This window comes from Arthrobacter sp. BE255, assembly GCF_031457335.1.
Lineage (GTDB): Bacteria > Actinomycetota > Actinomycetes > Actinomycetales > Micrococcaceae > Arthrobacter.
In genome coordinates this window covers 395183-510525 of the sequence record NZ_JAVDWK010000003.1, presented here as the reverse complement: position 1 = coordinate 510525, position 115343 = coordinate 395183, and the positions used below count along the sequence as shown (strand labels likewise).

General features: G+C 67.1%; 95 protein-coding genes and 1 pseudogene (2 of these 96 running past the window's edge). 67 read left to right on the top strand and 29 right to left on the bottom strand.

All coding sequences use genetic code 11. The annotated features are described in order from the left end of the window. The 5 genes in view from J2X42_RS08635 to J2X42_RS08615 are tightly spaced (at most 60 nt apart) and all read left to right on the top strand, a layout consistent with a single transcriptional unit that may run on beyond the window. Positions 1-309, top strand: partial view of a hypothetical protein gene (locus J2X42_RS08635; RefSeq protein WP_310164230.1) — the final stretch only. Its footprint begins 744 nt before the window's first position; the window shows 309 of its 1053 coding nt (coding positions 745-1053); its start codon lies beyond the left edge, outside the window; it ends in the stop codon at positions 307-309. Between the two features lie 7 nt (positions 310-316). Further along, positions 317-694 carry a hypothetical protein gene (locus tag J2X42_RS08630; protein WP_310164228.1) on the top strand — a complete coding sequence of 126 codons (378 nt, stop codon included), beginning with the start codon at positions 317-319 and terminating at the stop codon, positions 692-694. Positions 695-754: 60 nt separating this feature from the next. Then, positions 755-2932 (top strand): FG-GAP-like repeat-containing protein, encoded by a 2178-nt coding sequence (locus J2X42_RS08625; RefSeq protein WP_310164227.1) that lies wholly within the window; start codon positions 755-757, stop codon positions 2930-2932. Between the two features lie 27 nt (positions 2933-2959). Further along, the gene (locus tag J2X42_RS08620; RefSeq protein ID WP_310164225.1) at positions 2960-4912 is read left to right on the top strand and encodes a M20/M25/M40 family metallo-hydrolase; all 1953 of its coding nucleotides are present in this window, start codon (positions 2960-2962) and stop codon (positions 4910-4912) included. Positions 4913-4935: 23 nt separating this feature from the next. After that, the gene (locus J2X42_RS08615; protein ID WP_310164223.1) at positions 4936-6963 is read left to right on the top strand and encodes a M36 family metallopeptidase; all 2028 of its coding nucleotides are present in this window, start codon (positions 4936-4938) and stop codon (positions 6961-6963) included. A 37-nt stretch (positions 6964-7000) separates the two neighbouring features. Here J2X42_RS08615 and J2X42_RS08610 read toward each other — a convergent pair whose 3' ends face one another. Then, on the bottom strand, positions 7001-7828 hold the full coding sequence (locus J2X42_RS08610) for a DNA/RNA non-specific endonuclease (RefSeq protein WP_310164220.1): 828 nt from the start codon (positions 7826-7828) through the stop codon (positions 7001-7003). Between the two features lie 178 nt (positions 7829-8006). On the opposite strand from J2X42_RS08610, the gene J2X42_RS08605 reads away from it, so the two are divergent. Beyond that, positions 8007-8747 carry a BTAD domain-containing putative transcriptional regulator gene (locus tag J2X42_RS08605; protein ID WP_310164217.1) on the top strand — a complete coding sequence of 247 codons (741 nt, stop codon included), beginning with the start codon at positions 8007-8009 and terminating at the stop codon, positions 8745-8747. Here the strand turns inward: J2X42_RS08605 and J2X42_RS08600 are convergent. Then, entirely contained in the window at positions 8741-8989 is a 249-nt protein-coding gene (locus tag J2X42_RS08600) for a hypothetical protein (protein WP_310164214.1), read from the bottom strand. The two genes, J2X42_RS08605 and J2X42_RS08600, sit on opposite strands and share 7 nt — an antisense overlap. Positions 8990-9120: 131 nt before the next feature. Continuing rightward, positions 9121-10149, bottom strand: a complete 1029-nt coding sequence (locus J2X42_RS08595) for a M12 family metallopeptidase (RefSeq protein ID WP_310164210.1) — start codon at positions 10147-10149, stop codon at positions 9121-9123. Positions 10150-10326: 177 nt separating this feature from the next. Here J2X42_RS08595 and J2X42_RS08590 point away from each other — a divergent pair, with 177 nt between their 5' ends. The 9 genes from J2X42_RS08590 (at position 10327) to J2X42_RS08550 (ending at position 28095) form a co-directional block, all read left to right on the top strand. Then, positions 10327-11910: an alpha/beta fold hydrolase gene (locus J2X42_RS08590; RefSeq protein ID WP_310164206.1), complete on the top strand. Its 1584-nt coding sequence runs from the start codon at positions 10327-10329 to the stop codon at positions 11908-11910. Beyond that, complete coding sequence (locus J2X42_RS08585) at positions 11910-15167, top strand: hypothetical protein (RefSeq protein ID WP_310164204.1); 3258 nt, start codon at positions 11910-11912, stop codon at positions 15165-15167. The genes J2X42_RS08590 and J2X42_RS08585 overlap by 1 nt, the downstream gene beginning before the upstream one ends. A gap of 14 nt (positions 15168-15181) precedes the next feature. Continuing rightward, positions 15182-20077 (top strand): hypothetical protein, encoded by a 4896-nt coding sequence (locus tag J2X42_RS08580; protein ID WP_310164201.1) that lies wholly within the window; start codon positions 15182-15184, stop codon positions 20075-20077. 168 nt (positions 20078-20245) lie between these two features. Then, positions 20246-21658 carry an FAD-linked oxidase C-terminal domain-containing protein gene (locus tag J2X42_RS08575; protein ID WP_310164198.1) on the top strand — a complete coding sequence of 471 codons (1413 nt, stop codon included), beginning with the start codon at positions 20246-20248 and terminating at the stop codon, positions 21656-21658. 60 nt (positions 21659-21718) lie between these two features. Then, positions 21719-23362 carry an ABC transporter substrate-binding protein gene (locus J2X42_RS08570; RefSeq protein ID WP_310164196.1) on the top strand — a complete coding sequence of 548 codons (1644 nt, stop codon included), beginning with the start codon at positions 21719-21721 and terminating at the stop codon, positions 23360-23362. Further along, positions 23359-24312 (top strand): ABC transporter permease, encoded by a 954-nt coding sequence (locus J2X42_RS08565; protein WP_310164193.1) that lies wholly within the window; start codon positions 23359-23361, stop codon positions 24310-24312. The genes J2X42_RS08570 and J2X42_RS08565 overlap by 4 nt, the downstream gene beginning before the upstream one ends. Continuing rightward, complete coding sequence (locus J2X42_RS08560) at positions 24309-25160, top strand: ABC transporter permease (RefSeq protein WP_310164190.1); 852 nt, start codon at positions 24309-24311, stop codon at positions 25158-25160. Before J2X42_RS08565 ends, J2X42_RS08560 begins: the two co-directional genes overlap by 4 nt. Positions 25161-25165: 5 nt before the next feature. Next, on the top strand, positions 25166-26878 hold the full coding sequence (locus J2X42_RS08555; RefSeq protein ID WP_310164187.1) for an ABC transporter ATP-binding protein: 1713 nt from the start codon (positions 25166-25168) through the stop codon (positions 26876-26878). Then, positions 26875-28095, top strand: a complete 1221-nt coding sequence (locus J2X42_RS08550; RefSeq protein WP_310164184.1) for a PLP-dependent aminotransferase family protein — start codon at positions 26875-26877, stop codon at positions 28093-28095. Before J2X42_RS08555 ends, J2X42_RS08550 begins: the two co-directional genes overlap by 4 nt. A gap of 62 nt (positions 28096-28157) precedes the next feature. On the opposite strand, the gene J2X42_RS08545 is transcribed toward J2X42_RS08550, so the two are convergent. Continuing rightward, positions 28158-28631 carry an NUDIX domain-containing protein gene (locus J2X42_RS08545; RefSeq protein WP_310164179.1) on the bottom strand — a complete coding sequence of 158 codons (474 nt, stop codon included), beginning with the start codon at positions 28629-28631 and terminating at the stop codon, positions 28158-28160. Between the two features lie 147 nt (positions 28632-28778). On the opposite strand from J2X42_RS08545, the gene J2X42_RS08540 reads away from it, so the two are divergent. From J2X42_RS08540 to J2X42_RS08530, 3 genes are all read left to right on the top strand, one after another. Then, the gene (locus J2X42_RS08540) at positions 28779-30254 is read left to right on the top strand and encodes an APC family permease (RefSeq protein WP_310164176.1); all 1476 of its coding nucleotides are present in this window, start codon (positions 28779-28781) and stop codon (positions 30252-30254) included. Positions 30255-30337: 83 nt separating this feature from the next. Continuing rightward, complete coding sequence (locus J2X42_RS08535) at positions 30338-30853, top strand: toxin-antitoxin system HicB family antitoxin (RefSeq protein WP_310164173.1); 516 nt, start codon at positions 30338-30340, stop codon at positions 30851-30853. A gap of 55 nt (positions 30854-30908) precedes the next feature. Further along, complete coding sequence (locus tag J2X42_RS08530; protein WP_310164170.1) at positions 30909-31787, top strand: DUF4097 family beta strand repeat-containing protein; 879 nt, start codon at positions 30909-30911, stop codon at positions 31785-31787. Positions 31788-31821: 34 nt separating this feature from the next. On the opposite strand, the gene J2X42_RS08525 is transcribed toward J2X42_RS08530, so the two are convergent. Continuing rightward, complete coding sequence (locus tag J2X42_RS08525; protein ID WP_310164167.1) at positions 31822-32082, bottom strand: hypothetical protein; 261 nt, start codon at positions 32080-32082, stop codon at positions 31822-31824. A 101-nt stretch (positions 32083-32183) separates the two neighbouring features. Here J2X42_RS08525 and hrpB point away from each other — a divergent pair, with 101 nt between their 5' ends. Both hrpB and J2X42_RS08515 read left to right on the top strand, forming a co-directional pair. Next, positions 32184-34871, top strand: a complete 2688-nt coding sequence (hrpB, locus tag J2X42_RS08520) for an ATP-dependent helicase HrpB (protein WP_310164165.1) — start codon at positions 32184-32186, stop codon at positions 34869-34871. Between the two features lie 154 nt (positions 34872-35025). Then, positions 35026-35178, top strand: a complete 153-nt coding sequence (locus J2X42_RS08515; protein ID WP_310164162.1) for a hypothetical protein — start codon at positions 35026-35028, stop codon at positions 35176-35178. Between the two features lie 127 nt (positions 35179-35305). Here the strand turns inward: J2X42_RS08515 and J2X42_RS08510 are convergent, their stop codons facing one another. Continuing rightward, positions 35306-35467, bottom strand: coding sequence for a hypothetical protein (locus tag J2X42_RS08510; RefSeq protein ID WP_310164161.1), 162 nt, complete (start codon positions 35465-35467; stop codon positions 35306-35308). Positions 35468-35612: 145 nt separating this feature from the next. Here J2X42_RS08510 and J2X42_RS08505 point away from each other — a divergent pair, with 145 nt between their 5' ends. Next, positions 35613-38531, top strand: coding sequence for an AAA family ATPase (locus J2X42_RS08505; protein WP_310164159.1), 2919 nt, complete (start codon positions 35613-35615; stop codon positions 38529-38531). A gap of 42 nt (positions 38532-38573) precedes the next feature. Here the strand turns inward: J2X42_RS08505 and J2X42_RS08500 are convergent, their stop codons facing one another. After that, complete coding sequence (locus J2X42_RS08500; protein ID WP_310164156.1) at positions 38574-39251, bottom strand: alpha/beta family hydrolase; 678 nt, start codon at positions 39249-39251, stop codon at positions 38574-38576. Positions 39252-39467: 216 nt separating this feature from the next. Here J2X42_RS08500 and J2X42_RS08495 point away from each other — a divergent pair, with 216 nt between their 5' ends. Both J2X42_RS08495 and ligD read left to right on the top strand, forming a co-directional pair. Beyond that, a complete protein-coding gene (locus J2X42_RS08495; RefSeq protein WP_396134047.1) occupies positions 39468-40175 on the top strand; it encodes a DedA family protein in 708 nt (235 codons plus the stop codon). A 45-nt stretch (positions 40176-40220) separates the two neighbouring features. Further along, the gene (ligD, locus tag J2X42_RS08490) at positions 40221-41243 is read left to right on the top strand and encodes a non-homologous end-joining DNA ligase (RefSeq protein ID WP_310164153.1); all 1023 of its coding nucleotides are present in this window, start codon (positions 40221-40223) and stop codon (positions 41241-41243) included. Between the two features lie 11 nt (positions 41244-41254). Here the strand turns inward: ligD and J2X42_RS08485 are convergent, their stop codons facing one another. Next, complete coding sequence (locus tag J2X42_RS08485; RefSeq protein ID WP_310164151.1) at positions 41255-41905, bottom strand: hypothetical protein; 651 nt, start codon at positions 41903-41905, stop codon at positions 41255-41257. Between the two features lie 135 nt (positions 41906-42040). Next, entirely contained in the window at positions 42041-42298 is a 258-nt protein-coding gene (locus tag J2X42_RS23365; protein ID WP_396134046.1) for a PLDc N-terminal domain-containing protein, read from the bottom strand. 441 nt (positions 42299-42739) lie between these two features. Between J2X42_RS23365 and J2X42_RS08480 the strand changes: the two genes are divergently transcribed. Continuing rightward, positions 42740-44299, top strand: coding sequence for a DUF222 domain-containing protein (locus J2X42_RS08480; protein ID WP_310164148.1), 1560 nt, complete (start codon positions 42740-42742; stop codon positions 44297-44299). Positions 44300-44350: 51 nt separating this feature from the next. Here the strand turns inward: J2X42_RS08480 and J2X42_RS08475 are convergent, their stop codons facing one another. After that, entirely contained in the window at positions 44351-44971 is a 621-nt protein-coding gene (locus J2X42_RS08475; protein WP_310164314.1) for an L-threonylcarbamoyladenylate synthase, read from the bottom strand. A 925-nt stretch (positions 44972-45896) separates the two neighbouring features. Between J2X42_RS08475 and J2X42_RS08470 the strand changes: the two genes are divergently transcribed. Beyond that, on the top strand, positions 45897-46577 hold the full coding sequence (locus tag J2X42_RS08470) for a DUF4166 domain-containing protein (protein WP_310164145.1): 681 nt from the start codon (positions 45897-45899) through the stop codon (positions 46575-46577). A gap of 80 nt (positions 46578-46657) precedes the next feature. After that, positions 46658-47626 carry a squalene cyclase gene (locus J2X42_RS08465; protein ID WP_310164141.1) on the top strand — a complete coding sequence of 323 codons (969 nt, stop codon included), beginning with the start codon at positions 46658-46660 and terminating at the stop codon, positions 47624-47626. A gap of 5 nt (positions 47627-47631) precedes the next feature. Here the strand turns inward: J2X42_RS08465 and J2X42_RS08460 are convergent, their stop codons facing one another. Continuing rightward, positions 47632-48105, bottom strand: a complete 474-nt coding sequence (locus J2X42_RS08460; protein ID WP_310164139.1) for a DUF1990 family protein — start codon at positions 48103-48105, stop codon at positions 47632-47634. A gap of 262 nt (positions 48106-48367) precedes the next feature. Between J2X42_RS08460 and J2X42_RS08455 the strand changes: the two genes are divergently transcribed. Next, positions 48368-48754: a DUF1801 domain-containing protein gene (locus tag J2X42_RS08455; RefSeq protein WP_310164137.1), complete on the top strand. Its 387-nt coding sequence runs from the start codon at positions 48368-48370 to the stop codon at positions 48752-48754. Positions 48755-48825: 71 nt separating this feature from the next. On the opposite strand, the gene J2X42_RS08450 is transcribed toward J2X42_RS08455, so the two are convergent. Continuing rightward, positions 48826-49821, bottom strand: a complete 996-nt coding sequence (locus J2X42_RS08450; RefSeq protein ID WP_310164134.1) for a patatin-like phospholipase family protein — start codon at positions 49819-49821, stop codon at positions 48826-48828. A 338-nt stretch (positions 49822-50159) separates the two neighbouring features. Between J2X42_RS08450 and J2X42_RS08445 the strand changes: the two genes are divergently transcribed. Continuing rightward, positions 50160-50807 carry a DNA alkylation repair protein gene (locus J2X42_RS08445; RefSeq protein WP_310164313.1) on the top strand — a complete coding sequence of 216 codons (648 nt, stop codon included), beginning with the start codon at positions 50160-50162 and terminating at the stop codon, positions 50805-50807. A gap of 94 nt (positions 50808-50901) precedes the next feature. Here J2X42_RS08445 and map read toward each other — a convergent pair whose 3' ends face one another. Beyond that, on the bottom strand, positions 50902-51672 hold the full coding sequence (gene map, locus J2X42_RS08440; protein WP_310164312.1) for a type I methionyl aminopeptidase: 771 nt from the start codon (positions 51670-51672) through the stop codon (positions 50902-50904). A 53-nt stretch (positions 51673-51725) separates the two neighbouring features. Between map and J2X42_RS08435 the strand changes: the two genes are divergently transcribed. Further along, positions 51726-51998 (top strand): helix-turn-helix transcriptional regulator, encoded by a 273-nt coding sequence (locus J2X42_RS08435; protein ID WP_310164130.1) that lies wholly within the window; start codon positions 51726-51728, stop codon positions 51996-51998. A gap of 77 nt (positions 51999-52075) precedes the next feature. Here J2X42_RS08435 and J2X42_RS08430 read toward each other — a convergent pair whose 3' ends face one another. Then, a complete protein-coding gene (locus tag J2X42_RS08430; protein WP_310164128.1) occupies positions 52076-54052 on the bottom strand; it encodes an amino acid transporter in 1977 nt (658 codons plus the stop codon). Positions 54053-54231: 179 nt separating this feature from the next. On the opposite strand from J2X42_RS08430, the gene J2X42_RS08425 reads away from it, so the two are divergent. From J2X42_RS08425 to J2X42_RS08380, 10 genes are all read left to right on the top strand, one after another. Next, positions 54232-56184 (top strand): DUF4118 domain-containing protein, encoded by a 1953-nt coding sequence (locus tag J2X42_RS08425; RefSeq protein WP_310164126.1) that lies wholly within the window; start codon positions 54232-54234, stop codon positions 56182-56184. Further along, positions 56181-56900 (top strand): response regulator, encoded by a 720-nt coding sequence (locus tag J2X42_RS08420; RefSeq protein ID WP_310164124.1) that lies wholly within the window; start codon positions 56181-56183, stop codon positions 56898-56900. The genes J2X42_RS08425 and J2X42_RS08420 overlap by 4 nt, the downstream gene beginning before the upstream one ends. Positions 56901-57045: 145 nt before the next feature. Further along, positions 57046-57477, top strand: a complete 432-nt coding sequence (locus tag J2X42_RS08415; RefSeq protein ID WP_310164122.1) for a VOC family protein — start codon at positions 57046-57048, stop codon at positions 57475-57477. A 57-nt stretch (positions 57478-57534) separates the two neighbouring features. Then, positions 57535-58218 carry a hypothetical protein gene (locus J2X42_RS08410; RefSeq protein WP_310164120.1) on the top strand — a complete coding sequence of 228 codons (684 nt, stop codon included), beginning with the start codon at positions 57535-57537 and terminating at the stop codon, positions 58216-58218. Between the two features lie 13 nt (positions 58219-58231). Next, entirely contained in the window at positions 58232-58741 is a 510-nt protein-coding gene (locus tag J2X42_RS08405) for an HAD domain-containing protein (RefSeq protein WP_310164119.1), read from the top strand. Between the two features lie 153 nt (positions 58742-58894). Continuing rightward, the gene (locus J2X42_RS08400; RefSeq protein WP_310164117.1) at positions 58895-60175 is read left to right on the top strand and encodes an anion permease; all 1281 of its coding nucleotides are present in this window, start codon (positions 58895-58897) and stop codon (positions 60173-60175) included. After that, positions 60172-60393, top strand: a complete 222-nt coding sequence (locus J2X42_RS08395) for a hypothetical protein (RefSeq protein ID WP_310164114.1) — start codon at positions 60172-60174, stop codon at positions 60391-60393. The genes J2X42_RS08400 and J2X42_RS08395 overlap by 4 nt, the downstream gene beginning before the upstream one ends. Before the next feature lie 107 nt (positions 60394-60500). Further along, a complete protein-coding gene (locus tag J2X42_RS08390; RefSeq protein WP_310164113.1) occupies positions 60501-61475 on the top strand; it encodes a hypothetical protein in 975 nt (324 codons plus the stop codon). A gap of 13 nt (positions 61476-61488) precedes the next feature. Beyond that, a complete protein-coding gene (locus J2X42_RS08385; protein ID WP_310164112.1) occupies positions 61489-62358 on the top strand; it encodes a hypothetical protein in 870 nt (289 codons plus the stop codon). A 13-nt stretch (positions 62359-62371) separates the two neighbouring features. Beyond that, positions 62372-62929, top strand: coding sequence for a dihydrofolate reductase family protein (locus tag J2X42_RS08380; protein ID WP_310164110.1), 558 nt, complete (start codon positions 62372-62374; stop codon positions 62927-62929). A gap of 14 nt (positions 62930-62943) precedes the next feature. On the opposite strand, the gene J2X42_RS08375 is transcribed toward J2X42_RS08380, so the two are convergent. Then, a complete protein-coding gene (locus J2X42_RS08375; protein ID WP_310164108.1) occupies positions 62944-63423 on the bottom strand; it encodes a hotdog fold thioesterase in 480 nt (159 codons plus the stop codon). Between the two features lie 196 nt (positions 63424-63619). Here J2X42_RS08375 and polA point away from each other — a divergent pair, with 196 nt between their 5' ends. The 5 genes from polA to rpsA all read left to right on the top strand — a co-directional run bounded on the left by polA (position 63620) and on the right by rpsA (position 70925). Further along, entirely contained in the window at positions 63620-66262 is a 2643-nt protein-coding gene (polA, locus tag J2X42_RS08370) for a DNA polymerase I (protein ID WP_396134050.1), read from the top strand. A 50-nt stretch (positions 66263-66312) separates the two neighbouring features. Beyond that, positions 66313-66924, top strand: a complete 612-nt coding sequence (locus J2X42_RS08365; protein ID WP_310164106.1) for a GyrI-like domain-containing protein — start codon at positions 66313-66315, stop codon at positions 66922-66924. Positions 66925-66992: 68 nt separating this feature from the next. Then, positions 66993-68291 (top strand): GNAT family N-acetyltransferase, encoded by a 1299-nt coding sequence (locus tag J2X42_RS08360; RefSeq protein ID WP_310164104.1) that lies wholly within the window; start codon positions 66993-66995, stop codon positions 68289-68291. A 29-nt stretch (positions 68292-68320) separates the two neighbouring features. Then, a complete protein-coding gene (locus J2X42_RS08355) occupies positions 68321-69268 on the top strand; it encodes a polysaccharide deacetylase family protein (RefSeq protein WP_310164102.1) in 948 nt (315 codons plus the stop codon). 181 nt (positions 69269-69449) lie between these two features. Further along, a complete protein-coding gene (gene rpsA, locus J2X42_RS08350) occupies positions 69450-70925 on the top strand; it encodes a 30S ribosomal protein S1 (protein ID WP_131132914.1) in 1476 nt (491 codons plus the stop codon). A gap of 141 nt (positions 70926-71066) precedes the next feature. Here the strand turns inward: rpsA and J2X42_RS08345 are convergent, their stop codons facing one another. Continuing rightward, on the bottom strand, positions 71067-71564 hold the full coding sequence (locus J2X42_RS08345; RefSeq protein ID WP_310164100.1) for a GNAT family N-acetyltransferase: 498 nt from the start codon (positions 71562-71564) through the stop codon (positions 71067-71069). After that, positions 71548-72235, bottom strand: a pseudogene (locus J2X42_RS08340) (IMPACT family protein). The gene J2X42_RS08345 and the pseudogene J2X42_RS08340 overlap by 17 nt, the downstream one beginning before the upstream one ends. 158 nt (positions 72236-72393) lie before the next feature. Here J2X42_RS08340 and coaE point away from each other — a divergent pair. The 4 genes from coaE to J2X42_RS08320 all read left to right on the top strand — a co-directional run bounded on the left by coaE (position 72394) and on the right by J2X42_RS08320 (position 78497). Further along, positions 72394-73614, top strand: a complete 1221-nt coding sequence (gene coaE / locus J2X42_RS08335) for a dephospho-CoA kinase (protein ID WP_310164098.1) — start codon at positions 72394-72396, stop codon at positions 73612-73614. Positions 73615-73658: 44 nt separating this feature from the next. Then, positions 73659-75758: an excinuclease ABC subunit UvrB gene (gene uvrB / locus J2X42_RS08330; RefSeq protein ID WP_310164097.1), complete on the top strand. Its 2100-nt coding sequence runs from the start codon at positions 73659-73661 to the stop codon at positions 75756-75758. A 235-nt stretch (positions 75759-75993) separates the two neighbouring features. Next, positions 75994-77022, top strand: a complete 1029-nt coding sequence (locus tag J2X42_RS08325; protein WP_310164095.1) for a TerC family protein — start codon at positions 75994-75996, stop codon at positions 77020-77022. Between the two features lie 122 nt (positions 77023-77144). Then, the gene (locus J2X42_RS08320) at positions 77145-78497 is read left to right on the top strand and encodes an MFS transporter (RefSeq protein ID WP_310164093.1); all 1353 of its coding nucleotides are present in this window, start codon (positions 77145-77147) and stop codon (positions 78495-78497) included. Here J2X42_RS08320 and J2X42_RS08315 read toward each other — a convergent pair. From J2X42_RS08315 to J2X42_RS08305, 3 genes are all read right to left on the bottom strand, one after another. Beyond that, positions 78483-79772, bottom strand: a complete 1290-nt coding sequence (locus J2X42_RS08315; protein WP_310164310.1) for an alpha/beta fold hydrolase — start codon at positions 79770-79772, stop codon at positions 78483-78485. The genes J2X42_RS08320 and J2X42_RS08315 overlap by 15 nt on opposite strands. Before the next feature lie 73 nt (positions 79773-79845). Next, positions 79846-80346 carry a GNAT family N-acetyltransferase gene (locus J2X42_RS08310; protein ID WP_310164090.1) on the bottom strand — a complete coding sequence of 167 codons (501 nt, stop codon included), beginning with the start codon at positions 80344-80346 and terminating at the stop codon, positions 79846-79848. A gap of 20 nt (positions 80347-80366) precedes the next feature. Continuing rightward, positions 80367-82913: a DUF3516 domain-containing protein gene (locus J2X42_RS08305; protein WP_310164089.1), complete on the bottom strand. Its 2547-nt coding sequence runs from the start codon at positions 82911-82913 to the stop codon at positions 80367-80369. Between the two features lie 96 nt (positions 82914-83009). On the opposite strand from J2X42_RS08305, the gene J2X42_RS08300 reads away from it, so the two are divergent. The 17 genes from J2X42_RS08300 to J2X42_RS08220 all read left to right on the top strand — a co-directional run bounded on the left by J2X42_RS08300 (position 83010) and on the right by J2X42_RS08220 (position 102493). Next, positions 83010-83789 (top strand): trans-aconitate 2-methyltransferase, encoded by a 780-nt coding sequence (locus J2X42_RS08300; RefSeq protein WP_310164088.1) that lies wholly within the window; start codon positions 83010-83012, stop codon positions 83787-83789. Between the two features lie 152 nt (positions 83790-83941). Beyond that, the gene (locus J2X42_RS08295) at positions 83942-85693 is read left to right on the top strand and encodes an ABC transporter ATP-binding protein (protein ID WP_396134045.1); all 1752 of its coding nucleotides are present in this window, start codon (positions 83942-83944) and stop codon (positions 85691-85693) included. Then, positions 85690-87597, top strand: coding sequence for an ABC transporter ATP-binding protein (locus tag J2X42_RS08290; protein ID WP_310164085.1), 1908 nt, complete (start codon positions 85690-85692; stop codon positions 87595-87597). Before J2X42_RS08295 ends, J2X42_RS08290 begins: the two co-directional genes overlap by 4 nt. Further along, on the top strand, positions 87594-87974 hold the full coding sequence (locus J2X42_RS08285; protein ID WP_310164083.1) for a GntR family transcriptional regulator: 381 nt from the start codon (positions 87594-87596) through the stop codon (positions 87972-87974). Before J2X42_RS08290 ends, J2X42_RS08285 begins: the two co-directional genes overlap by 4 nt. A gap of 46 nt (positions 87975-88020) precedes the next feature. Further along, the gene (gene uvrA / locus J2X42_RS08280; protein WP_310164081.1) at positions 88021-90948 is read left to right on the top strand and encodes an excinuclease ABC subunit UvrA; all 2928 of its coding nucleotides are present in this window, start codon (positions 88021-88023) and stop codon (positions 90946-90948) included. A gap of 102 nt (positions 90949-91050) precedes the next feature. Further along, on the top strand, positions 91051-91767 hold the full coding sequence (locus J2X42_RS08275) for an HAD hydrolase-like protein (protein WP_310164079.1): 717 nt from the start codon (positions 91051-91053) through the stop codon (positions 91765-91767). Next, entirely contained in the window at positions 91754-92422 is a 669-nt protein-coding gene (locus J2X42_RS08270) for a lysophospholipid acyltransferase family protein (protein ID WP_310164077.1), read from the top strand. The genes J2X42_RS08275 and J2X42_RS08270 overlap by 14 nt, the downstream gene beginning before the upstream one ends. A gap of 53 nt (positions 92423-92475) precedes the next feature. Further along, the gene (gene uvrC / locus J2X42_RS08265) at positions 92476-94482 is read left to right on the top strand and encodes an excinuclease ABC subunit UvrC (protein WP_310164075.1); all 2007 of its coding nucleotides are present in this window, start codon (positions 92476-92478) and stop codon (positions 94480-94482) included. A 71-nt stretch (positions 94483-94553) separates the two neighbouring features. Continuing rightward, a complete protein-coding gene (rapZ, locus tag J2X42_RS08260; protein ID WP_131132930.1) occupies positions 94554-95477 on the top strand; it encodes an RNase adapter RapZ in 924 nt (307 codons plus the stop codon). Continuing rightward, positions 95477-96496: a uridine diphosphate-N-acetylglucosamine-binding protein YvcK gene (gene yvcK, locus J2X42_RS08255; protein ID WP_310164071.1), complete on the top strand. Its 1020-nt coding sequence runs from the start codon at positions 95477-95479 to the stop codon at positions 96494-96496. Before rapZ ends, yvcK begins: the two co-directional genes overlap by 1 nt. 9 nt (positions 96497-96505) lie before the next feature. Next, positions 96506-97486 (top strand): DNA-binding protein WhiA, encoded by a 981-nt coding sequence (whiA, locus tag J2X42_RS08250; RefSeq protein WP_066284919.1) that lies wholly within the window; start codon positions 96506-96508, stop codon positions 97484-97486. Positions 97487-97621: 135 nt separating this feature from the next. Then, entirely contained in the window at positions 97622-98248 is a 627-nt protein-coding gene (locus J2X42_RS08245) for a superoxide dismutase (protein WP_310164066.1), read from the top strand. 262 nt (positions 98249-98510) lie between these two features. After that, on the top strand, positions 98511-99521 hold the full coding sequence (gap, locus tag J2X42_RS08240; protein ID WP_131132933.1) for a type I glyceraldehyde-3-phosphate dehydrogenase: 1011 nt from the start codon (positions 98511-98513) through the stop codon (positions 99519-99521). Positions 99522-99531: 10 nt separating this feature from the next. Further along, positions 99532-100758: a phosphoglycerate kinase gene (locus J2X42_RS08235; RefSeq protein WP_310164060.1), complete on the top strand. Its 1227-nt coding sequence runs from the start codon at positions 99532-99534 to the stop codon at positions 100756-100758. Between the two features lie 103 nt (positions 100759-100861). Next, entirely contained in the window at positions 100862-101677 is an 816-nt protein-coding gene (tpiA, locus tag J2X42_RS08230; RefSeq protein ID WP_310164058.1) for a triose-phosphate isomerase, read from the top strand. Between the two features lie 50 nt (positions 101678-101727). Continuing rightward, positions 101728-101985 carry a preprotein translocase subunit SecG gene (gene secG / locus J2X42_RS08225; protein ID WP_131132936.1) on the top strand — a complete coding sequence of 86 codons (258 nt, stop codon included), beginning with the start codon at positions 101728-101730 and terminating at the stop codon, positions 101983-101985. 112 nt (positions 101986-102097) lie between these two features. Further along, positions 102098-102493 carry an RNA polymerase-binding protein RbpA gene (locus J2X42_RS08220; RefSeq protein ID WP_310164055.1) on the top strand — a complete coding sequence of 132 codons (396 nt, stop codon included), beginning with the start codon at positions 102098-102100 and terminating at the stop codon, positions 102491-102493. Here J2X42_RS08220 and pgl read toward each other — a convergent pair. Genes pgl through tkt form a run of 6 tightly spaced genes read right to left on the bottom strand, consistent with a single transcriptional unit; the run spans position 102446 to position 110675 of the window. After that, on the bottom strand, positions 102446-103264 hold the full coding sequence (gene pgl, locus J2X42_RS08215; protein WP_131132938.1) for a 6-phosphogluconolactonase: 819 nt from the start codon (positions 103262-103264) through the stop codon (positions 102446-102448). The genes J2X42_RS08220 and pgl overlap by 48 nt on opposite strands. Beyond that, positions 103254-104195 (bottom strand): glucose-6-phosphate dehydrogenase assembly protein OpcA, encoded by a 942-nt coding sequence (locus tag J2X42_RS08210; RefSeq protein WP_310164050.1) that lies wholly within the window; start codon positions 104193-104195, stop codon positions 103254-103256. The genes pgl and J2X42_RS08210 overlap by 11 nt, the downstream gene beginning before the upstream one ends. Beyond that, entirely contained in the window at positions 104192-105763 is a 1572-nt protein-coding gene (gene zwf / locus J2X42_RS08205) for a glucose-6-phosphate dehydrogenase (RefSeq protein WP_310164047.1), read from the bottom strand. The genes J2X42_RS08210 and zwf overlap by 4 nt, the downstream gene beginning before the upstream one ends. Before the next feature lie 15 nt (positions 105764-105778). Further along, entirely contained in the window at positions 105779-107413 is a 1635-nt protein-coding gene (locus J2X42_RS08200; protein ID WP_310164044.1) for a glucose-6-phosphate isomerase, read from the bottom strand. A 5-nt stretch (positions 107414-107418) separates the two neighbouring features. Next, on the bottom strand, positions 107419-108534 hold the full coding sequence (gene tal / locus J2X42_RS08195; protein ID WP_310164040.1) for a transaldolase: 1116 nt from the start codon (positions 108532-108534) through the stop codon (positions 107419-107421). A 23-nt stretch (positions 108535-108557) separates the two neighbouring features. Further along, positions 108558-110675, bottom strand: a complete 2118-nt coding sequence (gene tkt, locus J2X42_RS08190) for a transketolase (RefSeq protein ID WP_310164037.1) — start codon at positions 110673-110675, stop codon at positions 108558-108560. A 521-nt stretch (positions 110676-111196) separates the two neighbouring features. Here tkt and J2X42_RS08185 point away from each other — a divergent pair. Beyond that, the gene (locus J2X42_RS08185) at positions 111197-112159 is read left to right on the top strand and encodes a heme o synthase (protein WP_310164034.1); all 963 of its coding nucleotides are present in this window, start codon (positions 111197-111199) and stop codon (positions 112157-112159) included. A gap of 385 nt (positions 112160-112544) precedes the next feature. Here the strand turns inward: J2X42_RS08185 and J2X42_RS08180 are convergent, their stop codons facing one another. Genes J2X42_RS08180 through J2X42_RS08170 form a run of 3 tightly spaced genes read right to left on the bottom strand, consistent with a single transcriptional unit; the run spans position 112545 to position 115232 of the window. Further along, the gene (locus tag J2X42_RS08180) at positions 112545-113489 is read right to left on the bottom strand and encodes a COX15/CtaA family protein (RefSeq protein ID WP_310164031.1); all 945 of its coding nucleotides are present in this window, start codon (positions 113487-113489) and stop codon (positions 112545-112547) included. A gap of 7 nt (positions 113490-113496) precedes the next feature. Further along, positions 113497-114261: an ABC transporter permease gene (locus J2X42_RS08175; protein ID WP_310164306.1), complete on the bottom strand. Its 765-nt coding sequence runs from the start codon at positions 114259-114261 to the stop codon at positions 113497-113499. A 2-nt stretch (positions 114262-114263) separates the two neighbouring features. Continuing rightward, a complete protein-coding gene (locus J2X42_RS08170; RefSeq protein ID WP_310164030.1) occupies positions 114264-115232 on the bottom strand; it encodes an ABC transporter ATP-binding protein in 969 nt (322 codons plus the stop codon). Between the two features lie 105 nt (positions 115233-115337). Here J2X42_RS08170 and J2X42_RS08165 point away from each other — a divergent pair, with 105 nt between their 5' ends. Then, positions 115338-115343, top strand: the 5' portion of a protein-coding gene (locus J2X42_RS08165) for a helix-turn-helix transcriptional regulator (RefSeq protein WP_396134044.1). It continues 837 nt past the right edge of the window; the window shows 6 of its 843 coding nt (coding positions 1-6); its start codon is at positions 115338-115340; its stop codon lies off the right edge, out of view.

Here is a 115343-nt window from a genome sequence, read left to right as displayed (position 1 = left end):
CTGGTGGCCGCGGCGGTGTCCGGAGCAACGTCCCTGCACCGGATGGAGGCAACCCCGGTCCCGTTCAGCCTGCCGATTGCCCTGACCGTCCTCAAGCTTCCCACCGGTGCACTGACCGCCGTCCTGGGCCTGGTCCTGATGGGCGGCGGGTTCGTGCCGGGACTGAGTGCGCTGGATTCGGCGCCCCAGATCCTGGCCTGGGCCATCCTGTTCGGGGCATCACAGCAGCTCTTGACCGGACTCGTGGACCGGCAGGCCCGGGGAGTTTTGGACGGTGTCGGGGGAAAACCGCACGGATCCAGGATCTAGCGGCGCGATGGCCCGCCGTCCGGAGAGGCATAAGCCACAGGAATTTGTCGAAGCCCTCGTGGTGCTGGAAACAGACGACGCCGCAGGCAGCCGGCTCGAGCAGGTGCGCCAGCACGCCGTCGTCCTTCAGTGGCTGCCGCCGCGGATAGCGATAGTCCTGGTGCCGGCACAAGGTACTCCGCCCAGCGCAGTCCCCGGAACCAACTGGTACCCCGGTGACATTCCGGCGGATGTGGCGGCAGGATTCACCTCCACCGAGCGCCTGTTTGTGGACGCCTGGCTGTCCCGCCGCGAACCCAAGACGCGTCCCGGCGACGGCCTGCCGTGGGACGCCGCCGGGCGGGAACCCCCTGACTGGCCGGACGAACCCAGGCACCGTCAATAACACTGCAGTAACGCCCCGCGGTGCATAGTCCTTGCTGTACGCCTGGGTGAGGAGAGGGCAATGTCTGGAGATTTGAATGTCAGCGAACAGGCCGTCCTGGACGATTTCCCGGGGCTGAGGAGCGGTGCGGATCCGAATCCGCCGATCCACCAGTACGGGCGGATCCGGATCGCCGTGGTGCCGGAAGGGGGCGGGCCGCTGCGGAACGGCCTGGCGCCTGACGCGCCGCCGGAGGACCTCACCGAGACGGAGCGGCTGGGCCTGGACGCGCTGCGCCTGCGCGACTCGCAGGAGTTCCGGACCGCGAAGGAGAACCGTCCCCGGCAGGGTGAGCCCTGGGACATGACGGGCTGCACCGACGTCGTGCCGGCAGGGGAGGCGGACGCCGGAGCCGACAGCCTGGCCTTCGCCGCCGCGCCCACCAGCAGTTACCTGGAGGGAACCGTTGCGGTGGGCATAGTGATCGTCCAGGGCCCGACGGCGGCGCTGCGGTTTTCGGACGCAGAGGTCCTGAAGGTGGTGGCTGAGGTCCAGAACGGCCTGGGGTACTTCGCCACGACCAACCCGATCGCGGGCATCAGCTTTGCGTATGACATCCAGAACGTCACACTGGCCACACCCGCGGACCCGGCCAGCGCCGACCTGGAGGGCCTGTGGCGGAATCCGGCCATGGGCGCCATCGGCTACAGCGCCGACTGGAGCGGCGTCACCGCCTACGTGGAGGACCTGCGGACCCGCTTTGGCACCCGGTGGACGTACTGCGGCTTCTTCACCAAGTACCCGCTCGGGCACTTCGCCTACGCGTCCATCGGCGGCCCGCGGATCGTCATGGACTACAACAACGACGGCTGGGGCCCTGACAACATCGACAGGGTCTTCGCCCACGAAACCGGACACATCTTCGGCTGCCCCGACGAGTACGCGGTCAGCGGCTGCACCTGCGGCGGAAGCTGGGGCCGGTACGGGACCAAGAACGGCAACTGCGAAAACTGTGCTTCCGGCGGCGGCGTCCCCTGCCTCATGAAGGGCAACACCTTCACCCTCTGCGGCTACACCCCGGCCCATCTGGGCTGGTCCCCGCAGCTGCTGGTCCGCAACTACGGAGCCTCCGCGGGCGGCTGGCAGGTGGGCCGCCATCCGCGCATTCTGGCCGACACGACGGCGGACGGCCGGGCGGACATCGTGGGCTTCGGGGAGGCCGGCGTCTACCTTTCCCGTGCCCAGGCCGACGGGCGCTTTGAGGTTCCCCACCTTGCCGTGAACAACTTCGGCTACGTGGCCGGCGGGTGGCGGGTGGAGAAACATCCGCGGTTCCTGGCCGATACCACCGGGGACGGCCGGGCGGACATCGTGGGCTTCGGGGACGCCGGCGTCTACGTCTCCCGCGCGCAGGCCGACGGCACTTTTGATGCGCTGCGGCGGGTAGTGGACAACTTCGCCTATGTGGCCGGGGGCTGGCGGGTGGAGAACCATCCGCGGTTCCTGGCCGATACCACCGGGGACGGCCGGGCGGACATCGTGGGCTTCGGCAATGCAGGAGTCTATGTTTCGCGGGCACAGGCGGACGGCAGCTACGACGCCCTGCGGCTGGTGGTGAACGACTTCGGCTACGTGGCCGGCGGCTGGCGGGTGGAGAAGCACCCGCGGTTCCTGGCCGATACCACCGGGGACGGCCGGGCCGACATTGTGGGCTTCGGCGAGGCCGGGGTGTACATCTCCCGTGCGCAGGCGGACGGCAGCTACGACGCCCTGCGGCTGGTCGTGAACAACTTTGGCTATGTTGCCGGCGGCTGGCGGGTGGAGAAGCACCCACGGTTCGTGGCGGACCTGACCGGTGACGGGCGGGCAGACATCCTGGGCTTCGGGGAGGCCGGAGCCTATGTCTCCCTTGCCCAGGCGGACGGCAGCTACGGCCCAGTGACGCTGGCTGTGGCCGACTTTGGCTACGTGGCCGGTGGCTGGCGCGTCGAGCGGCATCCCCGCCTCCTGGCTGACACCACCGGTGACGGCCTGCCGGACATCGTGGGCTTCGGCGAAGCTGGAGTCTATGTCTCCCGGAACCTGGGCGGCGGTGCTTTCGAAGCCCCCGGCCTCATTGACACGCACTTCGGCTACGCGAACCCCGCCGGCGGCTGGCGGATCGAACGGCATCCCCGCTTCGTGGCGGACGTAACCGGGGGCGGCAAGGCAGACATCGTCGGCTTTGGCGAAGCCGGGGTCTACGTCGCCCGGGCCTAGCCGGGTCCGGGTCGGGAAGGTACGGAGATGGCCACCGTCTACTTCGATATCGGGGCAACCCTCGCGGATGTGAGCGCTGCCCCCGACGGCTCGCTGACCTTCCGGCCGCGGCCACGCGTCCACGAGGTCCTCACCGCGCTCGCCGGCTCAGACCTGGGGATCATTTCGAACCCCGGCCCGGGTGAGCGGGCCCGGGCACACGCTGCAACTGCCCTTGGTGCGGCGTTCCCGGGGCAGTTCACCGACGGCGCGCTGATCCGCTGGGGACCGAAGGATTCACGAGCGATCTTCGACACCGCCGTGGCCGCTGCGGGCGCTGACGCGGAAGACTGTGTTTTCGTCGGTGAAGATCCGGACGAGCGGGCGTTTGCCCGCGAGGCGGGGCTCCGCACTGCTCCGCATCCCGTCTTTGCCGGAGCGGCCGTCGAAGGACGCCCGGTCCTGTGGATCCGCATCAGTCTTCCCGATGACCGGAGCCTCACGGACCTCGGGGTGGTGGCCAACGCCGCCGAGGTTGTCCCCGTGCACATCCCTTCAGCCCGGCTTGTCCTCGCCATGACTACGGCCTCCGGCGTGGAGCACCTGCTGGACGCCGGCTTCGCCGTGGACCGGCAAGCTCCGGTGGACGATACCGTTGCGTTCCTGGTGCGGGACGACAGGCCCGGCCCGCCGCCGTCGGGCATTCCAGGGGCGCCGGCACCTGCAGCAGCACCCGCGGGAGGGCCGGCCGGCGGCCAGGCACGCGCTGCGGCGGCCTTTGCTTTCATGGCGGGCGGGCTGACCGGGCTGACGCAGACCGTGGTTTCCCTCGGTCCGGCTCCCGGCGGCGTCTACATTGCGGCCCCTGCCGGCACCCCGCTGGAGGAACTGCATATCCCCGGTGCGCGCCACGGCCACACCGAACGCCTGCTTCCCGACCCCGTCCTGCTCCCCAGTCCCGGGGTACTCGACGGCGGGGCGCTCGCCGCCGGGTTCTCCCGCGACGGTCTTGCGCCGGCTGTGCCGTTGCCCGAAACCGTCGACGCCGTCCGCGCCGCAGTCACGTCGTCCGCGATCCGCGGGCACACAGCACGGCTCTCCGGGGCTGCCCCGCTGGTTGATGGAGAACCGGGGGTGGTCACCAGCCGCGACGTCTCGAACCCCGGGAACATGGTGGTTGTGGATGCCCTGGCGGCACAGTTCCAACGCCTGGGCTTCACCGTCACGCTGCAGCCCTTCACCTGGCGCGGGCACCGCCTCGCCAACGTGGAGGCCGAACACCGGGTCGAAGGATCAGACGGGTCCGTCCTGGTCACGGCCCATCTCGATTCAACGGCGGCATACGGCGAATTCGCCGATCCGGCCGGCAGGCCCCGTCCCTACGATCCCGGCACCGACCCGGCCCCGGGGGCCGACGACGACGGAAGCGGAACGGCCGCGGTTTTGGCGGCGGCAGCGTGCCTCAGCACCATGGTGGCGGCGGGCAGGACGCCGGCGCGGACCGTCCGCTTCGTCCTGTTCAACGCCGAGGAGCAGGGCCTCATCGGCAGCAAATACTACGCGCGTGCTGCGGCCGCCAACGGCGACACCATCGCCGCCGTGCTCCAGATGGACATGATCGCCGGCCTGCATGACGGTGCCCGGAGGGTGGAAATCCATGCCGGTACGGCCGTGCCGGGCCCCGTGGCGGCCGCTTCCAACGCCCTGGGCGACCGGCTGGCTGAGGCAGCGGCAGCGATTGAGCCTGGCCTGGAGGTCCAGAGGCTCACCGGGAGCGCGGACCCGGCCGCCGGCCGCAGCGACCACGCGAGCTTCCACGAACGCGGCTGGGCGGCGGTTGCCGTCTCCGAGAACTTCTTCGCCGACACCTCACCCGCCACCGGCACACGGCAGTACCACCTCCCCGGGGACACGCTCGACGACGCCGACCACAACACCGAATACGCCGCAGCGATCGCCCGCGCCGTCACCGTGGCGGCCCTGACATTCGCAGGACTCTGAACAAGCACGAGAGGACCACCGTCATGGGCAAGATCATTGATCGACGCAACATGGACCACGACCGCTTCGCCGGGGGTGACGCAGCACGTCCTCCGCGGGAAAGCGCCGGCAGGGCTGCGCCCGGGGCCGACGGGGAACCCGGCGGCGGACCCGGCAAGGTGAACCGCTTCACGGGGCACCGTTCGGAACTGAGGGCAGCCCATGCACCCGGTTTGGAAGCCGGGGCGGAACCTTCCGAGCCGGAGTTCATAGCCAGGGCCAAGTCGTACGCCATGTCCGTGGCGGAAGCCGTCGGGTTCGAGGCGGAGGTCCCGCCCGAGTTCGAGGCGGATCCCACCATCACCACCACGTCGGAAGGACTGCGGGTGGTCAGCCTGCAGCAGGTGTCCAACGGCATCGAGGTGTGGTCCATGTCGCCGAAGGTCTGGCTGCACAGCGACGGCGCTGTGGACCGGCTGGTCGGGGATACGGTCAGCGTGCCCGCGGACCTTCCGGCCAAACCCGCAGTCGCAGCAGAAGCGGCCCTGCTGGTGGCCGTCCGGGAAGCAGCCAAGGCCCGGACCCTGAGGGGAACCTTTGGCGACGACGAACTGCCGCAGCTCGATGTTGCCGAGGCAGACTTCAGGCGGCTGTCCTTCCAGCCCCTGCCGTCCCGGCCCATGACGTTCAGCCGGGGAGCCTTCGCGGAAGACATTCCGGCCCGGCTCGTGTACCTGGACATGGGCGGCAGCTTCCGGCTCACCTGGTTCTTCACAATCTCCCGCGAGGACCTGATCGTCCAGTACAAGGCCTTCGTGGAAGCCGATGGGCGCACCAAGGACCTCGAAGCCCCCGAAATCCTGTACTTCTACGACTCCACCAGCCACGCCGTGGGCGGCCGCGTCTTCACACGCAACCCCGCCCAGACCGACTTCCGCGAAGTTGCCTTCCCCCTGCCTGCAGCCGAATACCCCATCGAACCGCCGGCCGGCTTCCCGGCCTTCGGACCCTGGACGGGCACGGTGAACGGGAAGCTGGCCACGGTGGGCAACAATGTTCGTGCCCTCAACGGGACCACCAGGAAACCGTTCGAGATCACCGCGGCGGCCAGCGGCGGCGTTTTCGCCCCCGCACCTGAGAGCCCGGAGCAGTTCATCACCAACATCTTCTTCTTCTGCAACTACATGCACGACTTTTTCCTGATGCTTGGCTTCACTGAGGAGGCCGGGAATTTCCAGGCCATTAACCCCAGCGGGCTGGGACGGGGCGCAGACCCCGTCGACGCACTCGCCCACCCGGGCCGCGTAGTCGGCACGGCCAACATGAGCACCCGCGCCGACGGGGTGGCCGGCCTGATGAACATGGGCCTGGTGACCTCCACCGGCCGCCACACCGCCAACGACTCCGACGTGGTGTTCCACGAGTACGTCCACGGCGTGAGCAACCGGCTGGTGGGCGGCATGCTGGACGCCGAAGGCCTGGACGAAGACCAGTCTGTGTCCATGGGGGAGGGGTGGAGCGATTTCTTCGCCCTGACCATCAACAACTTCCCGGGTACCAGCGAGCGCCTGGTCACGGGAAGCTGGGTGACGGGGCGGGAGTCCGGAATCCGGCAACGGCCCTACGACGCGCACTACCCCGGGACCTTCGGCGATATCGGCAAGGGGACCGGGCAGGTGGCGGGCCCGGCGAACGCCGACCTTTCCTACCAGGAGGTGCACGACGTCGGCGAGATCTGGTGCGCAGCCCTGATGCAGCTGACCCGCGGCGTCGGCGCAGTTCTCGGCAGCACGGAGCGCGGCTACCGGCTCGCGTGGCAGGCCGTCGTGGACGGCCTCAAGCTGACTCCGAAGAATCCGTCCTTCCTGACAGCACGCGACGCCGTGCTCCGCGCCTTCAGGTCCATGAAGGGCACCGGGCGGCTCACCGAAGAGGAGTACGCCGCTGTCCGGCGCGCAGCGTGGGAAGCTTTCGCCCGGTTTGGCATGGGCTTCGACGCGTCGTGCCCGAACGCCACGTTCAGCGGCTGCCGCGGAGGTACGGCGATCCCCCCGGACGGGGTTGATGACTGAAAGGGTGCGTGGCTGAAGGAATGGACGACGGCGGGGCTCACCACTGGATATCGGCCGGGGAGCTGAGGGGCTCACGGTCGCCGGGCGCGGGGAGCGGCTCGAAAGCATCCGCGCCCCGCAGCGCGTCTGCAAACTGCAGCCCGGTCCGTGCCTCCAGCTCTGCAGTGCTGACCTGGAAGGCCCGGAACTCATCCAGGTCCAGCGCCTCGAACGGGTTAAGGTTCTGGGTCAGCAGGAAGGCGTCGCTCTTGAACACGCCCTGCTCCACATAGGCAAGGATTTTCCAGTACTCCCGCGGCAGCCGGACTCCCCGGTATTCGCGGTCATTGTCCTGGAAGACGGGCCCGCCAAAAACGCTGATCTTCAGATCCTGCACGTCGACGTCGGCGAAGACCGCTTCCTCGAGCTGCCCCCAGACTCCGTTTTTGCTGCTTTGGTTGAAGTCGTCCATGTGCGGGGCGATGTTGGTGAAGAAGAACGAGTCGTTGTTGGCGCTCTCCGCCTCGGGCAGGTCGCCCCAGACAAGGTCGGCGCGCCGGGCGAGGTGTCCGCGGTCCAGCCGGTTGCCGCTGTAGAGCTCGTCGCCGTTCTGGAACGGTGCCGGGATCCGGGGATCCTTGACGAAGGAGATGCCCTTGCGGCTGACCCTCTTGAGGTTGCCGCCGTCAATATTCCAGGCCACCCACCGCGCGAACCGCCGCGACTTGCTCACGGCAAGCGAGAAGTGGGTGTACGGGATGATGACGGAACCGTTGAGCTGGACGGTGTCGTCCTGAAGCGCGTCGCCGATCGCCGGCGGTCCCAGACGTTCACCGAGGAAGTCGGGAGAATATCCGGCGCCGTGGAGTTCCTGGTTCTGGCCCATGCTTCGGACATTAGCCCGGGGCCGTTATCCGGGCGTTACGGCCCCCACAGCGGATCGGTTGAAGCGGCTCCCGCATACGACACGGGCAGAATGTCATTGACATGCCACGTCAAACTGCGGATCGTCATTGCTACATAAGTTCCAGCTCATCAGACCCAGACTGAATTGGGGGGAACCCATGGGCGAAGACGGCTATGGCCATTTTCAGTTGCGCCTGCTTCAAACCTGGCAACTCAGCCGTGATGCCGACGTCGTGCATGTCGCGGCCCGGCAGCAGCGGCTGATTACTGCCCTGGCGATTACCGGCCCCCGCCCGCGGAGCTTCCTCGTGGGCCTCCTGTGGCCGGACAAGGCCGAGGCACGCGCCCTGGAGAGCCTGCGCGTCAGCGTGCACCTGGTGTCCCGGCAGCTGCCGGGCCTTCTGGTCAATGACGGCGCCGTGCTGTCGCTGAACGGCCAGGTGGACGTGGACCTCCACCGCGTCCGGGCGGGGATCCGGGCGTTGGGCCAATCCGGGCTTAACGGAAACGTTGCCTCCTGCCTGGCCCTGCTCCGGGACGCCGAACTGCTCCCGGGCTGGTACGAGGACTGGGTGCTGTTTGAACAGGGCAGGCTGAGCCAGGAGCGGCTCCACGCGTTTAACATCATCGCCCGTGAATCCCTGGCCCGCGGTGATTATGAGACTGCCCTGGAAGCATCCCAGGCTGCCCTGGAGGTGGAGCCCCTCTACGAAAGCGCCGTGGCACTGCTGATCCAGTCCGAAAGCCGGCAAGGCAATGCCGTCGCCGCGCTGCGTGCCTTCGGGAAGTACCGGACGAAGTTGCAGGAGGAGATGGGCCTGACGCCGTCGGACGCCATCCTCCGCCTCGTCAACGAGGTCCGGGAGAGCCAGTCGTCACGGCCTGGCGACGCCTACTGATTGTCGGTTCCCGGCCGGGAGAGGAGCCAGTGGCGCACCACAGCCAGGACCTCTTCAGGATCCGCGGTCGTGACCGTTGTTTGCCCGGCCTCCGGAAGCTGGGACGTGACCCTGGCACGGAAGCCGTGCACGTGGTCCGGTTCCCACCACGTGCGGATGACCAGGGTGCCCTGGGTCTGGGACGGCGCGCCGGAATCGGTGCCGTCGCCGGCGCTTCCTGGCTGACCGTCCCCGTGTGCCATGGCATTCCACCTTTTGTCCCAGCCGGTTGCCTCTGCTGGCTTGCACCCCGGCTGCCTTGATGGTCCAGTACGAGAATCAGGAATCAGCGTGGTTAGGCATAAGGTTTGCTCAAGATTGGGCCTTGCCGCTGCTACCAGTACATAACGGCTGTCTGGCCCGATTCGCCCGCCCAGTACAGGCGGACCCGCACCACATAGTTGCGGCCCTGGAAGAGTTTCGCGGTGACGCGGGAGTTCCGGTCCTCGCCGCTGTCGTCGTCGCCGGCCACAAAGCGCAGCTCGCCGTTGATCTCCTCGAAGAGCACCATAACGGTATCTGACGTGCCAAAAGTGGCGATCTCGTATTTGCGCGAGGCCTGCGGCTGGATGGAGAAGTCCGCCTGGCCGCCCGGGGACAGCGACAGCGGAACCGACTGGAACGGCAGGAGGACGGGCACAGTGGGCTCCAGGGTCGGGAAGAACCTGCGCACCCACTCCTTGTCGGCGTCGGACAGCCCGCCGGGCGGGTTGAGGCCGGTCTTGAACCGCGCAGGCTCCGTGATCAGCCCCGCGGGGAACCAGTACTCCATCACCGAATCCGGATCCCAGGGGGACCCTTCCACTTCGCTGACGTCGATCTTGCGCAGGACGTTGTGCAGCGTCTGCTCGGGCGTCCAGTGGTTGGGGGCGCCGGTGAAGTAGGCATATACCTTGGGCTCGTCCCAGACGATGCCGGCGAACGGGTTCTGGTGCTCGTGCGGCATGCCCAGGGTGTGGCCGATCTCGTGCAGGGCCGTGGTCCGGCCGTAGTCATCGGTCAGGTCCCAGCCGAAGTTCATGGTGGGCTCGTTGGCGCTGATGCTCAGGACGTCGCGTCCCACGTAGGACCACGAGCCGTCCGCCTGGTCAAAGGCGATCCGCACTTCGGATTCGCTGCGGTCCGCCACCTCCGTGAAAACCAGGCCGATCCCCAGGTCCTTCCACTCCTTGAAGGCTTTCCGCACCGCTTCCTTCTGCGGCGCAGGGCCGTCATCGAACCAATAGTGCAGCACCGTGCCGTTGACCCATTTCAGCCGCAGCAGGCGTATAAGGCGGTCCCTGGCGGGGGAGAGGTCCGGCCGGAGCAGCGGCCTTGTTTGCGGCCGGACGTCACAGTGCGGCTGGGGGACGGTCTTGGTCATGGCGTGCTCCTTCGGTGCGGCGGCTCCTTGACCCAGTAGAGCGGCCGAGCCGTTACTGCTGCGTTATCAGCGGCAGTAACACCGCAGTAACGCCGAGGGTGCTCTACTTCCCGCACAAGTGCGCCCCTGGTCCCTTGTGGGTGCGGGGGCGCCCAGTTACTGAAAGAGGGCTGCGAGATGGGCAATCCCGGCGACGACGGCAGGCTCCCGGTTATCTACGTCCGCGGGTTCGCTGGCAACGGCTCCGCGATCAACAGTGCGGTGGATGACCCGTTCTACGGTTTCAGCCAGGGATCGGTGCACGTCCGGGCCGACAGCAGCGGCCGGGCGAAGTTCCATCAGTTCGAGTCGCCGATGCTGCGCCTGATCACCGACCACAAATACGAGGTTCCCGTGCACGGCGACCAGTGGGCGTACCTCCAGAGCGTCGACGCCGGCTCGGTGAATGCGGCGTCGGTCTGGATCCACCGGTTCTATGACGACGCCGCCGCAACGTTCTCGGAGGATCCGGAGAATTTCTCCTTCGAACGGGCGGCCGCGGATCTGTTCGACCTCATCAAGCTGGTCCTGGAGAAGACCGGAGCGCCCAAGGTCTTCCTCGTGGCCCATTCCATGGGCGGCCTGATCTGCCGTTCGCTCCTGCAGCGCGTCATCCCTGAACAGCTGGCCGCGGCCGGCGGTGCGATCGACCCGGCCGCCGGCGCCAACTACGTGGCCCGGGTGTTCACCTATGCCACCCCGCACGGCGGGATCAGCTTCGCGGTCGGGTTTGGCCTGCTGGAGCGCATCCGCGACGCCACCGGGTTCCAGGGCGCGGACATCTTCGGGCCGGACCGTATGTATGAATACCTCACCGCGCCGGCACTGCGGGGCCAACGGACCCGCGAGGACTTCAGCGGAACCAGCATGCCCGACGACGGGTTCCCGGTGGATGAGCTGTTCTGCCTGGTGGGGTCCAACCCCGAGGACTATGACGTGGCTTTCGGCCTGTCGTCAAAGGCGGTGGGGGCCCGCAGCGACGGCCTGGTGCAGATCGAAAACGCTGCCGTCCGGGGTGCGCCCCTGGCCGTGGTGCACCGCAGCCACAGCGGCCGCTACGGCATCGTCAACTCCGAAGAGGGATACCAGAACCTGCAGCGGTTCCTCTTCGGCGACCTCAAGATCGAGGTCGAGCTGACGGGGTTCACCGTAGGCCGCGACGCCCCCAGCGACATCGAGTTCCAGCTCGACGTGGGCCTGGCGATCCGCGGGCTGCCCGTGCTGGTCCACGAACAGAGCGCCGCCCACTTCTGCCCCGTCCAGATTGAGCACTGGAAGGAAGGGAACCCGATAGATACTCCCGTGCCGCTGCTGACCACCTTCCTGTCCTCCCATGCGCCCCGGCCGCGGGTCGCCGGCAAGGAGGTGCCCCGGCTGCGGCATGCGCTCAAGCTGCGGCTCATGTCCATCAAGGAACGGCAGGGGAGGTTCTTCTTCGACGACCACATGGAGCAGACCGAGGACTGGATGGATGCCCTGCTGGTGGACATCGAACCGCCCGGCCCCGACGGCGGGCTGCCCCGGGCCTGGGCCGCCTGGACGAGCACGGTTCCCTCAGCCATCAGGGACTGGAACCCCGAAGACAAGGACTTCATCGCAGACACGGAAGCCACGCCCAGGTTCTGGCGCGGGCGCATCGGCGTTCCCGAGTTCTCCCGGGAACTGCTGGGCGCGAACGCCGGCATCCGGCTGACTGTCACGCCCCGGACGGTGTCCGTCTGATGGCGCCACGGGGTGAAGATCCACCAGTCGACGTCCGCCTGCTGCGCACGCATGACCTCATCGACCTGCGGCTCGAGGCGCCGGGCTGCACCATCGAGCCCACCGACGGCGGCGCGGAACTGGTTGCGGGTCCGGACGCGTCCCTGATAGTGCATTTCCCGCCCCAGCACGTGGGGGAGGAAGTCTGGCAGGCCGGCGCTCCGCCGCCCCCTCCCGCGCAGCCGCCCCGGCCGTCGGGCCACGTCGCGGCCGGTCCGAGCCGCCTCGTCTACGAGGTCCCCGAAGGTACCCGCATCCCGTACACGCTGGAAAAGGTGCTGGAGGCCCTCCGGGGCCTCACCCTGCGGGTCTCACCGAACGCGACGCCGGCCGGGGAGGCCGGGTACCGCGGCATCCACAAGCCCGGAGACCTGGAGACGGCCATCGAGGCCCCCTACCGCCTCATCGTCTCGCCCAGCAGGCTCGGCGCCTTTCGGCACTCCACCACGCCCTTGGGCCCGGCCGGCCGCGCCGAACTGTGGCGCACGCACCTGACGGTCCGCACGGACACCGGAACGGACGACGGCGACGCGGACCAGCGCATCGTCCGCGCCCTCTGGACCCGCGACAGCGAGCTGCCGGCGCCGGGTTTCGACCAGCCGCTCATCCCGTTCGACCGCACCGCGATCGTTGACCAGACCAGTGGCGGGGACCCGGCCAACGCCAACACGCCGCTGCTGGTCAGCAACCTGTCGCTCTCCAGCCTGGGCGCGTGGTTCGACTGGAAGCAGTCGTGGGAGTTCCCCTCGAACATCGTCGACTACCGCCACCAGGCGTTTATGGGCCGCGACGGGTACGTCCGGGTGGCCTATCCCGGGATCCTCTTCCCGTTCGGGCACCGCTGCTTCCTGGTGAAGATCACCGAGCGCGAGATCAAGCACCGCGACCGGCCAGTCGCCTACCTGTGGCAGCGGTGGTTCATCATCGTGCGCCAGCCGACGCGCACCTATCGACCCGCAGACAGGGACAACCCGTTTGGCCAGGTCACGGTCAGTCCGCTGGTCACGCCGGACATCGACAAGCCGCCCGGGGACCAGCAGCCGTTTGTGCCCACCCGCAACGGAGTTCCGTTCCCGTTTACGCTGACCACTGTTGACCGCGGCGGCCGGACATGCAGCTGGGCGGCGCCGCTGGTGTTCGTCCAGGCCGGGAGGGACGGACCGCAGACCTTCATCTTCCACGCCGAGGTTGCGTCCCCACGGTACTTCCCGGTGCGGCAGATCCAGGGGCGCGGCCAGGCGCTCGCGGTTGCCCCGCCGGTGAAGGCCGGGGATACCTCGGTGGACGTCGCGCACCTTGTCTTCGACGGGGAGATCGACCAGGCGAACGTCACGTCGCGGCCGTTCCTGACCGAAGCGCGTGCCGTGGTGCCCTCGATGCGGCACCTGGCCCCGCAGGCGCCGGCGGTCGACCTTGTCTTCGCCAAGCCCTACCTCGCCGACGGCCTGCCCGCACGGGGCCCTGACGACAAACCGGTGCCAGGGACGCCTAACGCCGGGGAGCTGGTCCTCGCCCTGAAAAGCCCGCCCGCCGCCGTCGATTTCACCACCGGTTCCGACCGGGCAGGCGGCTTCATCGCGCCCAACCTGTCCGTCCGGGGGATCTCCCGCGCCCTCGGCGCGATCGGCGAAAGCGGCAACGCGCCCTCGCCGTTCGACGCCGGCACGTTCGATCCGGCGTCGTTCCTGTCCGGTGCCATGCCCAAGCTGTTCGGCCTCTTCAGCCTGCTGGACCTGCTCAAGGTGGCCGACTTCGACGAGGCCCCGGCTTTTGTTTCCGACGCCCTGGACGCCGTGACCAGGCTGCTCACCGAGGCACAGCGCCTACGGAATGCGCTGGACGACGCCGGCACCCGTCTGGCCAGCGAAGTCACGGACGCAACCCACGACGGCGCGCGGGCCGTCGCCCGGCGCGCCAAGGACCGGCTCGACGCGCGGACCGCGGCGCTGGAAGCGCGCCTCGACGCGCTCATCACCGCCGTCCGGGGCCTGCCGGGAAACCCGGACGCCGTCAGCACTGCCGCCGTCACCCTCGCCGGGGAACTGCAGCCACTGCTGGACGCCATTGGTGTGCCGGGGGTTCCCGCCGCCGTCCGGTCGGCCCTCGAAAAGCCGGTGCAGGCGCTGAAGACCCTCACCGGACTCGCCAAGGACGCCGCCGGCCTGGCGCAGCTGCTGCAGGGGGCAGCCGGCGGACAGGTCACCGCCCAGCTGCGCTGGCGCCCGGCGATCAAGCCCTGGGGCCTGCCGGGAGTCCCCAACATCTTCCAGCCCAAGGACGAACACGCCCTGCACGTGGACGTCGAGGTGCGGGCATCGGCGAGCACGCCACCAGCGGTGGACATCGTGGCGGAGATCGTCGACTTCGACCTGAACCTGATCGGCGACGGCGCCTCGGGCCTGATGAAGCTGATGTTCCGGCGGATCGGGTTCCACGCCGGCTCCGCCGGCAAACCCGAGGTGGACGTGGTGTTCGGGGGCATCGGCTTCCTCGGGCCGCTGTCATTCGTTGACCGGCTGCGCGAACTCATCCCGTTCGACGGGTTCTCCGACCCGCCCTACGTGGACGTGGCCCCGTCCGGAGTGACAGCCGGCTTCGACCTGACGCTGCCGAACGTGTCCGTCGGGGTGTTCAGCCTCGAGAACATCTCGCTCGGCGCCGACGCCCGGGTCCCGTTCCTCGGCGACGCGCTGACGGTGGGCTTCAACTTCTGCTCCAAGGACGCACCGTTCCGGCTCACCGTGATGTGCATCGGCGGCGGCGGGTGGCTGGTGCTGCGGGCGTCGCCGAAGGGCCTGGTTCTTCTGGAACTGGGACTCGAGGCGTGCGCCTGCCTGTCGGTGGACCTGGGCGTGGCGTCCGGATCGGTGTCCATCGCCGTCGGCGTCTACCTCCGGCTTGAGGCGGACAAGGGCCTGCTCGCCGCGTATTTCCGGATCCGCGGGGAGGTGGACGTGCTGGGGCTGATCAGTGCGTCGATCACCCTTGAGCTGTCGCTGGTCTACCACTTCGAGACCGGCAAGCTGATTGGCCGGGCCTCGCTGGTGGTCGAGGTGGAAGTGCTGTTCTTCTCCGCCTCCGTGGAGATCTCCGTTGAGCGCAAGCTCGCCGGCTCGAAGGGGGACCCCACGATGTACCAGGTGATGCCGCCCGGCGCGGACGGCATGAACGCGGACTGGGCCGAGTACTGCGGCGCGTTCGCTCCCGTGCCGGCCTAAGGCAGGAGTAACCAATGCCCACTACTGTCCTGGCCACCGCACTGCCGTACTCGCTGGCCGACGACGCGCCGTTCCACCTGACCGTTTTCATCACCCACAAGCTGACGGGCGGCGGTGCCCTGCTGTCCGGATATCCAGCGGCCGCGGATTGGCCGGGCACTCTGGCGGGCTGCACGCTGACCCTGACCACCTCGGTGGATCCGGGCACGGCGTTGCCGCTGCGGGTGGTGTCCACCGCGGACGCCGGCGCCTGGGCCGCCGTCCTGCCGCCCGCCACCCCCGTTGCCACGTTCCCCGCCCCCGTGCTGTCCGGCGAAACCTGGCGCACCAATCCCGCAAGCCGGATGAGCGACCACGCCGTGGACCTGCACCTGGCAGCCATCACCGCCGCGCCGGCGCTCAGGCCAGGACTGGCATCGGACCCGGTGGCGGGCGGCCTGCTGGAGACGCTGGCCAACCTTGACGAGCGGGGCGCCTTGCGGCGGTTGCTCCGGGACGCCCCGGCCCGGGCCCGCCGCGCGCTGCAGGTCCCCGCGCAGCGTCTCCGGGATGCCCTGGCCACCATCGGCCCGCTCACAGACCCTGAGGATGCGGACCCCGAACGCGGCCACGGCGGCAAACTCCCGCCGCTGCCGCCCTACCAGTCGGAGACCGCCGACCAGCCCTCACCCGTGCAGGCGCTGCTGGATGACCCCGAGGCCGACCTCCGGATCACCAAACGCCTCGACAGGCTCATCGGGCGGGACCTCTCGGCCAACCCGCAGCTGCAGCTGATGGTGGACGCCCACGCGATGCGGCGGTACTACGAACGGCCGGAACAGCCGCAGCAGGAACCACGGACCGTGCCGGATCCGGACGCATCGCCCACGCCGCGTCCGGACCGGCCGCAGCACGATTTCCATGCCAAGGCGGCGTCCTTCGGTTCGACGCCCGCGCTGCTGCGCCGGCTCGGCCTCGCCATCGATGTGGTGCTCGACGGTGTGGACGCCGCCGGTGCGCGGGCCGCCCTGGCTGGTGCCACCTGGGTGAGTGTCGCCATTTCGACGCCGGACGCCGACGTCGAGGTGCTCCCGCCACGGCGCACGTCGGTGCTGGTGGACGGCCCGGTGTTCGCGGCCAGGTCCAGCAATGCCTGGGTGGGTGGGGCGCTGCCGCTGGGCGATGACGACTGGGTGGTGCTCGACGCCGACCCTGACGCGTCCGGACTCAAACTGGACCAGCATGTCCGCAACCTCGCCCGCCAGTACGCGGGCGAGGCCAACGGCGACCCCGCCACGTCCGCGCCCGGCACACTCCGCGCCACCGGTTTCGCCCTCGCACGCCGCAACCGGGCCGCGCAGTTGCGGGCCCGTGTGCAGCAGGCCGAGCAGCTGGCCGCGGACGACGGCCGCGAGCTGCTCCTGGACGACCTCGTCCGCGGCATCCGCGTGGAGGTCTGGGACGACGCCACGAAGCAGTGGCACAGCCTGCACCGCCGCCGCGTCACGGTGACCGGGCAGCCGGCGGACGTGCCTGTCCTGGCGGACGCGGCCGACGTCGGATTCCTCCAGCTCTCCGCCCTCAACCGGGCCCCGGGTGACACCACCAACGGGTACTACCTCCACGAGGTGGTGGCAGGCTGGGACGGCTGGAGCCTGTCCGCCCCGCGGCCCGGGCTGACCATCGTGCACGTGGAGCCCCCCGGGCCCGACGGCGCCACGGAAGCCGTCGTCGAAAGCCCGCCGGACGTGCCACTCGACGGGGCCCACGTCACCACCAGGGTTGAACCGGGGTCGCTTCCGCGGCTGCGGTACGGCACGTCCTACAGCTTCCGGGTGCTCGCCGTGGACCTGGCCGGCAACTCCGTGCCCCAGGTGGCGCCGCAGCACCGGATGCCGCCGGCTGCTCCCGGCGAGGCAGCTTTTGCCGCCGCCCGTACCCACCTCGACCGGCTGCGGACTTCCTACCGTGCGCGCGACCACGCCGGGGTGGCGGCGCACCGCCGCGACGCCGTCGTCGAACATTTGCGCAGCGCAGGGCAGGCATCCGGGGGAGCCGCACCGGACAACGCCCTGCCCGCGGAGCTCTTGTCCGGCGACCCGGACATCGATGCCACACTGGCGGCCCTGGTCGCCCGGGCGTCAGCGCCCGAGGGGGCTGCGCCGGCGCAGCGCATGCTCGAGGACGTTGCGGCGGCATCGCGCATCCTCGCGGAATCCCATGACACGCTCCGTGTCCGGCCGCAGCTGCGCGTCGACCCTGCCGACTTTGCCCGACTGGCGCGGAACGATGACCTGCAGCTCCCCGAGGAGCTTAGGCTGGCCGCCCGGCCCGCCGTCACCACCCCGCGGCCCTACCTGCGGTGGGAACCGGTTCCGGCGCCGGCCCTCGTGGCCCGCCAAGCGCTGGGAACGGGGGAACAGCCGGCCCATCTGGTGGTCCGCAGCGGCCTGCCGGCGCGAGAGGGTCTTCCGGGCGGGGACCCGGATGCGCGGCCCGCCGCCGAGCGGCACCTCGCCCCGCCGAAGGCCACCCAGCTCGAGGCCGAGGCCGCCGGATACTTCGACGCCGCCATCGGCACGGGCGACGCCGCCGAGATCCGCCGGCTCTACGCGGTGGCCCTGGCCGAACGGGGGACCCTGCTGGACCAGTTCGTGCCCAGCCTCACCGACGCACGGGCGACGGACGAGCAAACCGGAATCGCCCTGGTGGACCGGCCCGGGGCGGACACGGGGTCGGCGCACCGGGCCACCCTGGCGGACATCACTGCCGAGCGTGGCCGGCCCATCGGTGAAGGCCAGTACGTGGTGCACCACACTGACGCCCTTCGGTTGCCGTACCTGCCTGACCCGTTTGCCACCGGCGTGTCGCTGGTGTTCTACGAGGCGGGCGCGCCGCATGGCCTCCGCGAACCCCGCGCGCTGCAGTCCGTCACCGTTCCGTACCCGGGATCGTGGCCCTCGCTGCAGCCGCTGCGGCTCGTCCTGGAACCCGGCGACACGCTGGCCGCCCGCGTCGACGGCCACGCGGTCCACGTGTCCGTCCCGCCGGGAGAGCAGGTGCGCGTTGCTCTTTCCAGCACCCTGGACCCGGCATCGCTGGACAAATTCGGGCTGTGGCGGTCGCACCTTGCCAGCGTCGCCACCCCCGAGGACGGCTACACCACCGACGAGGTGGTGGCAGCGGCCGCCCTCATGCGTGCGGCGTCCTCGGGCTGGACCTGGTGGCTGACCCCGTCGACGGACCTGCGGCTGGTCCATGCCGTTCCCGCGCCGGTCCGGCCACCGGAACTTCGCGCACTCGAGGTGTTCCTGCGCCCGCCCGGCCGGGCGGTCGCGGCACTCACCGGACTGGTGGACGTGCACGGACCCAGCACCGACACCCTGTTCGTGCGCGCCCGGTGGACCGAAACCGTCGACGACCCCGCCGCCCCGGGGCCCCAGACCGTGTCCAGGTCCGACGTCGTGGTCCGTTCCGCCGTCGCCGAAGCCGAACGTACCGGGGTGCTGTTCCTGTACGACTTCCTGCCGACCGGCCCGCTGGCAAAGGCACTCGGAAACATCGGCTTCCACCGCCTGCTGCAGACCTTCGAGGACACCCACTACCGGCGCGTCACCTATGTCCCCTCCGGCGCCACCCGGTACCCGGAGTACTTCACCCACCTGCCTGACCCGGAGGATCCTGCCCTCGCAGGCAGTCCGGTGGAGCTCGTCATTCCCTCGTCTGCACGTCCCGCCGCGCCCCTTGTGCTCGAAGCCGTGCCGCTGCTGCGCTGGGAGGCGGCGCCGGAACCGGCCGACCCCTTCGCCTGGCGGCAGGTGCGCCGCTCCGGAGTCCGCATCTGGCTCGCGCGCCCGTGGTTCTCGTCCGGCGACGGGGAATTGCTCGGGGTGCTCGTCTTCGATCCCGATGAATGGGTGCAGCAGCCGGATGGTTCCTGGGCCCGCCGGCCCAAGGCCCGGCAGGCCCCCGACGGCGCCACCAGCCTGTGGGCAGCGGACCCGATCGTCCAGCATGGGGGCAGCACGTCCTCGCCCACCGTGCCGCCGCTGCTCAGTGTCGACCAGCTCATGCTCGACCTGGTGGAAACGGGCGCAGCCGAGGGCGTTGGCATAGCCCCTCCGCTCGGCGGGAGGCCACCGGGCGGGCGGGACCGCGGCTGGCCCGACTCGCCCGGGAATCCCGTGGCAGTCGCCGCGTCCGTGCCGCTGCGGGACGTCCGCGGCCGTCCGTCGGTGCGGGTCCTGGGCTACCGGCCGGAGTACGACCAGGCAACAGGCCGCTGGTTCGTCGACGTCGCCCTCCAGGAGACGTCCGCCCTGTGGCCCTTCGTGCGCCTGGCGGTTGCCCGTTACCAGCCCCACTCGATCCCCGGCTGCGAACTCTCCCCGGTGGCGCTGACCAGCTGGGTGCAGCCGCTGCCCGCCCGGACCCTGACGGTCAGCCGGCCGGACGCAGGGCATGTGCAGGTGACACTGACCGGCGTCGTCAGCTGGCTCCGCTGGGATCCGCACGGCGCACCGGGCCTTGCGGGGGAACAGCTCAGCGCCGACAGCCCCACCGGTGAGGCCGCCACCAGGGCATCCCGGCTGCAGCAGTCCCGGACGGTCCGTGCATCGGTGCAAAGCCGGGCTGCCGGTGCAGGGGACCTGGAATGGCAGACCGTGTCCAGCTGGCTGCTGCTGGCTGTCAGCGTGGAAGAAAACGGCGGGTTCCGGGCCACCTGGTCAGGGGCCATCAACCTGCCCCCGGGAGGGGGAACGCCGGCTGGGGAGGCGGCAGGAATCCCGGGCCTGCGCCAGCCGGGGCGCCCGGACCCGCTGTGGCGTGTGCTGGTCGAGGAGCATGAACTGCTCGACGCCGACCCCGCCCCGGGTGAGCGGAGCGCCCGTGTGCCGCGCCTCGTCTACGCGGACAGTGTGGGGCTGTAGGCCCGCCTTAACCTGGCGACGTAATTCGATGAAGAAATGCGTTGCGGTTATGTCGCTTTATGAACGTATTTGTTGAACCGAGAATTGGCATTACTCCAAATTGAGATTTGTGTGAATGTGCGTCAGGGGAAGTTGGAGGTTTATTCCCGCCGCGAATACTTTTCCAAGGTGACAACAACACAGACCGAAGCCGCGACCCGCGCTGTCGAAAAACTCGTCCTTGATCTCGCCGAAAAGCACCCCGAAATCGAGGTGTGGCGCGCGTCAGCCCTGACAAACCACTACCTCCATGACGCGGCGACGGCGAAGACAGCTGTACCGTCACAGGCCGGTCCCGCCGTCGCCTTCCCCGCCACTGCGGAGCAGGTCCAGGCCGTGGTGCGTGCCGCCGCCGCCCACGGTGTAACGGTGGTGCCCCGCGGCGCGGGTTCCGGACTCTCCGGCGGCGCCAGCGCCCACCCGGACCAGCTGGTCCTGTCGACGGAGCGGCTCAACCGCATTATTGAAGTTTCGCCGCTGGACGGCGTCGCCGTCGTCGAACCGGGCGTCATCAACGCGGACCTGAACGCACACCTTGAACCCTCCGGACTGTTCTACGCACCGGACCCCGCAAGTTTCGAAATCTCCTCCATCGGCGGAAACATCGCCACCAACGCCGGCGGGCTGCGGTGCGCCAAGTACGGCGTGACCCGGGAATCCGTCCTGGCCCTCGACGTCGTCCTCGCCGACGGCAGCCTCATCAGCGTCGGCCACCGTTCCATCAAAGGAGTCACCGGCCTGGACCTGGTCTCCCTGTTTGTCGGATCGGAGGGCATCCTGGGCATCGTCGTGAGGGCCACGGTCCGCCTGCACCCGATCCCGGTGGCACGCCGGACACTCACGGCGTTTTTCGACAGCACCGCCGACGGCGCGGCAGGCCTCTCCGCCATCACCCTGTCACCTGTCCGGCCCGCCGCGATCGAGTTTTTCGACACCCCCACGCTGGTGAACATCGACGAACACTCCGCTTCCGGCCTGCGGGAACGGGGCGCCGCGTTGATCCTGGTTGAGCTCGACGGCTACGGCATCGACGAGCAGGCGGCCGACCTCACCGCCGCCCTGACCCGCAGCGGCGGGCGGGTCACCGTTGAATCGGACAGTGAGGGAGTCCGCCTGTGGGGACTCCGCCGCCACGGCCGCGGCCTGCCCCGGGACCAGTGGTTCATCGGCGAGGACATCGCCGTGCCGAAGTCAGGGCTTCCCAAAGTCTACGAAGCCTTCCCCGCACTGGAGGCGCGCTACGGCGTCAGAATCTCGGCAGTCTCGCACGCAGGAGACGGCAACCTTCATCCCCTGATCACCTTGGACAGGGGGCCCGACGGCGACCCGGCCCGCCCGCCTGCCCCGCTGCAGGAAGCGGCAACGGAGCTGGTCCGTGTGGCGCTGGCCCTGGGCGGGACGGTCACCGGCGAGCACGGCGTGGGCACCATCAAGCGCGACTGGGCGGCCCTTGAACTATCGGAGCGGAACCGCCAGGCCCAGCACGCCGTCAAAGCCGCCCTCGATCCCCGCCAGCTGCTTAACCCCGGCAAGGCCATCTAGCACTTTTCGCCTGCACCCCCTCGGGCAGCATCCCCTCATCTTTCGTCAAGGAGAATTCCCATGTACTCACCCGAAATCCGGCGCCGCGCCTTCCTCACCGGCGTCAGCGCCGTCACCCTCACCGCCCTGCTCACCGCGTGTGGCGGCACGGCAACGTCCAGTACCGCCAACCCGGGCACCCCTGTCGACGGCGGCAACATCACCTTCCTGATCCAGGGCTACGACACCGGCTGGGTGTCCAGCAAAACGTCGATCTCCAGCTACGAGGGCAACCTCTGGGGCCAGATCACCGACAAGCTCGTCTACGTCGACGAGAAGGGCGCGCTCAGCCCCTGGATCGCCGAAAGCTGGGAGGAACTCAACGGTGCCAGGGAGTTCGTGCTGCACCTGAAGAAGGGCGTGACATTCTCGGACGGGACCCCGCTCGACGCAGCCGCCGTGGTGGCGAACCTCAACGCGTGGGCGAAGGGCGACCCGGCCCGGGGCGTGAGCAAGGTGGGTCTCTTCCCGTCCAGCAATTTTGCGGGCGCCGAGGCCACTGATGACAGCACGGTCAAGGTGTCCTTCTCCTCACCGGCACTGGGCTTCATTGCAACCCTTGGCTATCACGGCTGCATCCTGCTCTCGCCCACGACGCTCGCGCTCCCGGTCGAGGCGCAGGCCGACCTGAGCCAGGAAATCGGCAGCGGCCCGTTCAAGGTCAAGTCCTGGAAGCAGGGCGACAGCTACGTGCTGGAGAAGCGCGGGGACTACAACTGGGGCCCGGCAGCCCTGGGCCACACCGGCCCGGCCCGCCTGGACACCATCACCTACAAGGTCATCAAGGACACTTCCGTCCGCACCTCAACGGTCGCTTCGGGACAGGCGGAGGTGGCGTTCAACGTCGAGCCCCAGGAAATCGAGTCCCTGAAGGAACAGGGCTTCACGGTGGGCACGCCCCGCTACCTCGGGTTCGTCGACGGTTTCCAGGTCAACACCCAGGCCTTCCCCACCAACGAACTCCCCGTCCGGCAGGCGATCCAGCACGGCATCGACCGCGAGGAAATCCGGAAGACGGTCTACACCGACGACTGGGACGCCGCCACCACGTTCATCCAGGGCAACGTCCCCGAAGCCGGCGACTACAGCAGCTCCTTTGCCTACGAACCCGACCGCGCCAGGAAACTCCTCGCGGACGCCGGCTGGAAGGAAGGGCCGGAGGGCTACCGGACCAGGGACGGCAAGACCCTTGAGTTCACGCTGTCACCGAACCCCTACGTGCCGTCCACCGCGGCCGAGGATGAGCTCATCGCCCAGCAGCTCAAGCGCATCGGCGTCAAAGTGAATCTGAAGGTTGTGGACGTGGCCGGCTACTCAGCCATCCAGGCCAGCCGGCCGCCGTTGTTCCAGACCTCGCGGAGCTTCGTCGACGTCGGGACGGTGGCCGGGGTGCTCACCAGCCAGAACAACGGCGAAAACTGGTTCAACCTTGGCACCAGCGACCAGAAGCTCAACGCCCTGTCCACCGCCATCGCCAGCGCATCTGACCGGGATTCCCGGGAGAAGATCGCCGGCGAACTCCAGCAGTACGTGCTCGAGCAGGGCTACTTCATCCCGCTCAACCAGCTGGTGCAGCGCCTCTACCTCATCTCGCCCAAGGTCCAGGGCGTGAGCTACAACGGCCTGGCGTACGCCAACTTCTACACCGCCTGGCTCGCGGAATGACCAGCCAGTACAAACGGTACGCCCTCACCCGGGCGGCCCAGGCCATCGCGGTGGTCCTGCTGGCGTACGTGCTGACGTTCCTGGTCATCAGCGTGCTTCCGGGCGACTCGATCACCAATTCCCTGCGCGATCCGCAGCACGGCCTGAGCGAGGAGGAGATCCAGCGGATCGTCGCCTTCTACGGCCTGGACAAGCCGGTGCTGGTGCAGCTTGCGCTGTCCCTGGGGCGATTCCTGACAGGCGAACTCGGGTTCTCCCTGCAGTCCAACCTGCCGGTGGCCCAGCTGATCGGCGACGCGCTGCCCTCCACCCTGGGGCTTGCAGCGAGCGCGCTCGTCATCGCCGTCGTTCTGGCTGTGGCCATTGCCTACGGCGCCCACTACCTGCCCGGAAAGTGGGCGGCCGTCCTGCGCTCCATCCCGGCATTCTTCCTGTCGGTGCCGAATTTCGTCATCGGACTGGTGCTGATCGAACTGTTCGCCTTCCGGCTGCACTCCTTCACCACTACCGATCCCAACAGCGCGGCGGCCACGCTCTTTGCGGCCATCACCCTGGCAATTCCGGTCTCCGCCCCGCTGGCCGAGGTGCTCATCGCCGGCCTGGACCATGAATCCAGGCAGGACTACGCCCTGGTGGCCCGGTCCAGGGGGCTGACCGAGGCGTCCCTGTTTGTCCGGCACCTGGTGAAGCCCTCGGCCCTTCCCACGGTGACCATGGTGGCCCTGATCGTGGGCGAACTCCTCGGCGGCGCCGTCATCACCGAAACGATCTTCGGCAGGGACGGACTCGGCACCGTGGTGCAAAAGGCCGTCACCGGCGAGGACCAGCCGGTCCTGCAGGCGGCGGTGGCACTGTCAGCCATCGTCTTCGTGGCGGTAAACCTGATCGCGGACCTCGTCTCGCCGCTGGTGGATCCCCGGGTCAAAGTCCGGACGGAGGTGCACGCATGAGCAGCGAACTGTCCCTCGCGTCCCTGCGCAGCGCCGGCACGGCCACGCGGCGGGCGGCCGCCGGTGTGCCGCCCACGGTGCTGCTGTCCTTCCTGGCGGTGCTGGTTGTTGTCCTGTGGTCGCTGCTGCCCGGACTCTTCACGTCCTACAGCCCCGTCGTTGGCGACACCGCAGCCAAGCTCGATGCCCCCAGCGCCGCACACTGGTTCGGCACTGACTACCTCGGCCGTGACCTGTACACCCGGGTGGTCCACGGCACGGCTTCCTCGGTGTCCAGTGCCCTGGTTGCCGTCCTCATCGGCCTGGTCGCCGGAAGCGCCATCGGCCTGGCCAGCGGCTTCCGCGGCGGCTGGCTGGACACCGTCCTGGGACGCTTCGTGGACGTCCTCCTCGCCATCCCGGGCTTCCTCCTGGCCGTGGTGATCGTCAGCTCGCTCGGCTTCCAGACCATCAACGCCGCCATTGCCACCGGCGTGACGGCCGTTGCGGTGTTTGCCCGGCTGATGCGCGCCGAAGTGGTGCGGGTCCGCAGCGCCGCTTTCGTCGAGGCGTCCTACCTTGAGGGCGGCTCCCGGCTCCACGTGCTGCTGAGGCACATCCTGCCGAATGCCTACCGGTCAGTCCTGGTACTGGCCGTCCTGCAGTTCGGGACATCGATCCTGGTCATCGCCTCGCTGGCGTTCCTCGGCTACGGCGACCCGCCGCCGGCGTCGGACTGGGGCCTGCTGGTGGCCTCGGGCAAGACCTACCCGACGGCGCCGTGGCTGGTCTACGCCCCGGCCCTGGTCATCGTCATCACGGTGCTCTCCGTCAACCGGATCAGCCGCTGGCTGCGGAAGGTCAAGTGAACGCCATGACCCTGCAATGGAAGGACAACGACGTGCCAGGAACGAACGACGCCGGAACGCTGCTCAGTGTGGCCGGCCTCTCCGTGGCCTACGGCCGCAACAGTGTGGTGAACGACGTCGGGTTCACCCTGGGCCGCGGCGGAAGCCTGGCGCTCATCGGGGAATCGGGCTCGGGGAAATCGACCATTGCCAAGGCCGTCCTCCGCCTCCTGCCCCACGAGCTGGCAACCGTCAACGGCAGCGTGCACCTTGACGGACGCGACGTCCTCGCCCTGCCGGAGAAGGAATTCAGGCCGCTGCGTGGCCGCTCGCTCGGCTACATCCCGCAGGACCCGGGCTCTGCACTGAACCCGGTGCGGACCATCGGGTCGCAGGCACAGGAGGCCGCCGCGCTGCTTGGCCCCGGCGACGCCGATGCCCGGCGGTCCCGCATCCTTGACGTCTTCAGGGAGGTCGGGCTGCCGGACCCGGCCCGCGTCTACGACTCGTATCCGCACCAGCTCTCGGGCGGGATGCTTCAGCGCGTCCTGATCGGGTTGACGGTGCTGCCGCGTCCGGCGCTGATTGTCGCGGACGAGCCGACCTCGGCCCTGGATGTGACCGTCCAGAAACTGATCCTGGACATGCTTTCCGATTTCCGCTGGGAGCTGGACATCAGCCTGCTCCTGATCACGCATGACCTGGCCATCGCCGCCGAACGGGCGGATTCCCTGGTGGTGCTGAAGAACGGGGCGGTGCAGGAGGGCGGCCCATCGCGGCAGGTGTTCGCTTCGCCGGCGACGGAGTACGCCCGGAACCTGCATGCCGACGTTCCTGCCCTGAACCCGGACCGCTACCGGCACCACCGGCTGGCGTCCGCGCTGCAGCCGCAGGCCGCCGTCGAACCCCAGCTCCAGGCAGTACCCCAGATCCACGTGCAGGGCGTCTCCAAACGCTACTCCGCCGGCGGCAGGGACACCCTCGCCGTCGACGGGGTTTCCTTTACCGTGGAACGGGGGAGCACCCACGCCCTGGTGGGCGAATCCGGTTCAGGCAAGACCACGGCGGTACGCCTGCTGCTCGGCCTTGAACAGCCCGACGGCGGCCAGGTCACCGTCGGCGGCGACGCCGTCCACGGCCGTTCGCGGGACTCCCTCCGCTCGGTCCGCCGGCACCTCCAGCTTGTGTACCAGAACCCATTCACATCCCTGGACCCCACCTGGCGGGTCAGCAGGATTGTCGGGGAACCGCTGGACCAGTTCCGCGTCGGCGACAAGGCGGACCGCGCCGGGCGTGTCCGCGAAGCGCTGGAGTCGGTGGGCCTGACGGCGGAGTTCCTGTCCCGCCGGCCAGCCGATCTGTCCGGCGGCCAGCGCCAGCGCGTGGCCATCGCCCGCGCCCTGGTGATGCGCCCGGACGTGGTGGTCCTGGACGAACCGACGTCGGCCCTGGACGTGAGCGTGCAGGCCGGCATCCTCGAACTGCTCACCCGGCTGCAGGGAGAACTTGGCCTGACGTACCTGTTTGTCTCCCACGACCTGGCACTGGTCCGTCAGATCGCGGACACGGTGTCCGTGCTGCGGCGGGGCAAGGTGGTCGAAGACGGCCCGGTGGAGCAGATCTTCTCCCGGCCGCGCCACCCCTACACCCGGACGCTCCTGGATGCCATCCCGAGTGTCTCCTCCCCGGAACCGCACCGCACACCCGCGGCCCCCCAACTCTCGAAAGCGACACCATGACAACGAACCTGACCACCCGCCCCCTCGCATCCGCATCCACGCGCCGGCCCGCCCTGATCGCAGGACTCAGTGCCCCCAAGGGCTTCGGCGATGCGACGCTCCGCAACAAACGGCCCGACGCGATCGAACTCCTGGGCGGCATTCCCGATCCGGGCGTGCTGCCCACTGGGCAGCTCGCGGCGGCGACGTCCCGGGTCCTGTCCCGTCCCGGCGTCCCTGCCCTGCAGTACTCCCGCACCGAGGGCATCTCGCCCCTGCGGGAGTGGATCGCCGAACGCGAGGGTGTCGCCGTCGAACGTGTCCTGGTCACCAACGGTGGCTTCCACGGGCTTGCCCTGGCCATCCAGGCGGTAGTGGAGCGCGGCGACCTCGTGGCAGTGGACAACCCGATCTTCCCGCTGTTCCTGCGCGGACTGGAGCTGTCCGCAGCCCGCACCCTGCCTGTCCGGGTGGGGAACCACGGCCTGGACGTGGAGGACCTTGCGGACCGGCTTAGGGACGGCGCCCGCCCGTCGGCCCTCTACACGGTGCCGGACTTCCACAACCCCACGCAGGGCTCGCTGCCGGCCGGGGAACGCCGCGAACTTGTCAGGCTCGCCGAGCACTACGGCTTCATCATCCTGGCCGACAACCCGTACCGCGAACTCTGGTACTCCGCCCCGCCCGAGGGCGCGGACATCTTCAACAACTCGGACCACGTCATCCACATCAACACGTTCACCAAGACCCTCGGTCCCGGGCTCCGCCTGGGCTGGTCCGTCGTCCCGGAGCACCTGACGGGGGATATCGTGGCGCTGCGCAGCCGGCACGATTCACACACCTCCACGTTCGTCCAGGCCGTGGTCGGCGAACTGCTGACGTCAGAGCCGGGGCTGTTTGACGAGACCCTCAACCGGGCCCGGACGCTGTACCGCACCCGGGCCGAAACGCTGGTGTCCGCCCTGGAGCGCGAGGCGCCGGGAACGTTCGACGCCGTTGTCCCCGACGGCGGGCTGTTCCTGTGGCCGCGCCTGCGGGATGACGCCATCAAGGCCGACGTGCTCGCCGCAGACGCCAGCGCCGAAGGAGTCGAGTACCAGCAGGGCTCGTTCTTCCCGTCCGGCCCGGGCACCGACGCGGACCGCCACCTCCGCTTCGCCTACGGCCACGTGGACGGCGCACAGATCGAGGAGGCCGCGGCGCGCATCGGGCGGGCCGTGAAGAAGCAGGCCGGCTAGGCCGGCGGCCTTCGCTTCCGCGAGGCGGCACTTAACTGCAATGTTCGACGCCGGGATTGCGGCTAAGTGCCATCCCGGAGCTGCGCGATGAGCGCGTCGAGGATGGGCAGTTGTCCGCGCACCAGCCTGGTGCGGGCTACCGGCTCGGTGGCCCACTCGGCGCGGTCGATCTCGGGGAAGTCCCGGATTACGCCGGACCCCTTGGGCCATTCCAGCGGGAAGGTGTTGCTCACGATCTGCTCCGGCGCGAAATCCGACTCCGCCGCGAAGACGGTGATGACCTTGCCCGAGGGCTGTTTGAAGACCCCCAGCTCCCGGTAATCGGCGGCAGGGGCAGGAACGCCCATCTCCTCGGCGAACTCCCGCTGGGCGGCTGCCCACGGGTCCTCGTCCTCGCTGTACTCGCCTTTGGGCAGGGACCATGCCTGGGCTTCCTTGCGTGCCCAGAACGGGCCGCCCATGTGGGCGATCCAGACCTGTAGGGCCGACGCCGGGTCCCGGCGGTACAGCAGGATGCCGGCGCTGCGGACGGTCATGTTTGCTCCATCGGCCTAGGCTATACCGCTCCGCGGCGGCCCTGTTGCCAAAGTTGCCTGCGAGGTTCACAGTGAAGTAGGTCACATTGAGGCCGGGATCCGGCCGCGGCTCTCCCGGGAGCCGTGTACCCGCAGTGGAGGTCAGCCATGAGTCAGACTTCTGAGGAAGTATTCGACGCCACGCCCGAGGGCGACGGACCGGAACTGAAGCGGGTCCTCGGACCCAAGCTCCTCCTCCTCTTTATCGTCGGCGACATCCTCGGCGCCGGCGTCTACGCCGTGACGGGCACCATGGCCGGCACCGTAGGAGGCATCGTCTGGCTGCCGTTCCTGCTCGCGTTCGTCGTCGCGACGCTGACCGCGTTCTCCTACCTCGAACTGGTCACGCAGTACCCGCAGGCAGCCGGAGCGGCGCTCTATACGCACAAAGCCTTCGGCATCCACTTCGTCACGTTCCTGGTGGCTTTTGCCGTAGTCTGCTCCGGCATCACCAGCGCCTCCACCTCCGCGAATGTCCTCGCCCAGAACTTCTTCGGCGGCCTGGAGATCAACGGCTGGATGGACGTGCCCGCGCAAGGTGTGATCACCGCCGTCGCCATGGGCTTCATGCTGCTGCTGGCGGCCATCAACCTCCGCGGCGTGGGCGAGAGCGTGAAATTCAACGTAGTGCTGACCCTCGTCGAGATGACGGCCTTGTGCATCGTGATCGGCGTCGGCTTCTTCGTGATGGCGCAGGGCACCGGGAACGCGGGGGAAATCTTCGTCTTCAGCGACTACCAGGACAAGGGCCTGTTCCTGGCCGTCACAGCTGCCACCTCCATCGCGTTCTTCGCCATGGTCGGTTTCGAGGATTCCGTGAACATGGTGGAGGAGACCCAGCACCCGGAAAAGATCTTCCCCCGGACCATGCTCACCGGCCTCGGCGTGGCGGTGATCCTCTACATGCTCGTGGCCATCTCCGTGGTCAGCGTGCTGACGCCCACGGAACTTGAAGGGATCAGGGAAGCGGAGGGTGCCGCGCTGCTTGAGGTGGTCCACAAGGGCTCGCCGGACTTCCCGATCGACCGGATCTTCCCGTTCCTCGCGGTCTTCGCCGTCGCCAACACCGCGCTGATCAACATGCTGATGGCCAGCCGCCTGATCTATGGCATGGCCCGCCAGCACGTCCTGCCCAGGCCGCTCGGAAAAGTGCTGCCGGGGCGCCGCACCCCGTGGGCCGGGATCCTGTTCTCCACCGTCCTGGCGCTGGGCCTGATCTGGTATGTCACGTCCGACCCGAAGAGCAACATCGTGGCAAACCTCTCCGGCACCACCGCCTTCCTGCTGCTGTGCGTCTTCACCGTGGTCAACGTTGCCTGCGTGGTCCTGCGCGGCAAGCGGGACCCCAACCGCAAAGTGTTCTTCACCTCGCCAGGGCAGTTGCCGCTTCTCGCCGCATTGCTGTGTGCATTCCTCGCGGGACCGTGGGTTGGCCGGAACGTGATCCAGTACCAGATCGCCGGAGGCCTGATGGCCATCGGCGTGGTGCTGTGGTTCGTCACATGGCTGGTCAACAGGCGGACCAACGCCGGCCCGGGTGGCCCCGTCGGACTGCAGAACGCCGACAAGGGAGACAGGGGCTGACCGCCGGCCCCTGCTTTCACCGCTGCACCCGGCGACGTCGCGGAGGCATTGCCATGACGTCACTATGACGTCATACTGGTGTCATGGACCTGCAACAATATGTGATGTCCCTCCAGGAGCAGCTGCAGACGGCCTCTGCGGCCGGCGGCGAACCGGCCCGGGAACTTGCCGGCCGGCTGACGGCGCCGCTGGAAACCGCCACCCGGCTGGTTCTGCTGGAGGCGCTCTCCGCGGCTGCCAGCGAAATCACCCGGGAACTGGCGCCTGGTTCAGTGGACGTCCGGCTCCGCGGCCGCGATCCCGAGTTTGTGGTGACGCCCCCACCGGCGAGTACAGACTTCGACGGCGCTGCGGACAGCCTTGCGGTCACCCCGCCCCCCACACAGGACAGCGACGAAGGCCCGGCCGCCAGGTTCACGCTGCGGCTGCCCGAGCCGCTCAAGGTGCGCATCGAGGAAGCAGCGGCCAAGGAGAAAGTCTCGGTCAACGCCTGGCTCGTCCGCTCCGTCACCGCTTCGCTGGATGGCGCCGGCAAGGCACCAGGGGAGGCACGCCGCACGCCGTCCGGCGGACACAGCTTCACCGGGTGGGTCCGGTAGGGCCCGACGCAAACTCCCATCAAGGCACTGACTGACCAGTCCAAAGGAAACCGCAATGCCCACCTTCGAAACCCCCGACCGCATCACCCTCAACGTCGAGTACAACCTCGGCGACATCCGCGTCACCGCAGGCGACCGGAAGGACACCGTTGTTGACGTCCGCCCCAGCGATGCCGGCAGGGCCGCAGATGTCAGGGCCGCCGAGCAAACCCGCATCGATTTCTCCAACGGCATGCTCTTCATTAAGGGGTCAACGGACTGGAAACGGTTCGCCATCCTGACCGGGAACGGCGCCGTGGACGTCACCGTCGGGCTGCCGTCCCATTCCGATGTCCGCTGGGAGGCCGGGATGGGGAAATTCGACGGCGAAGGGAACCTTGGACAGGGTGACCTCAAGACCGGCATGGGCCACATCCGGCTCGACCGGGCGGATGCTGTAAAGGCGGAATCCGGCTATGGCGACGTCGTCGTGGACGTTTCGGCAGGTGACGTCGACCTCAAGACCGGGTCCGGTGAAATCCGCGTCAACCGGGTCGGCGGTTCCACCCAGATCAGGAACTCCGACGGACATATCCGGCTCGGGGAGGCCGCCGGCGAGGTCCACATCAAGGCGGCCAACGGCAACGTCCACATCGGGAAGGCACAGTCATCGGTGACGGCCAAATCCGCCAATGGCAAGATCCGGGTCGGCGAGGCCACGCGCGGCTCCGTGGTCCTCGAAACGGCCTACGGCGACGTGGGCATCGGCATCCCCGAAGGCACGGCGGCGTGGCTGGACGTCAGCACCAAGTACGGGAAGGTCCGCAACGCCCTGGCCCCGGCCGGGGGCCCGGGGGAATCCACGGAAAGCGTCGAAGTCCGGGCCCGGACCTCGTACGGCGACGTCGCGATCCACCGGCCTGGACAGCCAGCGCATCCAAGCAGAATCCAGTAACTACGCACCGATCCCCGAAGGGCCTCGCGGCCGGCTACTTCCCCATGCCGGGGTGGATGGCCACAAACTCGATGGCGGCCTGGACCTTCTTCTTCGGACCCCGGGAAAATCCCTTGGCGTCGAGCTGGTTCTGCGCGCGGTAGACGGCCAGGGCGTCATCGTAGATCCGGTTCAGGTCCAGGCCGCTGAACAGTTCCCGGGAGCCGTCGGCGAACGTCACAGCCACCTCGGCGCTGCCGGGAAAGTGGCGTTTCATCCGGATGAAGCCTTCTGCGTCCTGCTGGAGATTGATCATTCTGGTCCCGCTTTCCTAAGTGACTTTCCTCCAGTCTCTCCTATGGCACGCTGCCGAAAGGACAGTCAGCCCGGCAGTTGCCCTGCGGGGAGAATGGGGGTGTGACTTCTCTGCGCGTTCTTCCGACATTCGACCTGGCCGCCATCGGTGCGGGGCTGGCCTTTGCAGAATCCCTGGGCGACCTCACTGCGGCGCTGCGCCCGGGCGGGGCGGCGGGAACTGCGGTGGTGCAGGCGCCGCCGGGCACGGGCAAGACCACCCTGGTTCCGCCGCTGCTCGCCAACCTGCTGGCCGCCACTCCCGGGCACGGACAGCGGCGGGTGGTGGTCACCCAGCCGCGGCGGGTGGCCGCCCGGGCAGCGGCCCGGCGCCTGGCCGCCCTCGATGGCAGCCGGCTCGGCGACAGGGTGGGCTATACGGTCCGCGGCGAACGCCAGGCAGGCCCCGGGACCCTCATCGAATTCGTCACCCCGGGGATCCTGCTCCGCCGGCTCCTGGACGATCCGGGACTCGAAACTGCCGGCGCGGTGATCCTGGACGAAGTGCACGAACGCGGCCTGGAGACGGACCTGCTGCTGGGCATGCTCACCGAAGTGCGCCAGCTCCGCGGAGACCTCACCCTGGTGGCGATGTCCGCCACCCTGGACGCACCGCGCTTCGCCGCGCTGATCGGGGGCGCCACCACCGGAGAACCAAGTGATCACGACGGCGGCGGGCCGGCTCCCGTCGTCGACTGTCCGTCGGCGCTGTACCCGCTGGAGGTCGAATGGGCGCCGGCGGGAGCGGCCCGGTTGGACGGACGGGGTGTGACGCGCGCATTCCTGGACCACGTCGCGGACACCGCCGCAGCGGCACACACAAGCGCCGGCGCAGACACGGACACGCTGGTGTTTGTGCCCGGCGCCCGGGAGGTCGCCCACGTGGCAGCACGCCTGCGCGGCCGCACCGGCACGGGAACGGAGGTCCTGGAGCTGCATGGCCAGGTCAGCCCGGCCGAGCAGGACCGCGCCGTGTCCGGCCGGAGCAACGCCGCCATGCCGCGGATCATTGTCTCCACCGACCTGGCGGAATCCTCCCTGACCGTCCCGGGGGTCCGCCTGGTGGTTGACTCCGGCCTGACCCGGGAACCGCGGCGGGATGCCAGCCGGGGCATGTCCGGCCTGGTGACTGTTTCGTGTTCACGGGCGTCCGCAGACCAGCGGGCCGGCCGTGCCGCGCGGCAGGGCCCGGGCCGGGTGGTCCGCTGCTACGACCAGCGGGCCTTCGGTGCGGCCCCCGCCCACGTGACGCCGGAAATCGCCGTCGCCGACCTCACCGCCGCGGCCCTGGTCCTGGCCTGCTGGGGTTCGCCCAGCGGCACCGGACTCGCGCTTCCGGACGCCCCTCCGCAGGCAGCAATGCACGAAGCCGTTGAAATCCTGCGTGAACTCGGCGCCGTGGCCTCGGACGGCCACGCCACCGCGCTGGGCCGGACCCTGGCCAGGGTCCCTGCGGATCCCAGGCTGGCCCGCGCCCTGCTCGACGGCGCCGGAGCCGTGGGCGCGCGGACAGCCGCAGAAGCGGTCGCCCTGGTGGCGGGGGACCAGCGGGCGCCGGGTGCCGACCTGACAAGGCTTCTGGCCACCCTCCGCACCGGCAAGGAGCCTGCTTCCCGGCGGTGGACTGAGGACGTCCGGCGGATGGAAGCGATCGCGCGCAAGGAGGCTGCCGGCGTCGTACACCCCGCCCAGGATGCCCCGCCGGGCAAAGCGGAAGCGGTGGGTGCCGTCGTCGCCCTCGCCTTCCCTGACCGGGTGGCGCGGCGCGTTCCGGGGGAGGGGCCGGAGCGTTACCTCCTCTCGTCCGGCACCCGGGCCGGACTGCCCGCAGGCAGTTCCCTGGCCGGGCATGAGTGGCTGGCGGTGGCGGAGGTGTCGCGCGCGGAAGGCCGGGACGCAGCCGGCACGGGTGCTGTCATCCGTTCCGCGGCACCGATCACCGCCGACACCGCCGAGGCAGCTGCCCGCCACCTCCTCACGGACACCGTCGAGGCGTCGTTCGGCAAAGGCCGCGTCACGGCACGGCGGGAACGCCGGCTGGGCGCGATCGTGCTGTCCTCCACACCCGTTCGCCCGTCCGCCGCTGAAGGACGCCTGGCGGTGGCCCGCGCCCTCGCAAAGGAAGGTCTGGGAACCATCGGATGGTCGACGGCGGCGGACGCCCTGCGCCGCCGGATCGCCCTGCTTCGCCGCGAACTGGGTGAGCCGTGGCCTGATGTTTCCGAACCGGCCCTGCTCGCCCGGCTCGATGACTGGCTGGGACCGGAGCTCGAAAAACTGGCCGGCGGAGCCGCCACCGGCACCATCGACCTCACCGACCCTTTGCGGCGACTGCTGCCGTGGCCCGAGGCCGCGAAGCTGGCCGAACTCGCGCCGGAGACGCTGGAAGTGCCCAGCGGGTCGCGCGTGCGCATCGACTACCCCGACGTGCCGGACCGTGCCGCAGGTGATGTGCCAGGCGCCGCCACTTCAATGACGCACGACGGCGGACGGCCGGTGGTGGCGGTCAAGCTGCAGGAATGCTTTGGCTGGGCGGACACACCGCGGCTGGTGGGCGGACGGGTGCCGGTGCTGTTCCACCTGCTGTCACCGGCCCGCCGGCCGCTGGCGGTGACGGACGATCTGGCGTCCTTCTGGTCCGGCCCGTACGCGCAGGTGCGGTCGGAGATGAGGGGCCGCTATCCCAGGCATCCCTGGCCCGAGGACCCGTGGACGGCGCAGGCGACCGCACGGACCAAATCCCGGATGTAACGCCGCCGCGGGACGGATTCATGTCGCCCGAACAGCAGGGTGAGAGGAACGTTACATGGCGGAAATGTGGCGTCGACGTGCTGAAACATCCCGCAGTTAGGCTCGTCGATACGTGGACAGCGTGGTCCACACCACGACATGAAAGGACGCAACGATGTTGCTTTTGAGTAGCCTGAACTTCTTGCTCGACGCCCGCCGGAGTGACGACAACCGTGCGTACAGCGGCGGAAACGGCAAAACAGAGTTCCCTAACGGCCAGCTGACCTCCACCGCCTGGGAAGGCTGGTGGCACGACGACGCCGCGTAGCTGACGCCAAGCGCGTGCACGTCCCGGCGCCCTGCCTGGACCCGTTACTGTTCGGGAATCCAGTAGGGCGCCGGGACGTCGGCTCCGGTGAGGTTGTCGCAGCGGACCAGCTGGGTGCCAATCCGCGTCAGCGGACAGTAACCGGTGTTGATGCCGGTGTCCGCCGGCGCTGCCGGCTCCCCGGCGCTGCCGGCTCCCCGGCGCCGGCCGGGGCCGGAGCGATGACCGCCAGCAGGAAGAGCGCAAGCGCGGCTCCGGTCCTGCGGCGTGAACTGATCGATGAGTTCATAGCGTTTTCCCTTCAGGATGTGCGGGTGCAGACAGTTTCAGCCTGCTCTCCCGTGCCACGGAGCCACATCAGGCGACGCCCCTCAGAACCAGGCGGGGTACCCTCAGATCTGTACCGGCCGCACCCGGGGGTGCAAGCTGGGACTGTGGCAAAACCGTTGGACACCGGCGGCCCGGATTTCATCGGACGGGCAGCGGACCTGGCTGAACTGGCCGGAGTCATCGGTGCCGTCCGGTCCGGTACGGCCCGGACGTTCATCATCTCCGGCGACGCCGGAGTGGGGAAGACGGCGCTGGTTGCCCAGGCGTGCGCAGCGGCCCACCCGGAGGTTGCCATCCTCAAGGGCGCGGCCCTCCCGCTGGCCTCCATGGAGATGCCGTTGCTGGCACTTCGGGGTGCCTTCCGTTCAGCCGGGGCAGCCCGTTTTCTGGCGCCGTCCTTTCCCCGGGACGCCGGACCGGAGCTTCCCCTGCTGATCGATGAGTGGCTCACCGGGCTCAGCCTGGAGCGGCCCGTCCTGCTGGTGGTTGACGACCTGCAGTGGGCAGACCAAACCACGTTGGATGTCCTGATGTACCTCGTGGCCGGACCGCAGGAGCGCCGGCTGGGAGTGATCGGAACCGTACGGCACAACGACGTCGGCGACGGCCACAAGCTTGACCGCTGGCTGGCAGACATCCGGCGGCTGCCCGGCGTGGACACCAGGACGCTGGCCCCGCTCGACCGGCCGGACACGGAAGCGCAGCTCGCCTCGATCCTGGGCGAACCGCCGCACCGGACGCTGGTCAACGACGTGTTCGCCCGCTCAGCCGGCAACCCGTATCTCAATCTCCTGCTGGTGGCCGGCCTCAGTGCCGGAGACCGGCACCTGCCGGCCGGATTCCCGCCCGACCTGAAGTCCGCCGTCCTGCGGTCCTGGCAAGGGCTCCCATCCGATGCCCAAGAACTGACCCGGATCATGGCCGTCGGCGGGAAAGCCACCACCGGGGCCGACCTGCGGGAGGTCGCCGGGCCGGCGTTTGATCCCGAACGCATACCGGCGGTCCTGCGTTCGGCCGCGGAGGCAGGAATCCTGGACCTGGCCCCGGATGGAACGTATTGGTTCCACCATCCGCTCATCGCCGAAACTCTGGAGCTGGCGCTCGATGCCGTGGACCGCACGAGCCTTCATTCGGCGTTCGCCGCGTATTACGAACGGCAGCTGGACGGAGGCACCCGCCCGGAGGCCGCCGTCGTGGTTTCCCTTGCTGACCACCACCATCAGGCCGGGCATCAGGCCGAGGCTTACCGCTGGGCGCTGGTGGCGGCGGACGCGGCACGTCAGTCCGGCGCCAACGGCGATGCGCTGCGGATGCTGAGCCTGGCCCTTGATCTGCGCCGGGGACTCCCGGATGCGGCGGAGCGGACGCTGGATCTGTGGGACCGGGTCCGCCAGGCAGCCTACGAGTCGGGGGCGTTGTCCGTGGAGCTGGAATCCATCGAGGCGCTGCTGGGCGGCACCGATCTTCCCGGAGGAGCGCTTGCCAGGGCCGAGCTCATGGTTCGCCGCATGCACCTGCAGCTGTCCACCGGGCAGGGGTTCTTCCCCCTGCCCGACATACGGGAGGCCGTCCGGCTCTCCGCAGCCGAGCCCCACAGCTGGCAGCACGCCCTGGCCCTGGCCGAGCTGTCCCATGCAACCATGTGGCACAACGAGCCAGGTGTGGAGGCTCCCGCCAGGCAGGCACTTGCCCTGGCCAGGGAGACCGGGGACCACCGGGCGCTTTCCTACGCGCTGACCGCGGTGTCTATCGCCGAAAATGTTGCGGGCCGCCCCCACGCAGGAATTCCCTTGGCGGAGGAAGGGGCCAAGGAAGCGCTCCGGGCACGTGATTTCTGGGCATTCGTCCACGCCACCGCGTGGGCCGGCAACGCGAACGGGCCATGGACAAGTGCAGCGTACGCTGACCTGATGCACCGGGCGCGGCAGGAACTGGTCGACCGGGGAGCGCCTCACGCCTACACGGCCAAGATTGCGGCCGACGAAGCGGCCAGCTTCCTGGCAGTCGGTGACTGGCGGAAATGCCGGGCGGCGCTGCGGATCGCCATCGGCTTTGATCCCGGACCGATGGGGGATGTGAGCGCACGGCTGACGGCTGCACGGCTCGCCGCGCTGCAGGGCCGGCGCGACGAGGCAGCGGTCCACCTTCAACGGGCTGAGGAGCTGTATGACGAGACGTCCGGTCTCCTGAACCTGGACTTCGACGCCATCCGTGCGGAAGTCAGCGTCGCGGCCGGGCGCCCGGAGGCAGCCTTCGAGGCGGCGATCACAGGTGCCACCGGCCCGGGTCCACCGCCCACCATGTGCGAGTGGCTTCTCCCCGTTGCCGCGCGCGCTCTCGCGGACCAGGTCCAGCGCGCGCGGGACCTCGGGGCGCCGACGTCCGGCCTGCTGGCCGCCGCCAACGATCTCCAGGACCGCTTTCCCGGCATACTGCACGAACCCGTGGGTGAGTCGGAGCTCTACCGGCGGCAGCTGGAAGCGTTTGAACTCCTCTACGCCGCGGAGCTGGGCCGGGCCCGGATCCCGCACGGCAACGCGCCCGAGTGGGCCAAGACGGCCGACGCTTTACGGCACGCGTCCCTGCCGTGGGAGGAGGCCTACGCCTGCCAACGTGCGGTGGAGTCGCTGCTGCTGCATGGGCACAGCCCTGGCCACCAGGCAGCTGAGCTCCTCCGCCGGGGGCTCGCCCTCGCGGTAGAGCTCCAGGCGGCACCCGTCCGGGAGGCCCTCGAGGGCCTTGCTGCGCGGGCGAGGATCCCTGTTGCGACGATGGCGGCCAACGGGCAGCGCCCTGCAGCAGTCCTGCCCGGACTGACACCCCGGGAGCTGGACATCCTGGACCACGTTGTTGCGGGTAGGACCTACGGCGAGATTGCCCGTGCCCTGGTCATCAGCGAGAAGACAGTCAGCTCACACATCTCCAACCTTCTGCGAAAAACCGGTGCCGCGAACCGGCTGGACCTCGCACGGCTGGCCTCGGCCGGTCCTCCGGCCGGCGCCCCGGTAGAGACGCCGCGCTGAGGTACCTGTCTGAGGTGCCGGTCAGCCGCGCTGAGGTGCCGGTCAGCCGCGGGCGCGCATAAAGTTCGCGACCGTCGAAGCGAGGGACGCGCCGATGTCCTCTGCGCTGCGCTTTTTGCCGGCCACGGCGAACGAATGGTCCCCGCCGTCGATCCACTCCAAGACGGCGGACGGGCCGATCCGGGACACCACACCCTCCAGCAGTTCCGGGGTGGCGAACGTGTCACGGGAACCCTGCAGGAACAGCATGGGCAGCGTGAGACCGTACAGGTGCTCGTCGCGGATTTTTTCAGGCTTGCCCGGCGGGTGCAGCGGGTAGCCAAGGTAGACGAGCCCGGCGGCGGTCATTCCTTCCGCTACTGCCATCGACGCCATCCGTCCGCCGAATGACTTGCCGGCCGCCCAGACCGGCCCGGTGTCCCCGTGTTCGGCGCCCTGCCGCGCCGCCTCGTCCATCGCGGCCCGCCAGGCGGCGATGGCGGCCGGTGGCCGGTCCGGGAACTTCCGCCCGGCCTCACGGTACGGGAAGTTGAAGCGCAGGGTGGCGACGCCTTCTTCGTTGAGGGCGTCGGTGAACCCGCGCATAAAGGGATGCTCCATTCCCGCGCCAGCCCCATGGGCCAGCACCAGGGTGGCAAACGGCTGCTCCGGACGGGCATAGGACGCGGAAACCCCGACGTCGCCCACGGCGATGGTCAGGGCGGACTCTGAGACGGTCATGGATTCATCATGCCGGATTCCGTCCTGCTTCCGGTCCGCATGCTGCTCCCGTCCACGTCCCGGTTCCATCAGCGAACTGGTTCCATCAGCGTGCTCAGCCGTCCGCGGCTGGGCGGCCTGCCCGTAACCTGCACAGGCTCAGCACAGGAGCGGGACAGCCGGACCCAAGCCCGGCGCCGGAGAGTGGGGAGTCAACCCGATCCTGGAGGAACCACCATGACCGCAGCCTTTGCCGTCTCCTTATCCCTCGCAACCCCATCGCCGGCTGCCGCGACGCCGGACGCCATGAACTTGGGCGCCGCTGATCTCAGCGGGGTCTCAGAGTGGGTGGTAGGCGTCATGGAGGATGTAGGCGCACCCGGGGCAGGACTGGTGGTGGCTCTGGAAAACCTGTTTCCCCCGATCCCCAGCGAGGTGATCCTTCCGCTAGCCGGCTTCACCGCAAGCCGCGGCGGCTTCAGCCTCTTGGACGCCATTCTGTGGACCACTGCCGGGTCACTGCTGGGCGCGTATGTGCTGTATCTCCTGGGCGGAGGGCTTGGACGGGACCGGACCCGGGCCCTGATCGGCCGGATCCCTTTGGTGGCCGTCGCCGACGTCGACCGGGTGGAAGCGTGGTTCGCCCGCCACGGCAGCAAGGCGGTCTTCCTGGGCCGCCTGGTGCCGCTGTTCCGGAGCCTCGTCTCCATCCCCGCCGGGATCTGCCGGATGCCGTTGTGGCGTTTCCTGGGACTGACGCTCGTGGGAAGCCTCATCTGGAATTCGGTCCTGATCCTGGCGGGATACTTCCTCGGGGAGAACTGGCAACTTGTGGAGGAGTACGCCGGGGCGCTCCAGGTACTGGTGGCCGCCGGAGTGGCCGGCCTGGTCACGCTGTTCGTTGCGAAGAAGCTCCGGAAGCGGCGGGAGCGGGTCACCGTCTGAGCCCATTCTGTTTGCCGGGCAATGGGCCGGGTGTACGTTGTCCCCATGGCGAGCGAACAGACAACCTTGACCGTCCCTGGACCCCACGGCGAACGCGAGATGCGGATTTCCAGCCCCAGCAGGGTCCTCTGGCCCGAACTGGGGCTGACCAAACTGGACCTGGCGCGCTACATGGTGGACGTGGGGGAGGCCTTCATTGCAGCGAACGGTAACCGGCCGGTGGCGCTGCAGAGGTACTCGGACAACGTCGAAGGCGATCAGTTCTTCTCCAAGAACCCGCCCAAGGGCACCCCGGACTTCATCCGGTCGGTGAAAGTGGTTTTCCCGAGTGCACGCTCGCACCCCATGCTGGTCCTGGACGAGCCGGCTGCCGCCGTCTGGGCCGTACAGATGAACACTGTGGTGTTCCACCCGTGGCCCTCACGGGCCGGGGACACCGACAACCCGGACCAGCTCCGGATCGACCTGGACCCGCAGCCGGGAACTGACTTCGACGACGCGGTCCCGGCCGCGCTGGCGCTGAAGGAGGTGCTGGCCGAGGCCGGCCTGGAGAGTTTCATCAAGACCTCGGGCAACCGCGGGCTCCACGTGTATTCGCCGATCGAGCCGACACGGGAATTCCTGGATGTCCGGCACGCTGTGATCGCTGCCGCCCGCGAGCTTGAGCGGCGGATGCCGGACAAGGTCACGACGGCCTGGTGGAAGGAGGAACGGGGCGAGAAAGTGTTCCTGGACTTCAACCAGGCCAACCGCGACCGGACTATTGCCGGCGCGTACAGTCCACGCGCTTTGGCCCACGCATCGGTGTCGTGCCCCATCAGCTGGGACGAGCTGGAAAGCGTCAGCCCGAAGGACTTCACGATTCTCACAGTCCCGGACCGGCTGAAGACCGTGGGTGACCCCTGGGCCAACATAAATGCGCACCCCGGCACGATCGATACGCTCCTGGGCTGGTGGGATCGCGACCTCAAGGCAGGACTCGGCGAGCTGCCCTTCCCGCCCGACTATCCCAAGATGCCAGGCGAACCTCCCCGCGTGCAGCCCAGCCGGGCCCGCAAGCCGGACTAGGACGCGGTCGGCTACAGCGTTACCCCGTCGTTGAGGCGGAGCTTTGCGGAGCGGCGGGGGATGCTCTGGGCCCAGAAGGCGATCATCAGTCCTGCGGCAGCGGCTCCGCCGGCGTGGATCATCGGCGAAGACCACGATCCTTCCGGTGTGGGCAGGATGAGGGCCAATACGACAGCGCTCACCGACAGGAGGACCTCCACACTCATCTGCAGCAGATGGGCACGGAAGTCCGGGTAGACAAGGCGAATCGGGACCAGGGGAAGCAGGAAAATCGCGAGGCTGAAAACGAGGAAGATACCAATGACCCCGTTCAGCATGAAGACCGCCAAGCCCAGAACCAGCAGCGCCAGAAACTTCAGGACTCGGACGACCGGGAGCTTATTCTCCGAAGTCCATCGGCTGAGCAGGAGTCCCCACGCGGGGAGTCCAAGTAGCCAGCCTCCGCACCAGAAGCCGAGATCCAGGAACGCCAGCGTCACCAGCAGGGCACCGGGCAGCAGGAACGCAACGGCCTGGCTCGGTGACGGCATTCTCCCGCCGGGGACGAAGATGCAGGCGCCGATCAGGAGGTAGGCGGCAACGTAGCCGGGCAGCAGTTGGATAGTCGGTATCTGAGTCAGGCCATGGACCAGGAGCGTCGCAGCGATGACCATGACGCTCACGGCCGCGAACGTTCAGGGCTGACGGTGATCAGTAGGGTTCACGGCTCAACCCCTACCCAGAGGCCGCATCTTCTTACTCGAATGCAACCTGCCACGGGACGACCCTGACAGCCAAAAGTAAATCGAGCCGGCGTGCTAGTTGGCTTGGTCGCGGAGATGCGGGCTCAGGGATTCCGTACGCCCAATTAGGAACCATAGAACCGACCCAAGAAATGGCAGCGCAAGGACAATCAAGGCCCAAACGATGGTGCTGCCGGTGGCGTGTGTCTTATTGCGCGCAACACTCACCAGAGCGGCGATGAATAATACTGCGTTCAGAATCAGAAAGAGTCCGAGAATGCCCCAGGCAGGCACGAGTTGAATTGCTTCCGGTGTGGATAGCGTCAGTAACATTCTTCCCCCGAGATAGTGCTGCTACGTCCCGCAACCTTATCCTCGGCGTTACGCGTGGCATAGGAAACAACGAATCAGATGCCGCGTGTAGCCATAAGCGGCAATTTTTTCAACCCATCGGCAACCGGGGGCCGGGGAACATTCATCGTTGTGAAAACGCCGCCATTTGTCGCAGCGATTCACGCCCGTAAGACCAGCCCGCAAAATGCCCGGCGTCAGGGTCTAAACGGTACATTCAACTCCATGACCGGACTGCTCGTCATACACGGGCGTCGACGCCAGTAGTTGTTGCGGTTTGGTGCAGTCGACTTCTGAAAATAGCGCCGGCCACACTGCACAATATGTCCCAGTTTCACGAGTTGGGTGCCAGTTATCTGCGGGAAGTTTGGCCCAGCGTGGTCTGCGGGCAATAATGTCAGACCCTCCCGCCATGATTGGTACATGGGAAGAGCAGCGGTGACGAAGGCATATGCAGACATCGACGCTGCCATTGCTGTGATTACTGCCGAGCTCGCCGGGGCCGGCTCCGGGGCGGACCCCGATGCTGATCCGATGCAGGACACGACGGATCTTTGCCTGGACATCCTGGCCGGCGCGGCCCGGTCGGAACCCCAGATGGCCGCGGTAAAGGCCCTGGCCGCCTCAAAATACGCTGACACTATCCAGTCGATGGCAGCCCCTGATGAGCCGACGATGCCGCAGGAGGCCTCGGCAGCCGCGGAGATCGCCTGCGTCCTGACCCTCGGCCCGCGCGCGGCCAGTACGTTCCTGTCCGACTCCCACGAGGTGACCAAACGCTTGCCGCTGACACTGTCCGCGCTGCAGGCCGGCACCATTTCCTGGCAGCACGCCCGGGTCATGGTCGACGAAACAGCCGCCCTCGATCCCGCCGGGGCCGCAGCACTGGAAGCGCACTTCCTGGACCCTGACGCGCCAAACCCGGCCCGCGGCTGCCCCGCCGGGGAAATGCCCGCCTCCCGGTTCCGGCACAAAGCCCGGATCTGGCGCGAACGCCACCACCAAGACAGCATCGAGACCCGGCACGCCACATCCGCCCTGGACCGCCGGGTCGAATACACCCCGGACAAGGACGGCATGGCCTGGCTCTCCGCCTACCTGCCCGCGGACCAGGCCGCGGCGACCTGGAACCGCATCACCGCGATCGCCCGCGGCCTGCAGGGACCCGACGAGTCCCGGACCCTCACCCAGATCAGGGCCGACGTCTACGCCGCCGCCCTCCTCAGCAGCGGAAACGCCCACAGCACTAACTCCGGGGACTATGGCGACGCCGGCGCCGGCGGGATCCTGGGAGGAACGGATCCCGGGCAGGTCCCGACGCCCCGGGCCGAGGTCCTGGTCACCGTCCCGGTATTTGCACTGCTCGGCGCCACCGACGAACCGGCCATGCTCGACGGCTACGGCCCGGTCCCCGCATCCATGGCCCGGGACCTGCTCGCCAACGGGGCCGAGTCCTTCCACCGCGTCCTCGTTGACCCGCGCGACGGGGCACAACTGGAAATCGGCCGCCAAAGCTACCGCCCCACCAAAGCCATGCTGCGCTGGCTGCGGATGCGCGACGGACGATGCACCTTCCCCGGATGCTCCAACCAATCCCTGGACAACGAAGCAGACCACCAACTGGCCTGGGCCGACGGCGGAACCACCGGCGTATCCAACCTGCGCCAAATGTGTCCCCGCCACCACCGGCTCAAACACGCCAGCACCTGGACACCCACCCCGGCCACAACGAACGAACCACCCGGCTGGATCTCACCCAGCGGCCGGCACTACACCAGCGAACACCAGGACTGGGAACCACCACACCTACCCCAAGAACTGCAACCTGTAATGGTCTCAAAACTGCCGTCCAATGTGGCGGCAGTCGAACACGGGCCACCCCCGGCCCCGCCGGACAACTTCTATGGCCACCCGGACCTTGTCCACATCGGGCTCTCCCTTGGCGAAGACGGTCTCGAGCAGTTCCTCCACGCCCAGGCCTGATCAGGCGTGCCCTCATCCCGGAGTCCCGGCCAGGGCACACGCGCCAAGGCCTTATTCGAAGCGGGAGGGGTCCCCGGTGCCGCGGCGTACCACTTCGGCCACGCCGCTGGAGAAGTCAACCACGGTGGTGGGCTCGGACCCGCAGTCGCCCGAATCAATGACGGCGTCCACCTCGTGGTCGAGCCGCTCCTTGATTTCCCATCCCTGCGTCAGCGGATCCTCCTCGTCCGGGAGGAGCAGCGTGCTGGAGAGCAGCGGCTCGCCGAGTTCTGCGAGCAGTGCCTGCACCACCCGGTTGTCCGGGATCCTAACGCCTACTGTTTTCTTCTTCGGGTGCAGCAGCCGGCGGGGGACTTCCTTGGTGGCCGGCAGGATGAAGGTGTAACTGCCTGGGGTCACTGACTTGATGCTGCGGAAGACGTCGTTGCCGATGTTCACGAACTGCCCCAGCTGGGCGAAATCCTTGCAGACGAGGGTGAAGTGGTGCTTGTCGTCCAGCTTGCGGATGGTCCGGATGCGGTCGAGCGCGTCCTTGTTGCCCAGCTGCGCGCCCAGGGCGTAGCAGGAGTCCGTCGGGTAGGCGATCAGGCCGCCGTCGAGCACTATGCTCACGGCCTGCGTGATGGCGCGGGGCTGGGGATCCTGGGGATGAACATCGAAGTATCTGGCCATGCTCCTGAGCCTACGGCCCGGCGCGGAATAGTGCATCCGCGGCGTGCCGCTGGCGTCGACGCCGCTGATGAACTGCCGAAAATTCCCGTCGGGCTCCAACGGCACTTTAGGATGCTGGGATGGGGGAAGTCTTGGGTGGGAAAGAACCAGCGGCGAACAGGCCGATCTACGTGGAGATCGGCATTCGGGCATCCTTGGAGCGGGTGTGGACCCTGAGTCAGGACCCGGCATCCCACCCCAGGTGGGATCTGCGGTTTTCACGGATTGTTCCTGAACCTGGCGATGGCCGGGGTCCGGTCCGCTTTCGCTACGAGTTCCGGCTCCCGTTTCACTGTATTCAAGGTGTCGGGACATCCCTGGGGCACAGGCATCGGCCCGACGGCCAGGCCACATCCGTACTGAAGTTCGACACCGCTGACGTACTTTCTCCGAGTGGGCCGGGTTCAGGATACTGGCGGTACATTCCAACGGACGACGGTCTGCGGTTCATCACCGGGTACAACTACCGCCCGGGTATGGGCATCCTCGGACGAATCCTGGACGCCGATGTGATCCGGCCGGCCTTGGGCTGGGCGACGGCCATAAGCTTTGACCGCCTCAGGATGTGGGCGGAGTCGGACCTCCACCCCGCGGACTCCCGCAACCGGTGGTTCATCGACGCCGCGGCCAGGGCGGGTGGGCTGCTGACCGCCGGTATTCTGCTCCGCCGGGCCCTGGCAGGACGAAACGCGGCTGCCGCAGCTGCAGGCGTGGCTACAGGCCTGGCTTCATGCATGCTGCCGTCCCACTGGTCGGTACCCAGGGCGGGGCGGTGTCTGCGGCGGCCTCCTGACTCGCGCTCGGCGCAGGTCCCCTCCGCCCTTGCCGGACTTCCGTCACCCTCCCCACGTCCTGCAGACGACAAAACCCGAGGTCAGGAGTAACCATGGCATCGATTTTTGAACAGGCTTTGGGCAGCGACTTCCACAGCCTGCACCCTATGCTGCAGAAACGATTCGGAGTCGACACCGCAGCGGGCTATGCATGCGTGGGACGCGGAATTTTCGCAGAAGTCCGCCGCGGGGCCTGGTGGACTGTTCCTTTTCTGCGCCTTGGGGCTTACCGCAACATCCTCTTCCCTGACCAGGGAAACAACATCCCGTTCACGATCGAGAACTACCCGTACGTCGACGGATTCGGCCGCCCGACAGTTACGTTTGTCAGGACTCTGGAGCTGCCGGGCAAGCAACGGCGCTTCGATGCCACAATGGTGCACAGCGCACAAAGCGGAGGCATCGTTGACTACCTTGGGACGCACCAGCACCTTGCCACTGACCTTGTCCTGCAGGTCACGGCCGATGGATCCCTGCATCTGCAATCCGGAGCCCAGAGGTTCTACGAAGGCGTCGTGGGATTCACTTTTCCTGCGCTGCTCACCGGGACGGCAGACCTGTATGAGAGCTTCGACGATGCCCGTGGGGTATTCACGATTCAGCTGCAGGTACGCAACCCCGTCGTCGGATTCCTTTTCGGATACCGGGGCGAGTTCGAGTGCACATTCCCGGCCCTGTCCAGCGGAGGAATCCCAGGGCACCTTAAACCGCGGAGGGAGGAAATCCGGGAATAGCGCCACCAGAAGCCATTTCCGCACAAATAGTGCCGTCGAGGCGGACCAAATGATGCGGTGGCGGTGGTAGCCTGCCGAAGATGGCCTTGGAACCCGCTCTGCTCAACTGGTTGCTTGACTCCGACCCGGCACTCCGCTGGCAGGTCGAGCGCGACCTTGCCGGTGCCCCGCCCGAGGTGTGGGAAGCCACCCGGGCCCGCATGACGACGGAAGGATTAGCGGCGCGGCTGCTCGCGCTGCAGGATCCGGACGGCCAGTGGGCAGGGGGAGCATACTTCCCCCACGGCTTCGACTTCGGAGGTCCCGAAGCAGCCGAAAATGCCGGGCAGCCGTGGTCGGCGACGACGTGGACGCTCAATACACTCCGCGACTGGGGCGTCGACGGAACTGCCCTCGCTGGAACCGCGGACCTGCTCGCCGCGAACAGCCGTTGGGAGTACAACGACCTGCCTTATTGGGAAGGGGAAGTTGACGCCTGCATCAACGCCTTCACGCTCGCCAATGGTGCGTGGCTGGGGACCGATGTCTCCGGGATTGCCCAGTGGTTCCTGGACCACCGAATGGCCGACGGCGGGTGGAACTGCGAGTGGGTTGACGGCTCGAGCCGCTCGTCCTTCCACTCCACGCTCAACTCCTTGAAAGGCCTCCTGTACTACGAGTCCGTGACCGGCGGAAGCGATGGACTGCGGGCCGCCCGCCGCGCGGGGGAGGAATACCTGCTGCAGCGCCGGCTGCTTCACACACTGTCCACAGGTGAGCTCGTGGGACCGTGGGTGACGTGGTTCGCGTACCCGTTCCGCTGGTTCTACAGCGCCCTGAATGCGGCCGAGTATTTCCGGGCGGCGGCGCTGCACGACGGCACAGCGCCCGACCCCAGGCTCGGCGACGCGATCGAGGTGATTCGAGCGGCGCGCCGCCCCGACGGCACGTGGCTGCAGGAGCGTCGTCACCCGGGACGGGTATGGTTCGACGTTGACGTACCCCCGGGTGAGCCATCCAAGTGGCTGACTTTTTTCGGCACGCGTGTGCTCGCCTGGTGGGACGCGTGAGGCATTCAGCGGAGCGCGCGCAAGTAACGGCGTCGGACAATTTGCTGCGCGACCAGGAGCAGTGGGTAAAAGGTACGCCACGGTTGGTGTGACGCGGGCTGCGTCAGCGACCGGATCGTGAGATGCACTTCGTCGCCGTGGCGGTGGACGATGAAGGCCTCCTCACCCGAGACGGGATGTCCTGGCATGGTCCGATAAGCGAACCCCACGCGGCCGGGCTCCTGGACGACGGTTACCACTTCGACCGGTTCAACAACTGTGGGGCCGAAAAGGCGGGCCGTGACATTTAACAGGTCTCCCGGCGACGCCGGTCCGGTTGAGTCCACGACAAACCCACTCGCGGTTTTCACCTTCCAAAGGAGCAGCTCGCTGGCGACGCGGGCCCACACTGTATCGCCACTGCCCACGACGGCCGAGACTTCCGATCGGCGGTATTTCCGGTTGCTGGGCGGCCACTGGGGAAGCTCAGGGCTCGTCATCGCATTGTCCACGCTTACCGGCCCGATTCATTCCCAGCTGCATTCGTCCGTTCGAGTTCCCGCCTGGCAGCGATTATTCCGTCGCGGGTCGCGGCCCGGACCACGCCGTAAAGGATATAAAAGAACACGGCTGCGCAAACGGCAAACAACACAAAAGAGTTCAGCGGAGCGGCGTCCATATGTTCTTCCCCCAAGAAGCTTGCTGTCCAGTTCGGACCCTTCCAAGCATAGACAGGTGACAGAAAGTGTTTGACTGTCCCTTATGACGCGAAATCGAAACCCGGTGGTCGATTCATTCCTGGAGTCGCTGGATCACCCGTTGAAGCCGGTCATCGGGTCCCTGCGGTTGGCCGTCCTGGAGGCCGATGACGCAATAACGGAGCAGATCAAGTGGAAGGCGCCGAGCTTTTGCTTCGATGCCGTTGACCGAGTCACGTTCAACCTGCGCCCGCTTCATCACGTTCAGCTGATTTTCCACCGCGGGGCAAAGACCAACGCGGACAACTTTGATTTTGATGCTGCTAAGTGGCGAGGCCTCCTGGAGATGATCGGCCAGGACCGCGGCCAGGTGATCTTCCCCAGCGCGGAGGCAGCGACTGCGCGGCAGGCGGAATTTGTTGCGCTGGTGCGGGAGTGGGTTCGAGCCTAGGACGCCAAAGATGGACCCGGCACCGGCAAGGCACGATTGGCCGCCTACCGGGCCGGTTGGGTTCGTGCGCGTCAGCGCCAGAACACCGCGAGCTTCCCAGCGAGGGCTTTGCCTTGGTCGTACCCGGCCCGGGCTGCGGCCGGACGCAGCGACAGATCCATCGCATTGGCGCCAAACAGGTGCTCGGAGCTGCTCTCCGGGAAGATCGTCTCCACTCTGCTGCCGCGTGAGCGCAACTCCTCGACCTGTGTTGCGAGGTGCACTCCCCACTCCAGCGGCGCCAGTGATCTGCCGCCGAACGGTGACAGCACCAGCACCCGCCCGCATCCCGCGGCCAGGTCTGCATTCTCCGCGTTGGACCGGTAGCCACCGTCGATGTATCGCTTGTCCCCGATCCTGTAGGGCAGGCCACTGGCACAGCTGGCGGCGACGGCGTCCGCCAGGTCGATCCCGCTGTGCCGGTCGAACACAACCGGTTCACCGGTCTGGGCATCGACCGCCGTGATGAGCACCGTCCGTTGCGGCCAGCACTGGCTGGGCAGCCGCGAGGCGACGGTGGCGCGCCACTGCGTTTGCCAGGAGCCGTCCGACGCCGAAGCCATGTCGAGTGCCGCGGCGCCCATTCTGCGGCGCATGTCAGCCGCATCGTCGGCGGAGGCGATGATTTTCCTTATCCTCTCCAGGTGGTCCGTCACCGGACTGACTGGTACGCGTCCTTGCTCGGATCCGACCGGACGGGTCCGTTGCGGAGGCGTGGCGGCAAGGATGGTGGCAAACAGCTCGGCCGGGGCCGCGCCGGCTAACTGGGCCGCCGCCGTCGAGCCGGCCGACGTCCCAATGGTGAGGTCGGCCGTGGTCACGTCCAGCCCGGCATCGGACAGGCCGGCGATGACGCCGATCAGCCAGGCGTTGCCAGTCGATCCGCCGCCACCGAGGACCAACGCCCTCTCTCCGGAGGCAGGGGCCAGGTTTGTGGCATCGAGCAGGGGCCGATCCGGAACGTGCCTCGGCAGTTCGGAGGCCGTCGTCGAAATGGGGGACAGAGGTGAAGAAGGTGCGGTGTTCATGGGAGTCGCCTTTCGCGTATTGCCTGTTGGGGCGCTCCCGGTGGCGACTACCTCTGTCGCGCGATCGTGGACTGCAGGGGAGCACCCATTCCGGATACTGCGTTCATGGGGCTCACCTCCTGCCGATAGATCACGATCACCGGAAAATTATCACGATGCGAAGCCGTGCGCAACGGAATCCTGCCGCCTGGGCGATGGAATGGCGCGCAATCGGTGATCTGAAGGCAACCCGGCGTAGGACAGGAGGCAGCCTTCCGTCATAGGCTGAATCCCGAACGCGATGACAGGAGGCTGCAGTGGCTGCGACGACGGTGGTTGGAACGACGTTGGCCGAGGTGATGGCCGAGTTGGCCGCGCTCGAGGACCCCCGGGTGCGTGAGGTGAACGGGAAACGCGGTGACGACCACGGAGTGAACCTGGGCCAGTTGCGCGTGGTAGCGAAGAGGCTGAAGACGCAGCAGGAACTCGCGAAGGAACTCTGGGAAACGGGTGACACCGTGGCGAGACTTCTGGCCCTGCTGATCTGTCGCCCGAAGGCATTCGAGCGTGACGAGCTGGACGCCATGCTGCGTGAGGCCCGCACGCCCAAGGTGCACGACTGGCTCGTGAACTATGTGGTGAAGAAGAGCACGCACGCCGAAGACCTTCGCGTGGCCTGGTTCGCCGATACGGACCCTGTCGTCGCGAGTGCCGGGTGGGCGCTGACCAGTGAACGCGTGGTGAGGAATCCGGCGGGCCTCGATCTCCCCCTGTTGCTCGACATGATCGAAGCCGAAATGCAGGGCGCCCCGGATCGACTGCAATGGGCGATGAACCACTGCCTTGCCCAGATCGGGATCGAGCACCCGGAGCACCGCGCCCGGGCAATCGACATCGGTGAGCGTTTGGAGGTCCTCAAGGACTACCCGACGCCTCCGAACTGCACGTCCCCGTTCGCCCCGATGTGGATCACCGAGATGGTGCGCCGGCAGCAGGCGACGACCTAGCAGGAGCGCAGTTCGTTGCGGGCGACCCGGAAATCCCGGCCATCGGCTGCATCGATCAAGCCGGGCAACCTCACCGGAAAAACCAGACCGCGGTCTAAACCAATTGTGTGAGGACGACCGGTCCGGATTCCGTAACCGCAACCGTGTGCTCGGAGTGCGCAGTCCTTCGGCCATTGGAACTGCACAACGTCCACCCATCAGAAGCTGTCACGAGTTTCCTGGTGCCGTCCATCACCCAGGGTTCTATTGCCAAAAGTAGCCCGGGGCGAAGGACATATCCCCGCCCCGGTTTACCGATGTTCGGAATATGCGGGTCCTGGTGCATGGTACTTCCAACCCCGTGTCCGCCGAATTCTGTATTGACCTGGAAGCGCGCTGATTCGAGCACGGAACCAATTGCATAGGAAATGTCTCCAATGCGCGCGCCGGACCGGGCCGCGTTGATACCGGCCAGGAGCGCTTTCTCCGTGGTTTCAATCATGTGCCGGTCACCAGGGTCAACAGAATCCCCGACAACAAAGCTGATTGCGGAATCAGTGACCCACCCGTTAACGCTTGCTGCGAAATCAAGCGTCAGCAGATCCCCATCCTTCAGGGCATAGTCATAAGGAAGGCCATGCAGGACAGCATCGTTGACGGATGTACAGATGACTTTCCCGAAGGGGCCCCGCCCAAACGACGGAGCGTAGTCGACATAACACGAACGGGCTCCCGCGGTCCGGATCATCGAAGCGGCCCAATCGTTTATTTCCAGGAGATTCGTTCCAGGCTCGATTCGGTCCCGCAGGTCCGACAGGGTCTTTGCCACGAATTGTCCGGAAAGACGGGCTTGGTCAACTTCCCGGGGCGTGAGCAGTTCAATCAATGAATCCTCCAGCATAGTTAGCGTTATTGTTATAACGCTACTACGCTGGGAAGATGGTCAGAGTCCCGCTAAGCCCAGAAGATGTCCGCGCAGGGAAACTGCTCGGCGAGATGCTCCGTGCTGCGCGGGGAGGGCGGACACTGGTCCAGGTGGCCGTCGGGGCGGGCATTTCCCCTGAGACCCTCAGGAAGATCGAGACGGGTCGCATCGCCACACCGTCCTTCATGATCGTGGCGGCCCTTGCTGAAGAACTGGCGCTCTCCCTGGATGGCATCCAGGGAACGCTGCGAAGGGCATCGCCCGGGAAGCTCGATGCAGCCTCCTGAGGGCGCTTACACGGCCGGTCGGGGACGGGCCGAAAGCACAGCCTCACCGCTGGCCGAAGCGCCGCCGTCGGAACTGCTCAGCCCACGTGCACCCAGGGCCGCCTGGTGACATCCGGTTCGGCCTCCCGCAGGATCTCGCGCGTCACGGGGGCAATCTCACCCTCGCCCAGCACCAGGAACTTCAGGAGATTCACCGCTGGGTTGCCTTCCGTCCAGCGGAAATAGACGTGCGGCATCAGCCCCGTCACGTCACGGATGTGCAGGAGCACCGAGGCGATGGTGTTGGGCACAACCGGCCCGTGCACCTCCAGCACCGCAAACCCGTGCCGCGTAACGCCCCGCACCTCCAGCGCCGTCTCGAAGTCTGAGGAATCGTCGACGATGACTTCGAGGAACAGCGCCTGGTAGTCGGCGGGGAAGTGGCTGGCCTCCACGGCGGAGGCCAGCTTATGCCGGTACGCCTCCGCGGTCTGGCGGAAGGGCTCGTGGGCGATGATCCCGATCGGGCCGGACAGGTTCTCCGCCATGAACTCCAGGGCCTGGGTGTCCAGCCGGACGTGTGTGGCATGCAGTTCGAAGGAGCGCAGCACCCTGGACAACAGCGAGATACTGACGATTCCCAGGATGAAGAACCCCGCGATCCGGATGCCTTCCGGGCGCTCAAACATGTTGGTGACTGTGGTGTAGACAAAAAGCACCGCGATCACGCCGAAACCGATGGTCCGCTTCCGTTGCTGCATCCTGCGGGCGGAGAGCGTCACGGCCACCGCTGCCGAGGTCATCAGTACCAGCACCCCGGTGGCGTACGCACCGCCCTGGGCGTCGACGTCGGCCTCAAACAGCCAGGTGACAAGGAACCCGGTGAGCGTAAACACCAGGACGAGGGGGCGGACTGCCTTGGCCCATTCGGGCGCCATGCCATACCGCGGCAGGTAGCGGGGGACGAGGTTGAGCAGGCCGGCCATCGCGGACGCCCCGGCGAACCAGAGAATGGCGATCGTGCTCAGGTCATACACGGTTCCGAAGCCCGCCCCCAGGTATTCGTGGGCCAGGAACGCCAGCGCCCTGCCGTTCGCCTCCCCGCCCGGCAGGAACTGGTCCTCGGGAATCAGGACCACGGTGGTGAAGCTGCTCGTGACCAGGAAGGAGCTCATGATCACGGCCGCGGTGGTCAGCATCTTCCGCGTCCCCTGGATCCGCCCGGCCGGGTTCTCCTCGGTGTCGCCCGCTGCGCCGCGGACCTGCGGCATCACCGCCACACCGGTTTCGAAGCCGGACAGCCCGAGCGCCAGTTTGGGGAAGACCAGCAGGGCGACGGCCACCGCCATCAGCGGATTCCCGTGTGAGGTCGTGAGGGTCTGCCACCAGTCACCGACGGCGACGGGATGGGCGAACGCCACCCCGAGCGCGCGGGCGATGACCACCACGTTGAGCCCCAGGTACACCACCACCAGGACAACGGCGACGCCGATGGCCTCCTTGAACCCGCGCAGGAAAACCGCCGCAAGCAAGGCAAGCAGGACCAGCGTCACGGCCACCTCCTGGCCGTGCAGGAAGTCCGGCGCGAACGGGTTTTCGATCAGGTGGGCTGTGGCGTCGGCAGCGGACAGCGTCATGGTGATCATGAAGTCCGTCGCCGCAAACCCCAGCAGCACCAGCACAAACAGTTTCCCGCCCCAGCGGGGGAGCAGCCGCTCCAGCATGGCGATGGATCCCTCGCCGCGGTGGCTCTCGCCGGCAACCCGGCGGTACACCGGGAGGGCACCCAGCAGCGTCACCGCCACCAGCACCAGCGTGGCGAGCGGAGAAATGGCGCCGGCCGCGAGTGCCGCGATGGCCGGCTGGTAGCCAAGCGTTGAGAAATAGTCCACGCCGGTCAGGCACATCACCTGCCACCAGTGGTGCTTCTTCTCCTCGTCCGCCGCGACGCCGCCCGGCCCCTGATGGGAGCCCTTGGTGTCCTGCAGCCCGAACAGCAGCCAGCCGGTGAGGGCCGCCTTCCGCGTGCGTCGGAGGGCCGACGGGTCCGCCGGCGGCCTGCTCATGGTGGTCATGAAAGCCTTTCAGTCCGCGGCACGGCGCCACGGGCACAGCCGAATCTAGTACCGGCCGCGTGTGCCGGAACCGGATTCCGGGGGATCTTGACGCATCCTTAACGCCGCTATGACGGACCGCACACCGCCCCCGGTGGGGCGTCGAAAACTGCACCGGATCCTGGTGGGAGAATGGCGGCATGGCACGGGAACGGATAGTCATTGGGCTCAACGGCAGCGGCGACGCAGAGCTGCTCATCCGCCGCGCCGCCCGGATCCTGGAACGGAGCGACGGCGGTGACCTGGTGGCCGTCCACGTCCGCACCGCTGAAGGCGCCCCGGGGGAGTCGCCGCAGGCCCTCGAGGCGCAGCGGAGGCTGGTGGTTGACCTGGGCGGAACATACCACACCGTCTCCGCGTCCGACCCCTCCCGGGCCCTGCTCGACTATGCCCGAAAGTCCGCCGCCACCCACATCGTGGTGGGCCAGTCGCGGCGCCGGCCGCTGGCCGGACTGCTGTCAGGGCTGCTCTCCGGCGGCACCGTGGAGACCCGGGTGGTCCGCGGCGCGGGGGACATTGATGTCCAGGTGGTTCCCCGCTTTGAGCCCCAGCCGGTCCCGCCGCGCCGGCGGCCGGACCTTGGCCGGGCCAGGGTGGCCGTTGGCTTTGCCCTCGCAGCTTCCCTTCCGGTCCTGTTGCAGCTGCTGCTGGCAGCCTTCGACCACAGCGTTGCCACCGCCGTCCTGGTCCAGCTTGCGGGCGCCGTGGCGGTGGCGCTGGTGGGCGGGCTGTGGCCTGCGGTAGTCGGCGCACTCTGGAGCAGCGTCCTGGTGAACTACTTCTCCACCCCGCCGCTCGGCGACCTGGCGATCAGCGATCCGCAGGACCTCCTCTCGCTGGGTGTTTTTGTGGGCGTTTCCGTGGCGGTCGCCGGCGTGGTGGACAGGTCCGCCCGCCGCTCCAAGGAGGCCGCCCGCGCCCAGGCGGAGTCTGCAACGCTCGGAGACCTCGCACTGGGTGCCTCCCGTTCGGAGGACACCCTGGACGGGATCCTGTCGGAAGCCCTGGACGTTTTCGGCGTCACCGGGGCCGGCGTGTTCACCAGCCGGGAAGGCTCGACGTCGGGTGCGGAACCGCCGTCGAAATCCTCCGGTGGGCCCGGAACGGATGCCGGCCAGGTCTGGAGGCTGCTTGCCGGCGCCGGGGACACCCCGGCCTGGGCGCCAGGCGCCACAGCAGCGGGCAGCACCACGGAAGCGGTCGACGCCGACACCCGGCTGGTTCTGTTCGGCCGGGAGGTGCCCGCGTCAGAAAGCCGGTTGCTGGGCGCGTTTGCGGTCCATGTGAAAGCCCAGCTGGAACGCCGCCAGCTGGCTGTGAGCCGGCGCGAGGTGCTGCGGCTGGCCGAAGGGAACACCATGCGCACCGCCATTCTGCGGGCTGTGTCCCACGACCTGCGGACGCCGCTGGCCGGGATCAAGCTCGCCACCGGGGGCCTGCTGCAGAGGTCCGTCACCTACACCCCGGAGGAGCAAAGGGAGCTGTTGGAAACCATCGACGAGTGCACGGACCGGCTGGACCAGCTGGTGGGGAACCTGCTGGACATGTCCAGGATCACCGCCGATTCGGTCAGGCCGATGCTCGGACCCGTGCGCTGGAGCGATGTTGTTGCCCCGGCGCTCCGCGGGCTTCCGGACGGCACGGTTAGGGTGGACTTGCCGGCCAACATGCCCGCCGTGGAAGCCGACCCGGTCCTGCTGGAACGCGTCGTTGCCAATATCGTGGAGAACGCCGTCAAGTACGCGCCCGGCCCGGGCATCACCATCACCGGCGCGTCCGACGGCCTGGGCTCGGCCACCCTGGACGGGTATCCGTCCGGCGAGCTGAGGATCATCGACCGCGGCGCCGGCGTGCCCGCGCGGAAGGTCCTGGACATGTTCCAGCCCTTCCAGCGGCTCCATGACCGGCCCCAGGCCACCGGCGTGGGACTGGGCCTCGCCGTCGCCGACGGTTTCGTCAAAGCCATGGGCGGCACCCTGACGGCACAGGAAACTCCCGGCGGCGGACTGACCATGGTGATCAGACTCGCCCTTTCCACCGGCTCACCGGGTGCGCGCCACGCGGCCGGCCAGCCGCGCCAGGAGGCCACGTGAACACGGTCCCGGCCCACGCTCCCGGCGTGCAGGGCGGCCACCGGACCAGGGTCCTGGTGGTCGACGACGACCCCCACCTGCTGAAGGCGCTCCGGATCACGCTCCAGGCACACGGCTACGCCGTGGAAACAGCGGCCGACGGCGGCGCGGCCCTGCGTGCCGCATCCCACCATCCGCCGGACGTGATGATCCTGGATCTGGGGCTGCCGGACCTGGACGGGGCGGAGGTCCTGCAGGAACTCCGCCGCTGGAGCAGCCTTCCTGTCCTGGTGCTCTCCGCACGGCACGGTTCATCCGACAAGGTGGACGCCCTGGACGCGGGCGCAGACGACTACATCACCAAACCCTTCGGCCTGGACGAGCTCCTTGCCCGGCTGCGTGCGCTGCTCCGCCGGGTTCCGGAGCCCGAATCGGCGCCCACCGTGGCGGCGTCCTCCTTCACCGTGGACCTTGCCCGGCGGCGCGTCACGAAGGACGGTGACGCGGTGAGGCTGACGCCCACCGAATGGAACATCCTGGAACTGCTGGTCCGGAACCCTGCCCGGCTCGTGACCCAGCAGCAGCTGCTCCTGGACGTCTGGGGTCCGGCGTACCAGAAGGAAGCCAACTACCTGCGCGTGTACATGGCACAGCTGCGCCGGAAGCTCGAGGCCGACCCCGGAAACCCGCGCCACCTGATCACCGAGCCAGGCGTAGGGTACCGCTTTATGCCCTGAATCAGGCGCCGAATCTGGCGCTTAATCTGGCCCTGAATCCTGCGGGGAAACCGGCGGGGCGGAACCCTATGAACCGGGGTGGAATTGCGGCAGGATGTTGACTGTTCCTTTCCGATTCCGTGACGTACCGCAAGGAGAACCGGCCATGCCGACGACGCTCAACCCCTACCTTGGCTTCCGCGACAACGCCCGTGAGGCGATGACCTTCTACCAGTCAGTGTTCGGTGGCGAGCTGGCCCTCAGCACCTTCGGCGAGTTCCAGGCCAGCGAGGATCCCGCCGAAGCCGACAAGATCATGCACGGCATGCTGACCGCTGCCAACGGCCTGGTCCTTATGGGGGCCGATACCCCCAACGGCATGGACCTCGCTTCCGGCAGCTCCATTTCGGTCTCGCTCAGCGGCGACGACGAAGCCGAGCTGCGCGGCTACTGGGAGAAGCTGAGCGGCGACGGCGGCAGCGTGACCGTTCCGCTGGAACCGGCGCCCTGGGGCGACATCTTCGGCATGTGCACGGACCGGTTCGGGACAGCGTGGCTGGTCAACGTCAACAACCCGCAGGCGGCGCCCGCTTCCTAGGCAGGTCTCCAGCCGCAGTCCTTGAGGAGCGGCTGCACGCGGTGCGACGATAGAAGCGTGCAGCCCATCCTCGACTTCCTGGCCCATAACTGGTGGCTGGTCTTTCCCCTCAGCGGTGTGATGGGCGGCTGGGCCCGGTCATGGCAGAAGTCCACCGAGCGCAGGCACCAGCGGCGCGTGGAACTGTACAAACTCAGGAACCAGTCACTCCAGGCGGAACAGGTCGCCGAAGCCGAAGTGGCGTCGCTGATGGCCACCCACGATGCAGTCAACAGGCGGTGGCTGGACTATGAGCTGGACGTGGGGAAGCTCATCGATTTTCCCCTGATGACCGACGTCCGCGAGCCGCTGACCGTTGCGTTCCTGCGGACAAAGCGGGAGGCAGACGGCCTCCGGCCCGGCTCGGCCAAGGACCTGACTGCGGCGTCCCGCCTAGAGGCCTACCGCGCGGCAGTCAACGGCTACGACGTGGCGTTCTCGGTGGCCGAACGGGAGGCCAGGCGCATCAGGGACACCAACTTCTCCGGCCCCGAACGGGAGCGGCTCGCCACAGCCAGGAAGCTGCTGCGGCTCGCGGAAGACAGCGCAGCCACGCCGGCTGAACGCCAGGCAGCCTATAAACGCGCCCGCCGCGAACTGGACGGCCTCATCGTCCTGCCCGACGCCACGGTGGCCGCACTGGAGGAGAAAGTGGCGCCCATGCTGGACTCCGGCCAAACGTCGGACTTCACCCAACACTGAGGCCCGCGCAGCTGTGGGGAGCGTCACCCTTTACCTGGACGTGGACGGCGTCATCTGCCCGTTCGGCCCCGTTGGACGAAGCGAATGGGGCTCCGAATGGCGGCGCGCGAACGCCGGCCTGCTGCAGGTTGCCTATGCACAGGAACTGGTGGACGGGCTCAACGACCTGGCAGGGGCGGCGCACGTCAGGTGTGTCTGGCTGACCAGCTGGGAGGATCTTGCAGCGGAATTCCTGTGCCCCGCGATCGGCCTGGGCGGGGGCCGGTGGCCCTGCCTGACCTCGGACGGCGGCAACACAGGGGAGGGGTGGTGGAAACTCTGGGCGCTGCAGGCGGATCTGGAGCAGAGCAACCCGGAGCGGATCGTGTGGATTGACGACCAGCTCCGGTTTGAACGGGAAGCACAGCAGTGGGCCCGGTTCCTCGGCGCCCGGATCCTGCTGGTGTCCCCTGATCCGCGGCTGGGAATCTCGCCGGCTGAACTGGATTCGGTCAACTCCTTCCTCAGGCCGCCGCTGTTTTGACCTGATGCCCGGTACGCGTACGATCGATAAGGTTTCACGCCGGTCCTGTTAACGCCGCAGGTCATTCCACGCGAACAGCTGGTGAATTATGCTGTGCAAGGCAGCCGGGGGAAAAGAAACTGCTGAACGTCGACTCTGCAGATTGGGCAACAGGTGGATATCACCTTCATGGTGGCGCTGGTCATCGCGCTGGCACTATTTTTCGACTTCACGAACGGCTTCCATGACACCGCCAATGCGATGGCCACGCCCATCGCAACAGGTGCCATCAAGCCGAAGACTGCAGTGACACTCGCCGCCATCCTGAACCTGGTGGGTGCCTTCCTGTCTACGGAGGTCGCCAAGACCGTTTCGGGCGGCATCATCCGCGAAGGTTCCGACGGCGTCCAGATCACCCCGGACATCATCTTCGCCGGCCTGATGGGCGCCATCCTCTGGAACATGATCACCTGGCTCAAAGGCCTGCCGTCCAGCTCGTCCCATGCCCTTTTCGGCGGCCTGATCGGCGCGGCCATCGCGGGGATCGGCTTCAACTCCGTGAATCTGGAGACCCTCCTGCAGAAGGTCATCCTGCCAGCCGTCTTCGCGCCGCTCATTGCCGGCATCGTGGCCTACATCTGCACCCGGCTCGCCTACGCGCTGACGGCCCGCCACGACCCCGAAACCGGCAGCAAGCTCACCCAGAAGCGCGGCGGATTCCGAACCGGCCAGATCTTCACGTCCAGCCTGGTGGCCTTGGCGCACGGAACCAACGACGCCCAGAAGACCATGGGCATCATCACCCTGGTCCTCATTGCTGCCGGCACCCAGGCTCCGGGCACCGGACCGCAAATCTGGGTCATCGCAGCGTGTGCCGTGGCCATCGCCGTGGGCACCTACGCCGGCGGCTGGCGCATCATCCGGACCATGGGATCCGGGCTCACCGAGGTCAAACCCGCCCAGGGTTTCGCGGCTGAAACCAGCACCGCGTCGGCCATCCTGGCATCCTCGCACCTGGGCTTCGCCCTCTCCACCACCCAGGTGGCCTCCGGCTCGGTCATCGGCTCCGGCATGGGCCGCAAGGGCACCACCGTCCGCTGGAACATGGTGGGCAAGATCGCGCTGGGCTGGCTGTTCACCCTCCCGGCCGCCGGCATCGTCGGAGCCCTGACCGCACTGCTCGTCAAGACAGGCGTGGTGGGCGTGCTGATAGCCGCCGTGGCCGGCACAGCCGCCGTGCTGTTTATGTTCTTCTACTCCCGCAAATCCCAGGTCGGCCACCACAACGCCGTCGAGGTCGAAGAAGCCGGACAGGCAGTCCGCTTCGCCAAGAAGAAAGCCCTCGCCCGGGCCCGCGCCAAGGCCAGGGCGGCCAGGTCCAATGCCGAAGCCCCCACCGAAGCGCCAGTCGAAGAGACAGTCGAAGCGAATGAGCAGAAGGATAGTCAGCGATGAAGTGGTTGGAACTCCTGACCGTAGCCGGCACCACCCTGGTGGCCGCCGTGACCGTGGTGGTCCTGTACTCACTCGGCGTCCGGCTGACCGCCATCGCCGGTGACGCCGAGCAGGCCTCACCGCGCGCCAAGCGCTCCTTCGCCTACATCTGCTTTGGCCTCTGCGGTGTCGCCGTGCTGTTTGGCCTCTACCTGATCATCCCGTACTTCAGCAAGTAGTTTTGTCTGGCGGATGACCTGCGGCAGGGGAATAGTTAAGACTGTTTCAGCATGTCCGCCCGGCCGGCACCAGCCAGTCCGGGTTTGCCGGAAGCAGGTGGTCTGTGATGCGCAGTCAGCCCGGGCCCAGATCCCGTGCGGCGGCCGCCGCGGCGGCTTTGTGCCTGCTGGTGCCCGCCAGTGGATGCTTCGTTTCGCCCGACGGGCCACCGGACTCTTTGGGAACTACGACGGCGGCCGCGACCACGGCGGCACCGTCACCGTCTCCGCTGCCCTCCCCGCCCGACCTGCCAACCGTGGGGCCCCTGCCAGGGCCTGTGGTTGGCCCCGCCGTCCCGGACGCCCCGGTGATCCGTTGGGTTCCGCTGGGCCCGGCCGCGCCGACCGACCCGCCGGAGGGCGCACTGTACGAGCTGCTCCGCAGCCGCGACTGCACCGGCCTCCGGGATTCCACCCTCAACACCTCCTTCCCCGCGGTGTGGGCCGCAGCCGGCGCCACGTGCGTCGCACTGGCCTCTGACAGCCCCCGGGACTGGCAGCGGGCCGGTGAGCTCCTGGCGGTGATCCCGGAACTCCCGCCGGAAAGGTGCTGGGAGATCAAAGTCAGGGAGTCCCTGCGCCAGGCCATTGTTGTGCGGGCCGGGTACCCCGGCGTCCGGCTGCGAGTGGACCCCCGGGCCGGCGACGATTGCCGCCGGCAGCTGACCGGGCTGACCGTCCTGGACGGCCCGCATGCCGGCGCGGCCGTACCGACAGTGCCCGCGGGCGGAGGCACGCCCGTGCGGCTTGAAGGTTTCTTCGTGAACGTGGACTCCGTCCGCGTGGGAGGCGCCGCGGTCGAGTTTGAGGGGCCGCAGTTCGGCCCGTTTGTGTTCTACGCACCGCCGGGAACAAGCGGGAGCGCAGCCAAGGTGACGGTCCAGGCGACACCCGCCGTGTCCGGCGAGGCCACACTGCACTACGCCGGCCCGTCCACGCCCGGCCCGACGCCGTCGACCGTTTCTCCTGCCCCCGGGCCAACGCCGGCGGGCACGGAACCCGGCGCCCCCGGCCCCGCGCCGTCGGACGGTGTACAGCCGTGAACGGCGCCCGGCCATGAGGGAGGCGCAGGAAGCCGATCCCCGGTGGAAGCGCGCTGCTGACCTGCTGGCGGCCATCGGGCCGCCGCTCACCATTGCCACAGCCCTGCTGGTCTACTTCGGCTGGGCACGGACAGATGCGCAGGCGAAGACGATGGGGCTTGATGTCAGCCTTTTCGGCTATACAGTGCAGGACTTCGTCCTCAGGAGCATCCCGTCGCTGTTCATTCCCCTGGTGTGGCTTCTGATCGCGGCTGTCCTGTGGCTGACCCTGGACAGGATCCTGGCCAGGCAGTTGGATGCGGGCCACCGTGTTGGGGTCGGCAGGCTGGCATGGGTGTTCGTCTTTGGCGGGGTGGCATGCGCCGCCGCCATGTGGCTGGCGGTGATCCTGCAGCCGGGGCGGACCTTGCTCTACGTGCCGTACATCATGGCGGGCGGCGTGCTCCTGGCGGCCTGGGGGCTGAGCCTCCGGCGCCGGTCAAGGGACGATGGCGGCCTCACGGTGACGCCGGTGTCCCGCGGGACGGAGCGGACGCTGGTCCTCTGCCTGGTCACCCTCCTGCTGTTCTGGGGCACGTCTGACTTTGCGCAGGCACTCGGCCGGGGACTGGCCGTGAGCTACGAGGAGCAGTCCGCGCTGCTGCCTACAGCCGTCGTCTACAGCACCGAACGCCTGGCCATCAGCGCGCCCAACGTGAGCGAGGAATCCAGCGGTACCGCAGAGCATCCTTCGTACAGGTACAACGGCCTGCGGCTCCTCGTGGTCAGCGGCGGGCGGATCTTCCTCCTCAACGATGGCTGGACCATCCGCAGCGGCAAGGTGGTGGTGCTCCGCGACGAGCCCGGACTGCGGGTGGAGTATGGGAACCCCGCGTCCAAATGAGTACGCTGGAGCCATGTCCCGCTTCCAGTATTTTGTGGCTGCATCCCTGGACGGCTTCATCGCCACAGCCAAGGACGATCTTGCCTGGTTGCTGCAATTCGATGGCTTCGACGGCGGCGAGGAAAGCTACAACGCCTTTATGGAGGGGGTGGGCTGCATTGTGATGGGCGGGGAAACGTACGCCTGGCTGATGGAGCACGAACCCGGCAAATGGCCCTACCCTTCCACGCCCTGCTATGTGTTCACCCGGCACGAGCACACAGCACCCGCCGGGTCCGATATCACCTTCGTGCGCGGCCCGGTCCAGGAATTCGTCCAGGATTTCACGGACGACGCTGGCGGGAAGAACGTCTGGGTGGTGGGCGGCGGGAACCTCGCCGCGCAGTTCGCCGCCGCCGGATACCTGGATGAACTGATCCTGTCGGTCATCCCGGTGGTGCTGGGTGACGGCAAGCGGCTGTTGCCGCTGGGAAGCCCGACGGCGCCGCTTGAGCTGACTGCCTCACGCACCCTGGGCCGGGGGATCGTGGAGCTGCGCTACAACTTCGCCGCCGGCGGCGCGGCCGGGTAACGGTACCTCCGGGCCTAGCCAGCCTTCCTGGCGGGCCCGTTGTCCCGGATCATGTTCGTGATGCGGGCCGTGGACAACCGCCTGCCCTTCTCGTCGGTCATGACCACCTCGTGGGTTGTCAGTGTCCCGCCCAGGTGGATGGCAGTGCAGGTTCCGGTAACCGTCCCTGCCGAGACAGACCGGTGATGGGTCGCGTTGACCTCAATGCCCACCGCATGCCTGCCGGCGCCGGCGTGCATTCCCGCGGCGAAGGATCCCAGCGTCTCGGCCAGGACCACGTGGGCCCCGCCGTGCAGGATGCCGGCTACCTGGGTGTTGCCCTCCACCGGCATGGTGGCCACCGTACGCCCGGGGCTCATCTCCAGGAAATGGATGCCCATCTTGGCCACAAGGGCGCCGACTCCATATCCGCTGAGCCACTCGTGGAGGTGTTCGGGGATGCCTGCTGTGACCAACTCCTCAGTAAAGGGGCCGGGCGTGAAATTGTCCATCATGGGAACTAGGCTGGCACCTGTGAGTGAAACTACCAAACCGGCCCCCTTCCCTTCCGAAACCGTCGCCCTTGAGGCTGACGCCGCCCTGCAGGACATCAAGGTCCCGCCGCCGGCCGGGGGCCGGGTTTCCGCTGCCGAAGCCCCCGTCGTTGCCGGCACCGGCCAGCCGCGCCTCCTGGTGCTGGACGGACACTCGATGGCGTTCCGGGCCTTTTTCGCGCTGCCCGCGGATAAGTTCTCCACGGCCAACGGGCAGCACACCAACGCGATCCACGGTTTCACGTCCATGCTGATCAACCTGATCAAGGAGCAGCAGCCCACCCACATTGCCGTGGCCTTCGACGTATCGGACGAAACCACGCACCGCAAGGCCGAGTACAGCGAATACAAGGGCGGCCGCAACGAGACCCCCCGCGAAATGAGCGGCCAGATCGACCTGATCGATAAGGTCATGGGCGCCTGGGGCATCAAGACCATCAAGATGCCCGGCTATGAGGCTGACGATGTCCTGGCAACGCTCGCCGCCATGGGGGAAAAGGCCGGCTACGAGGTCCTCCTGGTCACCGGCGACCGTGACGCCTTCCAGCTCATTACGGACAACGTCTTTGTGCTCTACCCCCGGAAGGGTGTCAGCGACATTCCCCGGCTGGACGCAGCCGCCATCCAGGAGAAGTACTTCGTCACCCCGCCGCAGTACTCGGACCTCGCGGCACTCGTGGGGGAGACCGCGGACAACCTCCCCGGCGTCCCCGGCGTCGGCCCCAAGACCGCTGCGAAGTGGATCAACCTCTACGGCGGGCTCGAAGGGGTGCTGGAGCACCTGGACTCGATTGGCGGCAAGGTGGGGGATGCCCTCCGCGAAAACGTCGAGGACGTCAAGCGCAACCGGCGGCTGAACCGGCTCCACACCGATCTTGAGCTTCCGGTAACCCTGGACGAACTCGCCGAACCCCGTCCGGACGAGGCCGCCCTGGAGCAGCTCTTCGACGAACTGGAATTCAAGACCATCCGCACCCGGCTCTTTGCCCTCTACGGCAGCGACGCCGTGGAACCGGCCGAGCGCGAGAGCATCGACGTCCCGGACTACGTGACGCCCGCCGATGCAGCGGAACTGGAGGCCTTCCTGGCAGCCGGCGCCGGCAAGCGCTCGGCCGTTGCCGTGGACCTGGTGCCGGGCCGGATCGGAGAAGACGCCGCCGCGCTGGCCATTGTCCGTGACGACGCCGCCGCCTACATCGACCTCGCCGCCCAGGACGCCGCCGCCGAGAACGTCCTGGCGGGCTGGCTGCGGGACAGCCAGGCCCCCAAGGTCATGCATGGCTACAAGGCCGCGCTGAAGGCCCTGTCCACCCGCGGCCTCGGCCTTGAAGGGGTGGTCGATGACACGTCCATCTCCGGGTACCTCATCCAGCCGGACCGCCGCACCTACGAGCTCGCTGAACTCGCCCAGCACCACCTCAACATCAGCATCACGTCCGAGACCGCGAAGGCGGGCCAGCTTGAGCTGTCGTTCGACGGCGACGACGCCGCCGCTGCCGGCGCCCTGGTCCAGGTGGCTGCAGTGGTCCAGTCCCTGAGCCGTTTCTTCGATTCGGAATTGACCGAACGCAAGGCCGCGGACCTGCTGACCACCCTGGAGCTGCCCGTCAGCCGGGTCCTGGCCGACATGGAACTCGCCGGCATCGCCATCGACATGCCGCGCATGGACGAGCAGGTGGCGGATCTCGCCAAGGTGATCGACAATGCCCAGGAACTCGCGTTCGCCGCGATCGGCCACGAGGTCAACCTCGGGTCGCCGAAGCAGCTGCAGACTGTCCTCTTTGAGGAACTCCAGCTGCCCAAGACGAAGAAGATCAAGTCGGGCTACACCACTGATGCGGCGTCGCTGAAGAACCTGCTGGAAAAGACCGGGCACGAATTCCTGGTCCAGCTGATGGCGCACCGGGAATCCTCGAAGCTGCGCCAGATGCTGGAATCCCTGAAGAAGTCCGTCACGGACGACGGCCGGATCCACACCACGTACGCGCAGAACGTGGCCGCAACAGGCCGGATCTCCTCCAATAACCCCAACCTGCAGAACATCCCCATCCGCAGCGAGGAGGGCCGCCGCGTCCGGGGCATCTTTGTGGTCAGCGACGGCTACGAGTGCCTGCTCTCCGCGGACTACTCCCAGATCGAGATGCGCATCATGGCCCACCTTTCGGGGGACGAAGGCCTGATCCAGGCGTACCTGGAAGGCGAGGACCTCCACCGCTTTGTGGGCTCGAACATCTTCCACGTCCCTACCGACCAGGTCACCAGCGCCATGCGGTCCAAGGTCAAGGCGATGTCCTACGGCCTCGCCTACGGGCTGACCTCCTTTGGCCTCTCCAAGCAGCTGGAGATCTCCGTCGACGAGGCCCGGACCCTGATGAAGGACTACTTCGACCGGTTCGGTGCCGTCCGCGACTACCTCCGCGGCGTGGTGGACCAGGCCCGGATCGACGGCTACACCGCCACTATCGAGGGGCGCCGCCGGTACCTCCCGGACCTCACCAGCACGGACCGCCAGCTGCGCGAGAACGCGGAGCGCATCGCACTGAACTCGCCCATCCAGGGCTCGGCGGCGGACATCATCAAGCGCGCCATGTTGGGCGTGCACTCCGAACTCGCGGCCCAGGGCCTGAAGTCGCGCATGCTGCTGCAGGTTCATGACGAACTGGTGCTGGAAGTGGCCGCCGGCGAGCGGGAAGCGGTGGAGAAGCTCGTTACCGAGCAGATGGCGGGCGCCGCGGACCTGAGCGTCCCGCTCGACGTCCAGATCGGCGTGGGGCCGAGCTGGTACGACGCCGGCCACTAGCAACAGACGGGTTACCGGACGACGGTGGCCAGGAAGGCGGGCGGGGCGCAATGGACAAGTTCGACGTCAGGAAGCAGTTCAAGGAACTGTATGCGCCCCGCGCCCGGGATTTCGAGCTGGTCACCGTCCCTCCACTGAACTACCTGATGCTGGACGGGCAGGGCAACCCCGGGACGGCCCCGGCGTACACCGCCGCGCTCGAGGCCCTGTATTCGGTGTCCTACGCCGCCAAGTTCGCCAGCAAGCATGCGGGCCGGGACTACACCGTCGGGCCGCTGGAGGGTCTGTGGACCGCAGACGATCCTGACGCGTTCACCCGGGGCGACAAAGACAGCTGGAAGTGGACCATGATGATCCCGCAGCCGGACTGGGTCGGTGCCGCCGAAGTGCAGGACGGCATCGCGAAGACCGCGGCGAAGAAGGCTCCGGCGCTGGATCTGCTCCGGCTGGAGACCCTCGACGAAGGCCTGTCGCTGCAGATCCTGCACATCGGCAGCTACGCCGCTGAGGCTCCGACGCTGCAGCGCCTTCATGCTGAGTTCATGCCCGCCAACGGTTTCGGGTTCGCCGGCCCGCACCACGAGATCTACCTCAGCGACGCCCGCCGGGTGGCGCCGGACAAGCTCCGGACCATCCTCCGCCAACCCGTCCGACAGCTCTGAGCCGTCTCCCGGTGGCGGGCGCGTGTTGTTGTGGCCACGGGCCGGATGCATTGGTTAGGCTCGGCAGTGTGGCTGAACTGAGTGGGGACTATGAAATCAGGCGCTTCGACGCCGTATCCAAGGATGAACCGGGATACCCCGAAGCGGAAAAGTGGGTCAGGGCTGTAGCTTTCGGCTTCCATGAGTCCACGCGGACTCCGGAGCATGTTGCGAAATCCCTGGCGACGTACCGGGCTGACCGCCGTGTCCTGACCGGCGCGTACCAGACCGGGGAAGTGGCTCCCGGGTCCCTCCCGGCTGACGTCCCGGTGGCCACGTTCGGCACGCTCCGCAAGACCCTCAACATTGGCTTCGGCCGGATGCTGGAAACCCAGATGGTCACCGCCGTGACAGTGCGGACCTCGCACCGGCGCCGCGGCCTGCTGCGCCGCATGATGTCGGAGGACCTGGACATGGCCCGGCGCGACGGCTTGGCGATAGCCGCGCTGACCGCGTCCGAAGGCTCCATTTACGGACGGTTCGGGTACGGAGTGGCCAGCTTCGAACGCACGGTGAAAGTGGATACCACCGCCCGGTTCCAGCTGAACCACCAGGCTGTGGGCGCAGTGGAGGTCGCCGACCCCAAGGTGCTGCTGGACGTGGCACCGGGAATCTTCGAACGCGTCCACCGCATCACACCGGGATCGATCGGCCGCCAGGAGTGGTACCGCCAGCTGGCCTCGGGATCCCTGGGCCGGGACGGCAAGGAGGATCCGGCCGTCAAAGTGGCGTTGCACTACGGGCCCGGCAACACCGTGGACGGCTACGTCTCCTACAAATTCCTGGGCTGGGACACCGAGCCCTACACCGTCGAAGTGGTGGACCTGGTGGCTGCCACCAACGAGGCGTACCTGGAACTCTGGCAGTTCCTGGGTGCCATCGACCTCGTGGAACGGGTCACCTGGGCCGAGGCGCCGGTGGACGATCCGCTGGCCTGGGCGCTTACCGACCCGCGGTGCATCGAGTCCTCGGACGGCAGGGACATGCTCTGGCTCCGCATCCTGGACGTCCCCAAGGCACTCGAAGCCCGGCACTATCCGGTGGACGGGCGGCTGGTCCTGGAAGTCCAGGATCCGCTTGGCCTGACGGCTGGGACCTACGCCCTGGAGGTCAGCGGCGGCGAGGCCGCCGTCGTACGCCTTGAAGCGGAGGAACAGCCTGACCTGACCCTGGACGTCTCAGGCCTGTCATCAATTTATCTGGGGGCGGTCTGCCCGGTTACGCTGGCGGCAGCTGGGCGGATCCGCGAACACAAGCAGGGCGCGGCGCTCCAGGCTCGTGGCTTGTTTGCGGTTGAGCGTGCCACGCACTGCCTGACCCACTTCTAGGGGCTCCTGCCTCATCCAAGGACAAATCCATGGGGGATATTGCCGTGCCGGGGCTGACAAGCCGCCGGGCAATAGTGTTTGGCCTTACATCGGGCGTATTTGCTGCGGTGTCAGCGTGTGCTGCACCGACCGCAATCGGGACCGGCGGGCAGACCGTACCGGATGAACAACAGGACCTGGCCGCGGCAGTCACTCCGGTGCAGGCTGCGCCAGTGGATGATGTGCCGGGCCCGACCCAGCCCGTCCCGGCGGCACCGGCAGTGGTGCAGCCGCCGTCGAAGGCCCAGCTTGTGGCGGAGTTTGCCGGCCGGCGGCCCACCGAGTGGGGCCTGGCGGTGACGGGCGTGGTCACCAGGTCACCGGCACGCCCGGCCGTCATCACCCTGGACGCCTGCGGCGGCCCCGGCGGATCCGGCGTTGACCAGGAGTTACTTGCCGTGCTGCGGCGGCTGGGTATACCGGCCACCCTCTTTGTGAACGCGCGGTGGATCCAGGCGAACCGCACCCTCGCTGCCGAGCTGGGGGCAGACCCGCTCTTTGAACTGGCCAACCATGGCTGGCTTCACCGGCCGCTGTCGGTCTCCGGCAAATCGGCCTACGGCATCGCCGGCACTGCCGGCGTCGCCGACGCTTATGACGAGCTGACGAGGTGCCAGGAGGTACTCCTGGACGCGGCAGGGCGGCCTTCACCCTTTTTCCGGGCCGGAACGGCCTACTACGACGACGTTGCGGCCGCGATGACCCGTCGACTGGGCATGCTGCCGGTGAACTTCAGCATCAATGCCGACGCCGGTGCCACGCTGCCGCCGGCAGCGGTCTCGTCCGCGTTGTCTGCCGCAGGACCGGGAGACATTGTCATTGCGCACTTCAACAAGCCAGGCAGCGGCACGGCGGCGGGCTTCCGCCAGGCGCTGCCGCGGCTGCAGGGCGGCGGCACGACGTTCGCACGGCTGGCCGATGTGCTGCCCGCGCTTTGACCCCCGTTGGCCGCTGCGACTAGAATAAGTGGGCGCGTACTACGTGCGCGTTTCTAGAATCCACAAAATCAGGATGACCCGGCAGATCCTTGCGAGCTGCCGAGACCTGCGCCTGCGTTCCATAACGCGGGCGCGGTGGTTTGCCTGACCGACTAACTATCCACAACGGAGCCCCTACTACATGACCATCACCTCCACCGAGAAGCCCGGTACCCCCGTAGTCGCGATTAACGACATCGGTACCGCTGAGGACTTCCTCGCAGCAGTCGACGCCACCATCAAGTACTTCAACGACGGAGACCTCGTCGAAGGTACCGTCGTCAAGGTCGACCGCGATGAAGTTCTGCTCGACATCGGTTACAAGACCGAAGGTGTCATCCCCTCCCGCGAGCTGTCCATCAAGCACGACGTTGATCCCGGAGACGTTGTCTCCGTTGGCGATCTCGTCGAAGCCCTGGTGCTCACCAAGGAAGACAAAGAAGGCCGCCTGATCCTCTCCAAGAAGCGTGCTCAGTACGAGCGCGCCTGGGGCGACATCGAGAAGGTCAAGGAAGAAGACGGTGTTGTCACCGGTACCGTCATCGAGGTTGTCAAGGGTGGTCTTATCCTCGACATCGGTCTGCGCGGCTTCCTGCCCGCATCCCTCGTCGAGATGCGCCGTGTGCGCGACCTCGCTCCGTACATCGGTCAGCAGATCGAAGCCAAGATCATCGAGCTGGACAAGAACCGCAACAACGTTGTGCTGTCCCGCCGTGCATGGCTCGAGCAGACCCAGTCCGAGGTCCGCTCCACGTTCCTCAACAAGCTGGAAAAGGGCCAGGTCCGTCCCGGCGTCGTTTCCTCCATCGTCAACTTCGGTGCATTCGTGGACCTGGGCGGCGTAGACGGCCTCGTTCACGTTTCCGAGCTGTCCTGGAAGCACATCGACCACCCGTCCGAGGTTGTCGAAGTTGGCCAGGAAGTCACCGTCGAGGTTCTCGAGGTCGACCTGGACCGCGAGCGTGTTTCACTGTCGCTCAAGGCTACGCAGGAAGATCCGTGGCAGACCTTCGCCCGCACCCACGCCCTCGGCCAGGTTGTTCCGGGTAAGGTCACCAAGCTCGTTCCGTTCGGTGCGTTCGTTCGCGTCGAAGACGGCATCGAAGGCCTCGTTCACATCTCCGAGCTGGCTGTCCGCCACGTGGAGCTGGCTGAGCAGGTCGTCTCCGTTGGTGACGAGCTGTTCGTCAAGGTCATCGACATCGACCTCGAGCGCCGCCGCATCTCCCTCTCCCTCAAGCAGGCTAACGAGGGCGTTGACGCCGACAGCACCGAATTCGATCCGGCTCTCTACGGCATGGCCGCTGAGTACGACGAAGAGGGTAACTACAAGTACCCGGAGGGCTTCGACCCGGAGTCCAACGAGTGGCTTGAAGGCTACGAGAACCAGCGCGCCGCCTGGGAGCAGCAGTACGCTGACGCCCAGACCCGCTGGGAAGCACACAAGAAGCAGGTTGCCCAGCACGCTGCCGACGACGCTGCAGCTGCAACGTCCGGTGACAGCGATTCCGGCACCACCAGCTACTCCTCCGAGCCTGCTGCAGCCGAGACCGGTGCAGGCACGCTTGCTTCGGACGAGGCTCTTGCCGCTCTGCGCGAGAAGCTGACCGGCAACTAATTGCCACCGGCCCGGGGGCTTCCCGGGCTGACACAGCGGGCCCCTGCACTTGCAGGGGCCCGCTGTGTTTAACCCGCTGCATCCAACAGATCATCTGACTGGCACTTAACGCTCGTTTCGGTACGTCTGCCGCGAGTCAGGTCAGAGTACGACGGCGGCACCCACCGCGCCGCCGTCGTCGTCGTGCGTCAGCCGGGCGCCCGCCGCAGCCAGGAGGCGCCGGGCGCCGATGTTGCCCGCCGTCGTCCGGGCAAGGACCTGCCGCAGTCCGGCAAGGCGGGCCTCCACCAGGACCAGGTCCAGGGCGGCGGAGCCGACCCCGCGGCCGCGAAAGCTTCGGCCCACCCAGATGCCGGTCTCGGCCGTTCCTGCCGCTGCGCGCTTCAGCCTGACGGAACCGGCGGGGCTGCCGTCGCACAGGATGGCCCAGCTCTTTTCCCTGGCAGGCCCGTCCAGGCCCGCCGCCGCGGACCGGTGGTAGGCGCGGAACCAGTCAGTCCGGTCGGCGTTCCAGCCGGGCCCGTCGCCAAGCGGGGGAGTGACTTCATCCGGCGACGCATCGTCCATGGCGATGGCCAGGAGCCGCTCCAGCATGGGTTCGTCGACGTCCGCCAGCCGGACGTCAGGGGAGCGGGACATCGATCCACTCCGTTCCGCCGGGCATCAGCGCGGCCTTCCCGGCAGTCAGGGACAGGACCCGGTCTGACGCGGCGGCGAGGTCAGCCTGCTCGTCCGGGATGGCCAGGCGCAGGACCGTGTCCTGCGCTCCGTAGGTGGTTTCCGCCATCACAAAACCGGCCGCCCGGAGGTCGTTCTCCAGCCGTCCCGCAGCTGAGTGGGGAACGGAAGCCTCGCAGATCCGCAGCCGGCGGCGCTGCACCAGCGGCGCGCGTTCCAGCCGCGGACACCGACTCTGAATAGGCGCGCACCAGCCCGCCTGCGCCGAGCAGGACGCCGCCAAAATAGCGTACGACGACGGCACTGACGTCGCTGAGGTCCGCCTTTCCGGGCGTCGTTTCCCGTTTGATGAGTGCTTCCAGCATGGGGATGCCGGCTGTTCCTGAGGGCTCGCCGTCGTCATTGGAGCGCTGGATCTCCCGGTCCGGACCGAGGACAAAGGCTGAACAGTGGTGGCGGGCGTCGTGGAATTCCCGTCGCAGGCCGGCCACCAGGTCCCGGGCGGATTCCTCGTTGGCGGAGCGCCGCAGCACCGTGATGAACCTGGACCGTTTGATTTCGATCTCGTGCCGGAAGTCCGGGGCCGCCGCAAGGGTGGTGTATGACGTGGCCCGGCTCTCTTCCTCTTGCACCGCACAAGTCTAGTCGCGGCGTGGTTGGGCCCGCGCCGCCAGGGAGACGGTGGATGGGCCCACGCCGTCAGGGAGACGGTGGATGGGCCCACGCCGTCAGGGTTCCCTGGGCGAGCGAAGCGAGGCCAGGGAGACGGTGGGGACAGTAGGCTGGTCGGGTGCTGAAAATAGGGTTGACGGGCGGCATCGCCTCGGGGAAGTCAGTGGTGGCCTCACGCCTGGCGGAGCTTGGCGCCGTGCTGGTGGATGCCGACGCCCTGGCCCGCGACGTGGTTGAACCGGGGACACCCGGACTGGCGCGCGTCGTGGACGCCTTCGGTCAGGGGATCCTGGACGCGGCGGGCCGGCTCGACCGCCCTGCCCTCGGCGCGATTGTGTTCCAGGACCCGTCGCGCAGGGACGTCCTCAACGGAATCATCCATCCGCTGGTCCGGGAAGCTGCTGCCGGCATCGTTGCCACAGCGGGCGACGGCGACATCGTGGTCCAGGACATACCCCTCCTCGTGGAAACCGGCCAGGGCAGCAGTTTCCACCTCGTTCTGGTGGTCGACGCCCCGGACGACGTCCGGATCCGGCGCATGGCGGAACACCGCGGCATGACCCCCGGCGAGGCCGCATCCCGCATGGCCGCCCAGGCCAGCCGGGAGGAGCGCAACGCCGCTGCTGACGTGGTGCTGGACAACGCGGGAACCCGGGACCAGCTGCTTGCCACGGTGGATTCATTGTGGGCTGAAAGGCTCCTGCCCTTCGCGGACAACCTCCGGCGGGGGGTTCGCGCACGCCGCACGGACGGGCCGACGCTGCAGGCGCACCAGGCTGACTGGGCGCACCAGGCGGCACGGATTGGGGCACGGATCATTGCCGCCGCCCCGCACGACATCATCTCTGTTGACCACATCGGCTCCACATCGGTTCCCGGGCTGGCGGCAAAGGACGTCCTGGACCTCCAGGTCACCGTGCCCGATCTCGCGGTCGCGGACCGAATCGGCCCTGCCCTCGCCGCAGCCGGGTTCCCGCCCGTTCCAGGGGTCCAGGCTGACACGCCCAAACCGGAACAGCCCGATCCCCGGCAGTGGCAGAAGCGCCATCACGCCAACGCCGATCCAGGCAGGGCCGTGAACCTCCACGTCCGCGCTGCCGGCTCGCCGGGCTGGCGGTACGCCCTGCTGTTCCGGGACTGGCTGCGCAGCGAGCCCGCCGCCGTCGCGATGTATGAGGCCCATAAACGCGAACTGTCCGGGCGGCATTCCGGCGATACCGGCACAGCCAGGTACGCGGACGCCAAGGAACCGTGGTTCACTGACGTTGCCTGGCCGCTGATGGATGAGTGGGCCCGGCGCACAGGGTGGCGGCCGCCGCCGTTCGGTGTTCGCCGGTAACTGATCCGGCTGTTCCTGTCGGTCCCCGGTTGTAGATTAGATTCATGAGCCTTGCCCAGGAAATCAACCGAGTTGTCGCGCCCTTCGAGGTCATCAGCGAGTTCCAGCCGGCCGGCGACCAGCCGGCGGCCATCACGGAGCTGACGGAGCGCATCAAGAACGGCGAAAAGGACGTTGTCCTGCTCGGCGCCACCGGTACCGGCAAGAGCGCCACCACAGCCTGGCTGATCGAACAGGTCCAGCGGCCCACCCTGGTCATGGTGCAGAACAAAACGCTGGCAGCCCAGCTCGCCAACGAATTCCGTGAACTGCTGCCCAACAACGCGGTGGAGTACTTCGTCTCCTACTACGACTACTACCAGCCTGAAGCGTACGTAGCCCAGACGGACACCTTCATCGAGAAGGACTCCTCCATCAACGAGGAAGTGGAACGGCTCCGCCACTCCGCCACCAACGCCCTGCTGACCCGGCGCGACGTGATCGTTGTTGCCACGGTGTCCTGCATCTACGGCCTCGGCACCCCGGAAGAGTACATCGCTGGCATGGTCACGCTCCGGAAGGGGGCGCAGATGAACCGCGACGACCTCCTCCGGAAGTTCGTCGCCATGCAGTACGCGCGCAATGACATGGACTTCCACCGCGGCACGTTCCGGGTCCGCGGCGACACCGTGGAAATCATCCCGATGTACGAGGAACTGGCCATCCGGATCGAGTTCTTCGGCGACGAGATTGAGAACATCCATACGCTCCATCCCCTGACCGGAGAGATGATCCGGGACGAAGAGGAAATGTACGTCTTCCCGGCCTCGCACTATGTGGCCGGTCCTGAGCGGATGGCCCGGGCCATCAAGCGGATCGAGGACGAACTCGCCGAGCGGCTGCAGGTCCTGGAAAGCCAGAACAAGCTGGTGGAAGCCCAGCGGCTCCGGATGCGCACCACCTACGACCTCGAAATGATGCAGCAGATGGGCTTCTGCAACGGCATCGAGAACTACTCGTCGCACATTGACGGACGGGCCCGGGGGACCGCGCCGCACTGCCTCATCGACTACTTCCCGGACGACTTCCTGCTGGTGATCGACGAATCCCACGTCACCGTACCGCAGATCGGCGCCATGTACGAAGGAGACATGTCCCGCAAGCGGAACCTCGTGGACTTCGGCTTCCGCCTGCCGTCGGCCATGGACAACCGCCCGCTGAAATGGGACGAGTTCCTCGAACGTGTCGGCCAGACCGTCTACCTGTCCGCCACCCCCGGCAAGTACGAGCTCGGGAAGGCTGACGGCTTCGTCCAGCAGATCATCCGGCCCACCGGCCTGATCGATCCCGAGGTGGTGGTCAAGCCCACCAAGGGCCAGATCGATGACCTCCTGGGCGAGATCAAGACCCGGACAGCGAAGAACGAACGCGTCTTGGTCACTACGTTGACCAAACGCATGGCCGAGGACCTCACCGACTACCTGCTGGGCCACGGCATCAAGGTCGAATACCTGCACTCCGACGTGGACACCCTCCGGCGGGTGGAACTGCTCCGGGAACTCCGGATGGGCGTCTTTGACGTCCTGGTGGGCATCAACCTGCTCCGCGAAGGCTTGGACCTGCCCGAGGTTTCGCTGGTCAGCATCCTGGACGCGGACAAGGAAGGCTTCCTGCGGTCTTCGACCTCGCTCATCCAGACCATCGGCCGTGCCGCCCGCAACGTGTCGGGCCAGGTGCACATGTACGCCGACCGCATCACCGATTCCATGGCCCACGCCATCGACGAGACCAACCGTCGCCGTGCCATCCAGGTGGCCTACAACACGGAAAAGGGCATCGATCCGCAGCCGCTGCGGAAGAAGATTGCCGACATCACCGATCAGTTGGCCAAGGAGGACGCCGACACCCAGGAGCTGCTCAACAACAACCGCCTGGCGAAGGGCGCCAAGCGTGGCAAGTCCGCCGCGAAGGGGGCAGCCCAGGTCCGCGCAGACGGCCTGGCCGCGGCTCCGGCGGAAGACCTCGTTGGCCTGATCGAGCAGCTGACCGAACAGATGCACGGCGCCGCCGCCGAACTCCAGTTCGAGGTTGCGGCCCGGATCCGCGACGAAGTCAGCGAACTCAAGAAGGAGCTCCGGCAGATGCAGGCGGCCGGCCACGCCTAGGAAGGCGGCGGGGATACGGTCCGCTGGGGCAGGCACCGGCGAGACACGTTCGAACGTAAGGTGCCGCCTGCTGTACAGTTAACGTCACGTAGGGGAGTATCCCGAGCGCTACGATCGTCAACACGCCAGGCATGGTTGCCTGGCCGGGCGTAGCGGGCCGCCACATCAGCACCAAGTGCACAGGCTGGCCGGAGAGACTTACACCGCTTCTCTGTACCCTGCGAAAGGCTACCCTGTGCTCGATTTGCCCGTGTGGTTCGAGGTCGGCTCTCTTGTCGTCCTTGGCCTGATCCTCCTGATCGATCTTTTGCTGGTTGTCCGGCGTCCCCATGAACCTTCCATGAAGGAAGCCGGGCTGTGGGTGGCGTTCTACGTATCGCTTGCCCTCGTGTTCGCCGTCGCTATGTTCGCCTTTACCGGCGCCGAGTTCGGCGGCCAGTTCGTGGCCGGCTGGGTCACGGAATACAGCCTCAGCATCGACAACCTGTTTGTCTTCATCATCATCATGGCCCGGTTCTCCGTGCCTCGGAAATACCAGCAGGAAGTGCTGATGGTGGGCATCATCATCGCCCTGATCCTGCGTGGCATCTTCATCCTGCTCGGCGCCATCGTGATCGAGCAGTTCAGCTGGGTGTTCTACATCTTTGGTGCGTTCCTGCTCTGGACCGCGTGGAAGCAGGCCCAGGATGAAGGTGAGGACGAAGAGGACAAGGAAAACCCGCTCATCGCCCGGATCCGCAAGGTCATCCCCATGTCGCAGAAGTTCGACGGCGGCAAGCTGCGCACCACGGTGGATGGCAAGAAGGTCTTCACCCCGATGCTGATCGTGTTCATTACGATCGGCCTGACGGACCTCCTTTTCGCTGTTGACTCCATTCCCGCGATCTTCGGCCTGACGCAGAGCCCGTTCATCGTGTTCACCGCCAACCTGTTCGCCCTGATGGGCCTGCGCCAGCTGTACTTCCTGCTGGGTGGCCTGATGAACCGCCTGATCTACCTCAAGCACGCGCTGTCCTTCATCCTGGCGTTCATCGGCGTCAAGCTGGTGCTGCACGCAATGCACGTGAACGAACTGCCGTTCATCAACGGTGGCCACCACATTGAATGGGCACCGGAGATTCCGACCTTCGTCTCCCTGGCCGTTATCGTGGGCACCATCATCGTTGCCGTGGTTGCCAGCCTCATGAGCTCCAAGGCGAAGACGGCCCACCTGGACCCGCGCCTCGAGGAAGACGCCAAGAAGAGCCTCAGCGACGTCGAGTAGGCTTTTCCGCGCGGTTCCGTCCGCGTACCGCATTCCCCAATAATCCCGGCCGCAGCGCGGCCGGGATTATTGGCTTAAAACTGCCCCTGTAGGACGTGGCCGCCGGGGACTATGCTCGGACCATGGCCGGCACTGTGATGACCGAAAGCGGAGTGCGCCAGGTGCAGCGGCGCACCGTGGCGCTGCTGAGCGTGGCCCAGGTTTTCGCCGGTATCGGCACGGGAGCAACCGTTTCCATCGGCTCAATCCTTGCCGTGGAACTCTCGGGCTCCACGGCCTGGGCCGGTTCCGTGGCCACCGTCATGACGCTCGGTGCCGCGCTGACCGCATTGCCGCTTGCATCACTCGCCGACCACCGGGGACGCCGGATTGGCCAGGTCACAGGCCTGTCCGCCGCCATGCTCGGCACCGTGCTCATCATCCTGTCAGTCGTATCCGGCGTCTTTGTCCTGCTCGTGCTGGGCGCTGCAGGCATTGGGATAGGGACCGCCGCCAGCCTCCAGGCGCGCTTCGCCGCCGTCGACCTCGCGGATGCCGACCACCGCGGCAGGGCGCTGTCCACCGTGGTGTGGGCTGTGACTGTGGGCGCTGTTGCCGGGCCGAACCTGATCCAGCCGGGCGCCGTGGTGGGGCAGGCCCTAGGAATGCCGCCGGTGGCCGGCCCCTTCGTCATTTCCGCGGCCGGACTCCTCCTGGCCACTCTCCTGCTCTTTGCCGGCCTCAGGCCGGACCCCCTCCTGCTCGCCCGGGAGCTCGCCTCACGGCGGGGAGCCGAGGCGGACGGACTGCCGGTCCCGGCCGCCGCCCCCGGCAGCCGTCCGGGCGGTTCGCTGGTCCGCGGAATGCGGGCGATCCGGCAGTCCAGGGCAGCGTGGCTTGCGCTGGCCGCCGTCGTCGGAGCGCATGCCGTGATGGTGGGCGTGATGTCCATGACGCCGCTGCACCTGCAGGAGCTTGTGGCTGGTCCCGGGCATGCAGGCCACGCCGCCACCGGGGATGTGCTGGTGATTATCGGGTTCACGATCTCCCTGCATATCGCGGGCATGTTTGCGCTGTCGCCGGTCATGGGCTGGCTGACGGACAAGGCCGGCCGGACGGAGACGATCATGATCGGCTTCACCACGCTGATCGCCGCAGTTGCGGTGGCCGGTTTCGGCCAGTCGTCCACGGTGGCTGTAGCCGTGGGGCTCGTCCTGCTGGGCGTGGGCTGGTCCGCGTCCACTATTTCCGGCTCCACCCTGCTGGCCGAGAGCGTTGGCCAGGAGTCACGGGTTGTGGTCCAGGGCGTGTCGGACATGCTCATGGGCGTCGCCGGCGCGGTGGGCGGGGCGACGTCGGGCCTGGTCCTCAGCGGTGCCGGCTACCTGGGGCTGAACATGGTGGGCGCCGTGGTGGGGGCAGCTGTCCTGGCCGCCGCCGCCGTGACGCTGGTGGCGGGCCGCCGCAGGTCGGCCAGCAGGTCAGTGGCGGGCTGAGCGCACCATCCCCAGCAGCCGGCCGAAGATGGCCTCGCCGTCGTCAGCTATTCCGTCGTGGTGGAAATCGGGGGTCTCCCACACCTGGAGCCCGCGGACTGCCGCCGCCGTTTCCAGGGACAGCGCCCGGTCCACGTAGATATCGTCCCGGTAGACCGCCGCGGCAACCGGCACCCTGTTGTTGGCCAGCTGGTCACAGTCGTAGAGCGGCTTCCAGTCCGCCTTGGCGGCCAGCAGGTGGGCGACCTGCCGCAGCGGCTTCAACGCGGCATCCTGCTCGAAGTACCACGGGTAAACCATCTCCCCGGTGAGTAGCAGCGGTGTGGCATCAGGATGGAACTCCGGGTGTTCCTGAAGCACGCGCCAGGCGGCCCAGTCGCTGGCCTGCCCCTGCCCGTAGATGGACTCGTGCATCAGCGCATACAGGGGATTGGCCAGCCGGGACACGATTCCCTGGACCTGTTCGAGGAAGGCATCGGAGAGCCGGCTGCCGTGCAGCGACTCGGTGAACGCGTCCTCCAGCAGGTAGTGCAGGCCGTCCACCCTGGTGTTGCCGCCCAGGAAGGCCCCCACCATCTGGAACCGCTCCACGGTCAGGCGTCCGCCGTCGGGCAGGAATTCCTCGTTCCGGCGAAGATGGCCGGCAATCCGTTCCACCGTCCGCCGGTCCTCCGGGTACCAACTGAAGTACTCGGTGTTCCGCTCCGCGACGCGCTGGAACGTGGCACGGTAGATATCGTCCGCCGGGCCGGACAGCGGAGCCAGCCCGCCGGTGATAAGTGCTTCCTTCAGCCCGTCCGGCGCGACGGAAAGATACGTCAGGGCGCAGAACCCGCCATAGCTTTGCCCGTAGATGCTCCAAGGGCCGGAGCCGAGGACTTCGCGGATGAGTTCCGCATCGGCCACGATCGAATCGGCCCTGAAGTGCTCAAGGTAGGCGGCCTGCTCTTCAGCAGTGCCGCGCAGCGGCAGGGTGTTCCGGTCGGCAGGGGAGGAGAGGCCGGTTCCGCGCTGGTCCAGCATGAGGATCCGGAAATCCCGGGCAGCCGCTTTACTCCAGCCGCCCAGCGACGCGAACCGGTTGCCGCGTCCGCCCGGACCGCCCTGGAGGAACAGCAGCCAGGGCAGTTCCTCCGCATCCGCCTCGGTGTGGACTGTCGAAACGTACTCGCGGGCGAACACCGTGATGGTCTCCGCTGCGTCGCCCGTCGCAGTCCCGGCCCCGGTTCCAAAATGGTCCAGCGGAACGGTGAAATAGTGCTCCGCGGTGCGCATGCCCCGGAACTCGTGGCGCGCTTTGACCGTGTGCCTTACGGGCGCTTTGGTCCGCGGAGCCGTGGCGGACTGCTCAGCCACGAAGGGCCGCGACGTTGCTGCTGCCAAAGTGCTCCAGGGCGTCACCGGCCAGCCGGAACGTGGACCAGCCGTCCATGGGGCGGGCACCAAGGCCCCGGTAGAAGTTGATGGAGGGCTCGTTCCAATCCAGGACGCTCCACTCAACCCTGGCGTAGCCGTTCTCGACGGCGGTGGCCGCCAGATGCTTCAGGAGCGCCTTGCCGTGTCCCTCGCCCCGGGCGTGCGGGCTGACATACAGATCCTCCAGGTAGATGCCGTGGACGCCTTCCCAGGTGGAGTAATTAAGGAACCACAGCGCGAATCCATGGACCTCGCCCGCCGCGTTCTCAGCCATCGTGGCGAACACGCGGGGGTTTTCCCCGAACAGGACTTCGGCGAGCATTTCCGGGGTGTTGCGGACGGCGTCCGGTTCCTTCTCGTAGACGGCCAGTTCGTGGATCATCTGCAGGATTGCGGGGACGTCGTGCCGGTTTGCGGGGCGGATTACACTCATGGTCCGAGTTTACTAGGGCCTTAGAGCCGGTTGACGTCGGTAACGCGGACCATCGCTGTGCCGGTTTCATCGGAGGCGGCCAGGTCCACTTCGGCGGAGATTCCCCAGTCGTGGTTGCGGGCCGGATCGTCGAAGATCTGCCGGACCTTCCACAGCCCGGGCTCCTCGGTGATGATCAGCAGCCCGGGTCCACGCGCGTCCGGTCCGGTGCCGATGTCGTTGTGCTCGTCGAAGTAGTGGTCCAGGAGGTCTTCCCAGCGTTCGGCATCCCAGCCGGCGCCGCCGTCGAGCTCTCCCAGGGCCGCCGCATCCTCATCGGCGAACAGTTCCACGCGGCGGAACATCTCGTTGCGCACCATCACGCGGAAGGCCCGGATGTTGGACGTCAGCGACGGCGGCGGGGGTGGCGGAGCGTCGTGCGGGGTTGGAGCGGCCCCGGACGTCAGTTCCTCCCACTCATCCAGCAGGCTCGAATCGACCTGCCTGACCAGTTCGCCCAGCCAGGCGATGAGGTCCTCGAGGTCTTCGCGGAGCAGGTCCTGGGGCACGGTCTGGCGCAGCGCTTTGAAGCAGTCGGCGAGGTAGCGCAACACAATGCCTTCGGAGCGGGCCAGTCCGTAGAACTGGACGAATTCGCCGAAGTTCATCGCGCGTTCGTACATGTCACGGACCACTGATTTGGGGGCCAGTTCGAAGTCGCCTACCCAGGGCGCGGCCTTGCGGTAGACCTCGAAGGCTTCACCCAGGAGCTCCGCGAGCGGCTGCGGATAGGTGACCTCCTCCAGCATGGCCATGCGCTGGTCGTACTCGATGCCGTCGGCTTTCATGGCCGCGATGGCTTCGCCGCGGGCCTTCTTCTGCTGGGCCGACAGGATCTGGCGGGGCTTCTCCAAGGTCGCCTCGATCACGGACACCACGTCCAGGGCGTACGCCGGCGACTCCGGATCCAGCAGCTCCAGCGCGGCGAGGGCGAACGGTGAGAGCGGCTGGTTCAGCGCAAAGTTGGCCTGCAGGTGGACGGTGAGCCTGACCGTCCTGCCATCCACGCCTTGTTCCCCGGCCGGAATACGCTCGACGACTTCGGCGGCGAGGAGTTCCCGGTAGATACCCAGGGCCCTTTTCATCAGCTGCAGCTGCGAGGACCGTGACTCGTGGTTCTCGGTCAGGAGCCGGCGGGCGGCATGGAACGGGTCGCCCGGCCGTTCCATCAGGTTCATCAGCATCGCGTGCGTGACGCTGAAGCTGGAGTTCAGGGGATCGGGGACCGATTCCACCAGGCGTTTGAAGGTTGGTTCACCCCAGGAGACAAACCCTTCCGGCGGTTTCTTCTTGACCACCTGGCGGAGCTTCTTCTGGTCATCGCCGAACTTGGCGGTTGCTTTGGCCATCGCTTTCACGTTTTCCGTCACGTGTTCCGGCGCCTGGACCACCACCGTCCCGGCGGTGTCATAGCCTGCGCGTCCGGCCCGGCCGGCGATCTGGTGGAACTCACGGGAGTTGAGCAGCCGGGTGCGTACGCCGTCGTACTTGCTCAATGCCGTGAGCAGGACGGTGCGGATGGGTACGTTGATGCCCACGCCCAGGGTGTCCGTTCCGCAGATCACCTTGAGCAGGCCCGCCTGGGCGAGCTGCTCCACCAGACGCCGGTACTTCGGCAGCATCCCCGCGTGGTGGACGCCGATGCCGTGCCGGACCAGCCGGTTGAGGGTTTTGCCGAAACCCGCGGCAAACCGGAAGCTGGCGATCAGCTCCGCGATCTTGTCCTTTTCCTCGCGCGTGCACACATTGATGCTCATCAGGGTCTGGGCGCGGTCGATCGCCTCGATCTGGCTGAAGTGCACCACGTAAACCGGCACCTGCTTGGTGGAGAGCAGCTCCTCGAGGGTCTCGTGGACCGGCGTCTGGTGGTAGTAGTAGTGCAGCGGGATGGGCCGCTCGGCCGAGCTGACGGTGGTGGTGGGCCGGCCGGTGAGTTCGGTGATGCCGTCTTCGAACCGGCTGACGTCGCCGAGGGTGGCGGACATCAGGAGGAACTGCGCCTGCGGCAGTTCCAGCAGCGGCACCTGCCATGCCCAGCCGCGCTGCGGATCCGAGTAGAAGTGGAACTCGTCCATGATCACGGCGCCAAGCTCCGCTGCGGAGCCTTCGCGGAGGGCGATGTTCGCCAGGATCTCGGCGGTGCAGCAGATGATCGGCGCATCCTGGTTGACGCCCGAATCGCCGGTGATCATGCCCACGTTTTCGGCGCCGAAGATGTCGCAGAGGGCAAAGAACTTCTCGGAAACCAGTGCCTTGATCGGGGCCGTGTAGTAGCTGCGCTGCCCGCGCGCCATGGCCTGGAAGTGCGCGGCGATGGCCACGAGTGACTTTCCGGAGCCCGTCGGCGTGGCGAGGATGACGTTGGCACCCGTGGCCAGCTCCATGATGGCCTCGTCCTGGGCGGCGTACAGTTCCAGCCCCCGGCTTTCGGTCCATTCAAGGAACTGGGTGTAGAGGGCGTCCGGGTCAATCCCCGCGCCCGAGGGGTTTGCGGCGGGCAGGACGGGCAGCTGGTCAACGAGTTTCATTGTTTTCCAGCTTAGTGCCCGGCAGCTGCCGGAGTTCCTGGCAGGGGCGGGTTAGGCTCGCGGTACCGGAGCCAACAACAGACCGTGGAGAAAAATGTGAAGTGGGACCCAGTAAAGTACGTCCAGTTCGGCGACTACCGCGACCGGCCGTTTTTTGACCTCACCGGCCGGATCCAGGCCGAGGCCCCGAGCAACGTGGTGGACCTGGGGTGCGGGCCCGGCAACCTCACGGCAACCCTTGCCCGCAGGTGGCCCGAAGCCCGGGTCGTGGGGCTCGACTCGTCCAGCCCCATGCTGGCCAAGGCTGCCGTCCAGGCCGAAGAACACGAACACCTGAGCTTCGAGCAGGCCGACATCGCCGGCTGGATGCCCTCCGCCGAAACGGATGTGGTGGTCACCAACGCCGCACTGCAGTGGGTGCCGGGGCACCAGGAGATGCTGGCGCGCTGGGTGGAAGCGCTCCGGCCAGGCGCCTGGTTCGCCATGCAGGTGCCGGGGAATTTCCACGCGCCGTCGCACACGCTGATGCGGGAACTGGCCGGGTCGGCTCCCTGGGCGGCGAAACTGGCAGGTGTCCTGCGCGGAGGAGAGTCCGTGGGGGAGCCCGCCGACTACCTGGGCATCATGCTGGACGCCGGCTGCACCGCCGACGCGTGGGAGACCACTTACCAGCAGGTCCTGCCCGGGACCGATCCGGTGCTGGAATGGGTCCGCGGGACCGCCCTGCGGCCGGTCCTGGCGGTGCTGTCCGCCGAGGAGGGAGCGGCTTTCGAATCCGAATACGCAGCGGCGCTGCGGGAGGCCTATCCCGGCACAGGCCACGGGACAGTGTTCCCGTTCAGAAGAATCTTCGCTGTGGCCCGCAAAAACCCGTAGGTCTCGAAGTCCATTCGATGTATTTTGCTGACGCCACGCGTCACGCCGTGTGACAAGGGAACGAATGTGATGTGGCTTACAATGACGGAGCGGCTGTTAGGGGCGGGCTAGTCCGGTTCCTGATTGGCCTCCCGACCACGTGCGGAGGTGCAGTGCTTTTCGGTTTGATGATCCGGCTGCTTGCCGCCCACAAGGTTCCCGTCGCGGCGGTCGTCGTCCTGCAGCTGGTCCAGACCCTGGGCAACCTCCTGCTGCCCACCGTCAATGCAGCCATCATCGATGACGGCATTGTCCCCGGCGACACCACGGTGATTCTGAGGCTCGGTGGCGTCATGGCCGCAATAGCTGCCGTGCAGGCAGCGGCAGCCCTGGCAGCCGGGTACCTCGGGGCTGTGGTGGCAATGAAACTGGGCCGCCAGCTGCGCGAGGAGGTTTTTGCGAAGATCCAGTCGTTGTCGTCCCAGGAAGTCGCCGGGTTCGGGACGCAGAGCCTCGTGACCCGGACCACCAATGACACCCTGCAGATCCAGTCCTTCGCGGTTCTCGTCTTCACCATGCTGGTCGCGGCGCCGGTCATGGGCGCGGGCGGGATTGTCCTGGCGCTGCAGCAGGACGTGGCGCTCTCCTCGGTGGTCATTGTCATTGTGCCCGTGCTGCTGGCCATCATGTACCTCATCGTCCGCCGCCTGGTGCCGCTGTACCGGGACGGGCAGGAGCTGCTGGACCGCACCGGTGAAGTGCTGCGGGAACAGATCATCGGCGCCAGCATCATCAGGGCCTTTGTCAGGCAGGACCACGAAATCCGCCGCTTTGGGCAGGCAAACGACAGGCTGACGCGGAACAACCTGCGATCGGCCCTGCTGGTCGCCGGAATGCTGCCTCTGATCATGATCGTGGTGAACCTTTCCTCCGTGGCCGTCGTCTGGTTCGGTGGCCACCGTGTCCAGGCCGGCGAGATGAAGCTCGGCGCCCTGACGGCTTTCATCGCCTACATCCTGCAGATTCTGCTGGCCATCATGATGGCCATGTACGTGCTGATGACAGGCCCCCGGGCCGCTGTGTGCGCCGAGCGGCTGCTGGCAGTCCTTGAGACGCCGCCGGCCGTCCGCGACCGCCGCGCCCCGGAGGTCCCGCCAGGCACCGAATGGCAGGATTTCGACGGCGCCGACGTCTCCTTCCGCGATGTCTCCTTCTCTTACCCCGGCGCAGAGACCCCGGTCCTGGACTCCGTCTCCTTCACGGCCCGGCCGGGCATCGTCACGGCCATCGTGGGCTCCACCGGCAGCGGGAAATCAACACTGATCAACCTGCTGCCGCGATTCCTCGACGCCACCTCCGGGCATGTCACCCTGGCAGGACGGGACATCAGGTCCATGCCCCTGGACGTCCTCCGCGCGAACATGGCCATCGCCCCGCAACGGCCCCACCTGTTTACCGGGACCATAGCCGACAACCTAAGGATCGCCTCCGGGGACGCTACGGACACTGAGCTATGGGCTGCCCTGGAAACAGCGGAAGCGGCGGAGTTCGTGCGGGAGCTGCCGCTGCAGCTCGAGGCCCCGGTCGGGCAGGGCGGCACCACTTTTTCCGGCGGCCAGCGCCAGCGTCTGTGCATTGCCCGTGCACTGCTTCGCCGGGCGCCGCTGTACCTTTTTGATGACAGCTTCTCGGCGCTGGATTTTGAGACCGAAGCCAGGCTTCGCCAGCGCCTCGAAACCGCCCTGAGCCACGCCGTCGTGATTATCGTGGCCGAGCGGATCTCAACTGTCGCCGGCGCGGGCCAGATCCTGGTGTTCGACGACGGCCGGCTCGTGGCCGGAGGCACCCACAGCGGGCTGCTGGAGACGTCCTCCACGTACCGCGAGATCGCTGAATCCCAAATGGCCTTCGAGGATATGCCATGACCGGGCTGTCGCAGGAAGGGGAGCCCGGGCTTCGGTTTTGGCCCACTGCCCGCAGGCTGCTCGGGCTGCTGCATCCGTTCCGCTGGGCCATGGCAGGCGCAGTTGCCGCCACCTGCATTTTCGCCGGCCTGAATGTTGCCGCGCCCAAATACTTGGGCGATGCCACGGACATTGTGGTGGACGGCGTCCTGGCAGGAATGCTCGACTGGCGCGGGCTGGGCCGCCTGCTGGCGGCGGTCTCCCTGATGTATGTCGGCGCCTCGCTCTTCAACTGGATCCAGGGTTCGCTCACGGCCGGCTCCGTCCAGGGCGTGATGTACCGCCTTCGGGCCGCCGTGGAGGAGAAGCTGCACCGGCTGCCGTCCACCTTCTTCCAGGAACAGTCCAGGGGCGATGTCCTCAGCCGCGCCACCAACGACATCGACAACATCGCGCAGGCCCTTAGCCAGGCCCTAACCCAGCTGATCATGTCGGTCCTGATGCTTTGCGGGGCGTTGGCCATGATGCTCTGGATCTCGCCGCTGCTCGCCTGCATCGCGCTGCTCTCCGTTCCGCTGTCCACGCTCATCACGGTCCTGGTGACGCGCCGGTCGCAGGCACATTTTGCCCGGCAATGGACCGAGACCGGAGAGTTGAACGCCCACGTCGAGGAGTTCATCACCGGACACGAGGTCATCAAGGCATTTGGCTACCAGGAACAGGCAGCGGCCGTTTTCGCTGCCAGCAACGACCGCCTGGCCAGGGCCGCAACCAGGGCCCAGTACTCGTCCGGCCTGGTGCAGCCTCTGATGATCCTGATAGCCAACATCAACTACATCGCCGTGGCGGTGGTGGGCGCCCTGCAGGTCACTGCCGGAACCATGACCATCGGCGGCATCCAGGCGTTCATCCAGTTCAGCCGGCTCTTCACCCAGCCCGTAGGCCAGATCGGCGGGCTGCTGAACGTCATCCAGTCCTGCGTGGCTTCGGCAGGGCGTGTGTTTGAGCTCCTCGACGCCAGGGAGCTCCCCGCTGAAGTCCGCCCCGCAAAGTCCGCCGCAGAACCCTCTGGCCGCATAGTCTTCGATGACGTCACGTTCGGGTACCAGGAACGGATCCCCGCCGTACGCGGTCTGTCCTTCACGGTCGAACCGGGCCAGACGGTAGCGATCGTCGGCCACACCGGAGCGGGAAAGACCACGGTGGTGAACCTCCTGATGCGGTTCTACGAAGTAGGGTCCGGTCGTATCACCATGGGCGGAACCGATATCGCGGAGATGCCGCGGGATGCCCTGCGCTCCGGCTTCGGCGTGGTGCTTCAGGACGCCTGGCTCTTCGGCGGGACCATCCGGGAGAACATCGCCTACGGGCGGCCGGAAGCCACGGACCAGGAAATCGTTGCCGCCGCGGAGGCGAGCCATGTGGACCATTTCGTCCGGTCCCTGCCTGCAGGCTACGACACCCTGCTGCACAACGGCGGCGACCCCCTCAGCCAGGGCCAGCGCCAACTGATCACCATTGCCCGCGCCCAGCTGGCGGGCAGCAGCGTGCTGATCCTGGATGAAGCCACCAGTTCGGTGGATTCGCGGACCGAGGTCCTGATCCGGCAGGCCATGCGGCGGCTCCGGCGCGGAAAGACCAGTTTTGTGATCGCCCACCGTTTGTCCACGGTCCGCGACGCTGATCTAATTCTTGTCATGGACCACGGACGCATCGCCGAGCAAGGCACCCACCGAAGCCTCCTGGCCGCCAACAGCTATTACGCCCGGCTGTACGCGGCCCAGTTTGCCGGTCACCCGGAGGCCCGGATACCCGGCGAGGTCCCGGACCAGGCCGGGCGCCGCCGGGCCTTGGAAGGCAGGCCCATGGAAGCCCGCCCACTGGAGGCCGACGCCATGGGGGCAGCATTGGAGGCGGGCATTTGAGCACGGCGCCTTCCTTTCCCGGGACCTGGAAGCCGAACCAGGCCAGCACGGTGGCGCTCTTTGAGCAGCTTCGCCTGCAGGTCATCCAGCTGGCAGACAGCGGGGCGTTGCCGCCCGGCACCAGGCTTCCGGCCGTCAGGAACCTCGCCGGACAGTTGGACGTGGCCCCGCATACTGTCGCACGCGCCTACAAGGAACTCGAGGCCGCCGGTGTGGTCGCAACCCGGGGGAGGAACGGGACTGTGGTCTGCGCCCGTGACGAACGATGGGGAACACTGTCCGCCGCAGCGGCCAGCTACGCGTCGGCCGCCCGGGCGCAGGGGGCCACGTTTGCCGAGGCTGTGCAGCTCCTCGCGGCAGCCTACGACGCCGAGTAGCCGCCGCACGTGGATATTCGAAGAAGTTTTCGATTAGCATTAGTGGGTGCCTAAAGCCGTAGCTGAAGAATCAGCAGTCGTGTCCGTTCCCGCCACTCCCGAAAAGTCCCTCGCAAAGCCTGCGCGCCCGGACCTCTCCCGCCTGGTGGTGAAGGGCGCGCGCGAACACAACCTGCGCAACGTGGACCTCGATCTTCCCCGCGACGCCATGATCGTGTTCACGGGCCTGTCAGGCTCGGGCAAGTCATCCCTCGCGTTTGACACCATCTTCGCCGAAGGCCAGCGCCGCTACGTTGAATCGCTGTCTGCCTACGCCCGGCAGTTCCTGGGGCAGGTGGACAAACCCGATGTGGACTTCATCGAAGGACTGTCACCAGCCGTCTCCATCGACCAGAAATCCACCAGCAAGAACCCACGGTCCACCGTGGGCACCATCACCGAAATCTATGACTACATGCGCCTCCTGTGGGCCAGGGTCGGGCGTCCGCACTGCCCGGTCTGCGGCGAGCCGGTAGCCAAGCAGACACCGCAGCAGATCGTGGACCAGCTGCTGGAACTCGACGAAGGCACCCGGTTCCAGGTGCTGGCCCCGGTGGTCCGCGGACGCAAGGGCGAATTCGTGGACCTCTTCAAGGAGCTGACGGCCAAGGGCTACTCGCGGGCGCGGGTGGACGGTGAGCTGGTCCAGCTCAGCGACGCCCCCAAGCTGGGCAAACAGTTCAAGCACACCATCGAGGTGGTCGTGGACCGGCTGGTGGTCAAGGAAGGCATCAGCCAGCGCCTGACCGATTCCATCGAAACAGCCCTCGGCCTCGCCGAAGGACGTGTGCTGGCAGAGTTCGTGGACCTTGACGCCGACGACCCCGGCCGGCTGCGGGCTTTCTCCGAAAACCTCGCCTGCCCCAACGAGCACCCGCTCGCCATCGACGAGATCGAACCCCGCTCCTTCTCCTTCAACAATCCCTTTGGGGCCTGCGCGGCCTGCAGCGGCATCGGCACGCGGCTTGAAGTCGACGAGGAACTGATCGTCCCCAACCCGGAACTTTCGCTCGCCGAAGGTGCCATCGCCCCGTGGTCACTGGGTACGGCCACCACCGAGTACTGGAACAGGCTGCTGGAAGGCCTCGCCAAGGAACTGGGCTTCTCCATGACAACCCCATGGGAAAAGCTGGGCAACGACGTCCGCCAGACGGTCCTGCACGGCAAGGACCACAAAGTGGTGGTCCAGTACAAGAACCGCTTCGGGCGGGAACGCAAATACAGCACCGGCTTCGAAGGCGCCATCCAGTACGTCCACCGGAAGCACGGCGAAACCGACTCGGACTGGGCCCGCGACCGCTACGAAGAGTACATGCGGCAGATCCCCTGCCCCGCCTGCAACGGGGCCCGGCTCAACCCCGCCTCCCTCTCCGTCCTCATCAACGGCAAGTCCATCGCCGACGTCGCCGCCCTCCCGATGCGCGACTGCGCGGACTTCCTGAACAACCTGGTGCTGACGGGCCGTGAGGCACAGATCGCCCACCAGGTCCTCAAGGAAATCCAGGCCCGGCTGACCTTCCTGTTGGACGTCGGCCTGGAGTACCTGAACCTTGAGCGCCCGTCCGCCACCCTGTCCGGCGGCGAAGCGCAGCGCATCCGGCTGGCCACCCAGATCGGGTCGGGCCTCGTGGGTGTGCTGTACGTGCTGGACGAGCCCTCCATCGGGCTGCACCAGCGGGATAACCGCCGCCTGATCGAAACCCTCACCCGGCTGCGGGACATGGGCAACACGCTCATCGTGGTTGAACACGACGAGGACACCATCCACGTGGCGGACTGGATCGTGGATATTGGTCCCGGCGCCGGCGAGCACGGCGGACAGGTGGTGCACTCCGGTTCCTACCAGGACCTGCTCAAGAACACCGCGTCCCTGACCGGAGACTACCTGTCAGGCCGCAAGCAGATCGAGATCCCCAAGAAGCGGCGCAAGTATGACAAGAAGCGTGAGCTGAAGGTCGTCGGCGCCCGCGAGAACAACCTCGTGAATGTGGACGCCGCCTTCCCGCTGGGCCTGTTCACGGCCGTGACCGGCGTCAGCGGATCAGGAAAGTCCACCCTGGTCAACGAAATCCTCTACAAGGTGCTTGCCAACAAGCTCAACGGCGCCAAGCAGGTGGCCGGCCGGCACAAGCTTATCCAGGGGCTCGAGCACCTCGACAAGGTGGTCCACGTGGACCAGAGCCCCATCGGCCGCACACCGCGGTCCAACCCGGCCACCTACACCGGCGTCTTCGACAACATCCGCAAACTCTTCGCGGAAACCACCGAAGCGAAGGTCCGCGGTTACCTCCCGGGCAGGTTCTCCTTCAACGTCAAGGGCGGACGCTGCGAAGCCTGCTCCGGCGACGGCACGCTGAAGATCGAAATGAACTTCCTGCCGGACGTCTACGTGCCCTGCGAAGTGTGCCACGGTGCCCGGTACAACCGGGAAACGCTGGAGGTCCACTACAAGGGAAAGACCATCGCCGATGTCCTGAACATGCCCATCGAGGAAGGCGCGGAGTTCTTTGCCGCCTTCTCACCCATCGCCCGGCACTTGAACACGCTCGTGGACGTCGGCCTGGGCTATGTCCGGCTGGGGCAGCCGGCAACCACACTGTCCGGCGGCGAGGCCCAGCGCGTCAAGCTGGCGGCGGAACTGCAGAAACGCTCCAACGGGCGCAGCGTCTACGTACTCGACGAGCCCACCACCGGCCTGCACTTCGAGGACATCCGCAAGCTCCTCATGGTGCTGCAGGGACTCGTGGACAAAGGCAACACCGTCATCACCATCGAGCACAACCTGGACGTCATCAAGAGTGCCGACTGGATCGTGGACCTTGGACCGAACGGCGGCTCGGGCGGCGGCCAGATCGTGGCCACCGGAACGCCGGAACAGGTGGCAAACTCGACCGAAAGCCACACGGCGGCCTTCCTCGCCGAAATTCTGGGCTAGCGACGGCGGCACCGGCCCGAAGCATTCCGGAAGTCTTCCCGAAGTATTCCCCGACGGGTATGCGAGTTTCAGGCTGGACAGGTGTCGTGAGAAACTAAGCCGGTGACTCAAACAACAGTGCCCGTGATCTTCGACCTGGACGGCACTCTTGTCGATCCGGCCGGTGGGATAACAGACGGAATCGCTTCGGCCCTCCGGGAGTTGGGACTCCCAGTTCCCAGCCAGGATCTCCTTGACGCGATGATCGGCCCAAAGCTGAGCGATGCGCTCCTGACCGTGGCGCAGGTTCCGGCCGGGCGGATTGATGAGGTCATCGCCATCTACCGGCGTTACTACCTGGCCCAGGGCATCGCCCAGGGCCGGCTCTACCCCGGAATCCTGGATGTGCTGGACATCTTCGCCGCCGCAGGCCGGCCCGTGGCCGTAGCCACCCAGAAACCGCAGGGCCTGGCACGGATTGTCCTTGAGCACCACGGCATTGCCGGCAAGTTCAGCTTCATCAGGGGTTCGGCCGACGATGAGTCCGCGGCCGCTGCAGGTCCCGTGGGAAAAACCGGGATCATCGCCGCGGCGCTCGGCGACCTGGCAACCCAGCACGCCGTGATGGTGGGCGACCGGGCGCAGGACGTGGCAGGTGCCATCGCCAACGGCCTGGACTGCATCGGCGTAAGTTGGGGGTTCGCTCCCGACGGCGAGCTAGACGATGCGGGGGCAGTCGCCGTCGTGGACACCGCCCCGGACCTGGTGGCGGCGATCGAACGGCTGGAAGCCATCCACGCCGCGGCAATGAGCGAGGTGCACAACGATGGCACTGTTTGAGGCAGTCCGCTGGACATTCCGCGGGCTCGTCGCGGGCAGCTGCCGGCCAACCGTCGTCGGCCTTGAAAACGTCCCAAAAGAGGGGCCCTTCATTGTGGCGCCGAACCACCTCTCCTTCTTTGACAGCGTCATTGTCCAGGCACTGATGCCCCGGCCCGTGGCCTTCTTCGCCAAAGCCGAGTACTTCACCACGGGTGGCGTCAAGGGAAAGGTCATGAAGTCTTTCTTCGAGTCCGTGGGTTCCATTCCGGTGGAGCGCGGGGAGCAGGCTGCAAGCGTGCAGGCGCTCAAAACCCTCATGGACATCCTGGAGGCCGGCAAGGGCATCGGCATCTACCCTGAGGGCACACGGTCGCGGGACGGCATCCTCTACCGCGGCCGCACCGGCGTGGGCTGGCTTGCCCTGGCAACCGGAGCCCCTGTGGTCCCCGTCGGCCTGATCGGCACGGAGAACCTGCAGCCGGCGGGGGAGAAGGGGTTCAAGCCCCATCACTTCACCATGAAGGTCGGCGAGCCGCTCTACTTCGACAAGACCGGGCCGGACCACTCCCTGCCCGCCCGCCGCGAGGTGACGGACCGCATCATGGATGCCATCGCCGAACTGAGCGGGCAGGAACGCTCCACCAGCTACAACCAGAGCAAAGCAGCCGAGTAGCCAGTCGGGGGCAGGTGGCACTAGCCGCCGCCCCGCCTCAGTAGACTGGATAGGTGGCAAATCCAGCAAGTTACCGGCCCCAAACGGGAGAAATTCCCACCAACCCGGGGGTCTACAGGTTCCGCGACCCCCACGGCCGGGTCATCTACGTCGGCAAGGCCAAAAGCCTCCGCTCCCGGCTGAACTCGTACTTCGCGAACCCGGCCGGCCTGCTGCCCAAGACCTACGCCATGGTGCACGCGGCCTCCAGCGTCGAGTGGACCGTGGTGGCCAGCGAGCTGGAGTCGCTGCAGCTCGAATACACCTGGATCAAGGAGTTCAAGCCGCGCTTCAACGTGGTCTTCCGTGACGACAAAACGTACCCGTACCTGGCCCTCACCATGAGCGAAAAGCTGCCCAGGGTCCAGGTGATGCGTGGCGACAGGCGCAAGGGCACACGCTACTTCGGCCCCTATACCGCCGGCGCGATCCGGGAAACGATGGATACGCTGCTGCGCGTTTTTCCCGTGCGCAGCTGTTCGTCGGGCGTCCTCAAGAGGGCCCAGGCCAGCGGCCGGCCCTGCCTCCTGGGATACATCGACAAATGCTCGGCGCCCTGCGTGGGCCGGATCTCCCCGGAGGACCACCGCGCGCTGGCTGAGGATTTCTGCGCCTTTATGGGCGGCGAAGCCAAACGCTTCATCTCCCGGCTGGAAAAGGAAATGTCGGGGGCCGTGGCCGAGCTCGACTACGAGCGCGCCGCACGCCTGCGTGATGACATCGCCGCCCTGCGCAAGGTCTTCGAACGGAACGCCGTTGTGCTTGCCGAGGACACGGACGCGGACGTCTTCGCCCTCCACGAGGACGAGCTCGAAGCCGCCGTACAGGTCTTCCATGTCAGGGGCGGGCGGGTCCGTGGCCAGCGTGGCTGGGTAGTCGAAAAGGTCGAGGATTCCACCCCTCCGGACCTCGTGGAACACCTGCTCCAGCAGGTCTATGGCGAGGACGGGGACAGCCACGGCCGGCTCCCGCGGGAGGTGCTGGTCCCCGTCGTCCCGAGCAACCACACCGAACTGACGCAATGGCTGGGCGGTCTGCGGGGCGCGAAAGTCGACATTCGGGTCCCGCAGCGCGGCGACAAGGCGGCACTGATGTCCACTGTCCGCGAAAACGCCGAGCAAGCACTCAAACTGCACAAGACCCGCCGCGCCGGTGACCTCACCGTCCGCTCCCAGGCCCTCCAGGAACTCCAGGAAGCACTGGATCTGCCCGTGGCGCTCATGCGCATCGAATGCTACGACGTCTCCCACGTCCAGGGCACCAACGTCGTGGCGTCCATGGTGGTGGTGGAGGACGGCCTGCCCAAGAAGTCCGACTACCGCAAGTTTTCCGTCACCGGCGCCGCTGCCACCGACGACACCGCCGCCATGCACGACGTCCTGACAAGGCGCTTCCGGCACTACCTGACGGACAAAACGGCCCAGGTGGAAGCATCCGCCCTTGCCGGGCACCAGGCTGCCCTGAACGCCGCCGCTGACGCGGCGGTGCTTGATACCACCACCCCCGCTCCGCGGGCAAAGTTCGCCTACCCGCCCAACCTGGTGGTGGTCGACGGCGGCAAGCCCCAGGTCAATGCGGCCGCCCGCGCCCTCGCCGACCTCGGCATCGACGACGTGTACGTCGTGGGCCTCGCCAAACGCCTGGAGGAGGTCTGGCTGCCGGACAGCGACTTCCCGGTGATCCTGCCCAGGACATCCGCGGGACTCTACCTGCTGCAGCGCATCCGCGATGAGGCCCACCGCTTTGCCATCACCTTCCACCGCCAGAAGCGCGGAAAAGCCATGACCGTCTCCGCCCTGGACGGCGTGCCCGGGCTGGGGGAGTCCAAGCGCAAGGCGCTGCTGGACCACTTCGGAACGCTCAAGGGGATCAGGGCGGCCTCGGTGGAGCAGCTCTCGGAAGCAAAGGGCATCGGCCCGGCGCTGGCCGCCGCCATCGTGGCCCACTTCAGCTCCGACGCCGAGACCACGGAACTGGTCCCCGCCGTGAACATGACCACCGGCGAAATCCTCGAAACTTAGCTAGGGTAAAGGTCGGGGATTCCGCGGTTGCGGCTCCCCGCCAACTTGAGGACAGGAACGGGGCGGAATCAATGGCAGACTCGACGGCGGGATCCGGGACGGAGCAGGACGGGCTGACGCCGGTCAAGCCCCTCGAAGCGGAGCTGCTGGTGGTCACCGGAATGTCCGGGGCGGGGCGCAGCACGGCTTCGGACGCACTCGAGGACCACGGCTGGTACGTCGTGGAGAACCTCCCGCCGCAGATGCTGGGCACCCTCGCGGAGCTGGTGTCGCATGCGCCGCAGTCCATCCCCCGGCTGGCTGTGGTGATGGACGTCCGCAGCAAGGGGCTGTTCGCGGATATCCGCGCCGCCCTCGGCGCGCTGGCCGCCAGTGGAGTCACGTTCCGGGTGCTGTTCCTGGACGCAAACGACGACGTCCTGGTCCGCCGCTTCGAGCAGGGCCGCCGGCCGCACCCCCTCCAGGAGGGCGGCCGGATCCTGGACGGCATAGCAGCCGAGCGCGAACTGCTGAAGGAACTGCGGGAAAGCGCCGACGTCGTCCTGGACACGTCCACCTACAACGTCCATGGCCTGGCGACGGCCATCACCGAACTCTTCAGCGAAACCGGCCCGGTGGCGCTGCGGCTCAACGTCATGAGCTTCGGCTTCAAATACGGCCTTCCCGTCGATTCCAACTACGTGGCCGACGTCCGCTTCATCCCGAACCCGCACTGGGTGCCCCAGCTGCGCCCGCATACCGGCCTGGACAAGGACGTCAGCGACTACGTGCTGGAGGCCGAAGGAGTCAAGAATTTCGTGGACCGCTACGTCCTGGCCCTGGAACCTGTCCTGGACGGCTACCGCCGCGAAAACAAGCACTACGCCACGATCGCCGTGGGCTGCACCGGTGGGAAACACCGGTCGGTGGCTGTCGCCGTCGAGCTTTCCAAGAAACTGGCCCAATATCCCAGGGTCACCGTGACAACCACCCACCGGGACCTGGGCCGCGAGTAATGGGGTTGCTTACCGGCCCGCTGCCGCTGGTTCCGCCGTCGGCAGGAACGGGGGCCAGCCAGCAGGACAAGGGCCCCTCCGTCGTGGCGCTCGGGGGCGGCCACGGCCTGTCCGCTTCGCTGTCTGCCCTGCGGCTGCTGACCTCCGAACTCACCGCGATCGTCACTGTGGCGGACGACGGCGGCTCTTCCGGGCGCCTGCGCGAGGAGTACGGGGTGTTGCCGCCGGGGGATCTGCGCATGGCACTGTCAGCCCTGTGTGACGACACCGACTGGGGCCGCACGTGGCGCGACGTGATGCAGCACCGCTTCCAGCCCGGCAAGGGCCGCGGCGGGTCACTGGACGAACACGCCATGGGGAACCTGCTCATCGTCACGCTGTGGGAATTGCTGGGCGACGCCGTCGCCGGCCTGAAATGGGCCGGCGCGCTGCTCGGCGCACGCGGCCAGGTCCTGCCGATGTCCACCGTGCCCCTCACCATTGAAGGCGACATCCGCGTCACGGCCCCGGACGGCACGTCTGCCCTGCAGACCATCCGCGGCCAGGCCCGCTGTGCCGTGGCCGGGTCGCTGGAACACGTCCGGCTGCTGCCCGAAGCCGCGCCCGCCTGCATTGAAGCCCTGACCGCCATAGAGCTGGCCGACTGGGTCATCCTCGGGCCCGGATCCTGGTACACCTCAGTGCTGCCTCACCTGCTGCTGCCCGAAATGAGGCAAGCCCTGTGCGATACGGCCGCCAAGCGATGCCTCACAATGAACCTGGCAACTGACACCAAGGAGACGTCCGGCATGAGCGCCGCGGACCACCTCCATGCCCTGCGAAAATACGCCCCGGACTTCAGCGTCGACGTCGTGCTCGCCGATCCGGCCTCCGTCCCGGACCGGCAGGAGTTCGAAAAGGCCGCGGGGATGCTCGGGGCCGAGGTTGTCTTGGGTAAAGTAGGGGCGTCGGGCCGCCGACCCGTCCATGACCCTTTGCGTCTGGCAACGGCGTACCACGACATTTTTGGGAACAGTTAGGAAGGTGCCATGGCACTGACAGCATCAGTCAAGGAAGAACTGTCCCGTCTGGACATCAAGAAATCCTCGGTCCGCAAGGCCGAAGTCTCTGCGATGCTCCGGTTCGCCGGCGGCCTGCACATCATCTCGGGCCGGATCGTGATCGAGGCCGAAGTGGACCTGGCGTCCACGGCGCGGCGGCTCCGGGCCGCCATCGCGGAGGTCTATGGACACCAGAGCGAGATCATCGTTGTTTCCGGCGGCGGGCTCCGCAAGGGCAGCCGCTACGTAGTCCGGGTGGTGCGCGACGGCGAAGCGCTGGCCCGGCAGACCGGCCTCCTGGACGGCCGCGGCCGTCCCGTCCGGGGCCTCCCGTCCGCCGTCGTCAACGGCTCCGCAGCGGACGCGGAAGCTGTGTGGCGGGGCGCCTTCCTCTCGCACGGCTCCCTCACGGAGCCCGGCAGGTCCTCCTCCCTGGAAGTGACGTGCCCCGGACCCGAATCGGCGCTGGCGCTGGTCGGCGCGGCCCGGCGGCTTGGCATCCAGGCCAAGGCGCGAGAAGTTCGGGGTGTAGACCGCGTGGTGATCCGCGACGGCGACACCATCGCCGCCCTCCTCACCCGGATGGGTGCACACGACGCATTGATGGTCTGGGAGGAACGCCGGATGCGCAAGGAAGTCCGGGCCACCGCCAACCGGCTGGCCAACTTCGACGACGCCAACCTCAGGCGCTCGGCCCAGGCTGCCGTGGCCGCCGGCGCGCGCGTGGACCGTGCCCTGGAGATCCTTGGGGACGACGTCCCGGACCACCTCAAATACGCGGGCGAACTCCGCGTCGCGCACAAGCAGGCCAGCCTGGACGAGCTCGGCCGGCTGGCTGACCCGGTCATGACCAAGGACGCCATCGCCGGCCGGATCCGGCGGTTGCTGGCCATGGCCGACAAACGCGCCCTTGACCTGGGCATCCCCGGTACCGACGCCAATGTGACGCCGGAAATGCTGGACGAGTAGCAGCCCCCTAGAATCAAGACCATGTGACGGAAATGCTCCATCTCCGCCGCAGCAATCTTCCGGGTGCCAGCCATCCGGATGCGCAATCGACAGAGTTACCAACCGGACAGACAGTCCACGACAATGGAGGATTTTGTGACCGAGTACGTATTGCCTGAACTCAGCTACGACTACGCCGCCCTTGAGCCGCACATTTCTGCGCGCATCATGGAGCTGCACCACAGCAAGCACCACGCTGCCTATGTTGCAGGTGCCAACAACGCCCTGGCCCAGCTGGCCGAGGCGCGCGACAAGGGCGACTTCGCCAACATCAACCGGCTTTCCAAGGACCTCGCGTTCCACACCGGCGGCCACATCAACCACTCGGTGTTCTGGAACAACCTTTCTCCGGACGGCGGCGACAAGCCCGAGGGCGAGCTGGCTGCGGCCATCGACGACGCCTTCGGTTCGTTTGACGCCTTCCGTGCCCAGTTCAGCGCCGCGGCCCTCGGCCTGCAGGGCTCCGGCTGGGGTTTCCTGGCGTACGAGCCCATCGGCGGCAACCTGGTCATCGAGCAGCTCTACGACCAGCAGGGCAACGTCGCGCTGGGCACCACCCCGCTGCTGATGCTGGACATGTGGGAGCACGCCTTCTACCTGGACTACGTCAACGTCAAGGCCGACTACGTCAAGGCGTTCTGGAACATCGTCAACTGGGCCGATGTCGCCAAGCGGTTCGAAGCAGCACGCACCAACGCCACGGGACTCATCACCCTCCCGTAGTGACCGGCGCAACATGTGCCTGTAACAAACTTCACATTTCGGCGCTTTAGGGCCGGAATGTGGAAGGTCCGCCCCCGCACTTGCGGGGGCGGACCTACTTAAACGTAAGATGGGTCACGGAAGGCGGTTAGCCTTCAGCAACGTGGCTGGTCGCCCTCCAATCTGTTAATCATCTCTGCCCAATGGCGTGCGGGATCTGTTAGTTGGCTTGAACGCCCGCTCAACTAGTTGTGCTTAAGCAAGCACCAAGGAGACTGAAAAAGTGACGACCCGTATTGGTATCAACGGCTTTGGCCGTATCGGCCGCAACTACTTCCGCGCAGCACTCGCACAGGGTGCTGACCTCGAGATCGTTGCAGTCAACGACCTCACCAGCCCGGAGGCCCTCGCCCACCTGCTCAAGTACGACTCCGTCGGCGGCCGCCTGAAGGAAACCGTTGAAGTCAAGGACGGAAACATCGTTGTCAACGGCAACGTCATCAAGGTCCTCGCCGAGCGCGATCCGGCCAACCTGCCGTGGGGCGAGCTGGGCGTGGACATCGTCATCGAGTCCACCGGCTTCTTCACCAAGGCTGCAGCCGCGCAGAAGCACATCGACGCAGGCGCCAAGAAGGTCTTGATCTCCGCACCGGCATCCGACGAGGACATCACCATCGTCATGGGTGTCAACCACGAGCTCTACGACTCCGCAGCGCACCACATCATTTCCAACGCATCCTGCACCACCAACTGCCTCGGCCCGCTGGCCAAGGTCATCAACGACGAATTCGGCATCGAGCGCGGCCTGATGACCACGGTCCACGCCTACACGGCCGACCAGAACCTGCAGGACGGCCCGCACAACGACCTCCGCCGCGCACGCGCCGCCGCCATCAACATGGTCCCCACCTCCACCGGTGCGGCCAAGGCCATCGGCCTGGTCCTGCCGGAGCTCAAGGGCAAGCTTGACGGCTACGCCATCCGCGTACCGGTCCCCACCGGCTCCGCCACCGACCTCACCGTCACGGTCGGCCGCGAAACCACGGTTGAGGAAGTCAACGCAGCACTGAAGAAGGCTGCCGACTCCGACGCCTTCCAGGGCATCCTCACCTACACGGACGCTCCGATCGTCTCCTCGGACATCGTTGGCGACCCCGCGTCGTCGATCTTCGACTCCGGCCTGACCAAGGTCATCGGCAACCAGGTCAAGGTTGTTTCCTGGTATGACAACGAATGGGGCTACTCCAACCGCCTCGTGGACCTGACGGAGCTCGTCGCATCCAAGCTGGGCTAGGGTTAGACACATGACATTTCACACCCTCAACGAACTGATCGCTGAAGGTGTCCGCGGGCGGTACATTCTTGTCAGAAGTGACCTGAATGTGCCGCTCGACGGCTCTACAGTGACTGACGACGGCCGCATCAAGGCCTCACTTCCAGTCCTGACGAAGCTCACGGACGCCGGTGCCCGCGTGCTGGTAACAGCCCACCTCGGACGGCCCAAGGGCGCTCCGGAGGAGAAATACTCCCTCAAGCCTGCCGCTGGCCGGCTGGCTGAGCTCGCCCCGTTCAGCGTCGCCCTTGCCGGGGACACTGTCGGCAGCTCCGCCAAGGAACTCGCGGCCTCGCTGCAGGACGGCCAGGTACTTGTCCTGGAAAACGTCCGCTTTGACGCCCGCGAGACCAGCAAGGACGACGCCGAACGCGGCGCCTTCGCCGACGAGCTGGTGGCCCTGACCGGGGACAACGGTGCCTTTGTTGATGATGCCTTCGGTGCGGTGCACCGCAAGCACGCCAGCGTGTACGACGTCGCCACCCGGCTGCCGTCCTACCAGGGCGACCTCGTGCACACCGAAGTGGAGGTGCTGCGCAAGCTCACGGCAGACACCCAGCGTCCCTACGTTGTGGTGCTTGGCGGCTCCAAAGTCTCCGACAAACTGGCTGTCATCGACAACCTCATTGGCAAGGCTGACACCATCCTGGTGGGCGGCGGCATGCTGTTCACGTTCCTCGCGGCGGAAGGCCACAAAGTGGCCGGCAGCCTCCTCGAGGACGACCAGATCCCCGTTGTCCAGGATTACCTGAAGCGCGCTGCCGACGCCGGTACCGAGTTCGTTGTGCCCACCGACATCGTGGTGGCCAGCAAGTTCGCCGCTGACGCTGACGCCGAGACCGTCCCCGCGGACGGCATCGAGGGCAGCAGCTTCGGCGCCCAGGGCATTGGCCTGGACATCGGACCCGATTCAGCCGCCGCATTTGCGGACCGGATCAAGGGCGCCAAAACCGTGTTCTGGAACGGCCCCATGGGCGTCTTCGAATTCGAGGCGTTCTCCGGCGGTACCCGGGCAGTGGCACAGGCCCTGACCGAAGCCGACGCGTTCACCGTGGTGGGCGGCGGGGACTCAGCTGCCGCCGTGCGGACGCTTGGTTTCTCCGACGACCAGTTCGGTCACATTTCCACCGGCGGCGGCGCCAGCCTGGAGTACCTCGAAGGCAAGGACCTTCCCGGACTGACCGTCCTGGACCGCTAGGCACACCGACAGCCAAGCACCTGGACTGCCAAGTCCTCCGGCCGGCAGGGAGCCCGCGGGCTCCCTGCCGGCCGAATACATCCTCAGAACTTTTGGAGAATACGTGACTACGTCAACGAACGGCACTTTTGACCGTACGCCCTTCATCGCAGGCAACTGGAAGATGAACATGGACCATGTCCAGGGCATCACCCTCCTGCAGAAACTGGCCTGGACCCTGTCTGACGCCAAGCACGACTACAGCCGGGTCGAGGTTGCTGTCTTCCCTCCGTTCACGGACCTCCGCGGCGTGCAGACGCTCGTGCAGGGAGATGAGCTCGACGTGGCCTACGGCGGCCAGGACCTGTCCCAGTTCGATTCCGGAGCCTACACGGGCGACATCTCGGGCCAGTTCCTCGGCAAGCTCGGCTGCAAGTACGTGCTGGTGGGCCACAGCGAACGCCGGACCATCCACAACGAGTCCGACGAAGTCCTCAACGCCAAGGTCAAGGCGGCTTACAAGCACGGAATTGTCCCCGTGCTCTGCGTCGGCGAAGGCCTCGAAATCCGCCAGGCCGGCACCCACGTCGAGCACACCCTGGTGCAGCTCCGCGCGGGCGTTGCCGGCCTGACACCCGAACAGGCCGCCGAGCTTGTTGTGGCGTACGAGCCCGTCTGGGCCATCGGCACCGGCGAGGTCGCTGGTCCGGAAGACGCCCAGGAGCTGTGCGCCGCCATCCGCACCGAACTGGCTGCCATCTTCGGCGACGACGTCGCAGCCAGGACCCGGCTGCTCTACGGCGGCTCCGTCAAGGCCAGCAACGTTGCCGCCATTCTCAAGGAACGTGACGTCGACGGCGTGTTGGTGGGCGGCGCAAGCCTCGACCCCGCGGAGTTTGCTAATATTGTCAGGTTCGAGAGTCACCTGCTGACGGACTAGTCCGCCACGCAGAGCAAGGCTCCCGCATTCAAATCTTCTGAAAGGCCGTCGTGGACGTTCTTCATGTCATTCTGCAGATCCTCCTGGGCATCACCAGCCTTCTGCTGACGCTGCTTATCCTCCTGCATAAGGGACGGGGCGGCGGCCTGTCAGACATGTTCGGTGGCGGCATGAGCTCCGGGCTGAGTTCCTCCGGCGTTGCTGAACGGAACCTGAACAGGTTTACGGTGATCCTGGGCGTGACGTGGGGCGTTGTCATCATCGCCCTTGGCCTCATCATGCGGTTCAGCGGTTCGGGCGACTCCTGACCCTGCAGAACTGATCCCCGCCCGGCACTGCCGCCAGGGGAAACTCCGAACTAAACTGTGGCTGTTGGCTCCCAACAGCCACAGTTTGCTTTTAAGCGGTCAGGAGTCCCCGATGGTACACAGTGCTTCAGGCTTCCGCGGCACCCGTGTGGGTGTCACGGAGGGAGCCGGCCCCAGGCACCAGTCCGAAGATCTTCACGGCGAGAGTCTGCCGCGCATCCGCGTCACCTACTGGTGCGCCAAAGGACACGAGACGAGCCCGGTGTTCATCAAGCTGCCGGAAGACCAGATCCCGGTGCTGTGGGATTGCCGCAGGTGCGGCGCCCCGGCGTCCAGGGACGGCAGGGAAGCTGCGGGCATGGACGCCCCGGACGAGGGCTACAAAAGCCATCTGGAATACGTTAAAGAAAGGCGCTCCGACCAGGACGCTGAAGACGTCCTGGCCGGAGCGCTGGAAAAGCTACGCGCCCGCGGCGTCCTTTCGGACGAGCTGCTGCGGGACCCGTGAGGCCGCGTTCTCGTCGATAAGCCACAAGGTGCGTGAAGTGCCCCGCGGACCTGCCGCAGGAACCTGGACCGGGTTGGCGCCCGCAAGGGCAAGGCCCACGGCACCGGCCTTGTCCTCACCTGCCACCACCATCCAGACCTCAGCCGCGGTGTTGATGGCCGGCAGCGTCAGCGATACACGCAGCGGCGGTGGCTTGGGGGAGTTGTGCACACCGACGACGGTCAGCGACTTCTCCCGGATGCCTCCCTGCTCCGGAAACAGCGACGCCACATGGGCATCGGGGCCGACGCCCAGCAGGACAACATCGAGGCGCGGAAGGATGCCCGCTTCGTCCGGGCGGTCATCCGACATGTCGGCAGCGTGTTCGGCCTCGGCTGCTTCCCGGAGACGGCGCGCGTAGTCCTCTGCGGCCTCCTCCGGTGTCTCAAAGTCGTCCGAGGACCCCGGCTGGTTGATCCTGGCGGGATCAACAGGAATGTGCGAGAGCAGGGCATCAAACGCCTGCTTGGTGTTCCGGTCGGCGTCGTTGGCGCCGATGAAGCGCTCGTCACCCCACCAGAAGTTCACCTTTGACCAGTTGACAGCCGGCGCCGCCGGAGAGTCAGCAACAGCCTTCAGCGTACCGATGCCTACGGTGCCGCCGGTCAGCACCACCGTGGCCTCACCGTACTTGTCCTGCACATCCACCAGTTTGGTGATCAGGCGGGCCGCGATGGCAGCCATCAGGACGGACGAATCAGGATGAATGCTTACTCTTGGCTCAACGCTCACTGGGTCGGACGCTCCTTAGATTGGTTCGTGGCAGTCCAATAGTAATCACTTCTCCGAAGACCTCGTCGGGGTCGAGCCGGCGGAGTTCTTCGGCGAGGCAGTCGCGGAGGCTGCGCCGTGGCAGGGAGATACGTTGGGCGGGTTGTCCTGGCTGGGTGAGTTCCGCTACGGAGAGTCCCGGGCGGAAGAGCTGCACGTCGCCGCCGGGGCGGGAGAGCCGGACACGGCGGATGCCGGTCCCGGCGGGGTCCGCCACGATCGTGACGGGCGCGTCCAGGGACAGCGTGAGCCAGGCCGCGAGCAGGATCGTGCTGGGGGAGTCGGAGGCGCCTTCGACGGCGACGGCGGTCACCGGGGAGGAATCCACCTGGTCCAGGACCGCTGCGAGCTGGATCCGCCAGTTGGTCAGCCGGGTCCAGGCGAGGTCGGTGTCGCCGGCCTTGTACGTGGAGCGGATGTTCTCCAGCGCGGCCTGCGGGTCGGACTCGTTCGCCGAGTCCGTGATCCGGCGGTGCGCGATCCTGCCGATGGAGGTCTCGCACGCGTTCTCCGGGGCCCCGTGCGGCCACCAGGCCACGATCGGGGCGTCCGGCAGCAGCAGCGCCGCGACCAAGGACTCGGACTCGTGCGCGAGCTCGCCGTAGCCGCGGAGCACGATGACTTCCGAGGCGCCGGCGTCCCCGCCGACCCGGATCTGCGCGTCGAGCCGGTCCGGGGCGTCCTTTCCGGCGTCGGCGAGGACGATGATCCGGCAGGGGTGCTCGCGGCTGGCCTCGTTCGCGGCCTCGATCGCTTCTTCCTCGAGCCCGGACTTGGTCACGACCACCAGGGTCAGGACCCGGCCCAGCGCAATCACGCCGCCCTGCTCACGCAGCGACATGATCTTCTTGGAGATCTTCGAGGTAGTGGTATCCGGCAAATCTACAATCATGGCCTTCTCCAGGTTCGTCCGTCACGGGCCAGCAGCTCATCAGCGCTGGCGGGGCCCCAGGACCCCGGCGCGTAGGGTTCGGGCTGTTCGTTCAGTTCGGCCCAGTAATCCTCGAACGGGTCCAGGATCTTCCAGGACAGTTCCACTTCCTCGTGCCGCGGGAACAGCGGCGGCTCACCGAGCAGGACGTCCAGGATCAGCCGCTCATACGCCTCCGGGGACGACTCGGTGAACGAGTGCCCGTACCCGAAGTCCATGGTCACGTCGCGGACTTCCATCTGCGTGCCCGGGACCTTGGACCCGAACCGGATCGTCACACCCTCATCGGGCTGGACCCGGATGACCACCGCGTTCTGGCCGAAATCATCCTCGCTGTGGTCACGGAACAACAGGTTCGGTGCCCGCTTGAACACCACCGCGATTTCGGTCACCCGCCGGCCCAGCCGCTTGCCCGCACGCAGGTAAAACGGAACCCCTGCCCAGCGCCGGGTGTGGATGTCCACCCGGATCGCCGCGAACGTCTCGGTCGTGGAATCGGCCGGGATGCCGTCCTCTTCCAGGTAGCCCTGGACCTGTTCCCCGCCCTGCCAGCCGCCGGCGAACTGCCCCCGCGCTGAATGCGTGGACAGGTCCTCCGGAAGCTTCACCGCGGCCAGGACCTTTTCCTTCTCCGCCCGCAGGTCATCGGCGTTAAAGGAAATGGGTTCCTCCATCGCGGTCAGCGCCAGCAGCTGGAGCAGGTGGTTCTGGATCACGTCACGGGCAGCACCCACACCGTCGTAATACCCCGCCCGGCCGCCAGTGCCGATGTCCTCGGCCATCGTGATCTGGACATGGTCCACATAGTTCGCGTTCCACAACGGCTCGAACAGCTGGTTCGCGAAACGCAAAGCCAGGATGTTCTGCACCGTCTCCTTACCCAGGTAATGATCGATCCGGAACACAGCGTCCGGCGGGAACACCGATTCCACAATGTCATTCAGCGCCCGGGCCGACTCCAGGTCATGCCCGAACGGCTTCTCGATCACCACCCGCCGCCACTTCTCCCCATCAGCCTGCGCCAGGCCATGCTTGGAGAGCTGCCGGCAGACCTGCTCGAAGGCCTTCGGCGGAATCGAGAGGTAGAACGCGTGGTTGCCCCGCGTCCCGCGCTCCTCATCCAGGGCCGCAATCGTGTCACCCAGACGCTCAAAAGCGTCATCGTCGTCGAACTCGCCCTGGACAAACCGGACACCCTCGGACAGCTGGTTCCACACGGCCTCATCAAAAGGCGTCCGCGCGTAGGCCTGCACCGAGGACTTCACCTCCGCGGCGAAATCCTCATCACTCCAGGCCCGCCGCCCGAACCCGACCAGCGCGAAACTGGGCGGCAACAGGCCACGGTTGGCAAGGTCATACACGGCCGGCATGAGCTTCTTACGGGCAAGGTCACCGGTCACTCCGAAAAGCACCAACGACGACGGACCGGCAATCCGGTTCAAACGGCGATCACGAGGATCCCGCAGCGGATTCCGCCCTGATTTTCCGGAACGGGACCCGGAGGCCCTGCCGTATTCGGTTTCTGGCATGGTTGCTGTTGTGCCTTAGCTTTCAGTGACGGACGCTGACCGGGCGGCAAGCGCTGCAATGATCTCCTGCAGCTGTGCCACGCCGGTGGCGCGCTCGGTCAGGTGCAGACGCAGGACGGGCCGTCCGTGCCCGGCCAGGACCTGGGCATCGCCGGCGGCCTGGGCGGAAATCAGTTCCCCGAAGGTGAACGGACGGTCCGGGATGGACAGGTCTTCCGCGGGAGCCGCCGTGACCTGGAGGAAGACTCCAATCGCGGGGCCGCCCTTGTGGAACTGGCCGGTGGAGTGCAGGAAGCGCGGACCCCAGCCGAAGGTGACAGGGCGGCCGCTCACTGCTGCGAGCTCGTCCCGGACGCCCTCCAGCTGCGCAAACGCGAGGCGGTCGAAGTATGCCTGGACGCTGAGGTAGCTGTCGGACTCGAGAGTACCCAGCAGAGCACGGACGGCTTCTTCAGTCGTGGCCGCTCCGCCAAGCCAGTCTCCGCCGCGGACCTCGATGGCGCCGTCCACAAAAGCGGCCGGCGTCGGCTCGGGCTGTGCGTCGAGCAGGCCCCGGGCGGCGACCTTGGCGGCCTCCACGTCCGGCTGGTCGAACGGGTTGATGCCGAGCAGGCGTCCGGCCACGGCGGTGGCGAACTCCCACACCATCATCTGGGTGGCAAGGCCGCCGGCGATGGCAACTTCGTTTTCACCGAGCTCGACGTCGGCATCGGCAGCTACCAGCCGCACCACCAGGACGTCAGCCGCGCCGGAGGTGACCTCCGGAGAGGCGGGTCCGGCGACGACCGGCAGGACGCCGGTGCCGAGCTTGCCGGTGGATTCCGCGATGAGCTGTTCGGCCCAGTCAGCGAAGCCCACGATGCCGGAACCGTCCTCGGCGATGACAATCTTGTTGCGCAGCGGGCTGGTTCCGCCGAGGGCGGTTCCGAGGGCCAGGCCGATGTTCTCGGCGGCGTCGTCGTTGAGGATTTCGGCGGCTTCCTCAGCTTCATCCAGGAAGGCCTGGATGTCCACGCCGGCCAGGCCGGAGGGGACCAGGCCGAAGGCGGTGAGCGCCGAGTAGCGCCCGCCGACGTTGGGGTCCGCGTTGAAGACGGCACGGTAGCCGGCTTCGCGGGAGGCCTTGTCCAGCGGGGAACCGGGATCGGTGACGATGATGATGCGGCTCTTTGCGTCAAGTCCGGCCTCGGTGAAGGCGTGCTCGAAGATCCGGCGCTGCGAATCGGTTTCCAGGGTGGAGCCGGACTTGGACGAGACCACAATCGCGGTCTCGGCCAGCCGGTCAGCCAGGGCAACACGGACCTGGTCCGGGTCCGTGCTGTCCAGCACAGTCAGCTCGACGCCAGCGGTGCCGGCGATGACCTCGGGAGCGAGCGAGGAGCCGCCCATGCCGCAAAGCACGATCCGGGTCACGCCTTCTGCCTTGAGGGCATCGCGGAGTTCCAGAATGTCCGCAACCAGGGGCTGGGAGACGGTGGCCGCCTCAACCCAGCCGAGGCGGACAGCCGACTCGGCTTCGGCGTCGGGACCCCACAGTGTGTGGTCCTTGGCGAAAATCCGGGTGGCAATACGGTCCTCCACGAGGGCGGGGAGGTGCTGCTCGAGTGCCTGCTGTGCGGCACCGGTGGCGTCGTAGCTGAGTGTGCTCATGTGGGTTAGGAAGCCTTCCGTGCAGCGGCGAGGGCGCCTTCGACGTCGGCCAGCAGTTCCTTCCAGCTGGCCACGAACTTGTCCAGGCCTTCGGATTCGAGGATCGCGACGACCTCGTTGTAGGAGATGCCCAGCGCGTCCAGCGCGTCCAGTGTGGCGTTGGCCTCGGCGTAGGTGCCGGAAACGGTGTCGCCGGTGACGACGCCGTGGTCGAACGTGGCGTCGAGGGTCTTCTCCGGCATGGTGTTGACCACGCCGGGGGCGACGAGCTCGGTGACGTAAAGGGTGTCCGGGTAAGCCGGGTCCTTCACGCCGGTGGAGGCCCACAGCGGACGCTGCGGCAGGGCGCCGGCTTCGGCCAGCAGGGCCCAGCGCTCGGTGGCGAAGAGCTCTTCGTAGACCTGGTAGGCCAGGCGGGCGTTGGCGACGCCGGCCTTGCCCTTGAGTGCCTTGGCCTCGTCGGTGCCGATGCCGTCGAGGCGCTTGTCGATTTCGGAGTCCACGCGGGAAACGAAGAACGAGGCGACCGAGTGGATCTTGGAGAGGTCGTGGCCGTTTTCCTTGGCCTGCTCCAGGCCGGACTGGAAGGCGTTGATGACCGCGCGGTAACGCTCGAGGGAGAAGATCAGGGTCACGTTGACGCTGATGCCCTCGGCGAGGGTTGCGGTGATCGCTTCCAGGCCTTCGAGGGTTGCCGGGATCTTGATGTGGACGTTGTCCTTGTTGACCTTCTTGTACAGGTGCTTCGCTTCGGCGATGGTGCCGGCGGTGTCCCAGGCAAGGCGGGGGTCAACTTCGATGGACACGCGGCCGTCAACACCCTTGGTCGCGGCGGCGACCGGTGCGAACAGGTCGCAGGCGTCGGCGACGTCGGTGGTGGTGATTTCGAAAATGGTGTCTTCGACGCTGGCACCGGCAGCGGCCTGGGCCGCGATGGTGGCGTCGTAGTCCGTGCCTGAGGTGATGGCGGCGTGGAAGATGGACGGGTTGGTGGTGACACCAACGACGTTCTTCTCTTCGATGAGCTTGCGCAGCGTGCCGGTTTCGAGGCGGCTGCGGGAAAGGTCATCGAGCCAGATGGAAACTCCGGCGTCGGAGAGCTGCTGAGTGGGGGTAGTCATTTTGATATCTCCTGGAATCTGGTTCAGGCCTGCAGGCCAGCGAGGGAGTCCTTGGCGGCGGAGGCGACAGCCTCCGCGGTGATGCCGAACTCCTGGAAAAGGCGCTTGTAGTCAGCGGAAGCGCCGTAGTGCTCGAGGCTGATGGAACGGCCGGCGTCGCCGACGAATTCCCTCCAGCCCAGGGCCAGACCGGCTTCGACGGATACCCGGGCCTTGACGGCGGCGGGGAGCACGGACTCGCGGTAGGCGGCGTCCTGCTTGTTGAACCACTCGACGCACGGCATGGAGACAACGCGGGCGGCGATGCCTTCGGCCTGGAGGGCTTCGCGGGCCTGGACTGCCAGCTGGACCTCTGAGCCGGTGCCGATGAGGATCACGTCGGCGGGAACGGTGGCGCCGTCCTTGGACGCTTCGGCCAGGACGTAGCCGCCCTTCGCGACGCCGGCGACGGAACCGAACGTGTCGCCGTCGGCTGCTCCTTCACCACGGGCGTAGGTGGGGATGTTCTGGCGGGTCAGCACGATGCCGGCCGGGTTTTCGTGGTTCTCCAGCATGGTCTTCCATGCCGCAGCAACCTCATTGGCGTCGCCGGGGCGGACGACGTCCAGGCCCACGATGGCGCGCAGGGAGGCCAGCTGTTCCACCGGCTGGTGGGTGGGGCCGTCTTCGCCCAGGCCGATGGAGTCGTGCGTCCATACGTAGAGCGACGGGACACCCATGAGGGCACCGAGCCGGATCGCCGGACGCTGGTAGTCGGAGAAAATCAGGAACGTTCCGGAGAACGCACGGGTGTTGCCGTGCAGGGCGATGCCGTTCACGATGGAGGCCGCAGCGTGCTCACGGATACCGAAGTGCAGCACCCGGCCGTACGGGTTGCCGGACCAGGCGTCGGTCTGCTTGGAGGCAGGCACGAACGACGGCGAACCCTCGATGGTGGTGTTGTTGGACTCGGCGAGGTCGGCGGAGCCGCCCCAGAGTTCCGGCATGACCGGGCCCAGCGCGTTCAGCACCTTGCCGGACGCGGCACGGGTGGAGACGTCCTTGCCGGCAGGGAATACGGGCAGAGCAGCGTCCAGGCCCTCGGGCAGTTCACGGGCTTCGACGCGCTGCAGGAGCGCTGCGGCTTCCGGGTTGGCTGCCTGCCAGGCGTTGAAGGACTCTTCCCATTCCTTCTTGGCAGCGGCACCGCGGTCCACGACCGAGCGGGCGTGGGCCAGGACTTCCTGGTCAACCTCGAAGGACTTGGCGGGATCAAAGCCCAGGACCTCCTTGAGGCCTGCGACTTCCTCGGCACCCAGTGCGGAACCGTGGATCTTGCCCGTGTTCTGCTTCTTGGGCGCCGGGTAGCCGATGATGGTGCGCAGCGAAATGATGGACGGCTTGGACGTCTCAGCCTTGGCGGCGAGCAGTGCGGAGTACAGCTCCTGCACGTCTTCGACGTATTCGCCGGTCTTGGTCCAGTCAACGCGCTGCGTGTGCCAGCCGTAGGCCTCGTAGCGCTTGAGGACATCCTCGGTGAAGGAGATGTCGGTGTCGTCCTCGATCGAGATGTGGTTCTCATCGTAGACAACCACGAGGTTGCCGAGTTCCTGGTGGCCGGCCAGCGAGGAAGCCTCAGCCGTGACGCCTTCCTGGAGGTCGCCGTCGGACGCTATGACCCAGATGGTGTGGTCAAACGGGCTTTCGCCGGCGGCAGCATCGGCGTCGAACAGGCCGCGCATCCGGCGCTGCGAGTATGCGAACCCGACCGACGACGCCAGGCCCTGGCCCAGCGGGCCGGTGGTGATTTCGACGCCGGCGGTGTGCTTGTACTCGGGGTGGCCCGGGGTCAGTGAGCCCCACGTGCGCAGTGCCTCAAGGTCTTTCAGCTCCAGGCCGTAGCCGGAGAGGAACAGCTGGATGTACAGCGTCAGGGACGTGTGGCCCGGGGACAGGATGAAACGGTCGCGGCCGATCCAGTCAGGATTCCGCGGGTCGTGGCGCATGAGCTTCTGAAAGAGAAGGTATGCGGCAGGCGCGAGGCTCATGGCGGTGCCGGGGTGGCCGTTGCCAACCTTCTCCACGGCGTCTGCGGCCAAAACGCGGACGGTGTCCACCGCGCGCTGGTCCAAGCTGGTCCATGACAGTTCTTGCTCTTCCAAATGTGGCACGAAAACCGGGCCCCTCTCTGTGCTGACGGCAGGCGGTACACGGGATCCGCATGGAGGCACGCTGGGGTGCCCGCTTTGGTGTGTACCAGCCGTTCACCATCGAAACGTTGATCTATCACTCAGCCACAAGCCGAAAGTGGGAATGCGGTTTCCACCGCTTCTTCGCTGCGTGCTGATCTGGTGACAGCTTAGCTCCATTCCAGCAGTTGGGAGGCCCAAATCTCACGTTTTGGACGCAATTTCCCCTTATGTGAATGGGCATTCCGTGAGGTTGAGTTAATCTGCTCGAATCGCCCCCCGAGCGATCACCAGGGCCTATTGGCGGGGCTTCTGTTACAAATGCGCACGGTATGATATTTGGAGGCTGACGCCGGGTAGCCGTGCTCCTCAAGGGGTTCACGGGGGACCAAAGGGCGTTGCCGGGACCTACTTCTGATGACCATTGGCGGGCTGCCCGGGTAAAGGCCGCTACTGACAGCTGCACCGACAGACAGACTTGCCAAACAGAACGGGTGACCGCCACCGTGAGCACAACCGATACGCCGCTGAACGCTTCCCGCGCCCGAGGGGGAGCCGGACTGGCCCGCAAAGCCAAGGCGTATTTCGCCCTCACCAAGCCCCGCGTCATCGAGCTGCTGCTGGTCAGCACGCTGCCCACCATGATCTACGCGGAACGCGGCTTCCCTTCCGTTGGCCTGATCCTGGCCACGCTGGTCGGCGGTGCTTTCGCGGCAGGCAGCGCCGGAGCCTTTAACTGCTACATCGACCGTGACATCGACAAACTGATGCACCGGACAGAAAACCGGCCGCTCGTCACCGGCGAGGTCACGCCGCGCGAAGCCCTCATTTTCTCCTGGGTCCTCGGCGCGGCCGCCATCGCGATCCTGTGGTTCGGCGCCAATCCGCTGTCCGCCTGGCTGGGACTGGGCGCCATCTTCTTCTATGTGGTCATCTACACCATCATCCTCAAGCGCCGCACGGCACAGAACATTGTGTGGGGCGGCGCCGCGGGCTGCTTCCCGGTGCTGATCGCCTGGGCCGCGGTGACCAACTCCGTGGAGTGGCCGGCCGTCATCCTGTTCATGGTGATCTTCCTCTGGACCCCGCCGCACTACTGGCCGCTGTCCATGCGGTACGGCGAGGACTACCGGAACGCCAACGTACCCATGCTCGGTGCCATCGCGGGGGCCAAGGTGGTGTCGGTCCAGGTGGTGCTCTACGCGTGGGCCATGGTGGCCTGCTCACTGCTGATGGTTCCGGCCGGCGGCGCCGGCTGGGTCTACACGGCCACGGCGGTCCTTGCCGGTGCCTGGTTCCTGTACGAGTCACACTCCCTGTACAACCGCGCACAGCGTGAGGACATCTCGGACAAGCGCGCCATGAAGGTCTTCCACGGCTCCATCAGCTACCTGACCCTGCTCTTCATCGCCCTCGCCGTCGACCCCTTCGTGGGCCCGGCAGTCATGGGCAGCTAACCCCGGACGCTCTCTCACTTCCTGCAGGTTTTTACCCGACGCTCTTGCACTTCCTGCCGGAAAATTCGAAACCCTCTCTCACTCTGAACTGGTGGGGAGGGTTTTGCGTTGTGCAGGATCTGATAGAGCGTCGCCGAAAAACCGACAGGATCTGATAGAGCGTCCGCGGAAAACCGACAGGATCTGATAGAGCGTCGCCGGCAAACCGACAGGATCTGATAGAGCGTCGTGTTAACGGGAGGCGCCCCGGTTCGTAGGAACCGGGGCGCCCGGTCAGGTCGCTGGGTTTGTCGCGAGGCCTTGTTGCGTGGTGGGCCTGCGCTCGGCTACTTCAGGTCGCTGGGTTTGTCGCGAGGCCTTGTTGTGCGGCTGGGCCTGCGCTCGGCTACTTCAGGGGGCTGGAACGGGCGACGTCGGCGGCGTTGGTAGCCGAGCTCATCAGCAGGGCGGCCCCCAGCATGTGCGCCCCCACCAGCAGCGCTGGGATGCCGTTGTAGTACTGGGTGAAGCCAATAACGGCCTGCAGCAGCGTGACCGCCAGGAGCAGGATCACGGACGTCCGGAACGGTCCGGTAATCCGGCGCGCAAACACCAGCACCAGCGCGAACAGCGTTCCGGCCGTGATCAGGTATGCGGGCACGGCGTGGACGTGGGAGAACAGGTCCCAGTCCAGGCCGTTGCGGGGCGCGTCGGCATCGCCGGCGTGCGGGCCGGCACCGGTGACCACCACTCCGAGCATCACAGCCACAGCGGAGAAAAGCGCGACGGCGGCGCTTACCGGGCGCAGCACGCCCGGCAACGCGGGCAGCGGGAGGGCGGCGAAGCGGCCGGTGCGCCCATAGGCCCGGTTAATCAGAAGCGTGGCAATGACCACCAGTGCCATGGACACCAGGAAGTGCAGCCCCACCACCCACGGGTTGAGGTTTGTCAGCACGGTGATGCCGCCGATCACGGCCTGTGCGGGGATGCTGGCCAGCAGGCCCAGGGCCAGCAGGAACAGGTCCCGGCGTTCCTTGCGCAGGTTCCACAAATACACCAGCATCAGGACGGCGACCGCGGCCAGGGCGAAGGTCAGGAGCCGGTTACCGAATTCGATGAAACCGTGGATCCCCATTTCCGGGGTGTTCACCAGGGACGTGTCCGTGCAGCGCGGCCAGGTCGGGCAGCCCAGCCCAGAGGCTGTCAGCCGGACGGCGCCGCCGGTGACAACCAGCAGCGTCTGTCCGATGAGGGAAGCCACCGCCAGGCGCCTGACCCGGGCATCAACTGAACGGGGAAGCCGGGCCGCCAGGCGTCCGGCGAACTGGGGGAGGCGTGAAGCCGTGCTCACGGATATCTCAATTCCACTTGAACCAACGGATGGCTGCTGCTCCGGCAAGAACCGTCCAGACCAGCAGGATAAAGGCGGCACCGACGTCGATGGTGCCGAGCAGGAAAGCCTCGCGCAGGGCCTCCCCGAGTGCGCCCGAAGGCAGGTAGTGAACTATTCCCTGCGCGGCCAAAGGCAGCCGCTCGGCAGGAATGACGATTCCGCCCAGCGCGCCGAGCAGGATCCACAGCAGGTTGGTAATGGCGAGCGTCGCTTCAGGACGCACGGTTCCTGCCACCAGGAGCCCCAAGGCAGTAAACGCTGCGGCGCCCAGGACCAGCAGCCCGAGGCCGGGCAGCCAGCCTGCTGCGGGCGGGGTCCAGCCGAGGGGCAGGGCAACGGCCGTGACCACCACAACCTGGAGGGCGAGCACCGCCAGCACTGCCAGTACTTTGCCTGCAATGAGCCCGGTGCGGCCCAGCGGGGTGGTGGAGAGGAAACGCAGGACCCCATACCGGCGGTCGAAGCCGGTGGCAATGCCCTGGCCGGTGAAGGCCGTGGACATGGCGCACAGCGCAAGGATCCCGGGGACGGCGACGTTGACGCGGCTTCCGCCCAGTCCGTCCAGCAGGGGGGTCACCGTCAGGCCCACCAGGGCCAGGAGGGGAAGGACCACTGCCAGGATCAGCTGCTCGCCGTTCCGGAGCATCGTCAGTGATTCGTACCTGCCCTGCAGCAGGATGCGGCGCAGCAGGGGTGCGGGCGCCTGGCCCGGAGCAGCGATGGGGGGCATTGTCATCGGATGTCCTTTCCGGAAATGTCCAGGAAGACGTCTTCGAGGCTGCGCGCTTCCAGGCTCAGCGAGCCGGGCATGACGCCGTGGGCGGCCCACCATGCGGCAAGGGACGCGAGGTCCTGGGGCGTCAGCGGGCCGGTGGCAACGTAACTGCCGGCACGTGTTTCGCTGACGGCGATCGCCTCCGGGAGGACACCGGTGAGGTCCAGCCCGGCGGGGGCCTCGAAGAACAGGGTCCGGATATGCTCGGTGCCGGATTCGACGGCGGGGTCCCGCTGCAGCAGCTGGGCCACGGTGCCTTCAGCGACGTTCCGTCCGGCGTCGATGATGTAGACATAGTCCGCCAGCCGCTGGGCGTCGTCCATGAGGTGCGTGGTGAGGATGATGCCCATCCCGGAGTCCCGGAGTTCGGCGATCAGTTCAAACACCAGCTGCCGTGACTGCGGGTCCAGGCCTGCGCTGGGCTCATCGAGGAAAAGTACCTCGGGGTTGCCGATCAGCGCGGCGGCCAGCGCCAGCCGCTGCTTTTGTCCGCCGGAGAGCCGCCGGACCGAGGTCCTGCTGAACGTATCAATGCCCAGCCGCTCAACCAGCTCGTCCACCGGCCGGGGGCTGGCATACATCCCGGCGATGTGCCGCAGCAGCGGGATGGGACGGGCCGACGGCGGGAGGCCGCCGTCCTGCAGCATCACACCCACGCGGGCGCGAAGGTCGGCGCCTGCCAGGGCAGGGTCCTGGCCCAGCAACGAGATCGACCCGCCGCTGCGGGTCTGCAGGCCCTGGGCGCACTCGATAGTGGTGGTCTTGCCTGCCCCGTTCGCGCCGAGGAGGGCGGTGACCTGGCCACGTTCGGCGACGAGGGAAACGCCGCTCACCACCCGGAGCATCTTTCCGTCCAGGGTGGCCAGCGGACCAACATCCTTAATTAACCCGCTGATGGACAGAACCGGGGATTGGGGGGAACGCACCCCAGCATTCTACGCGATGTAGTACTTGGCCCGAGGATACTGATGGCAATGCAGGTCAGCCTCGCCTTACTGGAACGGGGGAGTAAATTACGACATGATTGTGTTGTGTAT

Coding starts and splice junctions, on each gene's coding strand:
- J2X42_RS08630 (WP_310164228.1), top strand. CDS start 317: ATGGCCCGCCGTCCGGAGAGGCATAAGCCACAGGAATTTGTCGAAGCC.
- J2X42_RS08625 (WP_310164227.1), top strand. CDS start 755: ATGTCTGGAGATTTGAATGTCAGCGAACAGGCCGTCCTGGACGATTTC.
- J2X42_RS08620 (WP_310164225.1), top strand. CDS start 2,960: ATGGCCACCGTCTACTTCGATATCGGGGCAACCCTCGCGGATGTGAGC.
- J2X42_RS08615 (WP_310164223.1), top strand. CDS start 4,936: ATGGGCAAGATCATTGATCGACGCAACATGGACCACGACCGCTTCGCC.
- J2X42_RS08610 (WP_310164220.1), bottom strand. CDS start 7,828: ATGGGCCAGAACCAGGAACTCCACGGCGCCGGATATTCTCCCGACTTC.
- J2X42_RS08605 (WP_310164217.1), top strand. CDS start 8,007: ATGGGCGAAGACGGCTATGGCCATTTTCAGTTGCGCCTGCTTCAAACC.
- J2X42_RS08600 (WP_310164214.1), bottom strand. CDS start 8,989: ATGGCACACGGGGACGGTCAGCCAGGAAGCGCCGGCGACGGCACCGAT.
- J2X42_RS08595 (WP_310164210.1), bottom strand. CDS start 10,149: ATGACCAAGACCGTCCCCCAGCCGCACTGTGACGTCCGGCCGCAAACA.
- J2X42_RS08590 (WP_310164206.1), top strand. CDS start 10,327: ATGGGCAATCCCGGCGACGACGGCAGGCTCCCGGTTATCTACGTCCGC.
- J2X42_RS08585 (WP_310164204.1), top strand. CDS start 11,910: ATGGCGCCACGGGGTGAAGATCCACCAGTCGACGTCCGCCTGCTGCGC.
- J2X42_RS08580 (WP_310164201.1), top strand. CDS start 15,182: ATGCCCACTACTGTCCTGGCCACCGCACTGCCGTACTCGCTGGCCGAC.
- J2X42_RS08570 (WP_310164196.1), top strand. CDS start 21,719: ATGTACTCACCCGAAATCCGGCGCCGCGCCTTCCTCACCGGCGTCAGC.
- J2X42_RS08565 (WP_310164193.1), top strand. CDS start 23,359: ATGACCAGCCAGTACAAACGGTACGCCCTCACCCGGGCGGCCCAGGCC.
- J2X42_RS08560 (WP_310164190.1), top strand. CDS start 24,309: ATGAGCAGCGAACTGTCCCTCGCGTCCCTGCGCAGCGCCGGCACGGCC.
- J2X42_RS08555 (WP_310164187.1), top strand. CDS start 25,166: ATGACCCTGCAATGGAAGGACAACGACGTGCCAGGAACGAACGACGCC.
- J2X42_RS08550 (WP_310164184.1), top strand. CDS start 26,875: ATGACAACGAACCTGACCACCCGCCCCCTCGCATCCGCATCCACGCGC.
- J2X42_RS08545 (WP_310164179.1), bottom strand. CDS start 28,631: ATGACCGTCCGCAGCGCCGGCATCCTGCTGTACCGCCGGGACCCGGCG.
- J2X42_RS08540 (WP_310164176.1), top strand. CDS start 28,779: ATGAGTCAGACTTCTGAGGAAGTATTCGACGCCACGCCCGAGGGCGAC.
- J2X42_RS08535 (WP_310164173.1), top strand. CDS start 30,338: ATGGACCTGCAACAATATGTGATGTCCCTCCAGGAGCAGCTGCAGACG.
- J2X42_RS08530 (WP_310164170.1), top strand. CDS start 30,909: ATGCCCACCTTCGAAACCCCCGACCGCATCACCCTCAACGTCGAGTAC.
- J2X42_RS08525 (WP_310164167.1), bottom strand. CDS start 32,082: ATGATCAATCTCCAGCAGGACGCAGAAGGCTTCATCCGGATGAAACGC.
- J2X42_RS08515 (WP_310164162.1), top strand. CDS start 35,026: ATGTTGCTTTTGAGTAGCCTGAACTTCTTGCTCGACGCCCGCCGGAGT.
- J2X42_RS08510 (WP_310164161.1), bottom strand. CDS start 35,467: ATGAACTCATCGATCAGTTCACGCCGCAGGACCGGAGCCGCGCTTGCG.
- J2X42_RS08500 (WP_310164156.1), bottom strand. CDS start 39,251: ATGACCGTCTCAGAGTCCGCCCTGACCATCGCCGTGGGCGACGTCGGG.
- J2X42_RS08495 (WP_396134047.1), top strand. CDS start 39,468: ATGACCGCAGCCTTTGCCGTCTCCTTATCCCTCGCAACCCCATCGCCG.
- ligD (WP_310164153.1), top strand. CDS start 40,221: ATGGCGAGCGAACAGACAACCTTGACCGTCCCTGGACCCCACGGCGAA.
- J2X42_RS23365 (WP_396134046.1), bottom strand. CDS start 42,298: ATGTTACTGACGCTATCCACACCGGAAGCAATTCAACTCGTGCCTGCC.
- J2X42_RS08480 (WP_310164148.1), top strand. CDS start 42,740: ATGGGAAGAGCAGCGGTGACGAAGGCATATGCAGACATCGACGCTGCC.
- J2X42_RS08475 (WP_310164314.1), bottom strand. CDS start 44,971: ATGGCCAGATACTTCGATGTTCATCCCCAGGATCCCCAGCCCCGCGCC.
- J2X42_RS08470 (WP_310164145.1), top strand. CDS start 45,897: ATGGCATCGATTTTTGAACAGGCTTTGGGCAGCGACTTCCACAGCCTG.
- J2X42_RS08465 (WP_310164141.1), top strand. CDS start 46,658: ATGGCCTTGGAACCCGCTCTGCTCAACTGGTTGCTTGACTCCGACCCG.
- J2X42_RS08460 (WP_310164139.1), bottom strand. CDS start 48,105: ATGACGAGCCCTGAGCTTCCCCAGTGGCCGCCCAGCAACCGGAAATAC.
- J2X42_RS08455 (WP_310164137.1), top strand. CDS start 48,368: ATGACGCGAAATCGAAACCCGGTGGTCGATTCATTCCTGGAGTCGCTG.
- J2X42_RS08450 (WP_310164134.1), bottom strand. CDS start 49,821: ATGAACACCGCACCTTCTTCACCTCTGTCCCCCATTTCGACGACGGCC.
- J2X42_RS08445 (WP_310164313.1), top strand. CDS start 50,160: ATGGCCGAGTTGGCCGCGCTCGAGGACCCCCGGGTGCGTGAGGTGAAC.
- J2X42_RS08435 (WP_310164130.1), top strand. CDS start 51,726: ATGGTCAGAGTCCCGCTAAGCCCAGAAGATGTCCGCGCAGGGAAACTG.
- J2X42_RS08430 (WP_310164128.1), bottom strand. CDS start 54,052: ATGACCACCATGAGCAGGCCGCCGGCGGACCCGTCGGCCCTCCGACGC.
- J2X42_RS08425 (WP_310164126.1), top strand. CDS start 54,232: ATGGCACGGGAACGGATAGTCATTGGGCTCAACGGCAGCGGCGACGCA.
- J2X42_RS08415 (WP_310164122.1), top strand. CDS start 57,046: ATGCCGACGACGCTCAACCCCTACCTTGGCTTCCGCGACAACGCCCGT.
- J2X42_RS08395 (WP_310164114.1), top strand. CDS start 60,172: ATGAAGTGGTTGGAACTCCTGACCGTAGCCGGCACCACCCTGGTGGCC.
- J2X42_RS08390 (WP_310164113.1), top strand. CDS start 60,501: ATGCGCAGTCAGCCCGGGCCCAGATCCCGTGCGGCGGCCGCCGCGGCG.
- J2X42_RS08385 (WP_310164112.1), top strand. CDS start 61,489: ATGAGGGAGGCGCAGGAAGCCGATCCCCGGTGGAAGCGCGCTGCTGAC.
- J2X42_RS08380 (WP_310164110.1), top strand. CDS start 62,372: ATGTCCCGCTTCCAGTATTTTGTGGCTGCATCCCTGGACGGCTTCATC.
- J2X42_RS08375 (WP_310164108.1), bottom strand. CDS start 63,423: ATGATGGACAATTTCACGCCCGGCCCCTTTACTGAGGAGTTGGTCACA.
- polA (WP_396134050.1), top strand. CDS start 63,620: ATGGCGTTCCGGGCCTTTTTCGCGCTGCCCGCGGATAAGTTCTCCACG.
- J2X42_RS08365 (WP_310164106.1), top strand. CDS start 66,313: ATGGACAAGTTCGACGTCAGGAAGCAGTTCAAGGAACTGTATGCGCCC.
- J2X42_RS08355 (WP_310164102.1), top strand. CDS start 68,321: ATGGGGGATATTGCCGTGCCGGGGCTGACAAGCCGCCGGGCAATAGTG.
- rpsA (WP_131132914.1), top strand. CDS start 69,450: ATGACCATCACCTCCACCGAGAAGCCCGGTACCCCCGTAGTCGCGATT.
- J2X42_RS08345 (WP_310164100.1), bottom strand. CDS start 71,564: ATGTCCCGCTCCCCTGACGTCCGGCTGGCGGACGTCGACGAACCCATG.
- uvrB (WP_310164097.1), top strand. CDS start 73,659: ATGAGCCTTGCCCAGGAAATCAACCGAGTTGTCGCGCCCTTCGAGGTC.
- J2X42_RS08320 (WP_310164093.1), top strand. CDS start 77,145: ATGGCCGGCACTGTGATGACCGAAAGCGGAGTGCGCCAGGTGCAGCGG.
- J2X42_RS08315 (WP_310164310.1), bottom strand. CDS start 79,772: ATGCGCACCGCGGAGCACTATTTCACCGTTCCGCTGGACCATTTTGGA.
- J2X42_RS08310 (WP_310164090.1), bottom strand. CDS start 80,346: ATGAGTGTAATCCGCCCCGCAAACCGGCACGACGTCCCCGCAATCCTG.
- J2X42_RS08305 (WP_310164089.1), bottom strand. CDS start 82,913: ATGAAACTCGTTGACCAGCTGCCCGTCCTGCCCGCCGCAAACCCCTCG.
- J2X42_RS08290 (WP_310164085.1), top strand. CDS start 85,690: ATGACCGGGCTGTCGCAGGAAGGGGAGCCCGGGCTTCGGTTTTGGCCC.
- J2X42_RS08270 (WP_310164077.1), top strand. CDS start 91,754: ATGGCACTGTTTGAGGCAGTCCGCTGGACATTCCGCGGGCTCGTCGCG.
- rapZ (WP_131132930.1), top strand. CDS start 94,554: ATGGCAGACTCGACGGCGGGATCCGGGACGGAGCAGGACGGGCTGACG.
- yvcK (WP_310164071.1), top strand. CDS start 95,477: ATGGGGTTGCTTACCGGCCCGCTGCCGCTGGTTCCGCCGTCGGCAGGA.
- whiA (WP_066284919.1), top strand. CDS start 96,506: ATGGCACTGACAGCATCAGTCAAGGAAGAACTGTCCCGTCTGGACATC.
- J2X42_RS08235 (WP_310164060.1), top strand. CDS start 99,532: ATGACATTTCACACCCTCAACGAACTGATCGCTGAAGGTGTCCGCGGG.
- J2X42_RS08220 (WP_310164055.1), top strand. CDS start 102,098: ATGGTACACAGTGCTTCAGGCTTCCGCGGCACCCGTGTGGGTGTCACG.
- J2X42_RS08210 (WP_310164050.1), bottom strand. CDS start 104,195: ATGATTGTAGATTTGCCGGATACCACTACCTCGAAGATCTCCAAGAAG.
- zwf (WP_310164047.1), bottom strand. CDS start 105,763: ATGCCAGAAACCGAATACGGCAGGGCCTCCGGGTCCCGTTCCGGAAAA.
- J2X42_RS08200 (WP_310164044.1), bottom strand. CDS start 107,413: ATGAGCACACTCAGCTACGACGCCACCGGTGCCGCACAGCAGGCACTC.
- tal (WP_310164040.1), bottom strand. CDS start 108,534: ATGACTACCCCCACTCAGCAGCTCTCCGACGCCGGAGTTTCCATCTGG.
- J2X42_RS08175 (WP_310164306.1), bottom strand. CDS start 114,261: ATGCCCCCCATCGCTGCTCCGGGCCAGGCGCCCGCACCCCTGCTGCGC.